Genomic DNA, 113,735 nt, shown 5'->3' on the forward strand with positions numbered 1-113,735 from the left:
TACACCTTCAGCCCCGATGACTACCGCGATATGGCAGGCATCTGGGAAGGCGAGCAGGCGCTGCCGGGCGATCCGCCGGGCGAACTCGAGATCGTCGAGGGCATGCCGGAAGGCGGCAAGATCCACCAGCTGACCGGCGTCCCGTCGGCCTTCACGCCCGACTACGCGCCGGAGGAAATGTTCGAGATCGCCGAGAAGCTCTACAAGAAGTCTCGGTAGATGCTGGCCGCCGCGCGATAGAAGCAAGGCCGCATACAAAGTCGGGCGGCGCTAGGCCGCTCGATCTGGCCTATTGCTCGTCGACAAATCGGTAGCCGACACCGGGCTCGGTGCGGATGATCGTTGGATGCGCCGGGTCGCGCTCGATTTTCTGCCGCAGTTGACCGACGAAGACGCGCAGATAATGCAGGTCGTCGCCATGCGCCGGCCCCCAGACCGAGGTCAGCAGCGTCTTGTGCGTGACGACGCGGCCGGCATGACGCGCGAGAAGGACGAGGAGATCATATTCCTTGGGCGTCAGCTTCACCATCAGGCCGTCACGCGTGACCAGACGGCGCACCGTGTCGATCTCGACGCCATCGACCGACACGGTTTCCAGCTCGCCGGACTGGCGCCGCCGATGGCGAAGCGCCGTGCGGATACGCGCCGTCAGTTCGCCGATCCCGAACGGCTTTTCGATATAATCGTCGGCGCCGAGATCGAGCGCGGCGATCTTCTCGCTCTCGCGGTCGCGTGCTGAAAGGATGATGATGGGAATCTCGCTCCAGCCGCGCAGCTTCGCGACGACGTCCTTGCCGTCCATGTCCGGGAGGCCGAGGTCGAGGATAACGATGTCAGGCGCGGTCGTGGCCGCGAGCTTCAGCGCTTCGGCGCCGGTCGCGGCCTCGATCACGTCATAGCCCGCCGCCGCCAAAGCCGGCCGCAGGAAACGCTGGATCTGCGGCTCGTCGTCGACGACCAGGATCCGATCGCCGCTCATGGCAGGGCCGCTATCGTCTTGCCGGGCTCCGGCAGCGGGAAGCGGATCACCATGCGCGTGCCCCGACGGCGCTGGGCCGGACTTTCCGCGTGGATCGTGCCGCCCATCGCCTCGACAAAGCCGCGCGCGATCGAAAGGCCGAGCCCGGTGCCCGGCGCGCGTCCGTCGGCCTTGCCGCGCCGATAGAACTTGTCGAACACGGTCTCCAAATCCGCCTTTGCAATTCCGCTTCCAAGATCGGTGACGGAGATGACGATCGCATCCGCCTCACGCCTCGCATAGATCCTGACAGGTTCGCCAGCCGCATATTTGGAGGCGTTGTCGAGGAGATTAAACAGAACCTGGCCCAGCAGGACACCGTCCCCCTGCATTAGCGGCAGGTCCGCCGCGATGCTGGTCTCGACCACCAGGTCGGGGAAATAGCGCCGGCAGCGCTCGACCGCGGCGCGGATCACATCGGCGACGTCGAGCCAGTCGCGCCGCACCTCGAGCGATCCGGACTCGATCCGCGTCATGTCTAGGAGATTGGCGACGAAGCGGCTGAGGCGCGCGCCCTCTTCCTCGATCGTCAGCAGCAGGTCGTCACGGCTTTCCGGTTCCATGCGGTCGCCGAGTTCGCGGAGGCTTGTGACGGCACCCGTGATGGTCGCCAAGGGTGTGCGCAGGTCATGCGAGATGGACGAAAGAAGAGCCGCGCGCAGCGTTTCGCTCTGCAGGCGGGTCGCCTGAGCGATGCTTTCATCCGCGAGGCGAGCGCGGTCGATGGCGATTGCGGCCTGGTCCATCACGGCAAGCAGCATGCGCTCCGACTGGCCGTCGATCTCCTGCCCGCCCCAGCCGATGCCGCAGACGCCGACCACGCCATGCGGGCTGCTCAACGGACGGAACTGATAGGCGCTGGCCGGCAGCGTGCCCGTCCGCTGACCGGCCGGCTCGTTGTGCTCGAAGGCCCAGCGGCCGGCGGTCATGTCGGTCACGTCGAGTTCGGCGTCAGGCGGCCAGGCTGCGGCCGTCGTCAATTCCTCGCCATTGGGCATGAGCAGCACGGCTGGCCGGCCGAAACTCTCATTGAGCTGGGAAACGGCCGCCCAGAGCACATCTTCCGTCCGTGCGGTCCGGGAGAGCTTTCGCGCGAAATCATAGAGCGACTGCACCGCGACGGCTCTTGCGCGCGCCATCTCGGCCTGTTCGCGGACCCGCGAGGCGAGCCCGCCTGCGAAGAGCGCCGCGACGAGGAAGACAGTGAAGGCGAAGACCTCGTGCGGCGACGCGATCGTGAAGGTGTAAAGCGGCTGGATGAAGAAGAAATTGTAAGCGAGACCGGAAAGCACAGCGGCGATGAGCGCCGCGACATGGCCGGCACGGATGGCCGAGACCACGACGGCAAGCAGAAAGAGCAGCGAAACGTTGGACAGCGGCACCAACCGTCCGATGGCGACGCCCAGCGCCGTGGCAAGCGCCACAGAGGCCACGGCGTGGGCAACGGCCGACACCTGCACGAACAGCCTGCGTCGCGGACGCGCCGGACGCGGCTGCTCGTCACGTTCCTCGGTAATCAGATGGACGGCCAGCCCGCCCGCCCGCGCGACCAGCGCCTCGCCAAGCGTCGGGCCGCGAAACGGCCACCAGCGTCGGCGAATCTTGGAGCCAACGACAAACTGCGTGGCATGCTCGCTGCGTGCGAGTTTCAGCAGATCCGACACGAAATCGGTTGAGACCAGCCGCCGCGTCTCGCCGCCGAGGCTTTCGGCAAGGCGGAACAAGGCATCGATCCGTGCGGGATCGTCGGCGCGCACCTCGTGATCCGCTCGCTCGAGCGAAACGACGATGAAGGGCGCGTTGAGACCCGAGGCCAGCCGGCTCGCCGTTCGCACCACACGCTCGGACAGCCCATCCGGCCCGATGCAGACGATCAGCCGCTCGGAACTGGCCCAGGCGCCCTTGATGGCGTGCCGCTTCACGTAATCGACCACGTCGTCGTCGACGAGGTCGGCGGTACGTCGCAGCGCCAGTTCGCGGAGCGCGGTCAGATTGCCGAGGCGAAAAAACAGCTCGCTGGCTCGCCGGGCATTGTCGGGCAGATAGACCTTACCGTCCTTCAGTCGTTCGATGAGTTCGGCCGGCGGCAGATCGACCAGCACGACCTCATCGGACTTGCTCAGCACGACATCAGGCACGCGCTCGCGGACCCGCACGCCCGTGATGTCGGCCACGACGTCGGCCAGGCTTTCGAGATGCTGGATGTTGAGGGCGGTCCAGACATCGATGCCGGCACCGAGCAGTTCCTCGATGTCCTGGTAGCGCTTGGGGTGGCGCGAGCCCGTCGGATTGCTGGCGGCCAACTCGTCGACGATCATGACCCGGGGATGGCGCGCCAGCGCCGCGTCGAGGTCGAAGGCCTCGATTCCGCGGTTCTCGGCAGCCGGCCGCCGCGGCAGCACCTCGAGACCGGCCAGCAGAGCCGCCGTGTCGGCGCGGCCATGGGTTTCCACAAGGCCGATCACGACGTCGATTCCGCTGTCGCGAAGCCGGCCGGCCCGCGACAGCATCGCATAGGTCTTGCCGACGCCGGGCGCCGCACCGAGAAAGACGGTCAGCCGACCGCGGCCTTCTGCGCCAGCCGAGGCCAGCAGCAGATCCGGATCGAGCCTCTCGTCATTCCCTTTGCGGTCCGACATGACGGCGGATCAGCCTTGCAGTTTATCGAGCGCCAGATTGAGCTTCAGAACATTGACGCGCGGCTCGCCGATGAAGCCCATGAGCCGACCCTCCTGAACCTCCGCGATGAGATCCCAAACATCCTTCTCGCTCAATCCGCGGGCCGCCGCTATCCGTGGAGCCTGTACATGGGCGAATTCCGTCGAGATATCGGGATCGAGGCCGGAGCCGGACGCGGTAACGGCGTCCGCCGGAACCGGGCCCGTCACGCCTGAAGCGCGCAGCTTCGCGATATTGGCGGCAACCGTATCCCGCAGCTTGGCCGAGGTCGGGCCAAGATTGGAGCCGGATGACGCCGATGCATTATAGGCGTCAGGCCCGGTCGCGGAGGGGCGCGGCCAGAAATAGCGATCCGAGGCGAAGGACTGCCCGATCAGTTCAGAGCCGACGACGATGCCGCCGCGCTCGATGAGGCTGCCACCGGCCTGCCGGGGAAAGGCGAGCCCGGCGATGCCGGTCATCGCAAGCGGATAAGCAAGACCGAGCAGAAGGGTGAACAGCGCCGTCAGCACGAGCGCGGGCCGGATGTGAGTGAGCATGGCTACACCAGATGGAGGGCGTTGACGGCGAGATCGACGAGCTTGATGCCCGCGAAAGGCAGGACCAAACCGCCGAGGCCGTAGACAAGAAGATTGCGACGAAGCAGCGCCGCCGCGCCGACCGGACGATAGGAAACGCCCTTCAATGCGAGCGGAATGAGTGCCACGATGATCAGCGCGTTGAAGATCACGGCGGACAGGATGGCCGAGCGCGGCGATCCGAGCGCCATGATATTGAGGGCGGCGAGCGCAGGATAAGTCGCGACGAACAGCGCCGGAATGATCGCAAAATACTTCGCGACATCATTGGCGATCGAGAAGGTCGTCAGCGAGCCGCGGGTCATCAGCAGCTGCTTGCCGATTTCGACGATCTCGATGAGCTTGGTGGGGCTTGAATCGAGGTCGACCATATTGGCTGCCTCCCGGGCAGCCTGTGTGCCGGTCTGCATGGCAACGCCGACATCGGCCTGCGCCAGGGCGGGTGCGTCGTTGGTGCCGTCGCCGCACATGGCGATCAGCCGGCCGCCCTCCTGTTCCTTCCGGATATAAGCGAGCTTGTCCTCGGGTTTCGCCTCGGCGAGGAAATCATCGACGCCGGCTTCGGATGCGATCGTCGCGGCCGTGACCGGATTGTCGCCGGTGACCATGACGGTGCGGATGCCCATGGACCGCATCTGCTGGAAGCGCTCCTTGATGCCCGGCTTGACCACATCCTTGAGATGGATGACGCCGAGCAACCTTTCGCCATCAGAGACCGCGAGCGGCGTCCCGCCGCTGCGGGCTATCCGGTCGACATCGGCCTGGAACGCAGGCGGGATGCGATCGGGGCCGATGCCGGCAAAGCGCAGAACGGCATCCACCGCCCCCTTCCTGATGCGCCGTCCGCCGATATCGACGCCGGACAGCCGCGTCTCAGCTGCGAAGGGAATGATCGCGTCGGGCGTCACATCGAGAGACGAAATGGCATATTCGCCCTTCGCCAGCGCCACGATCGAGCGGCCTTCGGGCGTCTCATCGGCAAGGCTCGCGAGCAGCGCGGCCTCGGCGATATCCGCGTCACTGACGGCCGGAGCCGGCAGGAAATCGGTCGCCATGCGGTTGCCGAAGGTGATGGTTCCGGTCTTGTCGAGCAGGAGCGTATCGACATCGCCAGCCGCCTCGACGGCCCTGCCCGACGTGGCGATGACGTTGAACCGTACCAGGCGGTCCATGCCGGCGATGCCGATCGCCGAGAGCAGGCCGCCGATGGTGGTCGGAATCAGCGTCACCAGCAGCGCGGCGAGCACGGTCACAGACAGGACCGTGCCGGAATAGAGGGCAAGACCCCAGAGCGTCACGACGGCAATCAGGAAGATCAGCGTCAGGCCCGACAACAGGATCGACAGCGCGATCTCGTTCGGCGTCTTCTGGCGCTTCGCACCTTCGATGAGGGCGATCATGCGATCGACAAAGCTCGACCCCGGCGCCGTCGTGATGCGGATCTTCAAGCGGTCAGACAGCACCTGCGTTCCGCCCGTCACGGCGGACCGGTCGCCGCCCGCCTCGCGGATCACCGGCGCGGATTCTCCGGTGACGGCGCTTTCGTTGACGGAGGCGATGCCTTCGATGACTTCGCCGTCGCCCGGGATCAGCTCCCCCGTCTCGACGAGCACGACATCGCCGATTCTCAAATCCGTTGCCGCGACCGTTTCCGTGGCCTCGCCTTGGGCTGCGAGCCGGCGGGCGGAAAGGTCTGAACGGCTGCGCTTCAGGCTGTCTGCCTGTGCCCGGCCGCGTCCTTCCGCAACGGCCTCTGCAAAGGTGGCGAACAGCACGGTGAACCAGAGCCAGGCCGCGATCTGCCCGGAAAAGCCCGCCTCCTCATGAACCAGCAGATCGCGCACAAAGAACAGCGTCACGAGAGCCGCGACGATCTCGGTCACGAAGATCACAGGATTGCGCATCAATTGGCGTGGATCGAGCTTCGCGAAAGCGGAGCCAACGGCCGGAACGAGGATCGCCGGATCAAGAATTCCGGATGCCCGGTTCTTGGCCGCGGCCGGGCGATGGGTGGACGACATGATTGTTCCCTTCAGTAAGTCTGGCCGGCCAGCGTGGCGAAGTGTTCGACGATCGGGCCGAGCGCCAGGGCCGGAAAGAATTGCAGGCCACCAAGGATAAGGATGACGCCGATCAGAAGACCGACGAAGAGCGGCCCATGCGTCGGAAAGGTGCCGCTCGAGGCGGGCGCCCTGACCTTGGCTGCGATCGAGCCTGCAATGGCGAGGACCGGGATCACATAAGCGAAGCGGCCGAGCAGCATGGCGATGGCGAGCGTCGCGTTGTACCAGGGCGTGTTGCCGGAGAGGCCGCCAAAGGCGGAGCCGTTGTTGCCGGCCGCCGAGCTGTAGGCATAGAGAATCTCGGAAAGTCCATGCGGCCCGGGCGTGCCGATGCTGGCGACGCCTGCGGGGATCATCACCGACACCGCCGTAAATCCGAGGATGGCCAGCGGAAGGATGAGCACGGCCAGCATCGCAAACTTCATCTCGCGGCCGTCGATCTTCTTGCCGAGCAGTTCCGGCGTGCGGCCGACCATCAACCCGGCGACAAAGACGGCGAGGATCGCAAAGACGATCAACCCGTATAGTCCCGACCCGACGCCACCCGGCAGCACTTCGCCGAGCTGGATCAAGAACATCGGCACGAGGCCGCCAAGTCCGGTCAGCGAGCCATGCATCGCGTTGACGCCGCCGTCGGAAAGTCCGGTTGTCACCGCGGCATAGAGCGCGCTCGCCGACTGGCCGAAGCGCACTTCCTTGCCTTCCATGTTGCCGCCCGACGCATCGAGCCCGAGCGCCGTCAGGATCGGATTGCCCTGTGCCTCGGCCCAATAGACGACGCCAACGCCGACGATCAGCAGGATCGCAATGGTCGCCAGGAAGGCCCAGCCCTGCCGGCGCTCGCCGACCATCTGGCCGAAGGTGTAGACGAGGGCTGCCGAGACCGAGAGCATCGCGAAGATATTGAGAAGGTTCGAAAGCGCGGTCGGATTCTCGAACGGATGCGCGGCATTGACGTTGAAGAAGCCGCCACCATTGGTGCCGAGCTGCTTGATCGCCTCCTGGCTCGCGACCGGCCCCAGCGCAATGACCTGATGCGCCCCCTCAAGCGTCGTTGCCGTGATCGAGGCGCCGAGCGTCTGCGGCAGTCCCATGGCGATGAAGACGACCGTCACCACAATCGCCAGCGGCAGCAGCACGTAGAGCGTCGCGCGAGTGAGGTCGACCCAGAAATTGCCGAGCGTCTTGGCCTTGGAGCGCGCGAAGGCGCGCGTGAGCGCCATCGCCATCGCGATCCCGCTGGCGGCCGACAGGAAGTTATGCACGGTCAGCCCCGCCATCTGGCTGAACTGGCTCATGGTCGTTTCACCAGCATAGTTCTGCCAGTTGGTATTGGTCAGAAAGCTGATGGCCGTGTTGAAGGCCAGATCCGGCGCGACGCCGGTAAAGCCTTGCGGATTGAACGGCAGAAAGGCCTGAAGACGCAGGATCGCGTAAAGCGAGACAAAGCCCGCGATCGAGAAGGCGAGCATGGCAAACGCGTAGGCGAGCCACCCTTGCTCGCGCTGGTCGTCGACGCCAGCGAGCCGATAGAACCCTCGCTCGACGGGTGCGAGCACGGGCGAGATGAATGTGCGCTCGCCCTGGAAGACGCGCGCCATATAGAGGCCGAGCGGTTTGATCACCGCAAGGACGGCAAGGAACAAGGCTGCGATCTGCAGCCATCCGACGAAGGACATGAAACGCTCCGAACGCCTAGAATTTCTCAGGATGAAGAAGCGTGACGATCAGATAGGCGGCGACCAGCAACGCCACGCCGAGGCCGATGAGTGGCTCGATCATCTGGGCCTCACGAAAGCCGGGTGAGCAGCCGGCCGTAGGCGCCGAGCGCCAGAAGCGAGCCTATGCCGATGAAGAGAAAGATGACGTCCGCCATGGCGCGTCTCCCGATGTTGATCCGGGCCGAGCATGTCGCGGAATGAGGTCAGCGATCGATTGCGGACATCGGGTCGCCGCATCAAGAAAAGATAAAGGATCAGCCACGGCGCTGGGCTGGGGACGCCCGTGAAATCGGGGCGGCCCGCTCGTTTTCGACCTAACGGTCGAGGGTCATGCAGTTCAGCGCATGGGCTGCCGATTTGTCGCCAAACATTAGGCGCATCTCCGGCCACGTACCGAGGTCGACGGCGCGCGCGACGGCGGCCTCGATCATGGCCGACGCCGCTGCCTGCGCGTCGGCGTCGCCTTCCGCCAGCGCATGTTCGATCCTCTCGAAAACGCTACTGATGGCATGCGCGTCACCCGCCTTGAACTCGTCCGCCAGCCGATGGCCGAGCGCGAGCAGAAGGACGGCCGAAGACACCTCTTCCGGCGCCCAATGATCGACCGCCGCATCGCGGGCGTCTTTGAGCGCGGGCGACGCTTCCGCCATTTGGTCGATGAACGGCGTATCGGTTTGCTTCATAAGCTCGGAGCCCCACTTTGCCTTGAGCCATCAAGATGGGGCGGTGGGCGGCGAAGTCTAGGAAAACCCGGACTCCGCGCAGATGAATGTGGGCGATGCTGCGCCCACTCAGCCCCGACGTGCCGCCTCAATCGCCGCGATGTCGATCTTCGTCATCGTCATCATCGCGTCGAAAGCCCGTTTCGCCTCATCGCCGCCAGCGGCGAGCGCATCCATCAGTGCGCGCGGCGTGATCTGCCAGGAGAGGCCCCATTTGTCGCGGCACCAACCGCAGGCGCTCTCCTGCCCGCCATTGCCGACGATGGCATTCCAGTAGCGGTCGGTCTCTTCCTGATCATCGGTCGCGATCTGGAATGAAAAGGCTTCGCTGTGCTTGAATGTGGGCCCGCCATTGAGGCCGAGGCACGAAACGCCCGCGACCGTAAACTGCACGGTCAGGACGTCACCCTGCTTGCCACCTGGAAAATCGCCGGGGGCGCGATGAACCGCCTCGACGCTGCTGTCCGGAAACACGCTCGCATAGAAGCGCGCCGCCTCCGCCGCCTCGCCGTCATACCAGAGGCAGATCGTGTTCTTGGCCATTGGACGTTCCTCCCTGTCGGCCACGATCGATTATCGTCCGAGATGGGGCGGAGGCCAATGACCTTCACGGCGATGAAGATTGGCCGTGCTTACCGTCCGTTTCCGTCAAAATCCGTCGGCAAATGCCAATTACAAGCGCAACGGAGCTGAAACCAATCGATGACATGGTCGCCTCAAGGAATGGCGCCTGATCGATGGACACCCGTTCGCCTGCGCCTTGTTGACGGAAAAAGCCCATGAAGAACTTGTCCATACGCCAACGAATCCTCGTGAGCTTCCTGGCGGTGCTCGTGGTCCTCACGGCGATGGCCGGCACTGCCTATTACTGGTTCCTCCAGACCGAACGCGAAGCGATCGTCGTGGAGGCCGATTCGGTTCCGGCGCTTGCTGCGAGCCTGAGGATGCGCGCCGCCTGGAACGAGGCGCACAGCCTGCTGCGGGAACTCGCGCTCAGCGAGGATGCCGCAGCGCGAGCCCGCGCCGTCAGCGCCATCACCGCCAACCGTGAGGCAATCAATAGCCTGATCAGCGCCTACAAGCAGACGATCGACACCGATCAGGATCGCCAGAACGACCTGACATTGTCCGGTCTCGGCGAGGACTATCTCTCCGCCGAGAACGCCCTGATCGCCTCCGCGACATCGGGTGCGTCAAGCCAAACAATTCTCGCCGCGGTCCGGCGCGATCTCGAACCGAGGATCAGCAAGATCGGCGATGCGATCGACGCCATGGCGGCCTATCATCAGGCGGAAACGACCTTCTCGACGCAACGCATCGTCTCGATCGTGCGTTCCGCCGAACTCGTGCTCGCCATCGGCTTCGTCATCGCGGTCATTCTGGCGATGCTTGCAGGCTATTTGCTGTTCCGCGCCATTACGGTCCCGCTCGGCAGGCTGCTCGGGCTTGTCGAGGTGATGCGCCAAGGCGATTTCAGTCGTCGGCTCCAGCTCGATCATCGCGATGAGTTCGCGACCCTCGCCGACGGATTTAACGGCATGGCCGACGATCTCACCACCCTGATCGGCCAGGTTCAGCGCTCCAGCATTCAGGTCAACACCTCGATCACCGAGGTCGCGGCGACGTCGAAGGAGCAGCAGGCGACGGCGAACGAGATCGCTGCCACGACGACCGAGATCGGCGCGACGTCGAAGGAAATCTCGGCAACCTCGAATGAACTGGTTCGGACCATGGACGAGGTCTCGGCCGTCGCGGAGCAGACCGCGACGCTGGCCGGCGGCGGCCAGGCGGGGCTCGCCCGTATGGAAGCCACCATGCGGCACGTCATGGACGCAGCCAGCGCCATCAATGCCAAACTCGCGGTGCTCAGCGAAAAGGCCGGCAACATCAACCAGGTCGTCACCACCATCACGAAGGTCGCCGACCAGACCAATCTGCTGTCGCTGAATGCCGCCATCGAGGCCGAGAAGGCGGGACAATATGGCCGCGGCTTTGCCGTCGTCGCGACCGAAATCCGCCGCCTCGCCGACCAGACCGCCGTCTCGACCTATGACATCGAGCAGATGGTCAAGGACATCCAATCCGCCGTGGCCGCAGGCGTGATGGGCATGGACAAATTTTCGGAAGAAGTGCGGCGCGGCATGACCGAGATGCAGCAGGTCGGCGGCCAGCTCAGCGAGATCATCCAGCAGGTGCAGGGACTTGTGCCGCATTTCGAGATCGCCAACGAAGGTATGCAGGCTCAGGCGACGGGCGCCGGCCAGATCAGCGAGGCTCTCATGCAGCTCTCCGAGGCCGCACAACAGACCGTTGAATCGCTGCAGCAATCGACGCTTGCCATCGACGAACTCAACGAGGTTTCAAACGGTCTACGCAGCGCGATCTCGCGGTTCAAGCTGCGTGCCTGATCGGCCGAAGTTGAGGGCTAGCCAATGCTGTTCCTGATGTTCCGCATCGGCAAGGACCGCTACGTCCTGGACGCCGAACAGATCGAGCAGGTCCTGCCCTTCATGGCGGCCAAGGCCCTGCCGGGCGCACCGGAGGGTGTCGTCGGCGCAATCAACTACCATGGCGCACCTGTCCCGCTGATCGACCTTTCCAGCCTCGCTCTCGGCCGGCCGTCGGCAGCCGTCATGAGCACGCGGATCATTCTCATCCGCTATCCTTCCGCCGAGGGAACGCAGCGGCGCCTTGCCCTGTGCGCGGAGCGGATCATCGAAACGGTCGCGCGGGAGGCGTCCGATTTCGTGCCGACGGGCGTCGAGGCGGGAACGCCGGCCTATCTCGGCCCGGTTGCCTCGGATGCGGACGGGCTCATCCAGTGGATTCGCGCCGAGGCCCTGCTAACGCCCGAGATCCGTGCCATCCTGTTCCAAGATGGCGGGGCAGAGATTTGATCACCACCGACATCGAAAAGCTGCTCCACGCCGCGATCGGCATGAATGCCGAGTCCGTCAGCGGCTCTGGCATCCAGTTCGCCCTCAAGCAGCGGATGGCAGCGACGCATCTGACAGAGCCCGCGGCCTATTGGCGCCTCGTCACGGGATCGCGCCATGAATTGCAGGAACTGATCAATGCCGTCGTGATTCCCGAAACCTGGTTCTTCCGCGATCGCGAGGCTTTTGCGGCCTTGGCGCGACATGCCCGGGCAAACCGCCGGCCGGGTCAGCACATCCGCATCCTCAGCCTCCCCTGCTCGACCGGCGAAGAACCCTATTCGGCAGCGATGGCGATGTTCGACGCCGGCTTTGCAGCCTCCGATTTTCATATAGAAGGCATCGACGTATCGACACGCAACATCGCCGAAGCGGAACAGGCCGTGTATGGCCGCAACTCGTTCCGCGGCGAAGACCTCGCCTTCCGGGCTCGCTTCTGCGAGCAAGTTCCAGGCGGCTATCGTCCTGTGGCGACAGTGCTGCGGCAAGTTACCTTCCGGGCCGCGAACCTTTTCGACGTGACCGCCACCGCGCCTTCCGAACTCTATGACGTGGTGTTCTGCCGAAACCTTTTGATCTATTTCGATCGCACGCGTCAGGAACGGGCCCTTGCGCACCTGCGCGCGATTCTCGCGCCCGGCGGCATGTTGCTGGTCGGACCAGCGGAATCGAGCCTGCCCGGGCTGTGCGGCTTCGTTTCCGCTCGCATGCCGATGGCCTTTGCCTTCTTGAAGCAGGAGGCGGAGACCACCCCGCGCCCAACACTTCCCCCTGCCCCGAAGGTCAAACCCCAGCGCGTGCTGCGCCCGGCCACTCCCTCTCCAACCCGGCCGACGTCTCGTTTGTCCGCCGCCTCTGCCCGCCCCGAGACAACCGCCGATCTCATGCGGTCGAGCCTCGCGGCCATCGAACGCGCCGCCAATGCCGGGCAGCTCGACGAGGCGAAGGCGGCTGCCGGCCAGCACATCGATCGCTTCGGACCCGCCGCCGAGGTCTATTACCTGCTGGGACTGGCGCATGACGCGGGCAAAGAGCCCGATCGCGCGATCGAGAATTATCGCAAGACGCTCTATCTCGCTCCCGATCATCGCGAGACGCTAGCGCATCTGGCACTGCTGCTGCAACGTCAGGGAGACCTGGACGGTGCCAAAGTGCTGAGCGCGCGGCTGGCAAGGCTTGAAAAGAGGAGCCGCGTGCCATGAGCGGCAGTTCTGAAACCGCAGCGACCAAGACCAGCGGGAGCGCCGGCAGCCTCCTCGACCGTCCGTTGCCGAGCGGCTACCGCGAGGAATGGGCGCAGCATTTCGCGACCGCGGCTCGTGCTGCCGACGCTGCCTCCGATCCGGGTTCACGCGAAGAGACAGTTGTGATCTTCCGCATCGGCGACGAATGGCTCGCGCTGTCGACCGTGCTCTTCCATGAAATCGCCGAGCCGCGACGCATCCACTCGTTGCCGCACCGGCGCGACGAATTGCTGCTCGGCATCGTCAATGTACGTGGCGAACTTCTCGTGTGCGTATCGCTGGCGGCGCTGCTCGGGATCGGCGATAGCTTGTCCAGCGAACGCGGCGAGCGGATGAAGACCTTTGAGCGCATCGTCGTGATCGGCAAGGAGGGCCGCCGCCTGGCATTCCCGGCTGACGAGGTGCACGGGATTCACCGCTATTCCACGCGCGATCTCACCGCGACGCCGGCGACCATCGGCAAGGCTGCGTTGCCTTTCGCGACTGCCATCATCCCGTGGCAGGGACACAGCGTCGGCCGGCTCGACGATCAGCTTGTCCTCGACACGCTCGATCGGAGCATCGCGTGAGCGAGGATCTCAGCCAGTTCTCCCTGCTGGACCTGTTCCGCGCCGAGCTTCAGTCGCAGTCGGCGGCGCTTACGGACGGCCTGCTGGCGCTCGAGCGGGATCCTATTTCAGCGATTCACCTCGAAGCCTGCATGCGCGCTGCCCATTCGCTTAAGGGCGCCGCGCGCATCATCGATCTAGCCCCCGCTGTCCGCGTCGCGCATGTGATGGAGGAGTGCCTCGTCGCCGCACAACACGGCAGGCTTCGTCTCGGTCGCGATCATATCGATATCCTGCTGCAAGGCGTCGATCTTCTAGCGCTCGTGGCATCCGGGACGCCTGAAGGCGGCGACGCGGCCCTTCCGAGGGTCGCCGAATTCGAGCGGCAGCTCGAGCAGGCCGTCGCATCGGGCAGCGCGGCGCCAGCGGATGACGCCATAGCGCTGGAACCGGCTCCCGCCAGGGAGGGAACCGCCGCGACGGACGTTGCGACCGGCGACGCGACGCCATCGGCCGGCGGGTCGGACCGGATGGTGCGTATCACGGCCGAGGGCATGAACCGCCTGCTGGGACTGGCAGGCGAATCCTTGATGGAGGCCCGCCGTCTTCGCCCCTTTGCCGATGCCCTGCAGCGCCTCAAGCGTCATCACGCGAGCCTTGCAAAAGCCCTCGACGATCTCCGCGCCACGCTCCCGCCACAGGGCGGCGATCCGCAGACCAGCCAGGCATTCGGCGAAGCGCGGGACCGGCTCGCCGAAAGTCGTGACTTCCTAGCCGACCGACTTGCCGAGCTCGACGCGATCGATCGCCGCGCGACGGACCTTGCCAACCGGCTTTATGCCGAAACGATCGAGAGCCGGATGCGGCCCTTCGAGGATGGTGTGCGCCATTATTCGCGCATGGTGCGCGATCTCGGCCGCGCGCTCGGCAAGACGGTCAGTCTTGAGATCGTTGGCGGCTCCAACGGCATCGACCGCGACATTCTCGATCAGCTCGATGCACCCCTCGGTCACCTGCTGCGCAACGCCGTCGATCACGGCCTGGAAATGCCCGAGGAGCGCATAGCCGCCGGCAAACCGCCGGAAGGGGTGATCCGTCTCGAAGCCAGGCACAATGCGGGGCTGCTGCAAATCATCGTCGCCGACGACGGCCGCGGCATCGATATTGACAGGCTGCGCCGCGCCATCGTCACGCGCAACCTGACGAGCGAGGCGACAGCGGCGAGCCTCAGCGAGGCTGAACTGCTCGCATTCCTGTTCTTGCCGGGCTTTTCGATGAAGCCGACGGTCACCGACATTTCCGGCCGCGGCGTTGGGCTCGATGCCGTGCAGAGCATGGCGAAGCAGGTACGCGGCGTTGCCAGTGTCACGACGCAGCCTGGTACGGGCACGCAGTTCCAGCTGCAGCTCCCGCTGACCCTGTCCGTGGTGCGCACGCTGCTCGTCGAGATCGCTGGCGAGCCCTATGCCTTTCCGCTCGCCGGCATCACGCGGACCTTGCGCCTGCCGCGCGACGCGATCGAAGTGCTCGCGGGACGGCCTCATTTTCGCTTCGGTGCGCGCCAGGTTGGGCTCATCACGGCGCATGAACTGCTGGAACGAGGCGAGCCGCGATCCACAAGCGAGGATCTCGCGGTGGTCGTCATCGGCGAAGACGCGGACTCCTACGGCCTGATCGTCGACCGCTTCCTCGGCGAACGTGAACTCGTCGTCCGCCCGCTCGATCCTCGCCTCTCCAAGGTCAAGGATGTCAGTGCCGCCGCGCTCATGGAGGATGGCTCGCCAGTCCTGATCATCGACATCGACGACCTGATCCGTTCAGCCGAGAAACTCGCCGGTTCGGGCCGTTTGCGCACACTGCGACATGGCCTCGCCAAGGCCGATGAGCGGCCCCGCAAGCGCATCCTGGTGGTGGACGATTCGCTTACCGTCCGCGAACTGGAGCGCAAGCTGCTGGATCATCACGGCTATGAGGTCGAGGTGGCCGTCGACGGAATGGACGGCTGGAACGCCGTGCGGGCCGACAGCTTCGACCTCGTGGTGACGGATGTCGACATGCCGCGCATGGACGGGATCGAGCTGGTCACGCTAATCAAGCAGGACGGCCGGCTGCGCAGCCTGCCGGTGATGATCGTTTCCTACAAGGATCGCGAAGAAGACCGCCGACGTGGTCTCGACGCCGGAGCGGACTATTATCTGACGAAGGGAAGCTTTCACGACGAGACTTTGATCCACGCCGTGGCGGACCTGATCGGAGAGGCATCAGAGTGATGCAGAACGTGCGCCGACAGGGAGCGAGACAATGAGGATCGCCGTGGTCAATGATCTGCCGATGGCCGTCGAGTTGCTGCGACGGCTGATCGCGGCGACGCCCGAACACCAGCTGGCCTGGACCGCCGCCAACGGGCGGGAGGCGGTGGAGGCCTGCCGGCGCGATTTGCCCGATCTCGTATTGATGGACGTCACTATGCCCGAGATGGACGGCGTCGAGGCGACCCGGCGGATCATGACCGAAACCCCCTGCCCGATCTTGCTGGTCACGGCGAGCATCGATGCGAATGTCGCGGGTGTCTATGAAGCGATGGGGTATGGCGCGCTCGACGCTGTGGATATCCCCTCTGTCGGCCAGAACGGTGAGCTTGCCGAACAGGCCGACCTCCTCCGCTCGAAGATCACGACGATCCGCAAGCTGATGGGCGATAACCGCGTACCGCGAGCCCCGCAGGGGTCGCACAGCCGCGAGCCACGCAGCGCCCGAAAGCTCGTTGCGATCGGCGCCTCGGCGGGCGGCCCGGCTGCGGTGGCGACGGTTCTTGGTGGTCTTCCTGAAGATTTTTGCGCGGCGCTCGTGCTGATCCAGCATGTCGATGAGAAATTCGCTCCGGGCCTCGCGGACTGGCTTGGCCAGCACACAGCTCTTTCGGTCCGAACCGCGGCGGAAGGCGACCGGCCGGAGACAGGCGTCGTATTGGTCGCGGCGACGGGCGACCACCTCGTCTTCAAATCGACCGGTGAACTCGGCTATACGTCCGAACCGCGCGATTATCCCTATAGGCCATCCGTCGACGTGTTTTTCGAGAGCGCGGCGCTGCGATGGCGCGGCGAATTGTGTGGCGTACTTTTGACCGGAATGGGCAGAGATGGAGCCAAGGGCTTGAAAATGCTGCGCGATCGTCACCATCTGACGATTGCGCAGGACAAGGCGACAAGCGCCGTCTACGGAATGCCGAAAGCGGCTGCCGCGCTCGATGCGGCTTCTGAGATTCTTCCACTCAATGCGATTGCCGGCCGGCTCGTCGAAGCCAGTCTGCGATCATTCTGAAGAGGGCAGCATGACTGGCCAACCGGACGCGGATGCGGCGTCATCCCTTGCACCGGCCGAGAATTACAACTCCATGGTCCTCTTGATCGACGATCAAGTGCTGATCTGCGAGGCAGTGCGACGCGCACTGGCCGGCGAAGCGGATCTCGACTTCCACTACTGCACCAATCCACTCGATGCGCTCCGCGTTGCGGACGAGGTCAAGCCGACGGTCATCCTGCAGGATCTCGTGATGCCCGGCATCGACGGGCTCGATCTCGTTCGCCAATATCGCGGCAAGGCGACGACGCATGCCGTCCCGGTCATCGTTCTCTCGACGAAGGAAGATCCGTCGATCAAGAGCGACGCGTTCCGTGCCGGCGCCAACGACTATCTGGTGAAGCTCCCCGACCGGGTCGAGCTCATCGCGCGTATCCGCTATCACACCCGCGCCTATCTGGATCACGTCCAACGCGACGCCGCCTATGCCGCCCTGCGGGAAAGCCAGCGCCAGTTGATGATCGCCAATCTCGAACTGGAGCGGCTGACCCGGATCGACGGGCTCACCGGGCTCGGCAATCGGCGGTACTTCAACGAATATATCGAGGCCGAATGGCGACGCGCTGCCCGAACCGGCGCCCAGATGTCGCTGATCATGATCGATGTCGACTATTTCAAGCGCTATAATGATACCTATGGCCATCTGGCCGGCGACGAGGTCCTGAAAAAGGTAGCCGGCGTCATCCAGACCGGCGCCAGTCGCCCGGCTGACCTGGCGGCGCGCTTCGGCGGCGAGGAATTCATCATCGTCCTGCTGGATACACCGCTGGACGCCGCCGGACAGATTGCCGATCGCATCGTGCAAGGCGTTCGCGATCTCACGATCGCCCATGGCGACGGCTATCTGACAATCAGCGCCGGCGTCGCCGCTGTCGCGCCGCGCGAAGGTCTGACGCTCGAAAGTGCCATCAACGCCGCGGACCTCGCGCTCTTCCGCGCCAAGGCGGCCGGACGCTCGCGCGTCGAGCTGGCCGATATGCAGACAGACTAGCCCCATCGGCATAGCCAAAAACTCACCGGGCGCCTGAGTTCTTCACGAGTTTCCGCTTGGGTGCTTGCAGTCCTTGGCAAATGAGATGCGGCCTTCATCTCAAGCGGATAGGATGCCAATCCCATTGGCGTCAGGATGCGATCGCAGGGACAACACTATGTCGGACACGAGACTGAGCTCACTGGCGGGGAAGCCTGTTCCCCGCGCGATGCTGGCCAATATTCCCCGCCTGATGACCGCCTATTTCGCGTTGACACCCGACGCCGAGGTTGCCGCGCAAAGGGTCTCTTTCGGGACCTCGGGCCATCGTGGTTCCGCCTTTGCCGCCGCCTTCAACGAGTGGCACATCCTGGCGATCACGCAGGCCGTCTGCCTCTATCGCCGCCAGGCGGGGATCACCGGTCCGCTATTCCTGGGCATGGACAGCCATGCCCTGTCGGAAGCGGCGCAGACCAGCGCCATCGAGGTGCTCGCGGCGAACGGCGTCGAGACGATGATCGACGCGCAGGGCGGCTACACGCCGACGCCTGTCATCTCGCATGCCATCCTCACTTATAACCGGGGTCGCACCGAGGGCCTCGCCGACGGCATCGTAATCAGCCCGTCGCACAATCCCCCCGACGAAGGCGGCTTCAAATACAATCCGACCAACGGCGGCCCGGCCGATGTCGACGTCACCGGCTGGATCGGCAAGCAGGCCAACGCCTTCCTCCTCGCCAAGCTCGAGGGCGTCCTGCGCATGCCCTATGCGCGTGCCCGAAAGGCCGCGTGCATTCACCCCTATGATTTCGTCACGCCCTATGTCGCCGACCTTGCCAATGTCATCGACATGGACGCGATCCGCGGCGCGGGCGTGAGGATCGGCATCGATCCGTTGGGAGGCGCTGCGGTCAACTACTGGCAGCCGGTCATCGAGCGCTACGGCATCGATGCGACTGTGGTCAACGACGTGGTCGACCAGACCTTCGCCTTCATGACCGCCGACTGGGACGGCAAGATCCGCATGGACTGCTCGTCGCCCTATGCGATGGCGCCTCTGATCGCTCTTCGTGACAAGTTCGACGTCGCCTTCGCCAACGACACCGACGCCGATCGGCACGGGATCGTCACGCCGTCAGGCGGGCTGATGAATCCGAACGCCTTCCTGGCGGCCTCCGTCGCCTATCTCTGCGCCAACAGGCCGGAATGGGATAGCGCGAGCGGCATCGGCAAGACGGCCGTCTCCAGCGGCATGATCGACCGCGTCACGGCCAAGATGGGCCGGCGGCTCGTCGAGGTGCCCGTGGGCTTCAAATGGTTCAGCAAGGGGCTGATCGAGGGCACGCTCGCCTTTGGCGGCGAGGAAAGCGCCGGCGCCTCCTTCCTTCGCCGCGACGGCCAGGTGTGGACGACCGACAAGGACGGCCTCATCATGGGCTTGTTGGCCGCCGAGATCACGGCGCGCACTGGCATGGATCCGAGCCAGCTCTACGCGTCGGTGACCGCCGATCTCGGCCAATCCTTCTATGCCCGCATCGACGCGCCGGCCACAGCCGAACAGAAGATGCTGCTCTCGAAGCTCGATCCCGCACAGATCGCGGCGACGGAACTCGCCGGCGAGCCGATCGAGGCAAGATTGACGCGCGCGCCCGGCAATAACGAACCGATCGGCGGCGTCAAGGTTGTCACCCGCAACGGCTGGTTCGCCGCACGGCCCTCGGGCACCGAAGAGGTGTACAAGATTTACGCCGAGAGCTTCCTGAGCGCGGAGCATCTGAAGCGGGTGCAAACCGACGCCCAGGCCGTGATCTCGGCGGTGTTTGAGGCGAAGTAGGCCGACGGCAGGCTGGGCCGTTACGAGCCTAGCGCGGACCGCCTGGATTGCTGGGCCGTCCGCCGCTCCCAATCGCCAAAGATCACGAATTCTGGAAATCGGCGGCGGCGCGCTGGTGAAGCGCAAAACGCCTCCTATATGCATTGTGCAGTGCAGCATGAACCGTTCTTGCTGCCTCCTGAAATAGGCATTCCGCTTGGCGGATTGCCGCCGAGGAGCCACAATGCGCAATCTCTCCGATACGATCGCTCGCCTGGCGGCATTCAAGGCCATGAAGCAGCCCGCTGCGCCGTCAGCCACTGACGACCGCCTGTCGGACCTCGGCCCTTTTGGGTCGAACCCCGGCGCGCTCAAGGGCCGGATTTATCTTCCGAAGCGGCGCTCCAAGCCGATGCCGCTCGTGGTGGTGCTGCATGGTTGCACGCAGTCAGCCGCGGGCTATGACGCCGGCACCGGCTGGTCGGTGCTGGCGGACGAGGCTGGTTTCGCCCTGCTCTTCCCCGAACAAGTCCAAGCCAACAATCTCAACGGCTGCTTCAACTGGTTCCAGTCGTCGGACTTCAAGCGCGACCAGGGTGAGGCATTGTCGATCCGCCAGATGATCGAGCGGATGGCCACCACCTATCCGATCGACCGCAGCCGGATCTATGTCACCGGGCTTTCGGCAGGCGGCGCCATGGCTCTCGTGATGCTCGCTGATTATCCCGAGCTCTTTGCCGGCGGCGCGATCATTGCGGGCCTCCCCTACGGTGTCGCGACGACGATTCCAGGCGCGTTCGATACGATGCGTGCGCATGGACTGCCGGATGGCCCGGCTCTGCGCAGACTGCTGCCCGATGCAGAACCGGCGACTGGCTGGCCAACACTGTCCGTTTGGCAGGGGACCGGCGACCGGACCGTCGGCGCCGCCAATGCCGACGCGATCATCGAGCAATGGCGCGGCGTGCATCAGGTGGCGGCGGAGCCGGACGAGGTCGTCAAGTCGGGCCGGCTGACGCATCGGACCTGGCGCGACACCGGCGGCGGCATCTGCCTCGAACAACTGCTGATCGCCGGCATGGGGCATGGCACGCCGATCGACGACAAGGGGCCGGATGCGCTTGGCGCTGCTGGTCCGTTCATTCTCGATGTCGGCATAGCCTCGACCCGCCTGATCGCGGAGCGCTGGGGGCTCACGGAAGAGAACGCGACTTCGGACGTTCAGACACGAGCGCGCGTGCTGGAGCCTGACGAGATGCTGGTATCGGCCGAAATGCCGATGCGCGACGATCCTTCCGCCAGGCGGCAAGGCACGAACGGAGCCAAGGCCGAGCCGGCAGGCCATCAGGGGGCTGGCGGAATCCGAAAGGTGATCGAGGACGCGCTTCGTCAAGCGGGTCTCATGTAGCCGCAAACCGCCTATCGGCTGGCGCAACGCCATGCAGCGCCAGCCGATAGGCAATCCACGATGCGGTGATACCCGCCCTGACGCTGCGAAGATCGGGCGCCGCGAGACGGACGCCGACTCCGGCGCGCATCGGCAGCGGACTCGCGGCGCCATAGAGATCGCCGAGCGACCCAAGGCGCTCCGTCAGCGTCAGCGCCAGCTCCTCACACCTCCCGATGCCCTCGGGCATCACCATCAGCACCGTTCCGAACGCCGCATAGCGGGAGCCGCGTCGCCGCGGGAGAGCCATGATATCGAGCCGGTCGATCAGTGCCGCTTCACCCGCGCGTCTCAGGATCGTCGATGAGGTCAGGCGGCGAAAGGAACGGGCCTCGCCAAGCGGATCATGGACCGTGAACGCATCGGCGATGATCGCCGCGCCAGATCGCGCCACCTCGATCTCAACCGTCTGGTCCAGCGCGGAATCTGGAAACAGGATGCGCGGCTCCGGCAGGTATTCGAGTTGGCCATCAGGGGCGACCTCGAGCGTGATGGCTTCGCGGCTTGTAAACCCCGGATGAGCGCGATGCACCGAGGTCGCCCCCTGCGTGGTGATATGCGCCGCCGCGCCCGGTGCGACGCGGATGCGCTGCTTCAGGCGGTCCTCGCCATGCACGGCGCCACTGCTCGTCTGCACGATCACGGACAGCATATGCGCCGGGACGGCATCGAGCGCGAAGGAACGTGTCAGCACGAAAGGCCACGCAAACAGCCGTCGATCCATCACGGTTCGCTCGCCGCGCCGGGCAAAGCCGAGATCAAGCTGCGCGTGGGTTGCGAGCGCCGCGATGGTCACGCCCGAAACAGCACGTCTTTTTCGATCATCGCAACCACCGCATCGATGCCCTCGCCACGCCGGCAATTGGTCAGCAGCACGGGGCGGTTGGCGCGCACGGTCAGCGCCTCGGCATGCATGCGGCCAAGATCGACGCCGACATGGGGCGCGAGATCGGTCTTGTTGATGATGAGGACGTCGCAGCGGATGGGCCCCGGCCCCCGTTTTCGTGGAATGTCGTCGCCGCCAGCGACATCGATGACGAACAGCCAGAAATCGGTGAGATCGCGAGAGAATGTCGAGGCGAGATTGTCGCCTCCGCTCTCGATCAGGATCAGCTCGACGCCCGGAAACCGTCGCTCCAACGCATCGGCGGCTTCGATGTTCAGCGTCGGATCCTCACGGATCACCGTGTGCGGGCAGGCACCCGCCTCGACGGCCGAGACGCGCTCCGGATCGATCAGGCCCGATCGGCGGATGCGCTCGGCATCCTCCGCCGTCACCAGGTCATTGGTGATGACGGCGATATCGATGCCGCGCGCCTGCAGCGCCGGGATGAGGCGCTCAACGAGCGCCGTCTTGCCGGAGCCGACCGGTCCGCCAATGCCGACCCGCGCCGCCGCGACAGGCTTCGTCGCTATTTGAGTCACCACGTTCATCGCAGCATATATCTCCGGGCTAGCGGCACCTTCACGGCGGGCGGACACATCAGGAGCTTGCCATCGGCCCGCACTTCGAAGGTCTGGGGATCGACCTCGACAAACGGCTTGGCGCTGTTCCTCAGCATGTCCGACTTGCCGAGCTTGCGGACGTTCCTGATCGGGACACTTTGTTTGCCGAGGCCGAGCCGGCCGCGAACATCGGCGTCGATCGCAAGCTTCGACATGAAGTTGACGCCGAGATGCCGCGGCGCAGCGCCGAGCGAGCCCCACATGGGGCGTTGGATCATCGGCTCGGAGACGCTGAGGCTGCCATTGCCGTCACCCATGGCGGCCCAGGCGACAAAACCGCCCTTGATCACCATGAACGGCTTGATGCCGAACGAGGCACGCGGCCAGATCACCAGATCCGCCATCTTGCCCGGCTCGATCGAACCGACGTGATCGGCGATTCCGACTGCGATCGCCGGATTGATGGTGAGCTTGGCGATGTAGCGCTTGACGCGTTCATTATCCGCCCGCGCCGTCGTCTCTTCGGCCAACCGCCCGACGCGCTCCTTCATGACGCTGGCGAGTTGCCAGCAATTGGCAACATTCTCGGCCAGACGCCCCATGCCCTGCGTGTCCGTGCCGAAGATCGAGATCGCACCCATGTCATGCAGGAAATCTTCCGCAGCCATCGACTGCGCGCGCACCCGTGCTTCACCGAACACCACGTCTTCGGGCGTGTTGTAGTTGAGCTGGTGCGCTATCATCGTCATCGGCACGCCCTCTTCCATCCCATAGCTGGTGTAGGGGTTGGTGGGGTTGGTCGAGGACGGGATGACGTTCTCGTAGGAGACCACCTTGAGGAGGTCCGGCGCGTGGCCGCCGCCTGCGCCCTCGACGTGATACATGTGGATCGTGCGGCCATCGACCGCCGCCATCGTGTCCTCGCAGAAGCCGAACTCGTTGATCGAATCGGTGTGCAGGTGAACCGCGAAATCGTTGCGGTCCGCCGCGACGAGCGTCTGGTCGATCACGGCCGGCGAGGCGCCGAAGTCCTCATGGATCTTCACCGACATGCCGCCGGCTGCGACCGATTCCTCGACCGCGCGCGGATCCGAGCCGCCGCGCCCGAACAGCGCGAAATTGAGCGGCGAATGCTCGGTGGCCTGCAGGAACCGCCCGAAGGTCGCCGTGCTGCCGCTGCCGACTTCGAAAACCGGTCCGGGACCACCGCCGACCAGCGTTGTCGTTCCTCCGGCCAGCGCATGTTCCGATTGCTCGGGCGACTGGATGTGCGCGTGACTTTCCACGGCGCCGGCCGTCACGATAAAGCCTTCGCCGGAGACCGGCGACGTCGTATGGCCGACGATGAGATCGGGATGGACGCCCGGCATGACATCGGGATTGCCGGCCTTGCCGATGCCGACGATGCGACCGTCGCGGATGCCGATATCGGCCTTCACGATGCCGGCAACTGCATCGATGATCGTCGCGTTCTTGATGACGATATCGAGGATCTTGTCGGACGAGGTCCGGTAGGCGTTGATGCCTTCGCCGTCGCGCAGGTTTTTGCCGGCGCCAATAAGGAGTTCGTGGCCATAGACGGTGTAGTCCTCCTCGATTTCCACGAAGAGCCCGGTATCGCCGAGGCGGACAAGATCGCCCTTGGTCGGCCCGTAGAGGTCTGCATAGGCCTTGCGGCTCATCATGGCCATTGTGTTCAGGCTCCCCGATAGCCGCGGGCGCGGGCAAGCTCGAGTGATCGTTCGCGCGCGCCGGGCTCGTCGAGCGGACCGTTCACGAGGCCGGCCTGGCCCATCACGATGCGGTCGCCGGCGATCGGCACCAGCCGCACGGTCTTTACGACGCCCGGCTCGAAGCGGATGCCGGTTCCGGCGGGGCGATCGATCTTCATGCCGAACGTCGCGGCGCGATCGAACTGCAGCGCACGATTGACCTCGAAGAAATGCGAATGGCTACGGACCTGGACGTCGCGGTCGCCCGTATTGACGACGTCGAGCGTGACGACCGGCTGGTCGGCGAACATCGCAATGTCGCCCTCCCCGCCAATAATTTCGCCCGGGACGACCTCGTCGAGCAACGGCGCCGCGCCGCGTGAAATCGGCTCGAACAGCGCCATGACTTTCGTGCCCTCGGCGAAGTGGCACTCGATGTAGATCATCGTCACCATCTCGGCGACGCCCGGCTCGACGTCGTCTGTCGTGAGCAACTGGCTCGCCATGTCGCGAATCTCGGCATAGGGCATGTCGCGCCGAGCGGCGAGCATGACCTCGTCAGTCAGGAGCGCCACAGCCTCAGGATGGCTCAGGCGGATGCCGAGCGCCCGGTTTCGGCGCGCCATTTCCGCCGCCGTGAAGATAACGAGGCGGTCCATTTCGGTCGGCGTCAGGTTCATCATGGCGAGCCCCGTTTCAGGTCGTGAACATGCGGACATGCCGCGAGGGATTGCGCGAGATCGCGATATCGATCAGCGGCGTGAAGCTCGACGGGCGCAGTTCGTCCGGACACAGCTCGGCCACCAGCATTGCCAACTGCCCGCGTGCGGCGATCAGGCTGCCCTGCGCCTCGACATGGCCGATGATACCGAGGCGCACGGCGGCGCTGGCCAGGCCGTTCACCAAGGTCCAGCCGGACACAAGTTCCGCCGCTTCGAGACTGAGCCCGGCGTCGCGATAGACGACGGCCTGGACGACAGGCAGATGGCCAAGACGCGGATTGTCATCCAGCATAGCGCGATAGGCCTGCGACTTTGCATGGCCGAGGCGCGCCGAGACGCCGAGCAGCGCGCGGCCGGCCCGGCGTGAGCCGTCGCGCATCGGTGCTGAGGGAGTCGCCACATCGGCGAGACGGTCGATGACCGCCACCGCTTCGAGATCGGCGGCGCGAAAGGCCCGGCGCAGCAAGGGACGGTCCATGGTGCTCCAGCGCGCTTCGAGATGCTCGCCGATCAGTTCGTCGAGATCGGCCGCTCCTTTCAGCAGGCCGTCGGCGGCAAGTCCCTCGACGCCCCAGGAGAAGGCAAAGCCTCCGGCTGGATAGGCGCTGTCGCCATATTGGCAGAGCGCAAGCGCGGTCAGGGCGTCAAACATCGGCAAGATCCGAGACCTCGCCTTCAGCGATCAGCGGCGCGATCCGGGCGCGGTAATCGGCAAGCGGCCCGTCCAGCAACACGGCGAGGCAATCATCCTCGAAGCGCACGCGCCAATGGAGGTTGCCGGCGTTCCAGCCGAGCTTCAGTGCTGCAGCAGGCGTTGACGGTCGGAGGCGCCAGATCGCCTGGGCACCGAAGCGCGCGATGATGGCACGTTCCGGCCCCAAATAGAGCAGCGCCCCATCGACGAGCTCCTCGTCGCGGTCGAGGCTGACGGCACAGTCCGTGCCGCGATCGGTGGCGAGGCGAAAGCGCTTGCGCCCGGCATCCTCGGGCGGAACGAACAGCAGTTCGATGCCGTCGTGATGCTCGAGCGCATGCAGGCGTCCGCGATAGGCCGGATCCGTTTCCCTGCCGATGATCCCGTGAAGTCTCAGCATCGCCCTGATCTCCGCGCGTCGTTCAATGGGTGTCGAAGATTTGCTGGTATTCCGCCACGGCCGCTTTCAACGCGGCGACTTCGGCATCGGTCGGATGAGCCGGATCGGCGGCGGCGGGCAGGCTGCCGAACTTCATCAGCGCCGCCATCAGCAACAGCCGCGCCTTCGTGGCGGTGAGGTTCATGCCGGCGATCGATAGCGGATCGGGATCGGCAAAACCCTCCGGATAGCCGCGGCCGACACGGACGACGGGCGCGCCGCTGAAGCTTGCCTGACGCAGCATGGCCATGCGCAATTCAGATGTCGCCATGCCGTAGGGCACCAACCCCTCGACGACGAAGCCGACCAGCCGGCCGCTCTCGAGTCGGTGCCGGATCAGAAAGCCGAGATCGGCCTCGCCCTCGGGATCATCGCCGAACGCATCGGCGGCGAAGCCACCATCCTTCACGATCGACACGAGTGGGATGGCATCGCCACGCAGCTTCCCGCTTTCGTCCTTCACGACGACGTCGACCTGATCGATACCATCCGGGGTCAGCTGCGTCGCGGTCACGCGCGTCGGCAGGCTGGTCAGCTTGACCGCCGACGAGGCCGTATGGCGATAGGCCGGCAGATACATGAGGTAGGGTTTGCCGGTATGGGTGACCTGGCCAAGTATGCCGCCATGGCCACCGGTCGCTATATAGCCGCCGGGTCTCGCGTCGACCTTCGCGACCTCGCGTGCGGCGAAGAACTGCTGCTCCTGGATAACGACCGTTCCGCAGCGATTGCCGCCCTTGCCATCGTCCCAGATGCGCGACTGGATGTAGGTGACGGAGTCGACGATGTTGGCCGGGCCGTCATTGCTGATCTGTCCCTGCGGCCGCTGCGCCGCGTTGCAGGCGATCGGCAGGTTGGTGTCGATGAGGAGATTGAACCAGTAGGCGATTTCCTCGACCTGCGGACTGCCCTGCGTCCAGATCGCGCCGTCATAATTGCCCGAGGACATGATCGCCTGGACGTCATTGGTGATCTTGGCGAGGACCGGGCGCGGCGGCGACTTCGCGAGATGGAAGGGCTTGTAAGCAAAGAAGTCCCAGCCGAGCCTTTCCGCCTCGATATCGCCTGTTCCGGTATCGGTGCGCCGATCTTCCTCCAGTCCCTTGCTGAAGCCGCCCGGCGGAGAGACGCGATAGAAATCGACGTAGGCGCGGCCGCCGATCAGATTGCCGAGCCCGTCCGCCCCGATCGAAAGGCGGTCGATCTCCTCGAAACTGCGCGAGCCATCCGGGAAAAACCCCTGCCGCGAGACACGGCCGCCCGGGACAGGCGCCTCCTCCTCCCAGGGCGAGCCGTCCCGTTGCAGCGCCATATAGGGCAGCGGATAAAGACCGTCCTCAGGCGAAAGCTCGATCTCGTAGACAGGCTTGTCGCTTTCCGCGCGGCGCTCGGCACTGAAGCTGCCGTCGGCGCCGATATAGCCATCGGGCGGGGCATAAAGCTCGGCGCTGTCAGCCTCGAGCGGATGGGCCGAAAACTGCTCGACATAGACTTTCGCTGGCGCGGCAAGACGCTGAGCGCGAAGCACGTCGAAGGCGGCGTTTTCTCCGTCACCGGCGGAACGCGTCGGCAGCCCCCTGGCAATGCGCGCCTTGTTCGACGTGACCAGCGGAGGCGTGTTCTGGATTGTCGCCGTGGGACCGGCAAGATGGGCGATGCGAATCTTCGTCATGCGCCCTCTCCCCCGCGCACAGCGAGCAGCTTCTTTTCCATCATCATGTGCACCCCCTTGGAAACATTGACGGTCTGGGTGACGTGCAGGTCTCCGGCGAGGCTGCAGAGCATGTAGGCGTCCGCGGCCGAGAGGCCCGTCTTCTCGCCGATCAGGGCGATCATCTCGCGCAGTGCTTTCACGGCGCATTGGTCAAGATCGGGGTCCATGCCCATGGTGATGTAGTGGGTGTCCGTCTCGGCGCGCGGATAGGTGAAGGCGAGATCCTTGTGCGGGATGAACTCGAACGTCCCGCTGAGCGCCGTTTCGATGGCCGTCACGCAGACTTCGCCATCGCCCTGCGCGCCATGCCCGTCGCCGCAGGAGAACAGTCCGCCGTCGGTGAAGACCGGCAGGAATAGCGTGCTGCCGGCGACCAGCTCCTTGTTGTCGAGATTGCCGCCCGTCGCCTGCGGCGCGATCGAGGAGATGCGGCCCCATCCCTTGGGCGGCGCGAAACCCATCACGCCGAAGAACGGCTTCAGTTCGAGCTCCAGCCCCCAGGGCAGAATGCCGACATTGCGGTCGCGATCGAGCGGAATGTTGGCGTGGCGCGGCTCGTCATAGTCGTGCGGGAGCGTGCCGAGCAGCGGCAGGATGAGGTTGAAGCCCCAATCCTGCAGCAGGGAGACCTCGTGGATGCGAATCTCGACGACCATGCCGGGTTTCGCGCCTTCGATATAGACAGGTCCGGTCAGGATATGCGGGCCCTCGGCGCGAAGCCCGGCATGGATCGCATCGAGGCCATCCGGGATATGGAACTTCGTCCGGTCGGGCAGAACGTCCGGTGGCCCCGTCACCGTATCGATCGTCACGATGTCGCCGCTCGCGACCGTCAGCGCAGGCCGTTGCGTCGCATCGAAATAGCCCCAATGGCAGGTCTCGACGCTCGGCTTCAGGTGGAACTTCGCCACTCTTCTGTCCTCCAGGAACGGCGTGAGCCGGGCGTTGCAGCCGAAGCAGGGCCGCTCATCTCGGCATCGCAGGGGTTTGTCGGTGAGGGAAATCTCTCAAATGGCAGCCGCTAAGCCTGACGACCCAGCATTTCCGCCCTCGCTGCGGCCAATTGGGATGCGTTCGTACAAACCGATGGCTGTATGGCTGGCGCGCTGAAGGCCAGCCTCTGACCCTCGACGCCGACGCGGTAACAGCGCGCCATGTGGCCGCGTGCATCAACGGTCTCAGGCGGCATGGCGACGGCGCATTCGGGCTTCGCGTAGCCGCAGCGCGGCAGGAAGCTGCAGCCGTCGGGAAGCGCCCTCAGATCAGGCGGACTGCCCGCGATTGCCTCGAGCTGGACGCCGCGCTCCTGGTCCTTCACCGTCGAGGCAAGCATCGCCCTCGTATAAGGATGCTGCGGGCGATTGAGGACGTCGGCGACGGTGCCGTATTCGATGATGCGGCCGGCATACATCACGGCGACCTTGTCCGCGATCTGTGCCGCGACGCCGAGGTCATGCGTGACGAAGATCATCGACATTTCCATCTCGCGCTGCAGCTTGCGCAGCAGCACCAGGACCTGGATCTGCACCGAGGCATCGAGTGCCGTTGTCGGCTCGTCCGCCAGCAGGAGGCTCGGGCGACAGGACAGCGCCACGGCGATCATCGCCCGCTGACGCAGCCCTCCCGACAATTCGTGCGGATAGGCCTTCAGCCGGCGTTCGGGAGAGGGAACGCGCACGAGTTCCAGCAGTTCGAGGGCCCGCGCCCAAGCCGCCTCACGGCCGAGCCCCTCATGACGGCGCACCGTTTCCACGATCTGGTCGCCGATCGTGTAGAGCGGGTCGAGCGCCGTCATCGGCTCCTGGAAGATCATCGAGATCGTCGAGCCGCGGAGCTTCGACAGCACGCGGTCGCTGACCGCGCCGATGTCATGCTCGCCGACCTGCATGCTTCCCTCGATCACCGTCCGCTTCTTGGGATGAAGGCGCAGCAGCGAGCGCATCATCACCGACTTGCCGGAGCCGGACTCGCCGATGACACACAGCACCTCGCCCCGCGCGAGGTCGAATGTGACACCGTTGACGGCGCGGACCGTCGCTTCGCGACTGACGAAGCGAACCCGCAGATCCTTTACGCGGACAAAGGGCGCCGCCAGTGGCATTGAGCCGGAGAGATTGGTAGGCGTCATGTCGTTCATTTCGTTCTCCTGCGCCAAAGGTCAGGCACGAACCGCGAGCGGCGCACGACTGTGGCCGGAACCGGGATGAACCATGTGGCAGGCGGCCAGATGGTCCTGGGCAGACGATCGCAACACATCGCCGAGGGACGGCGCCTTGGACATGCAGACATCCTCCATGAACGGGCAGCGCGTATGGAAGCGACAGCCCGATGGCGGATTGACCGGGTTGGGCGGATCGCCGGCGAGTGGCGCCGCTTCGACCCGTTCCTCGGGATCCATGGACAGCCGACAGGCCAGCAGAGCCTGCGTGTAGGGGTGCTGCGGATCCTCGTAGATCTTGTCCACGGGACCGATCTCCACGACCTGACCGAGATACATCACCAAAACGCGGTCCGAGATGTAGCGGACGACATGGAGGTCGTGGGAGATGAAGATATAGGTGAGGTTGAGCTGCCGCTTGAGATCCTCAAGCAGGTTTAGCACCTGCGCCTCGACGGACTTGTCGAGCGCCGACACGGCCTCGTCAAGGATAAGGAGCCGCGGATCGAGCGCCAGAGCTCGGGCGATATTGACGCGCTGCTTCTGGCCGCCCGAGAGTTCATGCGGATAGCGTTGAGCGAACAGGTTCGCCTTGAGGCCGACCTTCTCCATCAGCGCGCGCGCCTGAGCCTTGGCCACCTTTGACGATGCGCCCTGCACTTTCGGGCCATAGGCGATCGACTGCTCGATCGGCAGGCGCGGATTGAGCGAGGAATAGCTGTCCTGGAACACCATCTGCAGGGCGCGCCGAAGTCCATCGAGCGGGACGCCGGTTTCCTCGCCGACGAGATCACCATCGAGGATGAGATGGCCGTCGTCGCGATCGATGAGATGCATCAGCAAGCGCGCAAGCGTTGACTTGCCACAGCCGCTCTCGCCGACGATGCCGAGCGTCTCGCCCTTGACGACGTAGAACGAGATGTCGTCAACCGCCTTGACCTCGGCGACCGTCCGGTTGAGCACGCCGGCGCGAATGGGGAAGTACTTCCGGATGCCGTCGACGATCAGCATCGGCTGGGCGGGACCGCCGCGATCACGCGGATCCTCGGAGGCGGCCGCGGGTGGCGATATTGCCATCTGGGTCATCTGCGTCCCTTTCGATCAGGCCTTGACGTCCATGGCCTGGCGCAAGCCGTCGCTCACCAGGTTGAACGCGATGGAAGTGACGAGGATTGCGACGCCGGGAATGGCGGAAACCAGCGGCTGCACATAGATCGACTGCCGCAGGGTCGAGAGCATGAGCCCCCAATCGGCCGTCGGCGGCGATACGCCGAGCCCCAGAAAGGACAGGCCCGAGGCCAAGATGATGGAGATGGAAACGAGCGTCGATGCGTAGACGAGCACCGGTGACATCACATTGATGAGCACATGGGTGAAGAGGATCGAGGTCGTCGAGGCGCCGGTTGCGCGCGCGGCATCGACGAAGTCCATGTTGCGGACTTGGCTCGTCGCCGTTTCGGCCACGCGGCAGATAGGCGGAATGAGCACGACGGTCAGGGTCAGCATCTGGTTGGTGATGCCGCCACCGAGGCTACCGGAGATCGCCACCGCCAGAAGAACCGAGGGAAAGGCGAAGAAGATGTCCATGGTGCGCATGATGCCCATGTTGACCTTCCGCCCGTAATATCCGGCCACGACGCCGAACAGGCCGCCGATCACCGTCGCCAGGATGACCGGGACGATGCCCATCAGCAGCGAGACCCGACCGCCATAGAGAAGACGGCTCAGCATGTCGCGACCCTGCTCGTCGGTGCCGAGCAGGAACTGCTTGTAGCCGATCGGCCTGAGACGATTGGCCATCGACGACTTGTAGGGATCGAACGGAGCCAGCCAGGGAGCGAACACCGCCGAAAGCACAATCAGGATGATGAGGGCGATGCAGAACAGCGTGACATAGTCGTAGCGCAGCCTCTGCCACACGCCGCCCCAATAGCTGCGCACGCGCGCGGTCGGCGCGGACTGGCTGGGAGCAACCGCAAGCGAATTGGCGACAGCGTCGGTCATCGGGTGCCTCTCAGCTTCGTTTGATGCGCGGGTCGATAAGCGACTGCGCAAGATCGACGACGAGATTGATGAGAACGAAGGCCGTCGCGAGCACGAGGATGGTTCCCTGCAAGAGCGGGATATCGCGCGTCAGGATCGCCTTGTTCAGCAGGTAGCCGGTGCCCGGCCAGGTGAAGACCGTCTCGACCAGGACCGAACCACCGATCAGGTAGCCAAGTTGCAGGCCGAGCATGGCGACGGCTGCCGGCATGATGTTGCGGACGGCATGGATCATGACCTCCGTCTCGGTCAGCCCCTTGGCACGCAGCGTCTGGACAAAGTCCTGGTTGAGGATTTCCGAAAGCGAGGAACGGGTCGTCCGCGTCATGATGCCGAGCGGTGGGAGGGCCAGCGCGATGATCGGCATCACGGCAAACCTGAAGTCGCTCCAGCTCAGATAGTCGAAGCCTTTGGAGCCTCCGGCGCCCATGCCGGTCGCCGGGAGCCATGACAGGTTGACCGCGAAGATGATGACCAGGATGACGCCAAGCCAGAAGGTCGGGACGCTGATGCCGAACACCGCGACCGCCGTGATCGCCTTGTCGACAAGCCCCCCTGATCGATAGGCGGCCGCAACGCCAAAGATCGTCGACAGCACGAAGGCGATCACCACAGCGATCATCGCGATGACGATCGTATTCATGAACGCGCGAAGCACCTCGCCCGTCACCGGGGTATTGTTCGCGATCGACATGCCCATGTCGCCGACCAGCACCTTGCCGAGCCAGATCACGTATTGGACAGGAAGCGGCTTATCGAGACCGTAGGCGGCGCGCAGCCTCTCGGCGTCGGCCTGGCTCGCCGTTGGCGAGAGGAGATTCTGGATCGGGTCTCCCGGCGCGATCTGCACCAAGGCGAAGCAGATTACGGTCACGCCGAAAAGGATCGGGATGGTCAGGATGATGCGCCGAAGCGCGTAAAGCCACATCGCTTGCCTCCGTAATTCGGATCGTCCCGGCCACACGGTCCATCGCCGGGAAAAGGGCCGCGAACTAAAACCGTCCGCGGCCTTTCGTCGTCAGATCATGGCGCGACGACGATGGGGGTCAGGTCCTGGAACCAGCTCTGCGCCTGCACGAAGCCGGAGAGCTTCGGCGAAAGCGCACGCGGATTGAGGTCGTGGACGATGTAGAGTTCCGAAGCGTCGGCTACGGCCATCTCGTTCATCTCGGTCAGCAGGGCGTTGCGCTTCGCCGGATCGAATTCGGCCAAAGCCTGCTTGCCGAGGTCGTCGAGCTTCGCATTGGAGTAGAAGCCCCAGTTGCAGCAGGCGGGCGGCTGATATTCGGTCATCCACTTCTTGAGGATGCCCTGCACCGGGTCGATCGGCGCCATCGAGAAGTTGATGGCATTGAAGTCGCTCTTCGCAGCGCCTGACAGGAAGACACCAATCAGCGCATTCCAGTCCATCGGCTCGAGCTGAACCTGGAATCCGACGGCCTCGAGTTGCTCCTTGACCAGTTCGTTCATCGGCAGCGGCTGCATCTGCCCGGAGCCGGAGGTCGAAATGCCGACCTTGATCTTACAGGGCGAGCAGTTCGCTTCCTTCAGCAGCGCCGCAGCCTTGTCCGGATCATAGTCATACTTGACCGGGTGTCCGTACCAGGGCTGAGAATCGATCAGCGTCTGGTCCGCCGCCACCGCCACGCCCTGCAGCATGTCGACCATATCCTGCCGGTTCATTGCATAATTCGCGGCCTGCCGGACGCGGATATCGTTGAAAGGCGGCGTGTCGACCCGCAGCATGTAGTCCCAGTTATGCGGATAGGGCACGGTGATGATCTGCATCCCCGCATCCTTGAGGCGTGGGATGGTGTCGGGCGACGGCGCCTCGACGAAGTCGACCTGGCCGGAGAGCAGCGCGGCGGCGCGTGTCGATGCCTCCGGCATCGGCAGCAGGACCAGCCGATCATGCTTGGGAATTCGCGCCGGATTCCAGTATTTGTCGTTCTTGACCAGTTCGAGCCGCTCGTGCGGCACGACGGAATCGAACTTGTAAGGCCCGGTTCCCGACGGCTTCTTCATGTAGACATTGTAATCATTGCCAGCCGCCGTGACGGCGCAATTCGAAATCATGTAGTACATTGCCATTTCGTAGGGAAACAGCGAGCTTGGCGCCTTTGTATTGATGGCGATCTTGTAGTCATCCAGTTTGTCGACGCTTGCGATGTTCACCACATAGGTGCCCATCTGGCCGACGTGGCGCGCGTTGAACTGCGGCGCCTTGGGGTCCATCACGCGGTTGAAGTTCCAGATCGCGGAATCGGCGTTCCACGGGCAACCGTCGTGGTAGGTGACACCCTGGCGCAGGTTGAAGATCCAGCGCTTGTTGTTCTGCGGATCGATTTCCCAGCTGGTGGCGAGGCCGGGGACGACGTCGGCGGCCTTGTCGGAGCTCGACAGGTCCCAGAGGGCGAGAGCGTCATAGAGCGTGTAGCCGGCGAAGCGGTATCCCTCATATCCCTGGTCGGGAGCGCCGGTGTAGTCCGGGATATCCGCGGCGGTCATCGCGACGCGCAGGACGGACTCGGCCGATGCATTCCCTGCAAGGCCGAGACCGAACATCGCAATCGCAGCCAGCTTAAGCACGCCTCGCATTCTCGGTGAGTTCATATGTTCTCTCCTGATTGTCGTCCGCCCTGCCCGGCAGGCGCTCATCGGGAGTTTCGCAAGGGCTGTGCCAGCGCTACGGCACGGCCGGCAAGCGGTGACAAAACGACCAAATATCGCCGTTAAAAATATTGTTAATCCTATATTTTCCGCCATTTCTGGACGCTGCGATTTTTTCTTCGAGCACTTATATAGCGCAGTAAAATCGCGCTTTTGTGCGCCATTCCGCACGAGCCGCCGCGCGTAATTCGCAGGCAGTATGACTATATTTTCGACATTCAATATTATCGTTTGCAACTAATCGGTTTTCACATATAACCGCCTTCATTCCCTTGGGAGGCATGATGGGCCAGATGGACAAGGCTGAATTCGCGCGGACATTCCGCGGGGCCAGGACGACGTCGTCCGGCCGACGCATTTCTCCGGCACACCTCATGGGCCGCAGGGCCGCGGATCCTGGTCGTGCAACCCGACTAGGCCTTCTCCGCTCCGAAGCACGCTTGCGGCCGATGGGCGGAACGCGATGAGTGCGCCGCTGCACTATGCCTCGCTGCTCGAGGTCTCGGCCCTCGTCGCGTCGGGTGACATCTCGCCCGTCGGCCTGACCGAGTTGATGCTGGAACGGATCGCAGCGGTCGATCCCGCCCTCAATTCCTATCTTCTCGTCACAGCGGACACCGCCCTCGCCGAGGCAGCCGTGGCCGAAGCAGAAATCAGGTCTGGCCGCCACCGCGGGCCGCTGCACGGCGTTCCGATCGCACTTAAGGATCTCTTCCATACGCGCGGCGTCGCCTCGACCTTCGGCACCCTCGCCTATCGGGATTTCGTCGCCGACAGCGACGCCACATTGGTGCATCGCTTGAAGACCGCCGGCGCGACCATTCTCGGTCGCCTGCACCTGCATGAAGGCGCATTCGGCGAGCATCATCCGGCGCTCGGACGCTGCATCAATCCGTGGAATGAAGCCTATTGGCCGGGCGGATCCTCTTCGGGCTCCGGCGCGGCCACCGCAGCTGGCCTTTGCTTCGCAAGCCTCGGCACGGATACGGGCGGCTCGATCCGCTTTCCGTCCGCGGCCAATGGCGTCACCGGCCTGAAACCGACCTGGGGCCGGACCAGCCGCCACGGCGTGTTTCCGCTCGCTGATTCACTCGACACGATCGGGCCGATGGCACGCAACGCCGCCGATGTCGCAGCGATGTTCAACGCCATGGCCGGCGCCGACCCCTGCGATCCGACCAGCCTTTCAGCGCCTGTTCCGGATTATCTGGCCGCGCTCGACGGCGTACTCGGCGCACGCGGACTGCGGATCGGGATTGACGAGGTCTATCTCGAGACGGGCGTCGACGACGAGACCGTAGCAGCCATGCGCCAGGCGATTGCAGACTTCCGCGATCTCGGCGCGACGCTTGTGCCCGTCACCGTGCCGGATCGCCGAGAGGCGACCCTCGCCCAGATGGTGATCACCGACACGGAAAGTGCCGTCTTTCACAAGGACGTCTTTGAGGCCGACAAGAGCCTATTCGGCCCTCAGCTCGCCGCGGCGCTCGAACGCGGGATCAGCTATGACGCCCTGACGATGTCGCGCGCCTATATCAAGCGCGACCGCTTCAAAGGCGAGATCGCCCGGCTGTTCTCCAGCATCGATGTGCTGATCTCGCCTGTCTATCCGATGGTTGGAGCGCTTTACGAGGAAATGGACTCGTATCTTGCCGATCTCGTCGGTTTCCTCGGCTTCACCTCGCCTTTCAATGTCAGCGGAAGCCCGAGCATCACGCTGCCTTGCGGTGCCGCCGCCGTCGGCATGCCGATCGGCATGCAGTTGATCGGTCCGCATCTGTCGGAACCGACACTGCTGCGCGCGGCCCATGCCTTCCAGCAGGCAACGGATTGGCACACCCGCCACCCTCCCCGCTTTTGACCTCGAGCAAGGAAGTGACCGCCATGTCCCTCGGCGACGTCCATTATCAACCGCTCACATCGATTGCGAAGCGCATCGAAGCGGGCGACCTCTCGCCGGTCACCGTGACGGAGGCGATCCTCGCGCGCATCGATGCGCTCGATGGCGAGCTCAAGAGCTACACCACCGTCACCGCCGATCTCGCGCTTGAACAGGCCGAAAAGGCCGAAGCCGAAATCGCCGCCGGAATCTATCGTGGGCCCATGCATGGCGTTCCAGTTGCCGTGAAGGATCTCTGCTTCACCAAGGGCATCAAGACCACAGGCGGCATGACGATCTATGCCGACTACATTCCAGACCATGACGCGACCGTCGTGACGCGGCTCGCCGATGCCGGCGCCGTGCTGCTCGGCAAGCTGCACATGACGGAGGGCGCGACCCTTGAGCATCATCCGGATCTGCCAGAACCGGTGAACCCGTGGAAGAACGACCTCTGGACCGGCGTATCGTCGTCGGGATCGGGCGTCGCCACCGCCGCGGGTCTCACCTTCGCCTCCATCGGCTCTGATACGGGCGGATCTATCCGCTTTCCCTCGGCCTGCAATGGCCTGACGGGAGTGAAGCCGACATGGGGCCGGATCAGCCGCTTCGGCATCTTCGATCTCGCCTCGACCTTCGATCATCTGGGGCCGATGGCCCGCTCGGCAGCGGACGCGGCGGCCATGCTACAGGCGCTGGCGGGCTGGGACCCGAAGGACTCCACCTCGCTTTCGACGCCGGTTCCCGATTATCTCGGCGAATTGGACGGCATCTATGGCGCGCGCGGCGTGCGCGTCGGCATCGACTGGGACTATGCCGGCGCGGATGCCGATCCGGTCTCGCTCGGGTTCATCGAGGATGCTGTCGACGTGCTCGGCGAGATCGGCGCGCTCACGCAACCGATCCATTTCCCGTCGCCCGATGCGCTGCTGCAATACACCATGCCGATGACCATGGCCGAAATGGCGGTGCATCACGAGGCGACCTATCCCTCGCAGGCCGAGAAATATGGCGGCTGGATCAGCGAAGGCCTCAAGGCGGGGCATGGCGTCAGTGCCCTCGATATCGGCAAGGGCATCATCGAACGCTACAAGTTTCGCGGCGCCGTCGCGCGGATGTTCGACGATATCGACGTCTTCGTCATGCCCGTATTCCGCACGGGGACGCCGACCTGGGAGGAAGTGCGCGCTGCAGTCGCTGAAGACTTCAACATCATCGGCAAGTTCACCTCGCCCTTCAACGCAACAGGCACGCCGACGGTAACGCTGCCTTGCGGATATACCGAGGACGGCCGCCCGGTTGCGATGCAGTTTGCCGGCAAGCCGGGGTCCGAAGCTCTGTTGCTTCGCGTCGCACACGCCTACCAGCAGGCGACCGACTGGCACACGCGCCGTCCGCCGATCGCCTGATCGCTGGCAAGCAGCGCTCGGCCGCGCAAGCCTGTCCGCGCGGCCGCTACTGCAGCAATTCGCGCAGGAGGTTGCGGAGTTCGGCCGCCCTTTCGGATTCCAGCAATTCCACGATCCGCTGCTCCTGCGCCGTCGAGACGCCGCGGAGACGCTTGAACAGCGCTTTGCCGGCGGGGGCGGTGACGATCAGGACGCGGCGGCGATCATTCGGGTCAGGCGCACGGTAGACGAGCCCTTCCGAAACCATCTTGTCGACGATCTTGGTCAGCGTCGGCGGTTCGATGAGGGACTGGCTGGCGATCTCGCCCATTGGCGCAGGCTCGCTGGCGTCCAGCACCTCCAGAATGCGAAACTGCTCGATCGGCACGCCGCCCGGGCGCAGCCGCTCCTCGAGATCATTTTCCAGCTGGCGGTTGAGGCTCGCAATGAGATAGGCGAGCTGATCCTTCATCCGTACTGGTGCCATGTTTCCCCCCTTGGATCGCTTCTTGTTGCTTTCATTCCGATCAACCGCCCCCGAAACGGCAAGTCCGACCAGCCAAGCGGCCTCACCGAGACCGCTAGCTTAGCCGAAGCAGATAACGCGGCTCCGATAGCACCGCCATCGGTGTTTGACAATATTTCTTTTTCAATTATTTCAGCGCGTCATCGCCTTGACGACTTCGAGCCTCACGCCATCGGCTCGGCCGATATAGACCGGCGGGATCTGGCCGACCGGCTTGTTGTCGAGCATGTGGCGCACGGCCGGCCGGGAGATCGGACGATGCAGGTGGTTAGCGAGCGCCCGGCTGTCGCGCGTGCCAAGGTCACGGGCGAGACCCGCCAGGACATGCAGCGCCTCATAGTAGCTGACGCTTGCCGCCGACACGGGCGGCGCGAAGGCGCCGAAGGCATCGTGATAGAGCTCGAGGAAGTGATCGTTCGACCGCGACTGGTTGACGGCGAAGTAGCTCGCGGCGGTAAAGAGATTTGTCGACGCGTCCGCGCCGATGCCGCAGATCACGGTCTCATCGACGATGAGCCCGAAGCGAAGCATCTTCTGGTCGAGCCCGGCTGCAGCGAAGGCGCGGTTGAATTCGACTGAGCACAACCCGACCAGAGCCTGGATGACGACCTGGGCGCCGCTGGCGGCGATTTTTTTCAGAACCTCGGAATTGTCGGCAAGGCGGGTCGGCATGATCGCCTGGCCGACCAGTTCGCCACCCTGCCGGCGCAGCAGCCGGCGCGTCGTCGAGAGCGCCATGCGCGGCCAGATATAGTCGTTCCCGACGAAAAAGAAGCGCTCGGCTCCCTTGGCGTGGCGCAGCCAGTGCAGCGCCGGCCCCAGCAACTCCTGGTCGGTACTGCCGATCGCAACGGTCGAGGGACCGCAGGCCAGACCCTCATATTGTGGCGTGAAAATGTAGGGAACCTTGCTGGAAATCCGCTGGCTGACCGCATCGCGGATATTGCTGGTGTGGCCGCCGATGATGACCTCGGCGCCATCGACCTCGATCAGCGTGTCCACCGCATCCACGGCCTGGCTGACTGCGAAGCCGCAATCGCCGAACACGAGTTCGATCTCCTCACCCAGAATCCCGCCGGCGGCATTGAGTTCTGCGGCCCCGAGCGTTGCGGCGGCGTCCATCGCCGGCGCCCACATGCCCATGATCCCGCTTCGCGGATGCAGCAAGCCGACCTTCATGTCCCTGCCCTTCCATCGCTATGAACGAGGCCAGTTCGGGGACGAGGCCGCTGCGCGGCAACGCGGTCAGGAATGAGCCAGCCGGACGATTCAACCGGCGCACTGCCACCCGATCAGGCGGCGCAGCCTCGCACTGCAACATGATCCTGTCAAACAAATGCAAAGACTTTGACCAACTGAACAAAATGCTTAGCGATTAGGCACATCGATATCCAATTAGATATTTTCAAAAGCTATATTTCATGAATTAATAATCGTCAGAGAAACGGAAGCGCCGGCGCCCCGGGCGGTAGTCGCGCTCACGGTCACGACAGCGAGGACCTCCCATGCATAAAGTCTCGATTCCCGATCACATCGCGGCGCGCGGTCGCCTTCAGCGGGGCGGCAAGGAATTCATCTTCGACCAGCTGGACATGAGCAAAGTCGCGCATGTGATCGTCGATCTTCAGAACGGCTTCGTTGCCGAGGGCGCGCCGGTCGAGGTGCCGGTGGCACGCGAGATCGTCGGCTCTGTCAACGCCATCGCCAAGGCGGTGCGCGCGGCCGGCGGGATCAATTGCTTCCTGCGCTATACCTATGACGGCAAGGAGAAGCTGCCGTGGAACGTCTGGTTCCAGAACTACATGAGCCCGACCCAGTTCGACATCATGACGGCGGCCTTCGCGCGGGGCGCCGATGACTGGCAGCTCTGGCCGGAACTGGATGTCCAGGTCGGTGACCTCGTCGTCGACAAGACACGCTTTTCGGCCCTCATCCCCGACACCTGCGACATGGACCAGATGCTGAAGGCGCGTGGCATCGACACGCTGATCATCACCGGCACGCTAACTAACTGCTGCTGCGAGAGCACGGCGCGCGATGCATTGCAGATGGGCTACAACGTGATCTTCGTCACCGATGGCAACGCCACGCTGAGCGACGAGGAACACAACGCGACCCTCCTCAGCATGTCCGCCATCTTCGCCGATGTGATGGACACAAATCGGCTGCTCGGCCTCATCGAAGCCTCAGCCAGCGCCAGGGCGGCCGCATAAGCCGGCTCGGCTCTTTAGTCGACCCGAAGCACTCACTTCCCTTCCCATGCCGCACCGGGCGGGACGCCGGGTGCGCCGCGTTATTTCCCGATCGAGGAGCCTCTCATGAACGCGCCCGCTTCGCCGAAATCGGCTGCCGAGATTGATGTCACCGAGTTGACCATCGGTGAAATTCAGCAGGGCTTCGCCGACGGACTCTATACTTCAGAAGCGCTGACGCGCGCCCACCTTGCCCGGATTGACCGGTACGAGCCGTTCTATAACGCCTTCACCTTCATGAACCCTTCGGCGCTGGCCGATGCCCGCGCCATCGACGCGCGACGTGCGGCAGGCGAAGCGCTCGGCCCGCTCGCTGGCGTCCCGGTGGTGGTGAAGGAGGCGATGGATTTTGTCGGCCTGCCCTCGACCGGCGGCTGGGCGCCGCTTTCGAGCGTCGCAGGGGGCATCGATCTCATGCCCGAGCGGGACGCGCCGGTCGTCGCGCGATTGCGCGCGAGCGGCGCCGTCATTCTCGGCAAGACCAATATTCCCGCCTTCAGCCATGATGGCGCCCGTGCCAATACCAGTTGGGATGGCCCGACCTTCAATGCCGTCGACCGGGCCGTCGCCCCCGGCGCGAGCTCGAGCGGCACGGCGACCGCGATATCGGGCAGCTTCGCCGTCGTCGGCCTTGCCGAGGAAACCGGCGGATCGATCCAGAACCCAGCCGCCGCGCAAAGCCTCGTCAGCGTCAAGCCGACCTTCGCGCTGGTGCCGAATGCCGGCGTCACACCCCTGGCCGGCTCGACGCGCGACGTCGTCGGGCCGCATGCCCGCACGGTCACGGATGCAGCCCTGCTGCTCGATGTCCTCGCGGGCTACACGGTCGAAGACCCCAAGACCGTGGCATGCATCGGCAAGATCCCGGCCGGCGGCTTTACCAGCCGCCTCGCCACCGACGCGCTGAAAGGCAAGCGGATCGGACTCTATGGCACCGGCTGGCGTCGGCAGCCGCTGTCCGACGAGGCGGCCGCGCTCTATGCCGACGCATGTGCGGAACTGGCCGATCGTGGCGCCATCCTCGTGGACGATCCGTTCTCCGGCAGCGGCTTTGCCGATCTCGCCGTCTGGAAGTCTGGCGGCTTCGACGAGCGAGGACTGGAGACAATCGCCTATGACATGGCCCTTTACCTGAAGCGTCTCGGCCCCTCGGCAGCGGCGCACACCCTGGCCGAACTGACGACGCTCACGGGTGAGGATCCGTTTGCGCCCGGCGGGATTCTCGCGATGCATGCCGCCATGCCCGTCCTGGCAGCGTCGCTCGCCGATCCGTCGACGATCCCCGATGTCGGTCCGTTCCTCGCCGTCCGGGAAGCCTATCTGAAGATCGTCAACTCCGTGATGTCGTCGCATGCGCTCGACGCACTCGCCTTCCCGCAGTCGTCCGCGACGCCTCCGGGCATTTTCGACGAAGCGCCCTACCCGGCCACCACCGTGTCGGAGATCAACATTGCCGGCCTGCCGGGCGTGACGGTTCCGGCGGGGCGGTTTGCGGACGGTGCTCCCTTCAGCCTGATCTTCGTCGGGGCGATGTGGAGCGAAGCCGAGCTTCTCGCCTATGCCTACGACTATGAGCAGGCGACGCAGCATCGCATCGTGCCGACACTCGTCGAAACACCGTTCCAGACAGCCTTGCGAGAGATGGCGGAAGAGAGCGCTTGAGCCATTCTAGGTGAACGGATGGCGACACAGGGCTGTCGCACGAAATTGATCAACGGATCACCGACGCGACATTGCGCTTGGAGGGTGTTAAGGAAACCCGGCCTATAATGTCTGCAGCCGCTTCGTCCGGCTGAGACATGGTTTGGGATTTCGGCTTATGGCGATCATTCGCTCTCTTCTGCTCCTGGCGCTGCTTGCCTGCGGCCTGGCGGCCTGCACGACGGGCGAGCGCGACACGCGCGGCATGCAGCCGATACCGGCGAAGCTCGTGGCCGACATGCGCCAGAAGGGCATGAAGCCGTCCGACCCGATCATGATCCGCATCTACAAGCAGGAAAGCGAGCTTGAGGTCTGGAAGCGCGATCGCAGCGGCAGCTATGCCCTGCTGAAGACCTATCCGATCTGCCGCTGGTCCGGGAAACTCGGCCCCAAGAAGCAGGAGGGCGACCGGCAAGCGCCGGAGGGCTTCTACGCGATCACCATGTCGTTGCTGAACCCGCAATCGCAATTCTATCTCTCGTTCAATCTTGGCTTCCCCAACAAGCTGGAAGAAGCACTCGGCTATGAAGGCGCGGCACTGATGGTGCATGGCGCCTGCTCCTCGTCCGGCTGCTATGCACTGACGGACGCCGGCGTCGCCGAGATCTATGCCGTCGCGCGCGATGCGCTCATCGGCGGGCAAACCTCGTTCCAGGTTCAGTCGCTGCCGTTCCGTATGACGCCGCAGAACCTCGCTCTGCACCGCAACGACCCCAACATGAATTTCTGGCTCAATCTCAAGCAGGGCACCGACCAGTTCGACGTCACGCGCCAGCCGCCCAAGGTCGAGGCGTGCAATCGCCGCTATGTGTTTGGCGCCAAGCCGGTCGACCCGAGCGCCGTGTTCGACCCCCTCGGCGCCTGCCCGGCCTTCGAAGTCGATCCGTCCGTCGCCGCGAAGGTCGCCGTCAAGCAGGCGCGCGACGACTCGCAGATCGCAGCGCTCGCCGCGTCGGAACCGCCGATCTCGCTCGCCTATTCGGATGGCGGCATGAACGAGGCGTTCCGGGAGATCCTGAAGAATTCGGGGCCGGAGAAGCTGTCGCGGATGACCTCGGCGGGTTTCCCGGTCAGCCGCCCCTCGGCCGCGTTGGCCGATCCCTATCAGATTGTCGGCATCGACCCGGTGCAAACCGCGACGTCGGTGGCCGGCCAGAAGTGACTTCGCGCCTACGGCGCCTGACTGCGCTCTATCGAGACATCAGGCGCCGCGCCATGGCCGCGATCGCGCCATCCGGATCGGCAAGCTGATCGAGGATGGTGAAGTGGTTGGCGCCGGCGAGCGTTTCAAAGGTCACCGGCGCGCCTGAGGCCGTAAGCGCGGCTGCATAGTCCTCCGTCTGCTGGCGCATCATTGCCAGTTCAGCCCCGCCGACGACCAACGCCAGCGGCGGCATGTCCCGCTGGATATGACGTTGCGGGGAGTTTCGGTCGACGGCCGCGTCATCGAGGCCGAGCTTGCCGTTGACAAAGCTCGCAGCGAGCGGCGCGAGTTCGTAAAGGCCGCTGATGCCAAGCACGCCGCGCACGAGCGGATGATCCATAACCATGACCGCAAGATGGGCGCCGGCTGACCATCCGCCGACAAAGACCGCCGCAGGATCGCCGCCGAGGCCTGCGAGATGTGCCCCGAGCCAATCGAGCGCGGCGCGAACCTCCAGCACCATGTCATCGAGCGTCGCGTCGGGCGCCAGCGTGTAGCCGACAAAGGCGACATTGATTCCGGCTGGCAAAAGGCCCGCAGCGACGAAGGTGAAGTCATCCTTCGAGAGCATTTGCCAAAAGCCGCCATGCAGGAACACCAGCGTCGGTGCGCCGTCGGCGGCCTTCAGAAGATCAATCCGTTGGCGCGGCCGCGGGCCATAGGCGAGGTCAAGCGCCTCCGGGTGGCGGGCGCGAAGCGCCGCGCTCGTTCTTCCCCAACCTTCGATGATTGCGAGACTGCCCTCGACGGCCCTGCTGCTGCTGAGGCTCTTGTCGAGCGCAGCCCGATCGAGGCTCCGCCAATCCAGCCGGGGTGCTGCGGCGCTCATCGCCGGGGACCCGGGCGGCCGTCGCCGATCCTACGCGCGACCGGGCAGACGGCGGAGGCGCTTCTGTCTTCGTAAGCCATGACGATCATATCCCGGCAGCCGGCCGTGCTTGTTGCGAGGCAGGGACGATCTTGCCGCAACGCACGCAAAAGCCAAGACCTCCAGCACACGATCAGGAGATAGCCGCGGCCGGGAGTGGTCGGATCAGCCGGAGCGAGCGAAGCATGTCATCAAGCCTGCATGAAAATTTGCTTGGTGATGCGTCATGCGAGGAGCCTGCCGGAGCTTCGACGGGGTCGACCGCCATGCAACGGGAATATCACCGCTGGTATAGCAGCCGGCTCGGCCGAGACATGGAATTGCTCGTGTTCGGCCATGCCGGCGCGAAGGTGATCGTCTTCCCGACGCGGGAGGGCCGGTTTCACGAATATGAGGATCTCGGTTTGGTCGCGAGCCTGGCGCCGAAGATCGAGGCCGGTCACCTGCAGCTCTACTGCGTCGACGGGTTTGCCGGCGAGAGCTACTATTGTTCCTGGCGACGGCCGGCCGACCGGGTCGCGCGGCACCTCGCCTATGAGGACTATGTCCTCTCGGAAGTGCTGCCTCTCGCCCATTCGCGCAACACCCATCCTGAGACCATCGCGCATGGCTGCAGCCTCGGGGCCTTCGGCGCAGCGAGCATAGCCTTCCGGCGGCCGGAGCGCTTTTCGCGGCTTGTCGCCTTTTCGGGCCGCTATGACCTCACTCATGCCGTCGAGTGTTTCGGCGACCTGCTCGACGGGCATCGCGGCGAGGATGTCTATTACTGCATGCCGTCGCAATTCCTGCCACGCCTCGGCTGCCCGGAGCGGCTCGACCAGATGCGGCGGCTCAACATCACCCTGACGATCGGCGCCGAGGATCCTTTCCTCGGCAACAACCGCCATCTCAGCGATGTCCTCCGCGACAAGGGCGTCGGCCACGCCCTGCATGTCTGGGACGGCCGCGCCCATCGCGGCCGTGCCTGGCGCCAGATGGCGCCGCTCTACCTCTGATCGGCTCAGGGCGTGATGGCGACTTTGAGCACGCCGTCCCGCTGGTGGGCGAAGAGGTCGTAGGCCGCCTCGATATCGTCAAGCTTGAAGCGGTGCGTGACGAGCGGCGTCAGGTCGATCCGGCCAGACGCGACGACGCTCATGAGCCGACGCATACGCTCCTTGCCGCCCGGACAAAGCGAAGTGACGATCTTGTTGTCGCCGAGCCCGGCCGAGAAGGCGGCGAGCGGGATCTTCAGATCGGTCGAATAGACACCAAGGCTCGACAAGGTACCGCCCGGCCGAAGCGAACGCAGCGCGGATTCGAACGTCTGCTGCGTGCCGAGTGCCTCAATCGCGACATCGACGCCGCGGCCGTCGGTGATCGCCATGATCTGCTCGACAGGATCGCCCGCCTTGAAGTCGACGACATGGTCGCAGCCGAGCTTCTTCGCGACAGCGAGACGCGCCGGAACGGTATCGACGCCGATGATGGTGGTCGCACCGAGAAGCTTCGCGCCTGCGACGGCGCAGAGGCCGATCGGTCCGAGCGCAAAGACGACGACGGTGTCACCGATCTTGATCGCGCCATTCTCGGCGCCGGAGAAGCCCGTCGACATGATGTCGGGGCACATCAGCACCTGCTCGTCCGTCAGTTCATCGGGCACTGGCGAGAGATTGGCGGTCGCGTCGGGGACCCGAATATATTCGGCCTGCGCTCCGTCGATCGTATTGCCAAAACGCCAGCCGCCCATCGCCTTGAAGCCATGCTTCGTGCCGGCGCCATCCTGCGAGGCGCAGCCGCACATGCAGGCGTTCGAGGTGAAGCTTGGCGTGATCGCGCCGGCGATGACGCGCTGGCCCTCCTTGAACCCGGTCACCGCCGAGCCCAGCTTTTCGATGACGCCGACGGGCTCATGGCCGATGGTCAGGCCTCTCTCGACCGGATATTCGCCCTTGAGGATGTGGACGTCGGTGCCGCAGATCGTGGTCGTGGTGAGGCGGACCAGCGCATCGAGCGGGCCGATATCCGGGATCGGCTTCTCATCGAGCACGATGCGGCCGGCCTCTACAAAGATCGCGGCTTTCATCTTCGGCATTGGGTCTATCCTCCTTGGGAAATGCGGCCGGTCTGGGGGAACCGCGGCCTCGGATCGCCCGCAGCATGCACGCCGCCAACCTTCCGGCATTGATACCGATCAAGAGTTGCAGGAACACCGGGTCCGATCGAGGCAAGGGCCTTGTCGCAACGCGGCATGCGCGATACGCCAAAACGGCCGATTGAAGTGGAACAGATACCCATGAAGCCGTTCGCCTCGCTCTACAGCCATGATTTCCTGCGCATCGCCTCGGTAGTGCCGCGCGGCGGCGTGGCCGATCCGGATTTCGCTGTTGACGAGACATTGCGGCTCGCGGCCGAAGGCGACGCGGCCGGGGTCGCCCTGATGCTCTTTCCCGAGCTCGGAATTTCCTCCTATTCGATCGACGATCTCCTGCTGCAGGACGCGCTGCTCGACGCCGTCGAGCGGGCCATCGGGCGGATCGCCGAGGCGTCCAAGGCGCTGTTTCCGGTGCTTGTCGTCGGTGCGCCGCTTCGCCGCGAGGGGCGGCTCTATAACTGCGCCGTCGCCATCCATCGCGGAACCATTCTCGGTGCGGTGCCGAAGACCTATCTGCCGAACTATCGCGAATTCTACGAGCGGCGGCATTTCACCTCCGGCGCCGGGATCATCGGCCTAGCCATCGACATCGACGGTCGCAGCGTGCCGTTCGGCACCGACCTCCTGTTCCGTTCCACGGGCAGCGTACCCTTCACGTTCCACGCCGAGATCTGCGAGGACATCTGGGTTCCGCTGCCGCCCTCGACGCATGCGGCGCTCGCAGGCGCCGAGGTGCTGCTCAACCTCTCGGCCTCCAACATCACCATCGGCAAGGCGGATACGCGCCGCTTGCTCTGCGCCAGTCATTCAGCGCGGACAGCGAGCGCCTATGCCTATTCGGCGGCGGGGCCAGGCGAATCCACCACGGACCTCGCCTGGGACGGCCAGGCCTCGATCTTCGAGAACGGCGCGCTACTGGCCGAAACCGAACGCTTCGCCATCGAAGCGACCATGGCGATCGCCGACATCGATCTTGGCCGCCTCCGGCAGGAGCGCATGCGCCTCACCACCTATGGCGATTGCATCGCCCTCGAAGGCCCGCGCGCCCCGGCCTTCCGCACCGTCACATTCAAACTCGACGCGCCTGAACGGCCTGTCGCGCTTGACCGCGTCGTCGAGCGGTTTCCTTTCGTCCCCGCCGATCCCGCGCGGCTCGCGGAGGATTGCTACGAGGCCTACAACATCCAGGTTCAGGGCCTTGCCAAGCGGCTTGCCGCAACCGGGCTCCAGCATTGCATCATCGGCGTTTCGGGCGGTCTCGATTCGACGCAGGCCCTGATCGTGGCGGTGCGTGCGATGGACCGGCTCGGCCTGCCGCGGGAGAACATTCTCGCTTATACGCTGCCGGGCTTCGCGACATCCGACCATACAAAATCGAATGCTTGGGCGCTGATGCGCGGGCTCGGCGTCAGTGCCGCCGAAATCGATATCCGCCCGGCCGCCCGGCAGATGCTGACCGATCTCGGCCACCCCTTTGCCGGCGGCGAGCCGGTCTATGACGTGACCTTCGAGAATGTGCAGGCCGGCCTTCGGACTGACTATCTCTTCCGCCTCGCCAACCAGCACCGCGGCCTCGTGGTCGGCACCGGGGATCTCTCTGAACTGGCGCTTGGCTGGTGCACGTTCGGCGTCGGCGATCACATGTCGCATTACAACGTCAACGCGTCGGTTTCCAAGACGCTGATCCAGCACCTGATCCGCTTCGTGGCGAGGTCGGGCGATGTCAGCGCCGAGGCAGCGACAACGCTTTATGCGATCCTCGCGACCGAGATCTCCCCCGAACTGGTACCGGTCGCCGATGGCAAGCCGATCCAGTCGACGCAGGCGATCGTCGGCCCCTACCCGCTGCAGGATTTCACGCTCTATTACCTGACGCGCTTCGGCTTCCGCCCCTCGAAGATCGCCTTCCTCGCGCACCATGCCTGGAGCGATGCCGCGCGCGGTCTCTGGCCGAAGGACATGCCGGCGGACGAGCAGCGCGCCTATTCGCTCGCCGAGATCCGCCGGTGGATGCAGGTGTTCATTCGCCGCTTCTTCACCAACCAGTTCAAGCGCTCGACCATTCCCAACGGGCCGAAGATGTCGTCAGGCGGGTCGCTGTCGCCGCGCGGCGACTGGCGCATGCCCTCGGACGCGGAGGCCAAGGTCTGGCTCGACGAACTGGAAGAGAACGTGCCAATGGAGTGATCAGGCGAGCGCCGCCCGTTTCATCTCGATGCGATCGACGATGCGGCCGGCAATCGGCAGCGCCGAGGTAGCGGCCGGCGACGGCGCGTTGCAGACATGCAGCATGCGCGCGCTCTCGACCATGACGAAGTCCTCGACCATGCGTCCGTCCGCCTCGACGGCCTGAGCGCGGATGCCGGCGGGATAAGGCTGGAGGTCGTCGAGCTCAAGCGCGGGATAGTATTTGCGGCACTGTTCCAGATAGCCGCGCTTGTGAACCGAATTGACGAACTCGGTTGCGGCCGTGCGCCAGTTGGCGGCCGCCATTTTCCAGAACCCGCCGAAGCCGGCCATGGAGCGGAGATCGTCCGCATCCATCGCCCACTTGCCCTGCCGCTCGCGCGAAAGGCCTAGCACGGCATTTGGGCCGACCGTCACCGATCCGTCGATCATCAGCGTCAGGTGGATGCCGAGAAAGGGCAGCGCCGGATCGGGCGTCGGATAGATCAGGTGTCGGATGCGGTTCTCGTGCTTTTTGGCGAGGACATAATATTCGCCGCGAAACGGCACGATGCGGTGGCTGATCGGCAGGCCGGCCAGCGTCGCGATGCGATCCGACTGCAGACCGGCACAGGCGACCAGCATCCTCGCTTCGACCTCGCCCTTATCGGTTGAAACCCGCACCCCGGCGCCGTGCTCGACGATGCCGAAAACCCGCTCGCCGAGGCGGATCTCACCGCCGGATGCGACGATCCGCCGGCCCATCGCGGCGCAGACGAGGCGATAATCGACGATCGCCGACGACGGGACATGCAACGCACTGACGCCCTCAATCTCCGGCTCGCGTTCGGCAAGACCGGCCCGGTCGAGCCGGATGACCTCGATGCCGTTGCGGCCGGCGCGTTCCTCGAGCGCAAGCAGGCGGGTGTGCTCGGCGTCGTCGGTGGCGACGATCAGCTTGCCGCAGGTGCGGAAGGGCACGTCATGGCTGAGGCAAAAGGCTTTGGTGGCAGCGGAACCGGCGCGACAGAGCTCGGCCTTCAGGCTGCCGGGCGCGTAGTAGACGCCGGCATGGATGACACCGGAATTATGGCCGGTCTGGTGCTGCGCCAGAGCGGCTTCCTTCTCGATAAGGACAAGGCTCGCTCCCGGATCGCGAGACAGAAGTTGCATGGCGGTGGCGAGGCCGACAATGCCGCCGCCGATGACGCAATAGTCGTAGATCACGCTCGTTCCCGATTCCGTTGGCGGCCCGCCCGCCGGCACCGGAGAGTTTCACTCCTTGGCGCCGACGGGAAGCCCCTCAAACGATCAGGATGCGCGCCGTGCCGCCGCGTCGAGCGCCGCGAAGGCATCATCCGACAGCGAGATCGAGGCCGCGGCGACATTGTCCTCGAGGTGGGAGACCTTGGACGTGCCTGGAATCGGCAGCATCACGGGGCTGCGCTTCAGCACCCAGGCGAGCGCGACCTGAGAATGCGTCGCACCGAGCGCCTTGGCGACGTCGTCAAGGACGGAACCCGGACGAGCCAGATTGCCGGAGGCCAGCGGCGCCCAAGGGATGAAGCCGATCGACTCACGCTCACAATAATCGAGCACATCCTCGCTTCCACGATCTACCAGATTGTAGCGGTTCTGAACCGTCGCGACTGGGAACACGGCGCTCGCCGCCTCAATCTCAGCCACCGAGACCTCGCTGAGGCCGGCATGGGCGATGATGCCCTCGTCGAGCATCTGCTTCACGGCGCCGAACTGTTCGGCGCGCGGCACTTTCGGGTCGATGCGGTGAAGCTGCCAAAGCGCGATCTGCTCGACGCCGAGCTTCTTGAGGCTCTTCTTGGCCTCGTCAATCAGATAGGCCGGGTCGCCCTTTGGCGTCCAGCGATTGGGCCCTTCACGCGTCAACCCACCCTTGGTGGCGATCAGCAGGCCCGGATAGGGATGCAGCGCTTCGCGAAGCAGTTGCTCCGAAATGTCGGGGCCGTAGGAATTGGCTGTGTCGATGAAATTGACGCCGACCTCAGGCAGGCGTTTCAACGTGCGGATCGCCTCGGCATGGTCGGCGGGCGGCCCCCAGATGCCTTCGCCGGTGACGCGCATGGCACCAAAGCCGAGGCGGTTGATCTCGATCTCGCCGCCGACCTTGAAGGTTCCGGAGGCGGCTGCATTGAGCGGTGATGTCATGTGAAGGCTCCCTTGCGCGGTGACGCCATCCGGCGACGCCTGCGATCCGGCCTTTCAGCTAGGCTCCACCCATCGCCTCGACAAGGCCGCGCGGTATCACAGCCGAGCGAGCGCGTCCCGCACGCCTAGCTTGCTGAGGCTCGCCAATGCTGCGGCTGTCTTGGCGACAAGGGCCGGGCGATGGGGGCTCCGCGCAGCAAAGCCCGAGGCGGCGAACACCGCTTCGACCTCCGCCGCCGGATCGTCGCCCGCCGTCAGGATGGGGGCCAGCGCTGCATCGAGCGGATCGGCGAAGGCCGGCTGCGTCCCGCGCGATGCGAGCGCCGCGATCCAGGCGGCAAGCGCGAAGGCCGGGCGATCGATCCCCAGCCCTTGTTCCATCCGATCGAGCGTGGCGGCGACGATCCGCTGCGGCAGCTTCTGCGAGCCGTCATTGGCGATCTGCGCCGTGCGATGACGAAGGGCCGTATTGGCGAAGCGGCTTGCAAGGCGCCGGATATAGTCGGCCGTGTCGAGCCCGGCACCGGCCGGCAGCGTGGCGATGAAGTCCTGCCAGATGCCGTCGACGAAGCGGCGGATCGCCGGATCGGCAAAGGCATCGGCGACCGTCTCATGGCCGAGCAACTGGCCGAGATAGGCGATGGAGGAATGCGCGCCATTGAGCAGCCGCAGCTTCATCTCCTCATACGGCGTCACATCCTCGACCATGGTGACGCCGAAGCGCTCCCAATCCGGCCGGCCGGCTGGGAAGTGATCCTCGACGACCCATTGCATGAAGGGTTCGGTCAAGACGGGCCAGGCGTCAGAGACGCCGAGCGCGGCGCTGACGCGGGCCCGATCGGCGTCCGTCGTTGCCGGCACGATGCGGTCGACCATGCTCGACGGGAACGCGACGTCCTCCATCACGAAGCGGCCGAGATCCGCGTCGCGGAGCGCGGCGAACTGCGCCATTACGCGGCGCGCGGTGATGCCGTTGTTCGGCAGGTTGTCGCAGGAGAGAACCGTGAAAGGCGGCGTTCCCGCTGCGCGGCGGCGGGCGAGAGCCTCGACGATGAAGCCGTGCGCGGTGCGCGGGGCGCCCGGATGGGCGAGATCGGCGCGGATATCGGGATGGTCGGCGTCGAGATCGCCGGCCGCATTTCGCAGATAGGCCTTTTCCGTCACAGTCAGCGTCACAATGCGCATGGCCGGATCGACCATCGCGGCGATGAGGGCGGCCGGGTCCTCGGGCGCCACGAGAAGTCGGAGCAGCGAACCGATGACGACAAGGTCCTCGCGATCACCGGCGCGCACGGCGAGCGTGTAGAGGCCGTCCTGCGGCGCGAGCGCGTCGCGCGTATCGGGGCTCCTGAGCGAGGCTCCGACGATGCCCCAACCACCCTCCCCGGCTGCAAGGCATGCATCGACATAAGCAGCTTGATGGGCGCGATGAAAAGCGCCGACCCCGAGATGGACGATGCCCGGCGTCACCGATCCGCGGTCGTAATCTGGGCGCCGCACGGCAGCCGGCAGGTCGGCAAGCGTCGCATTCGAAAGGCGCATCGTGCTTCTCCTCACCGCGCGGATCGGCGCAAGGCTTAGAACACCGGCGCCGCGACGCCAAGCGGCCTAGGACGCGGTTGTCGTCTCCGGGGGTGCCACCATGTTTTCATCCGGCAAGAAGGCATGGCGTGCAGCGCGGACGCGGGCGGCGATGTAATCCGCCACAGCCGCCACGCGGCGGGTTGCATGCGTATCGGGATGACTGGTCAGCCAATAGCTGCGGCGAAAGGCGATCTCCGGCAGAAGACGGCGAAGCTCGGGATAGAGCGCTGCCGTGTAGTCATGCAGGATGCCGACGCCGACACCGGCCCTGACGGCCTCGACCTGCCCGACCACGCTGCCGCATTCGTAGCGCCGGCTGCTGACATGGGCGAGCTTCGCGGCGTAGTCGAGCGCCCGGCTATAGGCGAGGTCCTCGACATGGGTGACGACCAGCCGGCCGGAAAGATCCGCTTCGCTGCGGATCGGACCGAGCCGCGCCAGATAGTCGTCCGAGGCATAGATTCCGAGGCTGTAGTCGGTGAGCTTGCGCACCACCAGCCGTCCACTTGCCGGCCGGTCCAGCGTAATGACGATGTCCGCCTCGCGCCGTGACAGCGAGAAGGTGCGCGGCAACGGGACGAGCTGGATGATCAGCTCGGCATGTTCGGTGGCGAGACGGCCGAGCTCGGCGGCTAGGAAATAGTTGCCGAGCCCATCCGGCGCGCCGACGCGCACCGTGCCGGCGATGCCAGCCGAAGCACCCGATAGCTCCGCCTCGACGCGCAGGAACTCAGACTCAGCCCGCTCGGCCGCCGCCATCAATTGTTCGCCGGCGGGCGTCAACTGGCAGCCATTGGTGCGCCGCTCGACGAGCTTCGCCTTCACCTCGCCCTCGAGCGCGGTCAACTGGCGGGAAACGGTGGCGTGGTTGAGCCCGAGCTGGCGGGCGGCGCCAAGGATCTGCCCGGTGCGCGCGACGGCAAGAAAGATGCGGATGCGTTCCCAATCCATTGGATGACTTTAATTTCTGCACAACCGAGCCGCAAGGCTGGCGATTGCTGTGCGAATTCGAATGTTGCATGGAGAGGCGGGTTCAATCCGGAGAGACGCCATGTCCAGCTTGCCGATCATCGACCACTTCATCGCGGGCCAGCGCTCGGCGGGCGCTTCCGATGCGACGCAGCCGGTATTCAACCCGGCCACCGGCGAGGCGACCAAGGCGGTTCGTCTCGGTGCCGAAGCTGAAGTGAAGGCGGCGACGGACGCGGCCAAGGCGGCAGCGCCGGGCTGGGCCGCCACGACGCCGCTTCGCCGCGCGCGCATCCTGAACAAGTTCCTGCACATCATCGAGGAGCGGATCGACGAGCTGGCCGCCGTCATCACTTCGGAGCATGGCAAGGTACTCTCCGATGCCAAGGGCGAGATTCAGCGCGGCATGGAGGTGGTCGAGTTCGCCACCGCCGCGCCGCAGCTTCTGAAGGGCGAAGTGACCGAAAATGTCGGCACGCGGGTCGATAGCCATTCGCTGCGCCAGCCGCTCGGCGTCGTTGCCGGCATCACGCCGTTCAACTTCCCGGCCATGGTGCCGATGTGGATGTTCCCGATCGCGCTCGCCGCCGGCAACTGCTTCATCCTGAAGCCCTCCGAGCGCGATCCCTCCGCTTCGCTGGTCATTGCCGACTGGCTGAAGGAAGCCGGACTTCCCGATGGCGTCTTCCAGGTGGTGCATGGCGGCAAGGACGCTGTCGACGCGATCCTGACCAATCCCGATATCCAGGCCGTCAGCTTCGTCGGTTCGACGCCGATCGCCCGCTACATCTATGAGACCGCCGCGAAGAACGGCAAGCGCTGCCAGGCGCTCGGCGGCGCCAAGAACCACATGATCATCATGCCGGACGCCGATATGGACCAGGCGGTCGACGCGCTGATGGGCGCTGCCTATGGCTCGGCCGGCGAGCGCTGCATGGCGATCTCGGTGGCGGTTCCGGTCGGCGAGAAGACCGCCGAGACGCTGATCGCCAAGCTGGAGCCGAAGATCCGCGCGCTGAAGGTCGGGCCGGGCACGGATCCGGAGGCCGAGATGGGTCCGCTGGTCACCAAGCAGCACCTCGACAAGGTGCGCGGCTATATTGACGCCGGCGTCGCTGAGGGCGCCAAGCTCGTCGTTGACGGGCGCGGGCTGCAACTGCAGGGCTATGAGGATGGCTATTTCGTCGGCGGCACGCTGTTCGACAACGTCACGACCGATATGACGATCTACAAGGAAGAGATCTTCGGGCCGGTGCTGGCCGTTGCCCGCGCGCCTGACTACGCGACCGCCGCGAAGATGATCAACGACCATCCCTTCGGCAACGGCACGGCAATCTTCACCCGCGACGGCGACGCGGCGCGTGAATTCGCGCATCAGATCCAGGTCGGCATGGTTGGCATCAACGTGCCGATTCCTGTGCCAATGGCGTTCCACTCGTTCGGCGGCTGGAAGCAATCGCTGTTCGGCGACCATCACATGCACGGCATGGAAGGCATTCGCTTCTACACGAAGCTGAAGACCATCACGACCCGCTGGCCGACCGGCATCCGCGCCGGCGCAGACTTCGTCATGCCGACGATGAGCTGATCGACGACGGGCCGCCCATTCAAGGGCGGCCCCGTTCGCGATTGAATTTGCCAAGCCGCCGTTCCCGACTAATCTGGCGACAGAGGGGGAATGATGGGCCTGAAGAAGCCCGCGTCTCCCAGGGAACAGGGAGACAGCATCGAAATGACCTCGATCCTCAAGTCGACGATCGCGCTTGCTGCCGTTGCCGCCTTTGTCGGCCAGGCGACCGCGCAGCAAGCATCGGTCGGCGCCGGCGAAGGCGCGCTGAACATCGTCGCATGGCCGGGCTATATCGAGCGCGGCGAAAGCGACAAGGCCTATGACTGGGTCACCGATTTCGAGAAATCGACGGGCTGCAAGGTTTCCGTGAAGACCGCCGCCACCTCGGACGAGATGGTGACGCTGATGAACCAGGGCGGCTTCGACCTCGTCACCGCATCGGGCGATGCCTCGCTCCGCCTCGTCGCCGGCAAGAAGGTCGTGCCAGTCAATACGGCGCTCATTCCGAGCTGGTCGACGGTGGACGATCGGCTGCAGAACGCGCCGTGGTTCACGGTGGGCAGCGATCACTACGGCGTCCCCTATCAATGGGGGCCAAACGTCCTCATGTACAACACCAATGTCTTCAAGACGCCGCCGACGAGCTGGTCGGTCGTCTTCGAGGCGCAGGACCTGCCGGACGGCAAGCCGAATGCAGGCCGCGTCCAGGCCTATGACGGCCCGATCTACATCGCCGACGCCGCCACCTATTTGATGGCCAAGAAGCCTGAACTCGGCATCAAGGATCCGTACGAGCTGACCGAGGACCAGTATGCGGCCGCGATCGAACTCTTGAAGGGCCAGCGGAAACTGGTTGGACGCTATTGGCATGACGCGGCCGTCCAGGTCGACGACTTCAAGACCGAAGGCGTCGTTGCCTCCTCGTCCTGGCCGTTCCAGGTCAACACGCTGCAGTTCGACAAGCAGCCGATCGCCTCGACCGTACCGGCCGAAGGCGCCACCGGCTGGGCCGACACGACGATGCTGGCCGCCGGCGCCGCGCATCCCAACTGCGCCTATCTCTGGATGGAACACTCGCTCTCGCCGAAGGTGCAGGGCGACGTTGCGGCCTGGTTCGGCTCGGTGCCGGTAGTGCCCGCGGCGTGCAAAGGCAATGAGTTGCTGACGGATGCCGGCTGCGCCACGAACGGATTCGAGAATTTCTCGAAGATCCGATTCTGGAAGACCCCCGTCGCGAAATGCACCAGCCAGGATGCGTGCGTCCCCTATTCGCGCTGGGTCTCCGACTATATCGCCGTGATGGGCGGGTAGTCGACGCGGGTGAACGAGTGCTCGCCACCATCCCAACCGTCATTGCCGGGCTTGATCCGGCAATGACAGGGTTTCGACGAGGGCACTTTCTGGAGAGAACATTCTGAAAGCTCAAGGCCTTTGCGCAGCCGAGATCGCCCCATGACCGCCGCCGTCTCGCTCCGCGCGGTGTCGCGCCATTTCGGCAGCGTGAAAGCGCTCGACGATGTCGATCTCGACATTGCGGCCGGCGAGTTCTTTGCGATGCTCGGACCCTCGGGGTCAGGCAAAACGACGTGCCTTCGCCTCATCGCCGGCTTCGAGCAGCCGACGAGCGGCCATATCGAGATTTTCGGAGAACGGGTCGAAGGCGTGCCGCCCTATCGGCGCAGCGTCAACACCGTGTTCCAGGACTATGCGCTGTTCCCGCATATGAATGTCATCGAGAACGTCGCCTATTCGCTGATGCTGCGGAAGGTGCCGAAGGCCGAGCGCCTGAAGACGGCGGAGGCGGCGCTGGAACTGGTGCAGCTCGGTGGCTATGGCGCGCGGCGGCCGGGCCAGCTTTCTGGCGGCCAGCGCCAGCGGGTGGCGCTCGCAAGAGCGATCGTCAACAAGCCGAAAGTGCTGCTGCTCGACGAGCCGCTCGGCGCGCTCGACCTTAAGCTGCGCGAGAACATGCAGGAGGAACTGAAAAGCCTGCAAAAACGCCTCGGCATCACCTTTGTCTTCGTCACGCACGACCAAGGTGAGGCGCTGTCAATGGCCGACCGCGTCGCCGTGTTCAGCGAAGGCCGCATCCGCCAGGTGGGCACGCCCGAGGATATCTACCAGCGGCCGAACACTCCGTTCGTCGCTGATTTCGTCGGCTCGTCGAATGTGCTGCCGCCGGCCCTGGTCGAGCGCCTTGCCGGCGTCCGCCGCTACGCAAGCCTCCGTCCCGAGGCGATCCGGCTCGGCGGCGAGGCGCGGCTGTCCGGCATCATCGTCGCACGGAGCTATCTCGGGCCAGTGACGCGGCTCGCCATCGACGCCGCCGGACTGAGACTACATGCGGTCGTGCCCTCCGGCGCGGACCTGCCCGGCGAGGGAGACACGGTCGGGCTCGGCTTCGACAGCGCCGCGCTGCATCTGATGGGCGCCGAGCCATGAGCGCAATCGATACCGCGCCGCCGCGTTCGCTCGGCGGCCGCCTCGGCGACCTCTTTTGGCGCCGGCCGGGTCTCCTCGTTGCGCTGATGCTGATGCCGCCAGCGCTCTGGCTCGGCATCGTCTATATCGGCTCGCTGCTGACGCTGCTTCTGCAGAGCTTCTATTCGCTCGACGAATTCTCCGGCCTCGTGGTGCCGGAATTCACGCTCGCGACCTATGCCGAACTACTGCGGCCATCGAATTTCGACATCATCCTGCGCACCGTCGTCATGGCGGCGCTCGTCACGATTGCCTCTGCGATCATCGCCTTCCCGATCGCTTACGTCGCGGCGCGCTATGCGCGCGGAAAATGGAAGGCGCTGTTCTATCTCGGCATCATGCTGCCGCTCTGGTCGAGCTATCTCGTCAAGGTCTATGCCTGGAAGCTGATCCTCGCCAAGGAAGGCATCCTGACCTGGCTGTTCGGCACGCTGCACCTCTCCTGGGCGCTGGACGCCATCCTCGCGATCCCGGCCATCGGCGGCAACTCGCTCTCGGTCAGCTATATCGGGACTTTCCTGGTCTTCGTTTATATCTGGCTGCCCTACATGATCCTGCCGACGCAGGCAGCGCTTGAGCGCGTTCCGGTCAACCTGATCGACGCCAGCTCCGATCTCGGTGGCACGCCGGCGATGACGTTCCGCAATGTGATCCTGCCGCTCGCCTTCCCCGGCATCGTCGCGGGCTCGATCTTCACATTCTCGCTGACGCTCGGCGACTACATCATCCCGCAGATCGTCGGAACGTCGCGGCTCTTCATCGGCCAGGCCGTCTACACGCAACAGGGAACCGCAGGGAACATCCCGCTGGCCGCCGCTTTCACCGTGGTGCCGATCGTCATCATGGGCATCTATCTGACAGTCGCCAAACGCCTCGGAGCCTTCGATGCGCTCTGACGGCGATCGCGCGCCCCTGCTGCTTCGCCTCGCTGCCGCCGGCGGCCTCGTCTACCTGCTGGCGCCGCTTCTCATCATCTTCGTCTATGCCTTCACGACTGAAGAGAAGAGCTTCGTCTGGCCGCCGCCGGGACTGACGCTGAAATGGTTCGCGGTTGCGTGGTCGCGGCCGGATATCTCCGCTGCGCTGTTGCTCTCCCTTCAGGTCGCCACCGTCGCGACGGCGCTGGCGCTGGTGCTCGGCACGCTGACCGCCGCCGCCGTCAGCCGCACGCGCTTTTTTGGACGCGAGACGATCTCGCTGTTGGTGATCCTGCCGATCGCCCTCCCCGGCATCATCACCGGCATCGCGCTCCGCTCGGCCTTCTCGACCTTCTCGATCCCGTTTTCGTTCTGGACCATCGTTCTGGGACACGCGACCTTCTGCATCGTGGTCGTCTACAACAACGCGGTCGCACGGTTCCGCCGCACCTCCGCCTCGCTCGTGGAGGCCTCGATGGATCTCGGCGCGGATGGTTTCCAGACTTTCCGCCACGTCATCCTGCCGAACATCGGCACAGCACTTCTGGCGGGCGGCATGCTCGCCTTCGCCCTCTCGTTCGACGAGGTGATCGTCACCACCTTCACGGCGGGGCAGCAGCAGACGCTGCCGCTCTGGATGCTGGAAGAGCTGATCCGCCCGCGCCAGCGCCCAGTCACCAATGTCGTGGCGATGTTCGTCGTCGCCGCCACGTTCCTGCCGATACTCGCGGCTTTCTATCTCACCCGCGGCGGCGACGAAATCGCCGGCGGCGGCAAATAATCGAGGAGAGACGTCATGCAGCATGCCATGCTGATCGGATCACGGTTCGAGGACGGCACCGAGGCCGAGGAGATTATCCTCAATCCCCGCACCGGCGTTCCGATCCTGACGCTGAACGAGGCGTCTACCGCACAAGTCGATGCCGCCGTTGCCGCGGCGCGCAAGGCCTTCACAAGCTGGTCGCGGACGACGCCGGCGCAGCGCGCGGCCTATCTGTTCAGGATCGCCTCAGACATCGAAGCGGAAGCCTCGGCCTTCGCCGCGATCGAAGCGGAGAATTGCGGCAAGCCGATCAACGCCGTGCTGAATGACGAAATCCCGGCGATCGTCGATTGCTACCGCTTCTTTGCCGGCGCGGTGCGCACGATGCATGGCCCGGTCGCGGGCGAATATCTGCCGGGCCATACCTCGATGATCCGCCGCGATCCGATCGGCGTCGTTGCCTCGATCGCGCCGTGGAACTATCCGCTGATGATGATGGCGTGGAAGCTGGCGCCGGCGCTCGCGGCCGGCAACACGGTCGTCTTCAAGCCCTCCGAGCAGACGCCGCTGACGGCGCTTCGTCTTGCCGAAACCATCGCCGCTGTGCTGCCGGAGGGCGTCGTCAACATCGTGCTCGGGCGCGGCGCCACGGTCGGCAACGCGCTGATCAACCATCCTGATGTCGACATGGTGTCGGTCACCGGCGACATCGGCACCGGCAAGAAGGTCATCCAGGCGGCTTCGAGCACCGTCAAGCGTACGCATCTCGAACTCGGCGGCAAGGCACCCGTCATCGTCTATGACGATGCTGATCTCGACGCCGTTGTGAATGGGCTGCGTGCCTTCGGCTATTACAATGCCGGGCAGGATTGCACCGCCGCCTGCCGCATCTATGCCGGCGCGAAGATCCACGACAGGCTCGTCGCCGACCTCGCGTCCGCCGTCTCGACTCTGACCTACAACGATGCCGACGATACGAAGAACGAACTCGGACCGCTGATCTCGGCGCGCCAGCGCGACCGTGTCAAAGGCTTCGTCGAGCGCGCCTCTGCCGAAAAGCACATCGAGATCGCGACCGGTGGCCACGCCGGCGCCGGGTCAGGCTTCTATTTCGAACCGACGGTCATCGCCGGCGCGCTTCAATCGGACGAAATCGTGCGCAAGGAAGTGTTCGGACCGGTCGTCTCGGTGACGCGCTTCACCGATCCGGACGACGCCGTCGCCTGGGCCAACGATTCAGATTACGGCCTCGCCTCCTCCGTCTGGACCAAGGATATCGACCGCGCCATGCAGACGGCGGCACGGCTTCGCTATGGCTGCACCTGGGTCAACACGCATTTCATGCTGGTCAGCGAGATGCCGCATGGCGGGCTCAAGCAGTCCGGCTATGGCAAGGACCTCTCCTCCTACGCGCTGGAGGACTACACCGTCGTCCGCCACGTCATGATCGCGCACGGGTAGCGCGGCGAGGTCTCCCTAGACGACGCGCCTTCCCTCGATCCAGATGGCGCGGATGACCGGAACGCCGCCAACGAGCGCGACGCGGACGAGGTCTGCGCGGAGACCCGGCGCGATCCGTCCGCGGTCGGCGAAGCCTGCCGCGTCGGCGACCTTCGCCGTCACGAGGCTAATCGCCTCGTGGATCGGCATGCCGCGCCGCGCGAGGATGAACGGCGCCTGCAACAGACTGGTCGGCACATAATCCGATGTCAGGATGTCGAGCAGCCCGGCATCGGCAAGCTCGGCCGCGCCGACATTCCCGGAATGCGATCCGCCGAGCACGATATTGGGCGCGCCCATGACGATCGCCATGCCCGACTGACGCGCGGCCATCGCGGCAGCCAGCGTCGTCGGGAACTCGCTGATGGCGATGCCAAGGCCACGCGCCTCGTCGACATCGGCGATGCTGGTATCGTCATGGCTCGCAAGACGGATGCCGCGCTCGCTTGCCGCCGTGGCGATGGCGTCGCGGCTTGCCGGGACATAGTGGGCCTGATGCGCCCGCCGTTCGGCCATATAGGCTGCGAACTCATCGTCGGACCAGACGCGCGCATTCTTCTTGCGACGGAATTCACGATAGAGCCCGACATCGTGCCACTGACGCTGGCCGGGTGTGTGGTCCATCATGCTCATCAGGCGAAGGCCGGGATTGTCGATATGCCGCCCGACAATGTCGAGCAGGGCCGGATCCGACAATTCGCAGCGGAAATGGAAATAGTGATCGACCCGGAGCAGCCCCGCGGCGCGGGCCTCGGTCAGGCCGCCGATCGCGGCATCTAGCATCGCCGTGCGGGCGCCGCGGCTGTCGTAATCGCCGAGAGAAAGCGAATCGAGCACCGTCGTGATGCCGGCGCCGAGCACCTGCCAGTCATGCGCCAGCACCGCGCCGAGCGTAGACGGCCAGTTGACACCGGGACGGGGCTGGAAATGGTGCTCGATATTGTCGGTGTGAATGTCGATGAGGCCCGGGATCAGGAAGTCGGCTTCGCCCGGAACCGAGCGCTCCTCGCCCTCGACGGCGTGGATGCGGTCATCGTCCAGCGTCACGCTGCCGAAGACGATGCGGTCATCGAGGATGATGTTGAGCGGTTCGGACGCGATCGACATGGGAACTCCGGCAAGGCTGGACGAAGGACGGGCAAGGCAGCAGCGCGGGCCAGCGGCCGGAGCGCGCAGCGCTGGCCGGGAATCGGGGCGGCAGCGCGCGGCATAACAGGGCGGCTTCTCGTGTCGTCTTTATGACGTATGAGAAGCGCGCCGGCGACCCCTGAAGGCAGCGCGGCGAGACCTTCAAGCCGGCTTTGGCATCACCTTGCGGGCCTTCCGTCTTGGGGCCCGCTTCCCTGCAAGCGCGACGAGACGGCGGAAGGTCGGGCATTCCATATGTGACGGCGCCGGGCAGTCGGCGACATGGCGCAGCGTGTCGCTGAGAGCCTTCAATTCGGAGATCTGACGGTCGATGGCATCGGCCTTTTCATGCAGCGCAGCACGCGGCAGGTCAGGCTCGCGGTTCTTGCCAAACATGCCGGCGATCTCATCGAGCGCGAAGCCGGCGCTCTGGCCCATGGTGATCAGCTTCAGCTGCAGTAGCACGTCCGGCTCGAACTGGCGCCGCAGGCCGCGGCGCGAGACGGGGGCGATGAGGCCGATCTCCTCGTAATAGCGCAGCGCCGACGGCCGTATGCCGGTCTCTGCGGCCACCTCGCCGATATCGAGAAATTTCATGCTTGACCTCAAGTCGACTTGAATTTGTAGCCTGCGCTTTCAAGAGTATCGAAGCAAGAGGTGACCACATGGAACAGAGGGTATCGACGGTATCGAAGCGGAAGCACCGAGGCATGCAGGCAACGCTGGCGCTCTCGATGCTGCTGGCCTCGCTCGGTACCAGCATCGCCAACATCGCCTTGCCGACCCTGACCAATGCGTTCGCAGCGTCGTTTTCGGAGATCCAGTGGGTCGTTGTCGGCTATCTCGCGGCCCTCACCGTCTCGGTCGTATTCGTCGGGCGGCTCGGAGATGTCTACGGGCTGCGACGGATGTATCTCCTCGGCCTTGGGCTGTTCGCGGCAGCATCCCTCTTCTGTGGCCTCGCGCCCAACCTTGGGCTGCTGATCTGTGCACGGCTGCTGCAGGGGATCGGCGCGGCCTTCCTGATGACGCTTTCGATGGCGCTGATGCGCGAAAGCGCCAATGACGCACAGGTCGGACGCGCCATGGGTCTGCTCGGCACTGTGTCGGCGCTCGGAACGGCGCTTGGACCCTCGCTTGGCGGCGTCCTGATTGGGCTGACCGGCTGGCGAGGCATCTTCCTGGTACAGCTGCCGCTCGTCCTGATGGCGCTGGTCCTCGCTTTGGCGACGCTGCCGCGCGGGATGACTAACGATAAGGCAGCGCCGCCGCCGCTCTGGGCCGTCCTCAACCGCGCCATCCTGCCCAGCCTGCTCGTCAATGTGCTGGTCGCGGCCGTCATGATGTCGACGCTGGTCGTCGGTCCGTTCTATCTCAGCCTCGCTCTCGGCCTTAGAGGCGCGATGGTCGGGCTGGTGATGTCGGTCGGGCCGCTGATTTCGATCGCCGCCGGCGTTCCGTCGGGCCGCATGGTCGATGCGCTCGGTCTGCGACGCGTCCTTGCGATCGGGCTTTTCCTTCTGGCCGCAGGCGCGTTCCTGCTGGCGATCCTGCCCGGCCTGATCGGCGTCGGTGGCTACGTGCTCGCGATCACGGTCCTAACGCCGGGCTATCAGCTGTTCCAGTCCGCCAACAACACGGCGGTCCTGGCCGACATCCCCAAAGCCCGGCGCGGCACCGTTTCAGGGCTGCTGACGCTGTCGCGCAATGTCGGGCTGATCGCCGGGGCCTCGGCCATGGGCGCCGTCTTCGCCGTCGGCGTCGGGACGTCCGATTTCGCCCATGCGAACACCGCGGCCATCGCGGGCGGCATGCGCATCACTTTCCTGCTCGCAGGCGGCCTGATCCTAGCGGCGATCGCCATCGCGCTCGCTCCGGCTGGAGCAGACCTCCGCGGAAAGACGGTGCAACCGTCGCCGTGACCGCGAAGGATCGGGAACGGCCATCCAGTGTGGCGCCCATCCCGCAGGTAGGCGCCAGACTGGACGACATCAGCGACCGGCTAGCAGCGAGATCGAGCCACTGCCCTCGAGGCCGCGCGTGATGCTGCCATTCGGCGGCAGCAACGGGATCAGGCAGGCCTGGACGGCGTGGTAGATATCCGGCCGGCCCGTGAACACGCGATTGACCTGCTTCAAGTTGGCGTCGAGTTCCGGGATCCAGCCGCCATGCTTCCGATCGATGATGTGATTGCTGACGAAGCCCCAGATGCGGCGATACCATTCCTCGAACCGCGGATCGCCATCGACGCTGCCGAGAACTGCCGCCGCAGCGATGCCCTCGGCGCATGGCCACCAATAGAGATCGCTGCAATCAGGCTGGTCGTTCCAGGTCAGCGTGTAATAGAAGCCGCCGGACGCATTGTTCCAGCCCGTCTCGACGGTCTTGAGGAAGAGGTTCTTGGCAGCGTCCAGCATCCAGGCATGCGCCCGCCCGCCGAGTTCCCACAATTGAACCAGCAGCCGGCTCCATTCGAGCGCATGACCCGGCGTCGTGCCCTTCGGACGGAACATCGGATCGCCGACATAGTCGCGATCGACAGACCAGTCGCTGTTGAAATGCTCCGCGACGCGCCAGCCCTGCTCCCTGGCGTGGCGGTTGATGATGAGTTCGGCAATCCGCTCGGCCATCGTCAGCAATTGCCGGTCGCCCGTGACCTCGAACGCGGCCATCAGGGCTTCCGTCAGATGCATGTTGGAATTCTGGCCGCGATAGTCGCTGATCACGCTCCAATCGGCCCGATATTCCTCGGTCGTCGCGCCGGCCGCCTTGTCCCAGAAACGCGTCTGCAGAACCTCAAGGATATCGCCCAACAGCCGATCGGCGTCGGGATGGCCGATGACCTTGGCTGATGAGGCCGCGAGAATCACGAAGGCATGGCCGTAAGCCAGCTTGTTCGGATTAGTGGCCTTGTCGTCGTCGACGCCCCAGAAATAGCCGCCATTCGCTGTGTCGCGATGGCGATTCCAGATGAAGTCCATGCCGTGATCGACATTCCGATCCGCGCCCGGCACGCCGAGCAGATGGGCGACGGCCGAGCAATGCACCATGCGCGTCGTGTCATGAAGCTCGCGCACGACGCCGGCATTGCCGGCCTTCGGCGGATTTGGCAGTCCCTCATCCGTCAGCGTGAAGAAACCGCCCTTCGGATTGAAACTCGCAAACTGGAAGAAGTCGAACAGCGACGAGGCCTGGCCGAGAAGCCAGTGGCGGTGCGCGGCACGTTCGACAAAGCGCGGGCCCGTCGTTCCGGTCCACAGGGGCTTGGCGTTGTTTGGCATTGAGGCGTCTCTTCAGACTTGGAGTTGAAGCGGTTTTGCACGGCACTGGCCGAGAACCACGTTCGATCCCCAGAACCCTGCCGACACGATATTGGACCACGTCAAGAGACCGGTCGCCGCTATCAATAGCCGATTCCGCGTAGGCCGCCGAACGCTCCATTGGATACATCTTGGAAAATCTATGGGCCGGCCGTCGGTTCGGTGTCGGAGCGATGCGGAAGGCTGGCCTCGCAAAGCCACCGCCAAAATGCAAAAGGCCCGCCAGAGGGCGGGCCTTTCACATGACTTGGTTGCGGGGACCAGATTTGAACTGATGACCTTCAGGTTATGAGCCTGACGAGCTACCGGGCTGCTCCACCCCGCGATAAGTGGAGGCGCCTTGTAGGCTGGCGCCTCCCGAAACGCAAATGTTTTTCCGGGCTTGATCGGAATTTCCAATGGAGAGCCGGCGCTGGGGCGGGCGATGACAAGGCGCCTTCCCTCATGCAGGCAGCGGAAACCCTCGCAAACGAACTCAGATCGAGCCAGCTTCGACCATATAGTTGTTTGCCGTGCACATCGCGGAATCATCGGAGGCGAGGAAGAGTGCCATGTTGGCGAGATAGACCGGCTCGATCAGATCGGGCAGGCACTGGCGTGCACGCTGGCGTGCGAGCCCCTCCTCGGTGACCCAGAGCGCCTTCTGCCGCTCGGTCATGACCCAGCCGGGGACGATCGTGTTGACGCGGATGCGATGAGGTCCGAGATCGCGCGCGAAGGAGCGCGTCATGCCGTGGACCGCCGCCTTGGCACTCGTATAGACTGGCATGCCGCCAACCGCTTCCATCCACGAATTGGAACCGAAATTGATGATCGAGCCGCCGCCGGCGGCGATCATTGCCGGCGCGACGGTCTGGATCGCAAAGAACATGTGCTTGAGGTTCGAGGCGATGCGGCCGTCATAATAGTCCGGCGTGACCTCTTCCCAGCCATGGCGATCGTCATGGGCCGCATTGTTGATCAGAATCTCGGCTGCGCCGACGCGCTCCGCCAAGCGTCCGAAGGCCGATTTGAGCGCATGGATGTCGCGAAGATCGCAGGCCTCGAAAGCGACGTCATGGCCCTTGGCGGCGAGCTCAGCCGCGCGGGCCTCGCCCCTCGCGACATCGATATCGACGAAGCCGACGCGCGATCCCTGCGCGGCAAAGGCCTCGACGAGCGATGCGCCAATGCCGGCGGCACCACCTGTGATGAAGACTGAGCGGCCCTTGAGGCTTGGATAGTTTGCAAAAGTCATCGTGGCGTTCCTTCTGGGCGGGCCATATGTCGGCCGGCCGTCGGTTTTGAGTTCGTGTCTGATGAGGGGGATCAGGGCGCGAGGATGGTCTCGACACCCGCGAGCTCCAGCGCGGCCGCAAGCGCTGGCGGCGGCGGCGCATTGGTCACGAGCATATCGATCTCGCCAAGCGGCGCGATGGTCGCGAAGGCGCTCTGCTCGAACTTGCGCGCGTCGGCAAGCACGATCGTCCGCCGAGCAAGGCGCGTCATCGCGAGGATCATTTCCGCTTCCATGATGAAGGCCGTCGAAATGCCGGCCGCTGCGCTGATCGCGCGCACGCCGATCACCGCCGTATCGACATTGACGCGACCATTGGCCGACAGCGCCAGCGGGCCGAGCATCACCTTGGTTGCCGGCTGATACTCTCCGCCCACCGCATAGACGTTTGAAAAAGCGGCGGGATTAAGCTGATCGAGGACCGGCACGCTATTGGTCACGAGGTTGAGCGCGCGGTGGCCGGCGAGCGCCTTGATGAAGGCCAGCGTCGTCGAGCCCCCGTTGACGACCAGCGCCTCGCCATCGGCGATGAGGCCCGATGCGGCCGCGGCGATGCGTTTTTTTCCGTCTGTTTCAGCACCGATGCGATCCGCGACGGGTGTAATGCGATCGCCGCCCGGCATCCAGACAGCGCCGCCATGCGCGCGCACCAGCTTGCCGGAATCGTGCAGAGCATCAAGGTCGCGGCGGATCGTATCGGTCGAAACGCGAAACAGATCAGCAAGTTCAGGGACGGACACGCTGCCGCGCTCGGTGACGATACGGATCATCTCCGTCCGCCGGCTCATCGGCAGCGAGGCCGTTCGCTTTCTTGCCATCAGGGAACTCCGGTTTGTCCTTGCAATCTAGAGGATGCCGCTTGACGGCACCAGAGTGAAGGCATAACAGACATTAAGCGCATAACAACGCATTTAACCGCATAAAGACGCAAAGGGCGCGCAATGGCGGCGGCCGACACCCCTGGCATCATCGATCTGGCTTCCGCGCATGATGGCAACGCATGGGCGAAGGCTTATGCGCAGCTCGCCGACGCGCTTCCGGCCACCGCGGCAAGAGCGCGTCCCGTGATCGCCGGCTTCTCTGCCTTCGTCGATGCGCTCGTTCGCCTCGAAGATGCGAATGCGCTCTTTGCGGACGGCGCACCCCCTGAAGCACGGCAGCTCGGTGAGGAACTGGTGCGCCGGGCGCAGGCCGGCATCGGCGGGGAGATCGCCCTCCCCTGGCCGGCGGGTGATGCGTTTCTCGGCGCGACACTGCCGCATGTGACGCGTGTCGGCGGCACCTCGGCACAGATCGCCAATGTTCTGGCGCCGCTCGGCATCGATGTCCTGATGGCGCTGGCCGATCGCAGCGCCGCCCAGCTCGGCGTGCTGGATCGGCAGGTTTTGCTGGCCGATGGCGAAGGCCTCGTGCGAGCCGGCGCGGTTGCGGCAGGCGGAACCGCAAAGCCGCGTCATTGGATCTTCGAAACCACCGTCGGGGCGTCGATCCGCGGTGAAACCGTCCGCCGCTCGACGCGTGTCATCGTGCGTCTCGCCGATGACGGCCCCGAGATCGACGTGACCTTTGCGCTCGCCAGTCCGCTGCTTGCGGCGCGTGCCGGCGGCGCGGTGCTTTCGAGCCTCGTCTCGACGCCAGACGACCAGATGGATCAGGCGATCGCGACGGTGGCGAGCCTCGCCAAGCGCTGGCGCGCGGCGGGACTCGCCTTCGTCCATCAGGAGCTTGCCGATTATGGGAGCCGGCCCGCCCTACCGGAAAAGCTGCTCACAGCGCTGCAGGGAACCGTGACCTCGGTTGGCATGAGCCTTTCCGAATGGCGCGCCCTCTCCGGGGATGCGGCGCTGACGGATACCGATGCGGTTCGCCGCTTCGCGGAACGCTGGTCGCTCGACCGCGTCGCCATTCATGCCGACGAATGGGCGCTGGCGGTGACGCGCGGCGACCCGGCGCGTGAGAAGCGCGCGCTGATGACCGGCTGTCTCCTGGCCGCGGCTCGCGCCGGCCTCGGCCGTCATGCGCTGCCGGTGCTCTGCCCAGCCGATGCCTGCTTCGAGCCGCTTCCGGCCTTTGCGCCGCTTGCTGACGGCTGGTCCGTCATTGCCTGTCCCGCCCCCTATCTCCCGAGCCCCAAGAGCACGATCGGGCTCGGAGACACGTTCGTTGCCGGCTGCCTGCTCGTTCTCGGCCAGCCGGCCCCCTGACATCCCCTCACACTGGAGACTGACCCCGTGACTGCAGCCACTGCTTCCGCGCGAGACCCGAAGCCCGCCATCCCCGACCCCGGCAAGATCCGCGGCCTTCAGCGCGTGACGACCGCCGACGGCTATTTCGCGATCCTCGCGCTCGACCATCTCCTGAGCTTCAAGGACCTGCTGGCCGACGATCGCTCGAAGGTCAGCTATCAGCAGGCCGTCGATGCCAAGCTCGAACTCGTTCAGGCCGTGGCGCCCGTCGCCAGCGCCTTCCTGCTCGAGGCGCAGTTCAGCCTGGCGCAGGTCATCGCCTCGCGCGCCCTGCCCGGCGCCACTGGCCTCATCTCGTCGATCGAGGGCGAGGGCTTCGACGTCGTCGATGGCGAGCGCCGCACGCGCATGCGGCCCGGCTGGGACGTTCGCAAGATCCGCATGCTCGGTGCCGACATGGTCAAACTGCTGTGGTTCTATCGCCCCGAAGCCAAGACGGCCGAACTGCAGCGCCAGGTCGTGCGCGACCTCGTCGTCGAATGCGACGCGCAGTCCATCCCGCTGGTGGTCGAGCCGATCTGGTTCGCGCTGCCCGGAGAAGACCAGAAGAGCACGGCCTGGCTGGAGCGCCGCGTCGAAGGCATCATCGAATCGGCCCATATCTCGGCCGAGTTCGGCGCCGATATGCTGAAGGTCGAATTCCCCGGCGACGTCTCGACGCCCGAGGGTCGCAAGGCCGCCGCCAAGGCCTGCCAGCGTCTCAATGACGGCATGAAGCAGCCTTGGGTCATCCTCTCGGCCGGCGTCGGCTATGAGGAATTCCGCGACCAGGTCGAGGTGGCCTGCTCGGCCGGCGCCTCCGGCTTCCTCGGCGGCCGCTCGATCTGGCAGGACGCCGTCGCGACCCGCGATCCCGCAGCCCGCGCCGTTGCGGCGACGCAGGCCGCCGACCGCTTGTCGGAACTGACCGCCGTCGCGCGCAAGCATGGCCGCCCCTATGCCCCCGCGCTGACCGGCGAGGCCCTTGCCGCCGCCTTCCCGGACGGCTGGTATCGCGACTGGCAGTAAGGAGCCGCGCTTCTGCGGAGCCGCGCCGTCCGTGAGCGACGGCTCCGCCTCCCTCCCTCCCCCTTCAAGGACTACAACCATGCCAATCGACCTCGAGGGCCAGACGGCCCTCGTGACCGGCGGCGCGTCCGGCATCGGCCGGGCCATCGTCGAAGCGCTCCTTGCGTCAGGCGCTCGCGTCGCCTTCACCTATTCCAGCAGCCGCGAGGCCGCAGAGGACATCGTCGCAAAAGCACCGAAGGACCGCGCACGCGCCCTCTTCGCCGACCTCAAGGAAGAGAATGCCGCATCGATGGCGGTCGCGGCGACCAACGCGGCGTTCGGCACGATCGACATCGCTGTTGCCAATGCCGGCGGACTGATCCAGCGCAGCCGCGTCAGCGATTGCTCGCTCGCTTTGTGGAACGAGGCAATGGCCCTCAATCTCACCAGCGCATTCCTGACGGCACGCGCCGTCATCCCGCAGATGGTCGAGGCGCGATCCGGCGCGATCGTCCTGATGAGTTCGCTGGCAGCCCATGACGGCGGCGGCATGGGCGCCACGCATTATGCGGCGTCGAAGGGTGGCGTCTCGACGCTGTCGCGGGCGCTGGCCAAGGAGCTCGGCCCGGACGGCATCCGCGTCAATGCAATTGCCCCGGGCCTGATCGGGACGCAGTTCCATGACCGCTTCTCGACCGCCGAAGGCCGCAAGACCACGGTCGACCGCACGCCGCTGCGCCGCGAAGGCCGGCCCGAAGATGTAGCGAGTGCGGTGCTTTATCTGGTCTCGCCGATGTCGTCGTTCCTGACGGGCGAGATCATTGAGGTGAATGGCGGCCTCGGCGCCTTCTAAAGGCTCGGTCTCGCTGCCCCCGATCCCGTTCTGCCTGAGCCGTGCTTGCAGCGGCTCAGGCAGAAGGGGCCACGGAGCATCGCGGGATGCGCCATGACGGTCCGCGATCGGCTATCCTCCCGTCGGTGCCGGAGGCATCGACACCGGAGGATTCGAATTCATGCTCATCATTTTCGGCGGTCTGCCAGGCGCAGGAAAGACCACGATCGCTCGCGCGCTCGCGAGAGAAATCGGGGCGGTCTATGTCCGCGCCGATACAGTCGAGCAGAATATCCAGGCATCCGGCATGCTGAGGGCGGAGGTCGGCCCGGCAGGGTACATCGTCTGCTACGGGATAGCGGAAGACAACCTGATGCTCGGCAATACGGTCGTCGCCGATTCCGTGAATGCACTGAAAGTGACGCGCGATGCCTGGCTGTCGGTTGCGGAACGAGCAGGGACAGCGGCCGTCGAGGTTGAGATCATCTGCACCGACAAGGCAGAGCATCGCCGCAGGGTCGAGACGCGGCCGACCGATGTCGAGGGGCTGGTGAAACCGAGCTGGGACAAAGTCGCCGCCCGACATTATGAGCCATGGGAACGGCACCCGTTCGTCATCGATACGGCGACGCAGGATGTCGAACGATCCGTCGCCGCATTGATCTCAAGGCTTGCGCAGGGCGGAATTCGCTAGATCGCCAGACGTCCTGGCGGACGCTCGATGGCAATCTATCTCTTTGTTTTCGCATCGGATTCTTCCGAACGTCGGATTCCGCTTTTCGGTCCGATGCTCTAGGGCCGCCGCCCATTGATTGAGGCGGCTTGATCGCGCGCCTTAAAGAAAAAACCTGCCGACCCAGGGACGGGAACCTGGGCCGACAGGCAGTTCGGGAGGCATCGCCTGGGAGGGAATTCAGCGACGCCTGCCGGGTGCCGGCCCGGGTACGCGGCCGGCACGATCGAAATTCAATAACCAAGCCCGCGCATCGTCTCGCGGTTGCGGCGAACGGCTACGGCCGCATCCTGGGCGGCCTCGTCGGATTCCTCTTCGAGCACCAGCCAGCCGTTGAAACGAGGCGCGGCCGTGACGATGTCCACGACCGCGGGCGTGTCGCAGACGCCGGCACCGAGCATTGCCCATGTGCCTGACGCATCGACATCCTTCAGATGCAGATAGCGGATGCGCGCCTGATATCGGCGGAGCGTGTCCAGCATATCGGGATGGCCGCGCAGCATATGGCCTGTATCCGGCACCCAGCCCACGTTCTCGTCGAGAAGGCCGAATAGCTGGTCATAATCGGCGCGGTCATAGAGCAGCGTGTTGTGGTGCGAGCTTGGATGCACCGCGACACCGACCCCGGCGTCCTGGCCAAGCGCAGCGGCCCGATTGTAGAAGTCGGCCGCCGTCGCGAATTTCGCGTTCCGCTCGCCCGGCGACATGACCGTCGCCGATCCGATCGAGACGAGCGCATCGGGAAAGGACCCCGCGAAGGTGATCGCGCGGGCGACATCCTCAAGATCCGCATCGACCATCGCCGGCTCGGTGAAGCCGCTGTCCGAACCGATGGCGAAGGCCACGAGATCGAGTTGCCGGGCGGCCAGTGCCTTGGCAAACGCGCTCGGGCGGCCGGCGTAATGACCGATCATCGTGTCCGTGATTTCGATGCCGGCATAGCCTGCGGCGGCGATGGCGTCGAGCAGGTCGTCGGGGCCGCCGCGCCAGGCGTTGCCCAGCATTTCCCAGGTGAAGGTCTGGCAGCCGACTCTGACGTCGCGTTGCATGGTCACTCCTTAACTCCGCCCTGCGTCAGGCCTTCGATGATGTGCTTCTGGAAAACGAGCACCAGCACGATCAGCGGCACGGTGACGACCACGGAGGCCGCCGCGATGTCGCCCCAGGGCACGTAATAGAGATTGGTGAAGTTTGCGATGCCGACCGGCACGGTCTGGTGCTCGATCGATGAGGTGAAGGCCAGCGCGAACATGAACTCGTTCCAGGCCGCGATGAAGGCAAGCAGGCCCGTCGTCACGAGGCTGGGCAGGGAGATCGGCAGGATGATGCGGAACAGGAGTCCGAGCGTCGAGCAGCCATCCATCCGCGCCGCCTCGTCGATCTCGCGCGGCAACGTCTCGAAATAGCCGAAGAGCACCCAGGTCACCAACGGGAGACCGAGCGCCAGATAAGTGATCACGAGGCTCGCATAGGTATCGAGCAGACCGAGATCGGATGCGAGCAGGTAAAGTGGACCGACAATGGCGATCTGCGGGAACATCGAGATCGACAGGATGATGCCGAGCACGCCGAACTTGCCGCGTATGTCGAGCCGCGACAGAGAAAACGCCGCGAGGGACCCGACAAAAAGACCAAAGAGCGTCGTCAGGCTCGCAACGATGATCGAATTGTAGATGTACTCCTGGAAGCTCTTCTCGACGACGAGATTGATATAGTGCTCGATCGTGAACGGCGACGGCCAGAACTTCGGCGAGCCGGTCGTCAGCTCGCGGTCGAGCTGGAACGAGCTCGACAACTGCCAGAGGAACGGGCCGCCGGACCAGATCAGTGCCAGCAGGGCTCCGATATAAAGTCCGAACCGGCGGAGTGGGCTGTAAGCGTAAATCATTTCTGTCGCCTCAGCCGCTCATAGAGGAAGATGCAGAAGCCGAGCGCGATCATGGCTTCGGTGATGAACATCGCCGTCGAGATCGCCGAGCCGTAGCCGAACTGCAGCGTCGAGAAGAGCGTCTTGTAGTTGAGGGTCGACAGCGTTTCGGTCGAATCCGCAGGACCGCCGCCCGTCAGCACATAGACGAGGTCAAAGACGCGGAAGGCATCGAGCGCGCGGAAGAGCCCGGCGATGAGCAGCGTCGGCAACAGCATCGGCAGCCGTACATACCAGAACGTCGCCAGAGAGCGGGCGCCGTCCATGCGCGCCGCCTCGATCAGCGATTTCGGGATCGTGTGCAAGCCGGCCAGCAGCAGCAGCGCCATGAAGGGCGTCGTCTTCCAGACATCAGCAAAGATGATCGTCCAAAGCGCATTGTCGACCGAGCCGAGCCAGTTGACGTTCTCGCTGATGATGCCGGCGGATTTCAGCAAATAGTTGATGAGGCCGTGCTGGCCGTCGAACAGCCAGCCGAACATCTTCGATGTCACAACGGTGGGCATCGCCCAGGGCACGAGCATCGCGGCGCGCACGACGCCCCGAAACGCGAAATGCTCGAACAGCAGCAGCGCGATGGCAAGGCCGAGCAGCGTCTCGGCGAGCGTGGAGACCGCCGTGAAGGTGATCGTATGCCACCAGGCGTTCCAGAACAGATCGTCGACCCAAAGCAGCCGATAATTGGCGAAACCGACGAAGTCGTGCTCCTGGGTGATCAACGAGGTGTTGGTGAAGGAAAGCCATAGGCCGTTCAGGATCGGATAGACCGAGACCGAGGCGAGCGACAGGAACGCCGGCAGCAACAGCAACCAGGGCGTCAGAAATTGCCATCTGAACGAGTTGCCGGCCCCCTTTCGGGGACCGGCGATGGCGGTGGCTGTTTGCTGCAGCGACATCAGGCGCCGAGGATCGCGTCGATCTTGGAGGCGGTCGCGGTGAGCTCTTTCTTGATGTCACCGGAGACGAGGCCGCGCGAGAGACCAGACTGCAGCGCCAGCGAGACCTGGGCGTATTTCGGCGTCACCGGACGCGGCGTCGCGCCTGTGAACACGCTCTGCAGCGTCTGCATGAAGGGCTGTTCCTTGGCGAGTTCCGCTTCGTCATAGACAGCCGGGCGCGTCGGGGCGAGGCCAAGATCGATGGCAAAACGAAGCTGGGTCGCCGGCGAGGACATCCATGTCAGGAATTCAACCGCGGCTTCGCGATTCTTCGTCGAAGCGTTGACGCCATACTGGTAGCCGCCGAGGCAGGACGCGCTCTTGCCGCCCGCGAAATGCGGCAGCGGGGCCACGCCGACCTTGTCGACGACGGACGACGCGCTCTTGTCCTGCGCGATGCCGTAGACATAGGACCAGTTGCGCAGGAACGCAGCTTTGCCCCCGGTGAACGGCAGACGTGAAGGCTCCTCATCCCAGGAAAGAACGTCCGCGGGGCTGATCTTGGACTTGTTGATGGTGTCGTAGAGGAACTGGATCGCCTCCACCGCCTGATCGTTGCCGATTGTCGCCGACTTGCCGTCGGCAGCAAGGATCGAGCCGTTATTGGAGCCTATGACCGACACTGCGTCGCAAACCAGAACTTCGGCCTGCTTGCCCTGCCAGAGATAGCCGAAGTCGACCTTGCCGCTCTTCTGCAGCTCCATGGCGATGGTCGTCATATCGGCCCAGGTCTCGGGAACCTTGGCGCCGATCCCCTCAAGCAGATCCTTGCGGTAGAACAGCATGCCGCCGTCGACGATCCACGGCAGCGCGGTCAGCTTGCCTTGATAGGTGCAGGCATCGATCAGGCCGGGGAAATATTCGGCGCGCGCGGCAGCCGGGAAATACTCGTCGAGCGGCAGCGCCCAGCCGGCGCCGGCGAATTCCGCGATCCAGACCACGTCCTGCGTGAACACGTCCGGCGCGCCATTGCGGCGTGCGAGCTGCTGAACCAGCGCCTGATGCACTTCGGTGGAGGAGCTTGGCGGCGGCAGTTCGATGTATTTGACGTGGATCTTGGTCTGGCTCTCGTTATACGCGTCGACGATCTGCGCGATCGTCTTCTTGGCGTAGAACTTGGCGCTGGCGAATGTGATCTCGGTGCGGCCCTGCGCGCGTGCGCCTGATGCCGTCGAGGCGAGCAGGCCACCGCCCACTGCCATCGAACCGGCGGCAAGACTAGCCCCCTTCAGCAGGCTGCGGCGGTTGAGCGATGCGGCGAGCGCAGTTTTCGCGGCCGAACGGCCGGACTCATCCTGAGACATGTCTCTCTCCCTTTGTCCTGCGGACCTTGTGCCGCGGATCTTTTCTATTGAGGCCATCTTGACCGGGCCGGACGCACGGTCAAGCATCTTTTTGCAAAAAACAGCATGCAAAAAAATGCACAAATCAGAATCGCGCTTTGGTTTAGGATCGCGTCACGACACCGGAGGCGGTGCCGGGGGCGCGGCAGGCTGAATGCCCACCCGAAAAACATGATCGGGAGGGTTCCATGAAGCATCTGCGCATCGGCGTCGTCGGCTGCGGCAATATCGCGATGACCTATATGCGCAATGCCGCGCTGTTCCCCGGCGTCCAGCTCGCCGCTTGCGCCGACATTGCGCCTGAGCAGGCAGCGCTGCGCGGCCGCGAATATGGCATCCCCGCCATGAGCGTCGATCAGCTCATCGGGTCCGGCGATATCGACCTTGTGCTCAATCTCACGATTCCCGCGGCGCATTTCGACGTCTCGATGGCGGCGCTGGATGCCGGCAAGCATGTGTTCACCGAGAAGCCGCTCGCCGTCACTGCAGCCGAGGGCCGCCGGCTCGTCGAGGCGGCGCGCGCCAAAGACCTCGCGCTCGGCTCGGCGCCCGATACGTTTCTCGGCGCCGCCGGCCGCCTGGCGCGGCGGCTGATGGATGAGGGCGCGATTGGTAAGCCCGTTGCCGGCACTGCTTTCATGATGGGCCGCGGCATGGAGCACTGGCACCCCAATCCGCAATTCTACTATCAGCCCGGCGCCGGGCCGGTGCTCGACATGGGCCCCTATTACATCACCATGCTGGTCAACCTGCTCGGACCGGTGCGGCGCGTCCGCGCCGTCGCGACATCCGGCCAGGCAGAACGGCTGATCACCGCGGCCGGCCCGTTCCAGGGAACGTCCTTCCCGGTCGGCACGCCCACGACGGTGATGGCGCTGCTCGAATTCGAGGCGGGCACGGTCGTGACGCTCGTCATGAGCTGGGACGTTTTCGCCCATGGCAACCATCCGATCGAGCTGCACGGCACCAAAGGGTCGCTGCGCCTGCCCGACCCCGACACGTTCGGCGGAACGGTCGCGATCAGCGAGGGCGGCGCGCCCTGGCAAGAGCACGCGACAGGAGAGCTCCTGCATGGCCGGATCAACTGGCCCTTCGCCGCGCCGGATCGCGCCAACTACCGGATGCTCGGTGTCGCCGATCTCGCGGCCTCGCTTGCAAGCGGCCGCAAGCCTCGTGCGTCGGGCGAGCTCGCGCTGCATGTGCTCGACATCATGGAATCGATCCTGACCGCCGGCCTTGAAGACCGGACGATCGAGATCGCTCATGCCGGCGATATTCGCCCAGCCGCGCTCGGCGAGGCCGAGGCGGCTTCCCTGCAAGGTCTGCTGGCCCCTGCGTGAGGCCGGCCGGTTGCGTGGGGTGGGCGACACTGGCGTTTTCCTCCCTGCGCCCTAGCCGCTCGCGGCCGGTTTCAGCGGCGCCTCGGTCACGACGAGATCGTCCCCGAGCGAACGGATCGAGGGGATCCCGGCGTTCTTCAGCCGCGCGTGATAGGTCCTGACGGCTTCCGCGGGCAGGATCGACCCGTCAGCGACTTCGCGCATCAGGCTGATGATTTCGAGCGGCGCCTCGGCGAGATTGATCTTGCGTCCGAACAGAGCGAGACGGCCGCCATAGCGCTCGGCCTGGTAGATCAGCTCGAATGTGTCGCGCGCCGTTCCCGCGCCGCCGCCGAGCACGCCGACGACCAGCGAGGGATCGAAGGAGGCGAGTTCCTCAAGCGCCTTGGCGCCGTTATAGGGGATCTTCAGGAACAGCGGCCGGTCGGCGATCGAGACACCCGATAACGAACGGATGATGCAGTCGTTGACGTAATGCGGGATCAGCTCCGGGTCGACGCCGCAGGCGACGTTGGGATTGAACACCTCGTAGAAGTAATGCAGCCCCCAATGCGCCGCCTCGTCGCGAAACGCCGCGAACTCCTCCAGCGAGCGCAGATCGGATTCGACGTCGTTGTTGAAGGTCACCGAATAGAGACCGAGATCGGTCAGCGGCTCTCCCGGCGTCGGGCCGACGACAGCCTGCATCACGCGGCCGAGATCGGCCGTGCGGAACGGCCGGCTCGGCGTCTTGCCATAAGTCTGGCCGCGCACGCCGCCCCAGCAATCCGTTGCGTCATTGGCGCGGATCGCCGGCTTGACCGCGGAATTGGCGAACACACCCATCTCGACCAGGCGCTCCAGATTGGAGACCGAGGTCAGCATGATGTCGACGATGTCCTGCTCGACGATCGCGCGGATGCCCTCGAGGAACTCTTGCCGCGTCCGATAGCGCGACCAGCTGCCATCGGCGTCGCGCTTCGGAGCGGCATAACTGACGCCCGATCCCATATCGCCGTCCTTTGCATCGGCAATGATGAAATCGCTGCGCCGATAGCGACCGGCGCGGATGTTGGCGAGCTTGGAATCGAGGCGTGACACTCTTGAGGCTCCGGCACTGACTGGACGAGTTTGGAATATTTTAGGTGTTTATTGCCGCAGAATGATCTGCTGTTGAACGGATCGTCAAGCGATTGCTCAGATTTATGCTACTGCATTGCACAAAAATTGTCTCTGTTGCTCCCTCGCAGGTGCAACATGCCATCACTGCGGACATCTTCGTTCTGAAACATTCCATTCGTTGTCAATTTATGCCATTGACCCTCCACCGACCTGCGCACTAGCCTTGGATGCGGCTGAGTTGGAGGGTTTCGCGGTGAGCGAGGCGGATTGGCAGGCAGGCTATGAGCGGTTTTTGCCGCGTTTCGAGCGCTATGTCGGCGCCGCGCGGCTGGTGCTTTGCGGCTTCTCAGCCTGCATCGACAGCCGCTTTTCGTTGGCCGCGCTCGCCGATCAGCTTGGCAAGCTGCCGACGCCCGAGGCGGAGGACTTCGTTGGCCGGCTCCTGGCTCGCGCCGCGGCAGGGGTCGGTGGCGAGTTTCGCGAGGAATGGCCGGCGGGACCCGCCCTCTTGGCCAGTGTCGCGCCGCCCGTGACCGCCTTTGGCGGCACCGGCCCGCATATTGCCTGGGCGCTCGGGACACTCGGGGCCAGCGGGCTCGTCGCGCTTGCCGATCGCAGCGCCTACACGCTCGGCCATGTCGACCGGTCGATCCTTCTCGCCGAAGGCGATCGCGCCGTGCCGGCGTCCGAGGCGACACGCCGCGGCCTTCCCCGCCCGCCCATTCACGTCTTCGAATATCACGCGGGCCGCCCGATGGCTGGACGCGTGCCGCCCCGCTCGTCCCGGATCATCGTGCGCTTCGAGGATCCCGGCCTAGAACACGACCCGGATTTCGACCGTTTGAGCGTCGCTCTTGCGGGCGATGCCGGCGCCGCCGTCGTCTCGGGCTTCAACGGCGTCGCGTTGGCGGATATGGGGCGCGAGACCGAGCGGATCGGCGCACTCGTCGACGCCTGGCGCGCGCGCGGCGTCGCAACCGTTCATCTCGAGCTGGCCGGCTATGCCACGACGGCCGCCCGCGACGCCATGCTGGCGCGGCTCGGAACGCGCGTGACCTCGCTCGGCATGAGCCTTTCGGAACTGAACGCGCTCGCTGATCCGGCCGAGAGCATCGAAGAACGGCTGATAGGCCTTGGCGAGGATTTCGGACTGCGCCGAATTACTGTCCATGCCGATGAATGGGTGGCCAGCGCCACGCTTGACGATCCGGCATTGGAGCGCGACGCGCTGATGGCCGGGGCGCTCATCGCGTCATGTCGTGCCGAGGCCGGCGTGCCCATCCATCCACGTCACACGCCGGACGGCGCCCACTTCCTCGATCCCCCATTGCCGGTCGCGCAACGCTTCGGGCGATGGTCCGTTGTCGCGGTGGCCGCGCCTTACCTCCGCAACCCCAAGACGACGCTCGGGCTCGGCGACACCTTTACCGCCGGCTGCCTTCTGGCCCTCGCAAGCAAGGGTGGCGCTGCAATTGCCGCCGACGAGCGCATCGTCTATCCCGGGAACGCGACTAAAATCGGGAGCCGATCTATTCATGGAACCTGTCTCTAAGCGTGTCGAGATCATCCCGGTCAAACGCCGGGCGATGATCCTCGAATGGTTCCGAAAGCACAGCGCGGCCTCGATCCAGGAACTGTCCGAGAGCATCGGCGCGTCGGCCTCGACGATCCGCCGCGACCTCGAATATCTGACCGATGCTGGCTATCTCGAACGCACGCATGGCGGCGCCGTGCTGGCGACGCCGACCCGCGCCACCTTCGAACTTGATTCTTCGACCAACGCCCAGCTCTTCACCTTGCAGAAGCGGGCGATCGGCCGTCTCGCGGCGACCCGCCTCTCCTCAAAGGACAGCGTCATCTTCGATTCCAGCTCGACCGTGCTGGAGGCAGCGCGCGCTGCCGTCGAACGGCGCGTCGAGCTGACGGCCGTCACCAACAGCCTCGATATCGCCAGCCTCTGCCGATCGGCGCCGACCATCCGCGTCATCGTGCCTGGCGGCTCGCTGCGTGTTGGATCGCAGACGCTGGTCGGCGATCCCGGCGAGACCTTCCTGAAGACCGTGCATGCCGATCTCTGCTTCGTCGGCGCGCAGGCAATCACCGGCAACCAGCTGACCGATGCGGCCATCGAGATCGCCTCGATGAAGCGGATCATGCTCTCCTCGGCGCGGCGCACGATCCTGCTGATCGACAGCTCGAAATTCCACGCCCCGGCCTTCTGCACGTTCTGCGAGGTGCAGCGGATCGACGAGATCATCACCGATAGCGGCGTGACGCCGGAAAACCTCGCGGCCCTCGCCGCCTTCGGCGTCACGGTCACGGTGGCCGAGGTCGATCCGTCCGAGGCCGGCTGAGCCTCGTTTGGCGCGTTATCGCGCCACGACGACATGCATGGCGAGTTCGGTCGTCGCGTGCTCCTTGACTTGGAAGCCGAGCGCCGGCAGGTCGATACCGGTAAACATCGGCTCGCCCCGCCCGAGCAGGATCGGCGAAACGGCGAAATGCAGCTCGTCGATCAGCCCGGCCTGCAGATATTGCCGCACCGTACTGACGCCGCCGCCGATCTTGACGTCGAGCGACCCGGCCGCGGCCCGCGCCTGCTCCAGCGCCGCCTCGATGCCGTCCGTCACGAAGATGAAGCGCGTGCCGCCCTCCATCTCGATCGGCGCCCGGGCATGGTTGGTCAGGATGAAGGTCGGCGTGTGATAGGGCGGGTTGTCACCCCACCAGCCCTTCCAGGCATCGTCAGGCCATTCGCCGCGGATCGGCCCGAACATGTTGCGTCCCAGGATGAAGGCGCCGAAGCCGCTCATCGAACGCGCCGCATAGGTCTCGTCAACGCCTTCGGAACCGCCCTCCTGGCCGAACATCGATCGGAACGTGCGCGTGCCGAAGAACCAGCGATGCAGGTCCCGCCCGCCGACCCCAAGCGGGTTATCGAGGCTCTGCTCCGGCCCTGCCCCGAAGCCGTCGATCGAAAGCGCAAAACCCGCGACACGTACCTTGCTCATGACAACCCTCCTGATTGCGACTTGCAACTGGTTGTGATCTCGCACGACCAATCCTATTTTGCAATCGGTTTCAGTGGAGATGACCTTGGATATCGAACGGCGGTCGGGCTGCCCGATCAATCTCGCCATGGAGGTGCTGGGCGACCGCTGGAGCCTTGTGATCATCCGCGACATGATGTTCGGCAATCGGCGGCATTTTCGCGAGCTCCTGACACGCTCCGACGAGGGCATCGCCTCGAATATCCTGGCGGCGCGCCTGAAACGTCTTGTCGGCCTCGGATTGATCTCCAAACAGGATGATCCGAGCCACAGCCAGAAGTCCATCTACAGCCTGACCGAGCCTTCTATCCAACTGGTTCCTGTGGTCGCAGCGCTCGGCGCCTGGGGTCGCCGCCACCTTCCGGTGAGCGAGCCCTTGAGCATTCGCGCACGCTTGCTGGAAGAAGGCGGACCCGCGATGTGGGATGCGTTCATGGACGATCTGCGCGCCATCCACATCGCCGACCCGATCGGCGGCGCGAATGGCACAGTCGGCTCACCAGTTCTAAATGGCCTGACCGCCGCCTATCGCGCGACGCTGGCGCAATCGCGGTAACGGCGGCTCGTCCTGCCTGCGGTTAGGCGCCGCGCCGCATGACGCGCCGGTCTCCTCATAGTCTTGGAATGGTCGGCGGCCGGAGGCCTCGCTTCTGAGCGGCGATCCGGAAGGGCGCATTCGAGGCGCCATAGCCGGCATAGTCGCCGCGGCGTTCCACGATCTCCAGGAAGAAGCCGCTGCCCAGCACCGGCGTGTAGAACTGGAAGAACTCGCCGCCCTCGTCCCGATCGTACAGGATGTTCCGTGCGCGCATCGCCTCGATCCGCGCTGGGTCGAACCCGAAGCGGGCGGCCAGATCGTCATAATAGTTGGCGGAAATGGCCAGCGCGTCGAGCCCGCCGGCCGCAACTGCGTCAGCTGCTGCGAAGATGTCATCGGCGGCGAAGGCTATATGCTGCACGCCGGCACCGAAGGTTTCGGCGATGAAGTAACCGGCCAGCGTGCGGTGGTTTTCCGCGCCATTCAGCGTCAGGCGGAAGGAACCACTGTCGTTCTCGATCACCTGGCTGCGGACGAGACCGGAGGGATCGACGACGTCGAGCATCGGCGTCTTCGAGGTCTTGAAGATCGAGCCATAGAAGAGCAGCCAGGACAGCATGTCTTCGTAGTTCATGGTCTGCGCGATGTGGTCGATTCGCGTCAGACGCGACGGCGGCGCGTCGCTTGTCGAGACTGGCAGGAAGTCCGTCTGCCAGAGCGTGCCGAGTTCGCTCGTCTCGTCGATGAAATAGAGCAGGCTGCCGCCAAGGCCGCGAATAGCCGGGATGACGAGTTCGCCAGACGCGACGGGTTGCTCGTAGATCTCGGCGTCGAGCGCCTCCGAACGCTTCACTGTGTCGGCTGCGTTCTCAACCCGAAGGCAGATCGCATAGGCGGATGCGCCATGCGTCACAAAGGACGAATGCGCCAACCCACGCGGCTCGGTGTTGATCAAGAGGTTGATCTCGCCCTGCCGATAGAGCGTCACCTTCTTGCTGCGGTGCTGCGCCGCTTCCTCGAAGCCCAGCAGAGCGAAAATTCCGCCGAGCGCCGCCGCCTCAGTGTCATTGGTGGCGAATTCGACGAACTCGACGCCCTTCACCTCCACCCGTGGCGGCATCACCGGCACAGCGATCCGGTTGCCAGGCTCGTCGCGGGATACCTGATCCATCAGGTTGATCAGCGAGCGATGGCCGTCGACCGCGATCGAGCGCGGCGACGCGCCGCGAAACTGGTCGTTGAAGATCTCGAGCGACAGCGGCCCCGCATAGCCGGTCGCCGCGACGGCGCGCATGAAATCAACGACCGGCAGGCCGCCCTCGCCCGGCATATTGCGGAAGTGGCGGCTCCAATAGAGCAGATCCATCTCCACCATCGGAGCATCGGCGAGCTGGACGATGAAGATCTTGTCGGCCGGAATCGAGCGGATCGACGCGACGTCGATCTTCCGCGCCAGCGTATGAAAGCTGTCGAGGATGAGCCCGATATTCGGATGGTCGGCGCGCCGGACGATCTCCCAGGCGTCGCGGTGGTCGTGAATGTGCCGCCCCCAGGCAAGCGCTTCATAGCCGACGCGGATGCCGCGCCGCGCCGCCCGCTCGCCGAGTTCACGAAAATCGGCAGCCGCGCGATCAATGCCGCCAAGCGACAGCGGCGAGACGTTGGAGCAGACCAGCATCAGTTCCGTGCCGAGTTCGCCCATCACATCGAATTTGCGCTCGGCCCGGTCGAAGGCCAGCTGACGCTGCGGCTCGGGCAGACCCTCGAAGTCGCGGAACGGCTGAAACAGCGTGATCTCGAGACCGGCATCGCGCACCATCGCGCCGACGGCCCGCGGCGTTTCGTCGAAGGCGAGGAAATCCGCCTCGAAGATTTCGACGCCGTCAAAACCCGCCGCCGCGATGGCCCGCAGCTTTTCGGCAAGATCGCCGCTGAGCGAAACCGTAGCTATCGACGTCTTCATGCTGCGCCTCCGTGCTTCGATGCCGTCCCTAGGATCCCATGCTCGCGAAGTGGCGGCGCATGCGGGCCGGGTCTGGCTCCAGGCCGGTAAAGAGCCGGAAGGCCCCGACAGCCTGGAAAATCGCCATGCCGCCGCCGTTGACGACCCGGCAGCCCTTTGCAGCCGCAACGCGCAGCAGCTCGGTTTCAAGCGGGAAATAGACGATGTCCGCGACCCAGAGGTCCGGACGGAGCAGGCTTTCCGGCAGCGGCAGACCGGGATGGCTCAACATCCCTGTCGGCGTCGCATGCACGAGGCCCGTGGCCCCGGCCATGGCGCGCGCGACGTCAGCCTCCGCCACGATGTTTCGGTCGGGGAAACTCTGCCGCAGTTGTTCGCAAAGCTGGCGTGCGCGATCGTGATCGATATCGACCACGGCAAGGCTCTGTGCCCCCATGCGCAGCAGTGCATAGCCGACGGCTGCCCCAGCGCCCCCCGCGCCAAGCAAGACGACCGAGGTAAGGTCGGCATCCGGCAGGGCTGCCTGGAGACCCATCGTGAAGCCGGACCAATCGGTGTTGTGCCCTTCGCGGCGGCCGCCACGAAAAACCACCGTGTTCACGGCCTGCAACGCCTCCGCCTCTGCGGAAAGGCTGTCCAGAAGCGGAATGATGCGCTGCTTACAGGGATAGGTGACGTTGAGGCCGACCAGTCCCCGCCGCTCGGCGCTGTCGAGCAGCGCGGGCAAGGCATCGACGCCGAGATCGAGCGCCTTCAGGTCGATGAGTTCATATTCGTAGGCGAAGCCGAGCGCGGCGCCTTCCACCATATGCATCGAAGGTGTCCGCGAGGCGCCGATTCCCGAGCCGATCAGGCCCGCGCGGAGTGGCGCCTCCATCTTTGCGACCTTCGACACAGCCAGTTCCCCCATTCCGTTTCCCCTGCTTCATATCAGAACGAACCAGTTCGTACATTGATTTTTGCGCGGCGTTTTCGCGTCTGGCCGACTCGTCCACGTCGCTACACAGACGAGCGGACAGACGTGGCGTTGACATGTACGAACTAGATAGTTTACCAGTTTGGTCGCAGCTGCACCAGCGCTTCCGGGGAGGAACTCGGTAGCCGGCGCTTGCTTGCTGCTCACGAGATCGGCCTGCAACGGCCGCGGCCCAAGGGCCAAGGGAGGGATCCATGAACTACAAGATGTCGCTGCCGATCGCGGCGGTGCTGCTGGCTGGTCTTTGCGCTTCGCCGGCGCTGGCCGAGGACAAGGGCGTGATCGTTGCCTTCGTCCCGTCGAGCACCAATCCCTATATCGGCCAGTGGGCCAAGGGCGCCCAGGCGAAAGCCGGCGAGCTCGGCTACACGCTGAAGGTCATCGAAAACAACTTCAACCAGGCCGAACAGGACAGCCAGGTTCAGCAGCAGCTCGCTTCGGGCGAGAAGGTCGCGGGCTATGTCTGGTGGCCGTTCGAGAACGCAGCCGGGGTCGGCTCGCTCCGCGCGCTCTCGCAGTCGGGCGCGCCGGTCATCGTCTCCAACCAGTATCCGATCAAGGGCACAGAAGCCTATTGGACCGCCTATGCCGGCGCCAATGACTTCCTCTCCGGCAAGACCGCCGCCGAGATCCTGCTCGATGCTTGCGCCAAGAGCGGCGTGAAGTGCGACAAGGGCGCGATCATCCGGTTCCCGGCCGGTGTCTCGGCTGGTGACGACCGGGCGACAGGCTTCCAGGATGCGGTGAAAGGCAAGCTCGACGTCCTTACCGTCGTGCCGACGGCCGGATTCCTCGAGGACGAGGGGTACAAGGTCGCCGCGCAGATCATCCCGGCGAACAAGGGCCAGCTCACCTGGCTCTATACCGAGAACGACTCGCTCGCCGGCGCTGCCGCGCAGGCGGCCCGCGAGAATGGCCTCGTCCCCGGCAAGGACATCCTGATCGTCGGCGGCACCTGCCACGGCGATTCCAAGCATGTGAAGAACGGCGAGATCGCCGGCACGGCGATCCAGTCGGGCTATTGGGAGGGCTGGATGGCCGTCCAGGCGCTCGGCAAGTTCAACACCCAGGGCAAGGTCCAGGACGGCGAAACCTATCTCGCCGACAATCCGGACGCGCCGCCGGCCGACAGCGACCCGGTCTTCAAGTATAATTTCCTGCCCAATCCCGCCGTGGGCAACTCGCAGGCGGCCTATGACGCAGCGAAGATGTGGGGCAAGTCCGCGGACGAGCTCTGCAACTTCTGACGCCTCTGCCATGCAGCTTGCCATGACGCCTCGTGCGTCATGGCATTTGATTGGAGTGACCGATGCTGCGGATGACGAACATCTCCAAGCGGTACGGCGCGACGGAAGTCCTGCGGGAGGTCGCACTCGAAGTTCGCAGCGGCGAAGTCATGGCGCTGATGGGCGAGAACGGCGCGGGCAAGAGCACGCTCGTCAAGATTCTCGCCGGGATCGAGCCCGCCGATGCCGGGACGATCGAAATAGCTGGCGAGCCTGTCACGATCCGCAGCCCGAGGCATTCACAGGCGGCCGGCGTCGCCTATGTGGCGCAGGAGCTCAGCATCGTCGAGAGCCTGTCGGTGGCGGAGAATGTCTTTCTCGGCGATACCGATGCCGGCCTCTTCAGAAGCCCACGCAGCCTTTCCACCAAGGCCCGCCCGTTCCTGCTGAAGGTCGGCCTTGAACAGGTGGACCCGCTCGAACTCGCTGAGAATCTCTCAGTCGCCGAGCGGCAACTGGTCGAGATCGCGCGGCTGCTTTCGCGCAAGGCGCGGATCGCCATTCTCGACGAGCCGACCGCCGCCTTGTCCGATGCCGAAATCCTGCGCGTCAAGGGCGCGGTGCGCACGCTGGCAGACAATGGCTGCGCCGTCATCTATGTCACGCATCGGATGGCCGAGGTCTTTGAACTCTCGACACGCGTGACCGTCTTGCGCAACGGCCGCAGCTTTCCGTCGATCGAGACCGCCTCGCTGACGGTCGATACGCTGATCGAACACATGCTGGGGCGGAAGCTCGAACAGATGTTCCCTGCCCGCGCGACGCGCATGGGCGAGAGCGTGGTCGAACTTGATCAGTGCATCGGCCATGGGCTGCTCGCGCCGATATCGCTTAGCGTTCGGCGCGGTGAGATCCTGGCTTTGGCCGGACAGGTCGGCAGCGGTGCCAATGCGGTACTGCGCATGCTGGCGGGCGTCCTCCCCGTCGCATCGGGAACGATGAAGCTGCGTGGCGCCGCTTTCGCGCCGCACTCGATCGCCGACTCGATCGCCGCCAAGGTCGCTTATTGCTCCGATGATCGTAAGCGCGACGGCATCTTTGCCGTGCGTTCCGTGCCGGAGAATCTCTCGGCGCCGGCGCTCGATCGCGTTTCGCGGCTGCAGATGATCTCGCCGGTGATGGAAAGCCGCCACACGCGCGGCATCGCCGAGCTTTTCGGCATCGACCTCGCTTATCTGACGCGCCTTGCCGGCAATCTCAGCGGTGGCAACCAGCAGAAGGTCGCGCTCGGCAAGTGGCTCGGCATCGAACCCGACGTCCTGCTCGTCGAAGAGCCGACACGCGGCGTCGATGTCGGCGCCCGGGCCGAAATCTATCGCCATCTCCGCAGTCTCGCCGAGCGCGGGCTGACCGTGATCTTCGCGTCCTCCGATACGCAGGAAGTGCTCGGTCTCGCGGACCAGATCGCGACCTTCTATCACGGCCGGATGGTCAGGGTCGTCTCCGCGGAATCCTCGACGCCCGAGAGCATCGTCCGCGACGTGATCCATCCGACGCTCGCCGCCTGAGGAAGCCATGTCCATCATGACCGACGTTTCACCTTCCGCGGCCCGGAGGCGCAGTGTTCCCCGCTTCGTCTGGGTGATCGCCGCCATCGTCGCGCTTTATCTTGTGGCCGGCGTGATCACGCCCTCGTTCGCCACCTTCGACAACATGCTGGTGATCGTCCGCGCAGCCTCCATCACCGGCATCGTGGCGATCGGCATGAGCTATGTCACCATATCGGGCAATCTGTTCGCGCTCTCCGCGGCGGCGCTCGGAGCCTTCCTCGCGGTGATCTTCGCGCTGGCTGTCGGCCATCTCGGCTTTGCCGCTGGCCTCGCCGCGACGCTCCTCGTCGCGATCCTCGCCGGCATGGCGCAGGGCCTGTCGATTTCCGTCGTCGGCAATCCGATCATCACGACGCTGGCCTTCAGCACCGTGTTCCGAGGTCTAGCGGCCCTCTTCAGCGGCAACTCAATCGTGCGCATCGACAGCGATATCGCGCTTGCGCTGGGCACCGGACGCCCGCTCGGGGTGCCGACCCAGAGCTGGGCCTTCATCGCGCTGGCGCTGGTCAGCTGGGCCCTGATCCGCCGGGCCCGCCTGGGCCGGCTGCTCGTGCTCTCCGGCGCCAATCCCCAGACGGCGATCGCAAGCGGACTCAACGTCCGCCTTGCCACCGTCGTTGCCTTCGTCGCCTTGTCGGTCGGCGTCGCGATCATGGCGGTCTTCACCGTTTCGCAGTTCTCGCAGGCGAAGGCGGACCTCTTCGCCGGTTATGACTTCGACTACATCGCGGCCGTTCTCGTCGGGGGCATCGCGCTTCGCGGCGGCCAGGGCTCGCCGCTCCAGGCTGCTCTCGGCGCCATTCTCATCGCCCTCCTCCAGAATTTCATGCTGCTGAACGGCTTCACCGCCGGATTGCGCATGACCGTGGTCGGCGGTCTCGTGCTTCTGGCGACCGGCGCGTTCCATCTTCTGCAAAGGAGGCTGCGGTGAAGGTCTCATCCCGGTCGGCTGATCTGCTCGGGCGCCTCGGCCTGATGCTCATCGTCTATCTCGTCTTCGCGCTGCATCTGCCGAGCTATTATTCCCCGGCTGGCGTCGCCGCCCTCCTCGACAGCGCCGTGCTCAGCGGGCTCGTGGCGCTCGGCGTCGCGCTCACGATGATCGCCGGCGAGATGGACCTTTCGGTCGGCTCGCTGGCGGCGCTCGCCGGCATTCTCGCGGTCAAGCTGTTCCCGATCGGCGTCTTCCCGTCGATCATCGTCGTGGTGCTCGTCTGCGCCGCCATCGGCGCGCTGCAGGGCTGGCTCATCCACCGCATCGGCATCAATTCGATGATCTTCACGGTGGGCACTCTCATCGCCTTTCGCGGCATCGCGCTGCTCGTTTCCGGCGAGAAGACCCAGCTCGTTCCGCTCGAAGACATTGCCGCTACCGACATCCTGATCGGCAAGTTCGGCATCTTCTCCGTCCTCAGCCTGGCCCTGTTCGCAGCGGCGGCGCTGATCTTCGCCTTTACGCGCTGGACGCTCTGGGGCCGCGAGATCTTCGCGATCGGCGGCGGACGCAGCGAATCCCGCGCGGCGGGCGTGCCGATACGCCGTCCCATCATGATCGCCTTCGCGCTCTCGGCCGCGCTTGCCGGCCTCGCCGGTGCGCTGCTGTCGCTGAAGGCCGGCAGCGCCTCGCCGCTCAGCTATGATTCGCTGCTGCTCGAAGCGGTGGCGGCCTGTCTCATCGGCGGTATCTCCCTGAAAGGCGGCAAGGGCAGCATCGTCGGCGTCCTGATCGGTCTCTTCTGCATCCGCTTCCTGGTCACCGGCATTGCGGCGCTCGGCGCGCCCTTCTGGGCGCAGAGCCTTGCCACCGGCCTGCTGTTGATCATCGTGATCGTGGCGGAAGCAATCTTCGCGGCCGCTGCCGGGCGCTTCCGGCTCGCGATGCGGCGCCCCGCGCCAATCATCAAGGTGCCCGCATGACCCGCCCCAATCCGGCGCTCGGCGAGGGCTGGTTTCCGTCGAGGTGGGGGCCAAACGACGAGCAGGGTGCCGGCAACCTGCAAGGGCCTGAGACGGTGCTTCGCGCCCAGGCGATGATCCGCACCGGCGAGATCATCCCGCTCGGCTTTCCCTACCGCGTCGGCATGCCGCTATCGCCCGGCCGAACCTTTGGCATCAAGATGCCGGGCGGACCGTCCGGCGGGCCCGAAGGCGCCGTTTCGCAGACAGTCTGGAACGATGATTTCGTCGTCGCCGAACTCGGCCAGATCGGCACGCATATGGATGCGCTCGGGCATGTCGGACATCAGATCCGCCTGCCCTGCGGCCATTGCGAAACGCTCGTCTACAACGGCAACAAGCTGTCCGACATCTGGACGCCCTATGGCCTCAGAAAGCTCGGCATCGACAAGGCGCCGGTCTTCTATACGCGCGGCGTGCTGCTCGACGTCGAGGGGCTCTTCGGCACCCCGCTCGAAAACGGCTTCGAGATCACGCCCGATCATCTCAGGCAGTGTCTGGAGCGACAGGGGCTCGGGCAGGAAGGCTGGCTCAATCCCGGCGACGTCGTCCTCATCCGTACCGGACATGGCGCGCGCTTCTTCTCGCATGCCGACAGCTGGTACGACGGCGCGCCCGGTCTCGGGCTTGCGGCAGCCGAATATCTTGCGACGCTGCAGCCCTCAGTCGTCGGTGCCGACAACTTCGCCGTTGATGTCATCCCGGCTGTCGATCCGGAAGTTGTCCTGCCCTGCCACCAGCATCTCATCATGCGGCACGGCATCTATCTGCACGAAGGCATGAAGCTGGACGATCTCGCGCAATCGGGACGTTCCGAATTCGTCTATGCCTTTGCGCCGCTGCGCATCGAGGGCGCAACGGGCTCGCCCGGGACGCCTTTCGCCATCCTGTGAGGCCATCGCTCGCGCGGCCTTGCATGCCTCGCTTGTCTCGGGCGCCTTTGCTAGATTTCGGCCCTTAACCCAAGCGTCGGGAATACGAATGGCCCTTGAGAAGCAACCCGGCGAAAGCGGCGCGGGCGGTCAGACTGAGAGTGGCAAGCGGGCATCCGGTCGCGGCGATGCCGAGGTCTCGCGCAACAACATCCTCGATATTGCGACGGAAGAGTTTGCGGCCAACGGCCTTTCCGGGGCGCGCGTCGACACGATTGCCGAGAAGACGCTGACGTCGAAGCGGATGATCTATTACCATTTCGGCAGCAAGGAAGGTCTCTACCTCGCCGTTCTCGAGCGCGCTTATGGCGGCATTCGCATCGTCGAGGGGGACCTGCATCTCGACGAATACAGCCCGGAAGACGCGATCCGCATCCTGATCGGCTCCACCTTCGACTACCAGAACGACCACCCGGAATTCGTTCGCCTCGTCGCGATCGAGAACATCCACAATGCGGATCACCTGAAGACGCTGCCGGTGATCGCCAAGCTCAACGCATCGGTGATCGACACCATCCAGCGAATCCTCGATCGCGGACGAAGCGACGGCACCTTCAAGGCGGCCATCGACGCCACCGACCTGCACATGATGATCAGTTCGTTCTGCTTCTTCCGCGTTTCGAACCGGCACACCTTCAGCACGATCTTCGAGCGTGATCTGGGCGACGCAGTCGTCCTCGTCCGGCATCGCCAGCTCATCCAAGACATGATCGTCACCTATCTGAAAAACGGCTGAACCAACTGTCTCCGCGGATGAACCGCCGGTCTCCAGCGGCATCGGCGATCATGAGACCGGCAGCAAGCATCGAGGCGACCAAAAAGCAAAAGGCCCGCCGGAAGGCGGGCCTTTTACAGGGCTGGTTGCGGGGACCAGATTTGAACTGATGACCTTCAGGTTATGAGCCTGACGAGCTACCGGGCTGCTCCACCCCGCGATAAGTGCTTCGACGAAGAGACTTGGCTTTCGCCGTCGCGCAACGGTCATATAGGCGTTCGGCCACCGGCTTGAAACCCCGGCCGGGACGATTTTTGATTTCGTCCACAGGCCGAACGACGATCAGCTCGCCGGATTGATGCGGATGCCGAGTTCGCGAAGCTGACGCGTGCCGGCCTCGCTGGGGGCGCCCATCAGGAGATCCTGCGCCTGCTGGTTCATCGGGAACAGCGTGATCTCGCGCAGGTTCTGCACGCCGCAGATCAGCATCACGATGCGGTCGATGCCCGGCGCCATGCCGCCATGCGGCGGCGCGCCATATTGGAACGCGCGATAGAGGCCGCCGAAGCGCTCCTCGACCGTCGTCTCGTCGAGCCCAACCAGGCCGAAGGCCTTCACCATCAGCTCCGGAATGTGATTGCGCAGGCCGCCCGAGGCGATCTCGAAGCCGTTGCAGACGAGATCATACTGGTAAGCCTTGATCGTCAGCGGATCCTGGTTTGCCAGCGCATCGAGCCCACCCTGCGGCATCGAGAAGGGATTGTGCGCGAAATCGAGCTTCTTCTCTTCCTCGCTCCATTCATAGAACGGGAAATCGACGATCCAGGCGAGCTCGAAGCTGTTGGTATCGACGAGGCCAAGCTCGGTGCCGACGCGCGTGCGCGCATCGCCGGCGAAGCGGTAGAACGTCTTCGGATTGCCGGCGACGAAGAAGACGGCGTCGCCATCCTCAAGGCCAAGCTGCTGGCGCAGCGCCTCGGTGCGCTCCTCTCCGATGTTCTTGGCGACCGGACCCGCACCCTCAAGCGCGCCGTTTTCGGTGCGCCAGAAGATATAGCCGAGGCCCGGCTGGCCCTGCTGCTGCGCCCAGGAGTTCATGCGGTCGCAGAACGCTCTGGAGCCGCCGCCCTTGGCCGGGATCGCCCAGACCTCGGCCTTCGGATCGGCCTCGATCATGCGTGCGAACACCTTGAAGCCCGAGCCGGCGAAATGCTGCGTCACCGCCTGCATCTCGATCGGGTTGCGCAGGTCCGGCTTATCGGAGCCATAGGTGCGGATCGCCGTGTCATAAGGAATGCGGCGGAAGGTTTCCGTGACCCTCTTGCCGTCGGCGAATTCCTCGAACAGGCCGCGCATCACCGGCTCCATCGTGCCGAGGATGTCGTCCTGCGTGACGAAGCTCATTTCGAGGTCGAGCTGGTAGAATTCGCCCGGCAGGCGGTCGGCGCGCGGGTCCTCGTCGCGGAAGCAGGGCGCGATCTGGAAATAGCGGTCGAAGCCGGCGACCATCAGGAGCTGCTTGTACTGCTGCGGCGCCTGCGGCAGCGCGTAAAACTTGCCCTGATGGATGCGCGAAGGCACGAGGAAGTCGCGCGCGCCCTCGGGCGAGGACGCGGTCAGGATCGGCGTCGAAAATTCGGTGAAGCCGATCTCGGTCATGCGCCGGCGCATCGAGGCGATCACCTGCGTGCGCTTCATGATGTTGGCATGGAGCGTTTCACGGCGAAGATCGAGGAAGCGGTATTTGAGGCGCGTGTCCTCGGGATAGTCCGGCTCGCCGAACACCGGCAGCGGCAATTCCTTGGCGGCCGAGAGGACCTCGATCTCGCTCGCGAACAGCTCGACGGCGCCGGTGGCAAGGTTCGGGTTCACGGTCTCGGCGGTCCGCTTCTTCACGAGACCGTCGATGCGCACGCACCATTCCGAGCGGAGCTGCTCGGCCGTGCCGAAAGCAGCGGAGTCTGGATCGACGACGATCTGGGTCAGCCCGTAATGATCCCGCAGATCGATGAAGAGCAGCCCGCCATGATCGCGTACCCGGTGGACCCAGCCGGAGAGGCGAACATTTTCGCCCGTGTTGGTTTCACGGAGTTGGCCGCAGGTATGGGTGCGATAGCGATGCATGATGGTCGATCCGGACTGCGAATTTCGAGGCGCGGCAATGCCGTTATTTGCGCGGGAGAAAGCGCATGCACCATGCCGGTTGTCAAGAAAAGTGCCGAAATCGAAACACGCGTTTGCATCTTCGACATTGTGGCACAGAGCGAAATTGCGTTTCCGCAATGCCCACCGGCTAGCCCTTGCAAAGCCGAAGCTCGACACCATCTAAGGTTCATCGCAGCGAGAGCCGCGGGACTGGTGCCCCGAAAGGGCGCCTCCCCTGTCGGCTAGGACGGATGTACTCCGGCCGGCGCGCTCATAGGCAGACGATGCATCGTCGCCGATGCTGCGATACCGATCGCCCAAGCCCGTAGCCGATGGATGTGCATAGACAATCATGCGCGCCATTGCCGGAGCTTGGGCTTTCTTTTTGCCCCTTCCCCCTACGCGACAAGCGCCAGCACCTGCGCTATGAAAAGCGCATGACGGATATCATTACTTCGACCGAATCCCTTGCCGCCGCCTGTTCCCGTTTCGCCACGTTCGACTTCGTCACGGTCGATACGGAATTTATGCGCGAGACGACCTACTGGCCCAAGCTCTGCATCATCCAGATCGCCAGCGCCGATGAGGCCGTGATCATCGACGCCGAGGCGCCGGGTCTCGACCTTGCCCCCTTCTTCGCGCTGATGGCGGACGAGACGGTGATGAAGGTGTTCCATGCCGCGCGGCAGGACATCGAGATCGTCTGGCATCTCGGTGGCATTCTCCCGCACCCGATCTTCGACACCCAGGTCGCCGCCATGGTCTGCGGCTATGGCGAGTCGATCTCCTATGATCAGCTCGTGGGGCGCATCACCGGACACCCGATCGACAAGTCTTCGCGGTTCACGGACTGGAGCCGCCGTCCGCTCACCGAGCACCAGGTCGAATACGCTCTCGCCGACGTGACGCATCTGCGCGATGTCTATCTGGCGCTGAAGGGCAAGCTCGAGAGCCAGGGCCGCAGCGACTGGGTCGCCGAAGAGATGGACGTCCTGACGTCGGTCGACACCTATCAGGTTGAGCCCGAAAACGCCTGGAAACGGCTGAAAATGCGGATCAAGAAGCCGCTACAGCTGGCCGTCCTGATGGAAATCGCCGCCTGGCGCGAAAGCGAGGCGCAGGCGCGCGACGTACCGCGCGGCCGCATCATCAAGGACGACGCGATCTACGAAATCGCCGAGCAGCTTCCGACGACCGCCGAGGCGCTTGGCCGGCTGCGGACCATCCCGAAGGGCTTCGAGCGTTCCCGCACCGCGGAGGACATCCTCGCCGCGGTCAAGCGCGCCGCGGCGATCCCGAAGGATCAGCTCCCGCGCGTGCCGAAGACGCGGCCGATGTCGGACGGCAACGGCGCCGCCGTCGACCTGCTCAAGGTTCTGCTCAAGATGACGAGTGAGGAGCACGGCGTCGCGGCGCGTGTCATCGCGACGGTCGATGAACTGGAAGCGATTGCGGCGGATGACGATGCCGGCGTGGCGCCGCTTGCCGGCTGGCGACGCGACCTTTTCGGCGAGAACGCGCTCAAATTGAAGCGCGGCGAGATTGCGCTCCGCCTCGATGGCCGCCGCGTTTCGATCGTGCGCGACCGGGATCCTGCCGCGCCGCTGTGACTTCCGTCACTTCGCAACGCAGCATCGACGGATAAACCTCCTGCAACTTCAGGAGGATGTCGATGCGGAAGATTGTGACCATCGCCGGCGCGATCGTGCTGGTGATCGCAGTCGTTGCGGTCTGCCTTGCGGGCTTTGCCTGGTTCGGAAGCCAGCACAAGCGGAACCGCATCGTCGACGTCAATGTGGCGCCTGTCGCCATCGCGGTCGATCCCGAAGGGATTGCGCGCGGCAAATATCTCTACGAATCGCGCGGCTGCACCGATTGCCATGGCCGCGACGGCGCCGGCAAGGTCGTGATCGACGACGGCGCCGGCATGCTGGTCCGCGCGCCGAACATCTCCTCCGCCGTCGGGACCGTGGCGAACGCGCTCGGTCCGCTCGACTGGGTCCGCCTGCTGCGCCACGGCATCAAGCCGAACGGCCGGCCGGTCCTGATCATGCCGAGCGAAGACTATGCGCGCATGACCGATGAGGATCTCGGCATGCTGGTCGGCTATGTGAAGACGCTGCCGCCGGTCGAAGGCCAGGTGGCGGAAATTAAGCTGCCACTGGTCGTGCGCTTTCTCTATGCCAGCGGGATCATCCGCGATGCGGCCGAGAAGATCGACCACACGCTGCCGCCACCACAGCCCATCGCGCCGACCGCGACGATCGCCTATGGCGACTATGTCGCCAATTCCTGCCGCGGCTGCCACAATCCGGCGCTGTCGGGCGGCCCGATCCCGGGCGCCCCGCCGGATTGGCCAGCCGCAGCCAACCTGACAACAGGCGCCGGCAGCGCGATGGCGCATTATCCGAGCGAAGCGGCCTTCGCCGCCATGCTGAAGAGCGGCAAGCGCCCAGACGGCTCGCCGGTCAGCCCGGTCATGCCCTTCGAATCATTGAAAGAACTCGATGCGTCCGACGTCGCCGCACTCTACGCCTTCTTCAAGAGCCTGCCGGCGAAGAAGCAGGGCGAGGTGTGACGCCGACAGGAGCCGCGCCAGGTGCGGCCGACGCCGCGCCTATTCGAGAACGATGCGCGGCGTCATCGCCGAGAGCTTGGCCAACTGCGTCACACGGCGGGAAAGCCGCGATCCGATCAGCGCCGCCTTGTCATGCGGCAGCACCAGCGTCAGCTGGTCGCCCTGCGCCTCGAAGCGCGTGCGGGGAATGACACCGGCCATCGATCCGGAGATCATATAGGCGACACGCAGCACCGCGCCGAGCGCACGCGCCCGTTCCATAAGCCGTGTCGTGGCCAGTTCGCGGATGCGCGAGGAGATGTTCTCGTCGACAAGCCCCTCGTGGCGGTAATAGTTGGCCAGCGCCAGATAGGCCCGTCCAGGATGGTCAATGCCGACAAAGGCGCCGTGCGAAATCAGATTGAGGCTCTGCTCGCCGCGATAATCGGGATGGCCGCGCCAGCCGATATCAGCCAGCAGGCAGGCGGCAATGCGCAGCCGCTGCTCGTCCTCCGTCTCCTCGAAGCCCATCGCCGCCAGCGCCTGGCCCGACCAGGGCCCGAGTTCGCGGGCATGGCCCGGAGACCGGGAGCGAAGCACCGCCAGTTCCTCCGAGGCGGCAATCAGGGGGTCTTCCGCCTTTTCCGCGTCCGGCAGCAGATCGTAGAGCAGCCCCTCGCGCACGCCGAGCGCCGAAAGCACGATCTCCGACGGCTTCATTACGCGGATGAGTTGTTCGAGAACGATCGCGCCATAAGGCAGCAGGGCGCGGCGGCTCTTGGAGACCGCCTCGATCGAATCGAGCGATTCCGCGTCGCGCCGCGCCACCATCCGGCAGAACTCGAGCGCCTCGGAGGCCGGCATCGAATACTGATGCATGATGTGCAGCGGATAGCCCTTCTGCCGCATATGCAGCCGCGCCAGCGAACGCCAGGTGCCGCCGATCGCGTAGAATGCCCGCCCCTGCCCGCCCGACAGGACCTTCGAATTGGCGAGCGCCTCGACGACGATCTTTTCCGCCTTGCGGACGGTGCGGTCCGACACTTCCTCAAGCCTTAGCCCGCCAAGCGGAAAGGTCTCGCCGATGCCGATCCGGCCGTTCTTGACGTCGACGACCTCCAGGCTGCCGCCGCCGAGATCGCCGGCGATGCCATCAGGCTTGTGGATGCCCGAAAGCACGCCCATGGCCGACAGCCGCGCCTCTTCCGGGCCGCTCAGCAGCGCCGGATGCAGGCCGGTGATCGATTCGACGGAATTCAGGAATTCCGGCCCGTTGCTGGCATCACGCGCCGCCGCCGTGGCGAGGACGTGCATCGTCTTGACGCCCATCTGCTCGCACAGAACCTTGAAGCGTCGGATCGCATCGAGCGAGGTCGCCACGGCCTCGTCATTGAGACGGCCCGTCGTCGCGACGCCGCGGCCGAGGCCGGCCAGTTCCTTCTCGTTGAACAGCGGCATCGGCGTCCGGCTCATCCGCTCATAGACGACGAGCCGGACCGAGTTCGAGCCGATATCGATGATCGCAACCGGTCCGCTGCCGTTCAGCCGCCCCGGAGCATGTTCCGACGATTCCGCCGCGCTGACGCCACCGTCAGTGCTTGGGCTGCTTGCCCCCGATCGATCGCGGCGAACTGTTCTTGAGGGATTTTCCACGTCCGGACAAACTCGGGTTGGTCATGAAGTATTGATGGGCGTTGAAGAGTTCTTCGCCCTTGCGGGGAACGATACGACGCGAGGAACCGTCCGAGAGGATTTCCCAGCTCTGCTGGTTGTCCTTGAGATTGGCGACCATGATCTGGTCAAGGACTTGCTCGTGCACGGTCGCATTCTGCATCGGAATCATCGCTTCGACGCGACGATCGAGGTTGCGCGGCATCATGTCCGCGGAGCCGATATAAACAATCGCTTCGGGCGACGGCAAGCCGTGGCCGTTGCCGAAACAGAGGATGCGGGCATGTTCCAGGAACCTGCCCACAATGGATTTCACCCGGATGCGTTCTGAAAGGCCGGGAATGCCCGGCCGCAGGCAGCAAATTCCGCGCACGACGATCTCGACATCGACCCCGGCCCGGCTCGCATCGTAGAGCGCGTCGATGATCTGCGGATCGACGAGCGAGTTCATCTTCATCCAGATGGCGCCGGGACGGCCGGCCTTCACATGCTCGATCTCGGCATAGATCAGATCGAGGATGCGCTTGCGCAGGAAATGCGGCGAGGTCGACAGCCGCTCGATCTCGACCGGCTCTGAATAGCCGGTGATATAATTGAAGACCCGCGCGACATCCCGGGCAACCGCCGGATCGTCCGAGAAATAGGACAGATCCGTATAAATCCGGGCGGTAATCGGATGATAATTGCCCGTTCCGATATGGACATAGCTCCGGAGCTGACCGCCCTCGCGGCGCACCACCAGCGAGAGCTTGGCATGCGTCTTCAGCTCGATAAAGCCGTAGACCACCTGCACGCCGGCGCGCTCCAGATCGCGCGCCCACTTGATGTTAGCTTCCTCGTCGAAGCGCGCCTTGAGCTCGACCAGCGCGGTCACCGACTTGCCGGCCTCCGCCGCCTCGGCCAGCGCCTGGACGATCGGCGAGTTCTTCGAGGTGCGGTAGAGCGTCTGCTTGATCGCCACGACGTCGGGATCAAGCGCCGCCTGGCGCAGATACTGAACGACGACGTCGAACGATTCGTATGGGTGATGGACGATCAGGTCCTTCTGGCGGATCGCCGCGAAACAGTCGCCGCCATGCTCGCGGATACGCTCGGGAAATCGTGCCTGATAAGGCGGGAATTTCAACGTCGGCCGGTCGATCGCGACGAGCTGCGAGAGATCGTTGAGCGCGAGCATGCCTTCGACGAGGAAGACCTCGTCAGGCAGAACGGCCAGCGCGCCGGCCACGAAATTGCGCAGCTTTTCCGGCGTCGCCGATTCGATCTCGAGGCGGATCACCGAACCGCGGCGGCGGCGCTTCAGCGCCGTCTCGAAGAATCGGACGAGATCTTCTGCCTCTTCCTCGACTTCCAGCTCGCTGTCTCGAATGATGCGGAAAGCGCCTTGTCCTTCAACCACATAGCCCGGGAAAAGGCGCGAAGTGAACAGTGACACCGTCTGCTCAAGGCTGATGAACCGATCGACGCCCGGCGCCGATTCCGGCAGGCGGATGAAGCGGTCGATCGTCATCGGAATGCGCAGAAGCGCCGTCATCCGCGCGCCGGACGAGGCCCGCGCGAGCTGCAGGATCAGCGAGAATCCGAGATTCGGAATGAACGGAAATGGGTGAGCCGGGTCGATGGCGAGCGGCGTCAGGATCGGGAAGACCGCGTCGAGGAAATAGGCTTCCAGCCAGATGCGATCCGCCGCAGTCAGCTCGGCCGGATCGACCGTCACCACGCCGACCGTATCCATTTCCTTCTTCAGTTCCGCCCAGCGCGCCTGCTGGTCGGATGCGAGCCGGCCAACCGCCTCGCCGATCTTCACGAGCTGCTCGCTCGGGGTCAGTCCATCATCGCTGGTGAGGCTGATTCCTTCGCGCTGCTGGCCACGAAGGCCCGCGACACGCACCATGAAGAACTCGTCGAGATTATTAGCGGAGATCGAGAGAAACCGCAGCCGCTCCAGCAATGGATGGCTGGCATTGCCCGATTCCTCGAGAACGCGGCGATTGAACTCGAGCCACGAGATCTCGCGATTGACGAAGCGCTCGGGGCTATGCCGCAACCGCTCGGCTTCCTGGTCGATCCGTGCGACTTCGGCAAGCGCTGCGCTGGCTTCGGGGTTCGTCTGGTCCATGGGGCGGTTCCAATCGAGGTAAGGCCGCGGCACCATATAGCCTGATTATGACGGTTTCGTCATGGCTGCATCGATTCAGCCTTCTTCGCCCTCGATGCGAGCCAGCACCTGCGCGGCGAGCTGGCGCGTAAGCGGCCGCCCGGCGGCGAGCGCCTCGGCGTCGAGCGCGGCGACGATCCTTCCAGCTGCCTCCAGCGAGCGTTCGATGCGTCGGCTGAGATAGTCGACGAGGCTGGCGTCGACGGGAAGCTGCCGATCGGCGAAGAGCTTGACGATCACCTGCGCCAGCAACGCGTCGTCGGGCGCATCGAGACCGACCGGGACAGCGGCTCGGAGGCGCGAGCGCAAATCGGGGAGCACGAATGCAAGCTCGGCCGGAAGCACGCGGCTCGTCAGCAGGGCATGAGCCTCGCGCTCGCGCACAAGATTGAGCAGATGAAACAGCGCTGTCGGATCCGTCTCCGGCGCATGGATATCCTCGACCAGCACGGCGCCGGATGCGAGCAGCGCGCCGAGATCAGCGGTGCCGAGATCACGCGCTCCGACCTCCGCGGCGCCGCTGGATTCGCGCCAGATCGCGGCGAGGTGCGTCTTGCCCGAACCCGGCGGGCCGACCAGAATCGCCACGCGGTTCGGCCAGGCCGGATAGCGGTCGATCATCGCGATCGCCGCTTCGTTGGCGGCGCCGACGATGAAATCTGCGCGCGTCAACGCCGGCGGGTGCGGCAGCTCAAGCGCCAGTTGGCGCGTTTCACTCATCAGGGCTGGCTTCAGCATCGCCGCGATAGATGGGGCTCGTCAGGTAGCGCGCAATGCCGAATCGCACGAGGACGCCGATCGCCGCGGATGCGGGCACGGCGATCAACAGACCGACAAAGCCGAACAGCACGCCAAAGGCGAAGAGCGCAAACATCAGCCAGACGGGATGCAGGCCGACGCTGGCGCCGACGAGGCGCGGCTGCAGGATGTTGCCTTCGAAGAACTGGCCGACGAGGAAGACGCCGATCACGGCGCCGACCCAATACCAGTCCGGCCAGAACTGGACGATGGCGACGCCGACCGAGATGACGAAGCCGAGCGTCGTGCCGACATAGGGAATGAACGACAGGATGCCCGCGCCGATGCCGATGAGCAGGCCGAAATTGAGCCCCAGCACGGCCAGGCCGAGGCCATAGAACGAGCCGAGGATGAGGCAAACGAGCCCCTGCCCGCGCACAAAGCCGGCAATGGCGCTGTCGGCATCGCGAGCGAGCATGCGTACGGTCTCGACATGATCGCGCGGAATCCAGCTGTCGATCCGTGCCAGCATCCGGTCCCAGTCGACCAGCATGTAAAAGGCGACGACGGGGGTGACGACGAGAAGCGAGATGACGTCGATGAGCGCCGAGCCGCCGCTCCACAGCGATTTGAGCACCGTCGACAGCCAGGACGCGCCCTGGCTCATCAATTGCCCCATCGAACTCTGCAACTGCGCCGCATCCACGCGGAAAAGCGCGCCGAACCTCGTGTTCAACAGCGAATTGGCCAGCGACTGCAATTGCTGCGCATAGGATGGAATCCGCTCGATGAATCCGGCCAGCTGGTTCGCAAGGATAGGCACGAACAGCACGAACATCAGCACCAGCAGGACGACGAAGACGACGAGAATGATCAGCGACGCCGCCATGCGGCTGAAGCCGCGCCGCTCGAACCAGTCGGCGACCGGGTCGAGCGCATAGGCGACCGCCATGCCGGCGATGAACGGCAGCAGCACGGTGCGGAAGACGACGAGGAACAGGATGAAGGCGGCAAGCGCGCCCACCCAGAACATCATCTGACGCTGCAGGCTCAAAACGCTGGTCCCCCGGGCTGGCGGCCGCCCCGGATCGGGCTTTCGGCACGCCGAACCAGATAGGACGATGGCAGAAGGCGGGTCAAGCATGCGGCCGCGACGCATATCGCCGTGCCGATGACCCGAATATCGGTTGACGGAGCGGCGCTGCTGTGATCCTCCCTCCGCATCGCAACCGGATACAGCCGATGACCGACAAGAGCACCCGCGCCAATGCCTTGAGCTATGCCGATGCCGGCGTCGACATCGACGCAGGCAATCGCCTGGTGACGCTGATCAAGCCGCTGGTGAAGGCCACACGCCGGCCGGGCGCCGATGCCGAGATCGGCGGGTTCGGCGGTCTGTTCGATCTGAAAGCCGCGGGTTTCAAGGATCCACTGCTTGTGGCCGCCAATGACGGCGTCGGTACCAAGCTGAAGATCGCCATCGACACCAAAATCCACGACACGGTCGGCATCGACCTCGTCGCCATGTGCGTCAACGACCTCATCGTGCAGGGTGCCGAGCCGCTCTTCTTCCTCGACTATTTCGCGACCGGCAAGCTCGACCCCGAAGAGGCGGCGACCGTGGTTGCCGGCATCGCCGAGGGCTGCCGCATCGCGGGCGCCGCGCTGATCGGCGGCGAGACCGCCGAGATGCCGGGCATGTACAAGGCCGGCGACTATGATCTCGCAGGCTTCGCCGTCGGTGCCGTCGAACGTGAGCAACTGTTGCCCTCGCCGGATATCGCGAGCGGCGATGTCGTGCTCGGCCTCGCTTCGTCCGGCGTTCATTCGAACGGTTATTCGCTCGTCCGCCGCATCGTCGAGCTTTCCGGCGCGGCATTCGACGCGCCGGCTCCCTTCGACGCATCGCAGTCGCTGGCCCGCGCGCTGATGCAGCCGACGCGAATCTACGTGAAGCCGCTGCTCGCGGCCTTCCGCGCTGGCCCCGGCATCAAGGCGCTGGCGCATATCACCGGCGGCGGGTTCATCGACAATATTCCGCGCGTGCTGCCCGAGGGCCTGGCGGCTTCGATCGATCTGGACGCGGTGGTCGTTCCGCCTGTCTTCGGCTGGCTGGCACGCGCGGGCGGCGTCGCGGACCACGAAATGCTGCGAACCTTCAACTGCGGCGTTGGCATGATTGTCGTCGTCGCGCCCGAGGCCGCCGACGCTGTCGCGGCGGTCCTCGCCAGCGAGGGCGAACAGGTCATGCGGCTTGGCTCGCTGGTGCCGGGCGAAGGCGTCATCTTCAACGGAAGCCTCGCGCTATGAGCCACGGCCGCAAGCGGGTCGCCATCCTGATTTCGGGTCGTGGCAGCAATATGCGCTCGCTGATCGAGGCCGCCGAGGATACGGATTTCCCGGCCGAGATCGTGCTGGTGCTTGCCAACAGGCCGGATGCGGGCGGACTCGCTGTTGCAAGGGAGGCAGGAATCGCCACTGCTGTGGTCGATCACAAAGCCTATCCGAAGGACCGTCCAGGCTTCGATGCTGCCGTCGACGCGGCTCTCAGAGCGGCGGATGTCGAACTCGTCTGTCTCGCCGGCTTCATGCGTCTGTTGACCCCCGGCTTCGTCGAAGGCTGGCGCGACCGGATGATCAACATCCATCCCTCGCTGCTGCCGCTCTTTCCGGGTCTTCACACGCATGAGCGCGCCATCGAGGCCGGCATGCGCATCACCGGCTGCACGGTCCATTATGTACGGCCAGAAATGGACTCCGGGCCGATCATCGCCCAGGCCGCCGTGCCGATCGCCTTCGACGACACTCCAGAGACGCTGGCCGCACGCGTCCTGTCCTCCGAGCACGAGATCTATCCGCTGGCGCTGGCGCTCGTCGCCGCCGGGCTGGTTCGGGTGGAGAATGAGCGGCTTATCGTTGATCCGTCATTGCCCGTCGACACAGCCGACGCGCTGATCGCCCCGAGTTTCGGCGGCTGAAGCAAGCCGAGACTAGACGAGGAACTGGCCGCCGCTGGCATCGATCAGCTCGCCGGTGACCCAGCGCGCATCGTCGGAGGCGAGGAAAGCGACGATATCGGCGACATCGGCCGGCTCGCCGACCCGGTCGAACACTGAGCGCGCCGAGGCCGCCTCGGCACCGCCGGGGGCGTTTACCCAGTCGCTCATGTCCGAACGGATGATCCCGGGCAGTACCGCATTGACCGTAATCCCGCGCGGACCAAGCGCCTTGGCATGCGAGCGCGTCATCGCGTTCAGTGCCGCCTTGGTCATGCTGTACACGATGGCGTCGGGAAACGGCAGGCGGGCAAGCCCCGACGAGATGTTGATGACGCGCCCACCGTCCGAAATCCGCTCCGAAAGTGCCTGCGTCACGAAGAACGGCGTCTTCATGTTGATGCCGACCAGCGCATCGAAATTCGCCTCGCCTGCAGCGAGACCCGCCGGCAGCGACTGGCCGGCGTTGTTGACGAGGATGTCGACCCGCTCTCCGGCGGGAATGCCCGCGACCAAGGTTTCCACTCCCTTGAGATCGCCGAGCACGGCGCCGACGACGAAGCTTGATCCCCCCATTGCCGCGATGGCATCGGCGACGGCACGAGCCGCCGCTTCGCTGCGACCATAATGAATTCCGACCCGCGCGCCCTCGCTGGCGAACCGCAGCGCGATCGCCTTTCCGATGCCGCGCGAAGCGCCCGTCACCAGTGCCGTCTTGCCGCTGAGCCGACCCTTCATGCCGCTTTCCTCACCCAGACCTTGTTGTCGTGCACGGCCGCGCCGCCGAAGGGGGCGACCGGGTCCGCGCCGGTCAGCGTATTGATGCCGTTGCCGTCTTCGAAGGCGCTGTTCGGCCAGATGCCTTCGGAGATCACGACGCCGCGCTTCAAGCCCTCGAACAGCCTGGCATGCACCGTAACGGCGCCGCGCTCATTGCCGACCGCGACGCGTTCGCCCTCGACAATGCCGAGCGCCGCGGCGTCCTCGGGGTGAATCATCAGCTCCGGCCGGCCCTCGCGGGTGATTGATCCCGGTGTCTCGTTGAACGAGGAATTGAGGAAGGAGCGCGCCGGCGAGGTGGCGAGGCGGAAGGGATGCGCCTCATCGGCTGCCTCGATCGAGCCCCAGTGATCGGGAAATTCCGGCATTGCGGCATGCGGCCCGACCGCGCCATAGTTCTCGTTGTCGACGGCGGCCCAATCGACGCGGAAATGGAACTTGCCATCGGCATGGCCAAAGCCATCCAGGAAGTGCGCCGTCTCGAACGGGGACTGGCAATCGATCCAGCGCTTTTCCTCGAGGTTTGCGAGCGTCCCCCAGCCGGAACCCTGCAGCATCTCATCGATCAGTTCGCGCTCGCTCATCGCAAAGCCCGGGTGAGTCAGGCCGAGGCGCCGCGCGAGCCCCGTGATCACCTGATGATTGGTGCGGCATTCGGCCGGCGGCTCGATCAGCTTGCCGCCGAAGATGATGTATTGGTGGCCGCCGCCCTTGTAGATGTCGTCATGCTCCATGAACATCGTCGCGGGGAGCACGATGTCGGCCATCCTGGCCGTGTCGGTCATGATTTGCTCGTGTACGGCGACGAAGAGGTCGTCGCGGGCAAAGCCGCGCTTCACCAGCGTCTGGTCCGGACAGACCGAGACAGGATTGGTGTTCTGGACGATCATCGCCGTCACCGGCGGGCCGCCCTTCAGCGCGTCCGGATCATTGGTCAGAACAGGGCCGGTGCGCGACTGGTCGAGCTGGCGCACCGACGGATCGATCAGTTCGAGACCCTCGATCGCGGTCTTGTCGAGATGAAAGATGCCGCTGTTCGAATGGAACGCGCCACCACCTTCATGCTGCCAGGCGCCCGTGACCGCGGGAATCGAGAGCGCGGCGTGCATCGCCACAGCGCCGTTGCGCTGGCGCGAGAAGCCATAGCCAAGCCGGAAGAAGCTGCGCTTCGTCGTGCCGACCAGCGTCGCGAAGGCCTCGATCTCGCTGACGGCAAGGCCGGTGATGGCCGCCGCCCACTCCGGCGTACGGGTCGCCAGATGCGCCTCCAGCGCCCCGGCGGCATCGGTATAGCGGGCGAGATAGGCCCGGTCGGCATGGCCGTCACGAAACAACACATGCATGACGGCGGCGGCAAGCGCGCCATCGGTGCCGGGCTTCAGGCAGAGCGCGATGTCGGCCTGCTTCATCGTGTCGTTCTGGTAGATGTCGATGGCGACGATCTTGGCGCCGCGTTCCTTGCGGGCGCGGATCGCGTGGGTCATCACATTGACCTGCGTCGCGACGGCATTCGTCCCCCAGAGCACGACGCAATCCGATTTCGCCATCTCGCGCGGATCGACGCCGGCAATGCGCCCCGCGCCGGCGATATAGCCCGTCCAGGCCATGTTGGTGCAGATCGTACCGTAGAAGCCCGAATAGCGCTTTTCGTGGCGGAGGCGATTGATGCCGTCGCGCTGCACCAGGCCCATCGTGCCGGCATAATAATAGGGCCAGACCGTCTCGGCGCCGAGACGCGCCTCGGCTTTCACGAAGGCTTCGGCGATCTCGTCGAGGGCATCCTCCCAGCCGATCGACGCCCATTCGCCCGCGCCCTTTTCGCCTTTGCGGCGAAGAGGTTGCGTCAGGCGGTTCGGATTATGAATCCGCTCGGCATAGCGCGCGACCTTCGCGCAGATGACGCCAGCGGTATAGTCATTGTCCTTCGCACCGCGCACCCGCCCGATCCGCTTGCCCTCGATGATCTCGACATCAAGCGCACAGGTGGACGGACAGTCATGCGGACAGGCCGAATGGCCGATGCGGAGCGGAGCGAGCTGATTCATGAAGGATTTGGTCCCGGGGGCGACCGGCACGTTATCGCGCCGGATCGGGGCAGTGTCGAGGCGCGGCTGCGCCGCACCTGCGACAGAGCGTAAGGCTTACCCCAGCAGCCGCTCGGCCCATTTCTCGACGGGATCGCCCGAGCCGAAATCGGGCTGGACGAGGCCGTTGACCATGAAGGTCGGGGAGACGTGGATACCGTTCTGGCGGGCGTATTTCGCGTGCCATTTGATCTCCTTGTCGAGATCGGGAATGGCGAAAGCGTCCCAAAGGTCGATACCGCTGTAGGCCTCCAGGCGATCGATGATCTGGCGGGGCGTCGCGTCGAGATTGGCGCCGCCGAAATGGTGGTCGAATTCAAATTCCTCGCGCTTCTCGGCGATGGCCGCGAGCACCGTCTTGGCATTGTCCTTGCCGCCGGGGAGCGTTGAAGAGGCGAGCACGCAGCGGACCAGCAGACCCGAGAACATATGCCATGGCTGCGAGACAAAGCGGAGCTTGATGGTGATCTTGTCCTCGCCCGCCAGCGCGAGCAGGGCATCGAGCTTGCCGAACGCCCGGCACGAATAGGGGCATGTCGGCTCGAGGAAGGTCTCGAAAAGGCTCGGACCGTGGCCGAAGGTCAGCGGATCGGCGCGCCATGTCGGCTGGGTCATGTCGGATCTCCTCAAGGAATGGGCGGATGAAGCGGATCGGCGCATCGCCGGGCGGCTGGTACTCGGCAAATCAATAGGGATTCAGGAAGCGAATATCGGCCGGGGATACACTCGACTTATCGCGCGGTGCGGCAGACGTGTCGAGAGCGGGGCAATGCTCGTCTCAGACTGAGCTGGGCACGATATCCGCATCATCGGGCTGATCGGCCAGCAGCATCATCCGGAGCGGCGCGATGGCGAATCGGTCGCGGCCGCGGGTCTTGGCCATATAGAGTGCAGCGTCGGCGGCGCTCCCAAGGGCCTTCGCGGAAGCGCCGGGACGCCAGGTGGCGCAGCCGATCGAGAGCGTGGCTGGCAGAGCGTGCTGGTGCCAGACGAAAGGATTGGCCCGCGCCGTGTCGAGTAGCCGCTGGCCAACGATCGTGGTCTCGGCATCGTCCTGGCCGGGTACGAGGATCGTGAACTCATCGCCCCCGGTACGCGCGAGAATGTCCGTCGGCCCGAGATTGGCCCGGATCGTGCGCGCAACATGGACGAGGCAGGCGTCCCCGGCGGCATGACCATGATTGTCGTTGACCTCCTTGAAGCGGTCGAGGTCGACGATCATCAGCGAGAAATGCTGGCCCGTCGCTTCCGCTTCGTCCATCAGCGCCTCAAGGTTGCTTTCGAGCGCGCGACGGTTTGGAAGGCCCGTAAGTTCATCCTGGAACGCCTGTCGCCGCAGAGCGCTGTAGAGACGATCGGTGACCATCAGAACCAGCCCGAAATTCCACAGCATGCCGCTGAAGATGACAAGCAGCACGACGGCCGGCTCCACCAGAGCATAGGTCTGCCGGGCCATCAGGTCCGCCTGCTGCAAAAGGTTGCTCGTCAGTTCGACGAAATGGACGAGGATGCCGAGCGCAAATCCCGCTTCGGCAAGCCGCGAGCCGGCGTGCCGCTCCTTTGACAGATGAAGATCCACCGTGGCCGCCAACAGCGGTGCCGACTGGCAGATCGCATAGATGAGATTGCGGGCGCCTGGCTGCGCCTCGACAAAGGTCGGCACGATCAGGACTGCCATCGCAGAGCCGGAGATCGCGAAAACCTCCGGCCATGGCAGCCGCCGGCCAAGGAACTCACGCACGCCGACCCAATAAAGGCAGAAGCCGAAGATCACGAGGCCGTTGCCGAGATAGATCGGCACGAGCGTCTTGAAGAACGCTTCGGTCGCCAGCACACCGCCGCCGATCGCAGTGGTGGCGCAGGCAGCCACCCACCACCGCGCAGCGGGGAGCCTGTCATAGGCGACATAGATAGCGCTCCAGACGATCAGCATCAGAAGCGTGTTGCTGAGGATCACGACATAGAGGGTTGTAAAATCGAGAGACATGCTTCCTCCCCATATCGCCCCTCGAGCAAGGCCTGACCAAACTCGTTTCCCCGCGGCGACGTGGCTAAATTCCAGCAGTCGGGGACTTTCGCAACTCCTAATTGTGAAGCTTGCCGAATAAGTGCAACGGCATGGGCGCAGCGGCTCAACACGCGCTGGCGCCATGCCGGTCGGGGCGGTAAGGACAGGCATGAACTATCGTCACGCCTATCACGCCGGAAATTTCGCCGATGTCGTCAAGCATGCCGTGCTGGCGCTGCTGATCGAGCGGCTGAAGGCCAAGGACAAGGGCTTTCGCGTCATCGACAGCCACGCCGGCATCGGGCTTTACGACCTTACCTCCCCGCTCGCCGCCAAGACCGGCGAATGGGAGCGCGGCGTCGGCAAGCTGGTCGGTCCGGATCTCAAGGCGGTGATGCTCTCGGCGAAGCTGGCCGACGCGCTCGCGCCCTATCTCGCCGCCATCCGCGCGGTCAATCCAGATGGTCGGCTGCGCTTCTATCCCGGCTCGCCGATGATCGCCCGCGTGCTGATGCGTGAAGTCGACCGGCTGACCGCCGTCGAACTCAATAGCGACGATGCCAAGCTGCTCATGAGCCGGTTCGCCGGCGATATCCAGGTCAAGGCCATCGAGCTCGACGGCTATCTGGCACTCGGCTCCTTCGTGCCGCCCAAGGAGCGACGGGGGCTGGTGCTCGTCGATCCGCCCTATGAGGAGCAAAACGAGTTCCGCACGCTCGCGGACGGCTTTCTCAAGGCTTATGAACGCTGGCCAACCGGCGTCTATGCGCTCTGGTATCCGGTTAAGGATCTCGGGGCGGTCAAGAACTTCCACAAGCGGCTGCACGACAGCGGCGTGCAGCGGCTGCTGGGTGCCGAGCTCTGGGTCCGCGACCGGGCGACGCCCGACACTTTCAACGGCACCGGACTGGTGCTCTGCAATCCGCCCTGGAAGCTCGAGGACACGCTGGAAAGCCTGCTTGCCGGCCTCGTGCCCCTGCTGGGCGAGGACAGCGGCGCCGGCCGGCGCGTCTGGTGGATCCGCGCCGAGGAAGCCCCGGCGCGGTAGGCGTCTGACGGCGCGGTTCAGAAACCGCGCGTGCCCGGCGCGTCGAAATCGAGGATCGGACCAAGCGGCACGATGCCCGTCGGATTGATCGTCCGGTGGCTCTCGTAATAATGGCCCTTGATATGGGCGAAATCGACGGTCTCGCGGATGCCGGGCACCTGGTAGAGCTCGCGTGTATAGGACCAGAGCGCGGGATAATCGACGAGGCGCTTCAGGTTGCACTTGAAATGCCCGACATAGACGGGATCGAAGCGCAGCAGCGTGGTGAACAGCCGCCAGTCGGCCTCGGTCTGCGCGTCGCCGGTCAGATATTTCTGCCGTGACAGGATGTCCTCGAGCCAGTCGAGGCTTTCGAAGAGCGGCACGACCGCTTCTTCATAGGCGGCCTGCGTCGTTGCAAAGCCAGCCTTGTAGACGCCGTTGTTGACGGTGTCGTAGACGCGGGCATTGATCGCATCGATCTCGGGCCGCAGTGCCTCCGGATAATAATCGCCAGCCTTGGCGCCGACCCCGTCGAAGGCGCTGCCCAGCATGCGGATAATCTCGGACGATTCGTTCGAGACGATCTTGCCTTGCTGCTTGTCCCAGAGGACGGGAACCGTGACGCGGCCCGTATAGCTCGGCTCGGCGAGCGCATAGACCTCGTAAAGGAAGTCCTTGCCGTTGACCTTGTCCTTCGTCACGCCGGGGCCGGGCTCGAACGTCCAACCGTTCTCCAGCATGAGCCAGTTCACGACCGAATAGTCGATCATGTCCTCAAGACCCTTCAGGGCGCGGAAGATCATCGCGCGATGTGCCCACGGACAGGCGCGGGCGATGTAGAGATGGTAGCGGCCCGGCTCGGCCTTGAAGCCGCCCTCGCCGCTCGGTCCAGGACTGCCGTCGGCCGTCACCCAGTTGCGGAAGCCGGCATTCGAGCGCTGGAAGCGGCCGCCGGTCTTGCCGGTGTCATACCACTGGTCGCTCCAGACGCCGTCAATCAGAAGTCCCATCGCGTCGCTCCATCGTTTTCATCATCATCATGTGACGCCGTGGCGGAAATGTCGCCAGGGGCGATCGAGACGACAAACCGTTCACCGCGACGGCCGCTTCGGATTGACCCTCGCAGCGGCACGATGCATCGTCTCGTTGGTCTCTCGTCCCCGGGAATCATTGCCATGCTGCGCGCCGTAGTCGCTACCGCCCTTCTCCTCGCCGTCGGCGCCTCGGCCGAAGCGGGCTCCCGCTCGCTCGACGATCCGAGCGTCAGCGTCGGTTCCTGGAGCCGCGGCCAGGTGCCGCTGTGCGACGCACAGTCCGTGCTCAACAACATCGCCAATCGCTATCACAAGGCGAATGTCGAGACGTGGCAGACGGGGCTTGCCATCGGCACGGTGACCAAGATCGACCAGGTGAAATTCGAGCCGGCCAATCCTGGGCTGATCGACCGCCGCTTCTGCCATGCTCGCGTCGAGCTCTCGAACGGCACGCCGTCCGATCTGTTCTATCTCATCGAGGAGCGGCAGGGCGTCGCCTCGATCGGCTGGGGCGTCGAATTCTGCCTGCCGGGCCAAGACCCCTGGCGGGTCTATGACGGCTCATGCCGGTCGATCCGCTACCAGTAGTCTTCAACGCCTCAAGCGACTTCGGAGGACCGATGCGGCGCTTCGGCCTGATCGGCTTCTTGGTCATTGCATGGTGCACGGTCTCGGGCGCCGCGGTTGCCCGTGATCGCGCCGGCGATTTCGACTTCTACGTGTTGTCCCTCTCCTGGTCGCCGACCTACTGCCTGGACAATGGCAGCACAGATCGCATCCAGTGCGGCGGCAGACCTTATGCGTTCGTCGTCCATGGACTCTGGCCGCAATATGAGCGTGGCTTTCCGAGCGATTGCCCGAGCGACCAGCCGGATCGCGTCCCTCGCCGCGCCGTTGACGCGATGCTGGACGTGATGCCGAGCCCGGCCCTGATCCGCCATGAATGGCAGAAGCACGGCACCTGCTCCGGCCTCGACCAGGCCGACTACTTTTCGCTGATCCGCGCGGCGCAGAAGCGCGTCGCCATCCCGTCGCGCTTCGTCGATGTAACTGACCAACTGACCGTCACGCCTCCCGCGGTCGAGGCTGCCTTCCGCAAGGCCAATCCCGGCATTCCCGCAGACGGCTTTGCCGTGCTTTGCGATTCACGGCGGCTGAAAGAGGTTCGCGTCTGCCTCACGAAGGACCTCTCCTTCCGCAGTTGCCCCGAGGTCGATCGTGGTGCATGCCGGCGACCGCAGATCGTGATGCCGCCCGTTCGCTGATACGGTCGCTCCTGAACGCGCTCGGCTCGGAAGACCTGCCCGCCGCCGACCAACGCGCATGTTTGTGCCACTCCAGATCCGGAACTAATCCATGCTGATCTTGCGCAGTTCCCCTGCCTCGCCCTTCGGCCGCAAGGTGAAGATCGCTGCCGCGATGCTCGGTCTCTCGGACAAGATCGAGATTGTCGTCGCGGACACCGCCAATCCGTCAGACAGCCTGCGCAACCAGAATCCGCTCGGCAAGATTCCGGCGCTCGTCCTCGAAAACGGCGGCGTGATCTATGACTCGCGGGTCATCGTTGAATATCTCGATCATCTGGCGGGTGGCGATCGCCTGATCCCGGCCGATCCGGCGCGGCGCTATCCGGCACTCGTGATGCAGGCGCTGGCCGATGGCATCATGGATGCAAGTCTGCTTCAGGTTTACGAGAAGCGCTGGCGCGACGAGCCACTCCGGCATGCCGGTTGGCTCGCCCACCACGCCGACAAGGTGGCGCGCGGCCTTGCGGCGCTGGAGGCGTCTGACCTCGGCGGCTCGATCCACATCGGCCATATCACGGTCGCCTGCGCGCTCGGCTATCTCGACCTTCGCTTCGGCGATGCCTGGCGGCAGGAGCATCCGGCACTGGTCCGTTGGCTCGACAGCTTCGCCGCGAGCGTGCCGGCCTTCGACAAGACCCGCCCCACCGGTTGAACCCCTGGCGCATCGGAGCTCCCGTATGACGTTTTCCGTTCGTGACATTGCGACCGTCACCGAAATCCTCAACGAGGCTGCCGGGGCCGAAATCCTGCCGCGCTTCCGCCGCTTGAGCGCCGGGGCCGTGCGCGAGAAGACCTCCGCCGAGGATCTCGTGACCGACGCCGACGTCGCCGCCGAGAAGCGAATCACCGCTGCGCTCACGAGAGCCTTTCCCGGCGCGCTGGTCCTCGGCGAGGAAGCTGTCTCGGAATATGGCGAAGGGCTGCTGGACGCGCTCGCTGACGCGTCGCTCGCCTTTGTCGTCGACCCGGTGGACGGCACGCGCAACTTCGCGTCCGGACTGACGCTGTTCGGCGTCATGACCGGCGTCATCGTCAAGGGTGAGATCGCTGCGGGCGTGATCCTCGATCCGATCGGCAAGGACTGGTCGATCGCGCTGCGCGGCGAAGGCGCCTGGACCGAAACGGCTGAGGGGGCGCAGCTCGATCTCAAGGTCGCCAAGCCGAAGCCGGTACATGAGATGTCGGGGTTCGCGGCCTGGTGGATGCTCGACGAGCCGCTCCGCTCGCAGCTTGCCGCCAATCTGGCGCGGACCGGCTCGGTCTCCAACTATCGCTGCGCGGCGCATGAATATCGCCTGCTCGCCGGCGGCCACGCGCATTTCTCGGCCTTCAGCAAGTTGATGGTCTGGGATCACGCGGCCGGATGGTTGCTGCATCAGGAGGCCGGTGGCTTTTCGGCACGTTATGACGGCAGCGCCTATTCGCCGCTGCATCGTTCCGGCGGCTTGCTCTGCACACCGGACGAGGACAGCTGGCACGCACTTCAAGCCGCGCTCTTTGCCGGCACGTCCTACGAGGGTGTCAGGGCCGTCTCGTAACGGGCAGCGGCCTCTCGGGCGCCACGCATTCCCCCGGGGTCACCCCGGGGGATCGAGTTTCGCAATCGGCGTGTCAGAACTTGTAGCCGAGACCCGCGCGGATCGATCCGGTGGTGAACCCGACATCCGAGGCGGTGCCGACCCCGGTGCGGTAGAGCTGGGAGCCGTAGTCCGCGTACTGATATTCAACGCGGGCGGTGACATGATCGGTGACCGCAGCCTCGGCGCCGGCGCCGAGCGTCCAGCCGATATGCGTGGCCGAGCTTGAGAAGTCGCCGCTATCGATGCGCGCGCCCGAGACTGCCGCGCCGCCCGTTCCGTAAGCCATCACCCGGCCGAACGAGTAGCCGGCCCGAGCGCGGATCGTCGAATCCCAGGTCTGGTCGACGCTACCGAAGCTGCGTGTATTGCCCTTCACATCGTCCCAATTGAGGTCCATTTCGCCGCCAAGCACGACGTTGTTGCCCAGCTCGTAGTTATAGCCGGCATAGCCGCCGACCTTGCCGCCTTCGGCGTCGATCGAACGGCCTCCGAGCAGCCCGCTGCTGGCCTGGAACGTGCTCCAGGTATAGCCGACGATGGCGCCGAGATAGGGGCCGGTCCATGTAAAGCCAACCGGCGCGGCGAAGGCTGTCGCGGCGGGCGAATCATAGGAATAGTCAGCGGCGGCGGCTGGCAGGGCGCCGAGCCCTAGCAGAGCGGCGCCGAGGGAGAGGGTACGGATACGCAGCATCGTGAACTCCAGGATACAAAGGACGGGTCGACC

Annotated in this window: 100 protein-coding genes, 2 tRNA genes and 1 pseudogene; 47 read left to right on the top strand and 56 right to left on the bottom strand. The window is 64.8% G+C overall.

Translation table 11 applies throughout. The features are described from left to right. Positions 1-219, top strand: a pseudogene (locus BUB39_RS00005) (manganese catalase family protein); the annotation flags it as partial. A 70-nt stretch (positions 220-289) separates the two neighbouring features. Here BUB39_RS00005 and BUB39_RS00010 read toward each other — a convergent pair. The 9 genes from BUB39_RS00010 to BUB39_RS25085 form a co-directional block, all read right to left on the bottom strand. Next, positions 290-979, bottom strand: coding sequence for a response regulator (locus BUB39_RS00010; RefSeq protein ID WP_073050821.1), 690 nt, complete (start codon positions 977-979; stop codon positions 290-292). Beyond that, complete coding sequence (locus BUB39_RS00015; RefSeq protein WP_073050822.1) at positions 976-3,657, bottom strand: sensor histidine kinase; 2,682 nt, start codon at positions 3,655-3,657, stop codon at positions 976-978. Before BUB39_RS00015 ends, BUB39_RS00010 begins: the two co-directional genes overlap by 4 nt. Positions 3,658-3,666: 9 nt before the next feature. Further along, a complete protein-coding gene (gene kdpC, locus BUB39_RS00020) occupies positions 3,667-4,236 on the bottom strand; it encodes a potassium-transporting ATPase subunit KdpC (protein WP_073050824.1) in 570 nt (189 codons plus the stop codon). A 2-nt stretch (positions 4,237-4,238) separates the two neighbouring features. Continuing rightward, positions 4,239-6,296 (bottom strand): potassium-transporting ATPase subunit KdpB, encoded by a 2,058-nt coding sequence (gene kdpB / locus BUB39_RS00025; protein ID WP_073050825.1) that lies wholly within the window; start codon positions 6,294-6,296, stop codon positions 4,239-4,241. 11 nt (positions 6,297-6,307) lie between these two features. After that, entirely contained in the window at positions 6,308-8,017 is a 1,710-nt protein-coding gene (gene kdpA / locus BUB39_RS00030; protein ID WP_073050826.1) for a potassium-transporting ATPase subunit KdpA, read from the bottom strand. 16 nt (positions 8,018-8,033) lie between these two features. After that, positions 8,034-8,120: a potassium-transporting ATPase subunit F gene (locus BUB39_RS25945; protein ID WP_073050827.1), complete on the bottom strand. Its 87-nt coding sequence runs from the start codon at positions 8,118-8,120 to the stop codon at positions 8,034-8,036. Between the two features lie 253 nt (positions 8,121-8,373). Then, a complete protein-coding gene (locus tag BUB39_RS00040) occupies positions 8,374-8,742 on the bottom strand; it encodes a hypothetical protein (RefSeq protein WP_073050828.1) in 369 nt (122 codons plus the stop codon). Between the two features lie 108 nt (positions 8,743-8,850). Next, positions 8,851-9,324: a VOC family protein gene (locus tag BUB39_RS00045; protein ID WP_073050829.1), complete on the bottom strand. Its 474-nt coding sequence runs from the start codon at positions 9,322-9,324 to the stop codon at positions 8,851-8,853. Between the two features lie 64 nt (positions 9,325-9,388). Then, complete coding sequence (locus tag BUB39_RS25085; RefSeq protein WP_139251289.1) at positions 9,389-9,577, bottom strand: hypothetical protein; 189 nt, start codon at positions 9,575-9,577, stop codon at positions 9,389-9,391. Between BUB39_RS25085 and BUB39_RS00050 the strand changes: the two genes are divergently transcribed. The 9 genes from BUB39_RS00050 (at position 9,561) to BUB39_RS00090 (ending at position 21,060) form a co-directional block, all read left to right on the top strand. Then, positions 9,561-11,189, top strand: a complete 1,629-nt coding sequence (locus tag BUB39_RS00050; RefSeq protein WP_073050831.1) for a methyl-accepting chemotaxis protein — start codon at positions 9,561-9,563, stop codon at positions 11,187-11,189. The two genes, BUB39_RS25085 and BUB39_RS00050, sit on opposite strands and share 17 nt — an antisense overlap. 24 nt (positions 11,190-11,213) lie before the next feature. Continuing rightward, complete coding sequence (locus BUB39_RS00055; protein WP_073050833.1) at positions 11,214-11,678, top strand: chemotaxis protein CheW; 465 nt, start codon at positions 11,214-11,216, stop codon at positions 11,676-11,678. A 95-nt stretch (positions 11,679-11,773) separates the two neighbouring features. Continuing rightward, complete coding sequence (locus BUB39_RS00060) at positions 11,774-12,919, top strand: CheR family methyltransferase (RefSeq protein ID WP_244540188.1); 1,146 nt, start codon at positions 11,774-11,776, stop codon at positions 12,917-12,919. Next, positions 12,916-13,530: a chemotaxis protein CheW gene (locus BUB39_RS00065; protein WP_073050834.1), complete on the top strand. Its 615-nt coding sequence runs from the start codon at positions 12,916-12,918 to the stop codon at positions 13,528-13,530. Before BUB39_RS00060 ends, BUB39_RS00065 begins: the two co-directional genes overlap by 4 nt. Then, the gene (locus BUB39_RS00070) at positions 13,527-15,779 is read left to right on the top strand and encodes a hybrid sensor histidine kinase/response regulator (protein ID WP_073050835.1); all 2,253 of its coding nucleotides are present in this window, start codon (positions 13,527-13,529) and stop codon (positions 15,777-15,779) included. The genes BUB39_RS00065 and BUB39_RS00070 overlap by 4 nt, the downstream gene beginning before the upstream one ends. A gap of 31 nt (positions 15,780-15,810) precedes the next feature. Further along, positions 15,811-16,830, top strand: coding sequence for a chemotaxis response regulator protein-glutamate methylesterase (gene cheB / locus BUB39_RS00075; RefSeq protein ID WP_073050836.1), 1,020 nt, complete (start codon positions 15,811-15,813; stop codon positions 16,828-16,830). Positions 16,831-16,840: 10 nt separating this feature from the next. Further along, a complete protein-coding gene (locus BUB39_RS00080; RefSeq protein WP_073050837.1) occupies positions 16,841-17,860 on the top strand; it encodes a diguanylate cyclase in 1,020 nt (339 codons plus the stop codon). Positions 17,861-18,017: 157 nt separating this feature from the next. Further along, complete coding sequence (gene pgm / locus BUB39_RS00085; protein WP_073050838.1) at positions 18,018-19,673, top strand: phosphoglucomutase (alpha-D-glucose-1,6-bisphosphate-dependent); 1,656 nt, start codon at positions 18,018-18,020, stop codon at positions 19,671-19,673. Positions 19,674-19,896: 223 nt separating this feature from the next. Then, positions 19,897-21,060, top strand: a complete 1,164-nt coding sequence (locus BUB39_RS00090; protein ID WP_073050839.1) for an extracellular catalytic domain type 1 short-chain-length polyhydroxyalkanoate depolymerase — start codon at positions 19,897-19,899, stop codon at positions 21,058-21,060. Here BUB39_RS00090 and BUB39_RS00095 read toward each other — a convergent pair. The 13 genes from BUB39_RS00095 to BUB39_RS00155 all read right to left on the bottom strand — a co-directional run bounded on the left by BUB39_RS00095 (position 21,053) and on the right by BUB39_RS00155 (position 34,640). Further along, positions 21,053-21,895 carry an urease accessory protein UreD gene (locus BUB39_RS00095; RefSeq protein WP_073050840.1) on the bottom strand — a complete coding sequence of 281 codons (843 nt, stop codon included), beginning with the start codon at positions 21,893-21,895 and terminating at the stop codon, positions 21,053-21,055. The genes BUB39_RS00090 and BUB39_RS00095 overlap by 8 nt on opposite strands. Further along, entirely contained in the window at positions 21,892-22,533 is a 642-nt protein-coding gene (ureG, locus tag BUB39_RS00100; RefSeq protein WP_139251290.1) for an urease accessory protein UreG, read from the bottom strand. Before ureG ends, BUB39_RS00095 begins: the two co-directional genes overlap by 4 nt. Next, the gene (ureC, locus tag BUB39_RS00105; protein WP_073050841.1) at positions 22,530-24,236 is read right to left on the bottom strand and encodes an urease subunit alpha; all 1,707 of its coding nucleotides are present in this window, start codon (positions 24,234-24,236) and stop codon (positions 22,530-22,532) included. Before ureC ends, ureG begins: the two co-directional genes overlap by 4 nt. A 5-nt stretch (positions 24,237-24,241) precedes the next feature. Further along, positions 24,242-24,940: an urease subunit beta gene (ureB, locus tag BUB39_RS00110; RefSeq protein ID WP_084526801.1), complete on the bottom strand. Its 699-nt coding sequence runs from the start codon at positions 24,938-24,940 to the stop codon at positions 24,242-24,244. Between the two features lie 13 nt (positions 24,941-24,953). Beyond that, positions 24,954-25,631 (bottom strand): urease accessory protein UreF, encoded by a 678-nt coding sequence (locus BUB39_RS00115; protein ID WP_073050842.1) that lies wholly within the window; start codon positions 25,629-25,631, stop codon positions 24,954-24,956. Then, positions 25,624-26,073, bottom strand: a complete 450-nt coding sequence (gene ureE / locus BUB39_RS00120; protein ID WP_073050843.1) for an urease accessory protein UreE — start codon at positions 26,071-26,073, stop codon at positions 25,624-25,626. The genes BUB39_RS00115 and ureE overlap by 8 nt, the downstream gene beginning before the upstream one ends. Positions 26,074-26,095: 22 nt before the next feature. Beyond that, positions 26,096-27,784 (bottom strand): asparaginase domain-containing protein, encoded by a 1,689-nt coding sequence (locus tag BUB39_RS00125; protein WP_073050844.1) that lies wholly within the window; start codon positions 27,782-27,784, stop codon positions 26,096-26,098. Continuing rightward, a complete protein-coding gene (locus BUB39_RS00130; protein WP_073050845.1) occupies positions 27,781-28,737 on the bottom strand; it encodes an acetamidase/formamidase family protein in 957 nt (318 codons plus the stop codon). The genes BUB39_RS00125 and BUB39_RS00130 overlap by 4 nt, the downstream gene beginning before the upstream one ends. A 110-nt stretch (positions 28,738-28,847) precedes the next feature. After that, positions 28,848-29,963 (bottom strand): ABC transporter ATP-binding protein, encoded by a 1,116-nt coding sequence (locus BUB39_RS00135; RefSeq protein WP_244540112.1) that lies wholly within the window; start codon positions 29,961-29,963, stop codon positions 28,848-28,850. Between the two features lie 21 nt (positions 29,964-29,984). After that, positions 29,985-31,061 (bottom strand): ABC transporter ATP-binding protein, encoded by a 1,077-nt coding sequence (locus tag BUB39_RS00140; protein WP_073052629.1) that lies wholly within the window; start codon positions 31,059-31,061, stop codon positions 29,985-29,987. A 24-nt stretch (positions 31,062-31,085) separates the two neighbouring features. Beyond that, positions 31,086-31,988 carry an ABC transporter permease gene (locus BUB39_RS00145; protein WP_073050846.1) on the bottom strand — a complete coding sequence of 301 codons (903 nt, stop codon included), beginning with the start codon at positions 31,986-31,988 and terminating at the stop codon, positions 31,086-31,088. 10 nt (positions 31,989-31,998) lie between these two features. Further along, positions 31,999-32,955, bottom strand: coding sequence for an ABC transporter permease (locus BUB39_RS00150; protein ID WP_073050859.1), 957 nt, complete (start codon positions 32,953-32,955; stop codon positions 31,999-32,001). Positions 32,956-33,050: 95 nt separating this feature from the next. Continuing rightward, positions 33,051-34,640: an ABC transporter substrate-binding protein gene (locus tag BUB39_RS00155; RefSeq protein ID WP_084526803.1), complete on the bottom strand. Its 1,590-nt coding sequence runs from the start codon at positions 34,638-34,640 to the stop codon at positions 33,051-33,053. Between the two features lie 520 nt (positions 34,641-35,160). On the opposite strand from BUB39_RS00155, the gene BUB39_RS00160 reads away from it, so the two are divergent. Both BUB39_RS00160 and BUB39_RS00165 read left to right on the top strand, forming a co-directional pair. Then, positions 35,161-36,558, top strand: coding sequence for an amidase (locus tag BUB39_RS00160; protein WP_073050861.1), 1,398 nt, complete (start codon positions 35,161-35,163; stop codon positions 36,556-36,558). 23 nt (positions 36,559-36,581) lie between these two features. Beyond that, positions 36,582-37,985 (top strand): amidase, encoded by a 1,404-nt coding sequence (locus tag BUB39_RS00165; RefSeq protein ID WP_073050862.1) that lies wholly within the window; start codon positions 36,582-36,584, stop codon positions 37,983-37,985. Positions 37,986-38,031: 46 nt separating this feature from the next. Here the strand turns inward: BUB39_RS00165 and BUB39_RS00170 are convergent, their stop codons facing one another. Together BUB39_RS00170 and BUB39_RS00175 are read right to left on the bottom strand one after the other, a co-directional pair. Further along, positions 38,032-38,451 (bottom strand): MarR family winged helix-turn-helix transcriptional regulator, encoded by a 420-nt coding sequence (locus BUB39_RS00170; RefSeq protein WP_073050863.1) that lies wholly within the window; start codon positions 38,449-38,451, stop codon positions 38,032-38,034. A gap of 171 nt (positions 38,452-38,622) precedes the next feature. Then, entirely contained in the window at positions 38,623-39,669 is a 1,047-nt protein-coding gene (locus tag BUB39_RS00175) for a substrate-binding domain-containing protein (RefSeq protein ID WP_073050864.1), read from the bottom strand. Positions 39,670-39,995: 326 nt separating this feature from the next. Here BUB39_RS00175 and BUB39_RS00180 point away from each other — a divergent pair, with 326 nt between their 5' ends. The 3 genes from BUB39_RS00180 to BUB39_RS00190 all read left to right on the top strand — a co-directional run bounded on the left by BUB39_RS00180 (position 39,996) and on the right by BUB39_RS00190 (position 43,605). After that, complete coding sequence (locus BUB39_RS00180) at positions 39,996-40,703, top strand: cysteine hydrolase family protein (RefSeq protein WP_073050866.1); 708 nt, start codon at positions 39,996-39,998, stop codon at positions 40,701-40,703. A 105-nt stretch (positions 40,704-40,808) separates the two neighbouring features. Then, positions 40,809-42,404, top strand: coding sequence for an amidase (locus BUB39_RS00185; RefSeq protein ID WP_073050868.1), 1,596 nt, complete (start codon positions 40,809-40,811; stop codon positions 42,402-42,404). Between the two features lie 157 nt (positions 42,405-42,561). After that, complete coding sequence (locus BUB39_RS00190) at positions 42,562-43,605, top strand: L,D-transpeptidase family protein (protein WP_073050870.1); 1,044 nt, start codon at positions 42,562-42,564, stop codon at positions 43,603-43,605. 28 nt (positions 43,606-43,633) lie between these two features. Here BUB39_RS00190 and BUB39_RS00195 read toward each other — a convergent pair whose 3' ends face one another. Beyond that, positions 43,634-44,476: an alpha/beta hydrolase gene (locus tag BUB39_RS00195; protein WP_073050872.1), complete on the bottom strand. Its 843-nt coding sequence runs from the start codon at positions 44,474-44,476 to the stop codon at positions 43,634-43,636. Between the two features lie 305 nt (positions 44,477-44,781). Between BUB39_RS00195 and BUB39_RS00200 the strand changes: the two genes are divergently transcribed. Further along, positions 44,782-45,510 carry an esterase family protein gene (locus tag BUB39_RS00200; RefSeq protein ID WP_073050874.1) on the top strand — a complete coding sequence of 243 codons (729 nt, stop codon included), beginning with the start codon at positions 44,782-44,784 and terminating at the stop codon, positions 45,508-45,510. Positions 45,511-45,515: 5 nt separating this feature from the next. Here the strand turns inward: BUB39_RS00200 and BUB39_RS00205 are convergent, their stop codons facing one another. Next, entirely contained in the window at positions 45,516-46,589 is a 1,074-nt protein-coding gene (locus BUB39_RS00205) for an NAD(P)-dependent alcohol dehydrogenase (protein WP_073050876.1), read from the bottom strand. A 201-nt stretch (positions 46,590-46,790) separates the two neighbouring features. Here BUB39_RS00205 and BUB39_RS00210 point away from each other — a divergent pair, with 201 nt between their 5' ends. Then, the gene (locus BUB39_RS00210) at positions 46,791-48,836 is read left to right on the top strand and encodes an NAD(+) synthase (protein ID WP_073050878.1); all 2,046 of its coding nucleotides are present in this window, start codon (positions 46,791-46,793) and stop codon (positions 48,834-48,836) included. Here the strand turns inward: BUB39_RS00210 and lhgO are convergent, their stop codons facing one another. From lhgO to BUB39_RS00230, 4 genes are all read right to left on the bottom strand, one after another. After that, positions 48,837-50,039 (bottom strand): L-2-hydroxyglutarate oxidase, encoded by a 1,203-nt coding sequence (gene lhgO / locus BUB39_RS00215; RefSeq protein ID WP_084527062.1) that lies wholly within the window; start codon positions 50,037-50,039, stop codon positions 48,837-48,839. Positions 50,040-50,126: 87 nt separating this feature from the next. Then, positions 50,127-50,999 (bottom strand): aldo/keto reductase, encoded by an 873-nt coding sequence (locus BUB39_RS00220; RefSeq protein ID WP_073050880.1) that lies wholly within the window; start codon positions 50,997-50,999, stop codon positions 50,127-50,129. 96 nt (positions 51,000-51,095) lie between these two features. Further along, on the bottom strand, positions 51,096-52,541 hold the full coding sequence (locus BUB39_RS00225; RefSeq protein WP_073050882.1) for a mannitol dehydrogenase family protein: 1,446 nt from the start codon (positions 52,539-52,541) through the stop codon (positions 51,096-51,098). Between the two features lie 66 nt (positions 52,542-52,607). Further along, positions 52,608-53,534, bottom strand: coding sequence for a LysR family transcriptional regulator (locus BUB39_RS00230; RefSeq protein ID WP_073050883.1), 927 nt, complete (start codon positions 53,532-53,534; stop codon positions 52,608-52,610). A gap of 100 nt (positions 53,535-53,634) precedes the next feature. Here BUB39_RS00230 and BUB39_RS00235 point away from each other — a divergent pair, with 100 nt between their 5' ends. The 6 genes from BUB39_RS00235 (at position 53,635) to BUB39_RS00260 (ending at position 60,744) form a co-directional block, all read left to right on the top strand. After that, on the top strand, positions 53,635-55,140 hold the full coding sequence (locus BUB39_RS00235; protein WP_073050885.1) for a CoA-acylating methylmalonate-semialdehyde dehydrogenase: 1,506 nt from the start codon (positions 53,635-53,637) through the stop codon (positions 55,138-55,140). A gap of 144 nt (positions 55,141-55,284) precedes the next feature. Next, positions 55,285-56,433 carry an ABC transporter substrate-binding protein gene (locus BUB39_RS00240; RefSeq protein WP_073050887.1) on the top strand — a complete coding sequence of 383 codons (1,149 nt, stop codon included), beginning with the start codon at positions 55,285-55,287 and terminating at the stop codon, positions 56,431-56,433. A 141-nt stretch (positions 56,434-56,574) separates the two neighbouring features. Further along, positions 56,575-57,564, top strand: coding sequence for an ABC transporter ATP-binding protein (locus BUB39_RS00245; protein WP_073050889.1), 990 nt, complete (start codon positions 56,575-56,577; stop codon positions 57,562-57,564). Continuing rightward, on the top strand, positions 57,561-58,499 hold the full coding sequence (locus tag BUB39_RS00250) for an ABC transporter permease (RefSeq protein WP_073050891.1): 939 nt from the start codon (positions 57,561-57,563) through the stop codon (positions 58,497-58,499). Before BUB39_RS00245 ends, BUB39_RS00250 begins: the two co-directional genes overlap by 4 nt. Further along, positions 58,489-59,301 carry an ABC transporter permease gene (locus tag BUB39_RS00255; RefSeq protein WP_073050893.1) on the top strand — a complete coding sequence of 271 codons (813 nt, stop codon included), beginning with the start codon at positions 58,489-58,491 and terminating at the stop codon, positions 59,299-59,301. The genes BUB39_RS00250 and BUB39_RS00255 overlap by 11 nt, the downstream gene beginning before the upstream one ends. Positions 59,302-59,316: 15 nt before the next feature. Next, positions 59,317-60,744, top strand: coding sequence for a gamma-aminobutyraldehyde dehydrogenase (locus tag BUB39_RS00260; RefSeq protein WP_073050901.1), 1,428 nt, complete (start codon positions 59,317-59,319; stop codon positions 60,742-60,744). 15 nt (positions 60,745-60,759) lie between these two features. Here the strand turns inward: BUB39_RS00260 and BUB39_RS00265 are convergent, their stop codons facing one another. Then, a complete protein-coding gene (locus BUB39_RS00265) occupies positions 60,760-61,890 on the bottom strand; it encodes an alpha-D-ribose 1-methylphosphonate 5-triphosphate diphosphatase (protein ID WP_073050903.1) in 1,131 nt (376 codons plus the stop codon). A gap of 183 nt (positions 61,891-62,073) precedes the next feature. Then, entirely contained in the window at positions 62,074-62,508 is a 435-nt protein-coding gene (locus BUB39_RS00270) for a helix-turn-helix domain-containing protein (protein ID WP_073050905.1), read from the bottom strand. Between the two features lie 68 nt (positions 62,509-62,576). On the opposite strand from BUB39_RS00270, the gene BUB39_RS00275 reads away from it, so the two are divergent. Continuing rightward, a complete protein-coding gene (locus tag BUB39_RS00275; protein WP_073050907.1) occupies positions 62,577-63,833 on the top strand; it encodes an MFS transporter in 1,257 nt (418 codons plus the stop codon). 69 nt (positions 63,834-63,902) lie between these two features. Here BUB39_RS00275 and BUB39_RS00280 read toward each other — a convergent pair whose 3' ends face one another. The 4 genes from BUB39_RS00280 to BUB39_RS00295 form a co-directional block, all read right to left on the bottom strand. After that, positions 63,903-65,192: an AGE family epimerase/isomerase gene (locus BUB39_RS00280; RefSeq protein WP_073050909.1), complete on the bottom strand. Its 1,290-nt coding sequence runs from the start codon at positions 65,190-65,192 to the stop codon at positions 63,903-63,905. Between the two features lie 287 nt (positions 65,193-65,479). Beyond that, positions 65,480-65,556, bottom strand: a tRNA-Met gene (locus BUB39_RS00285). A gap of 150 nt (positions 65,557-65,706) precedes the next feature. Beyond that, on the bottom strand, positions 65,707-66,468 hold the full coding sequence (locus BUB39_RS00290) for an SDR family NAD(P)-dependent oxidoreductase (RefSeq protein WP_073050912.1): 762 nt from the start codon (positions 66,466-66,468) through the stop codon (positions 65,707-65,709). 71 nt (positions 66,469-66,539) lie between these two features. After that, positions 66,540-67,325, bottom strand: coding sequence for a DeoR/GlpR family DNA-binding transcription regulator (locus BUB39_RS00295; protein ID WP_073050914.1), 786 nt, complete (start codon positions 67,323-67,325; stop codon positions 66,540-66,542). 123 nt (positions 67,326-67,448) lie between these two features. Here BUB39_RS00295 and BUB39_RS00300 point away from each other — a divergent pair, with 123 nt between their 5' ends. The 4 genes from BUB39_RS00300 to BUB39_RS00315 all read left to right on the top strand — a co-directional run bounded on the left by BUB39_RS00300 (position 67,449) and on the right by BUB39_RS00315 (position 71,269). Beyond that, complete coding sequence (locus BUB39_RS00300; protein WP_073050916.1) at positions 67,449-68,711, top strand: ADP-dependent glucokinase/phosphofructokinase; 1,263 nt, start codon at positions 67,449-67,451, stop codon at positions 68,709-68,711. Between the two features lie 27 nt (positions 68,712-68,738). Continuing rightward, the gene (locus BUB39_RS00305; RefSeq protein ID WP_073050918.1) at positions 68,739-69,761 is read left to right on the top strand and encodes a tagatose 1,6-diphosphate aldolase; all 1,023 of its coding nucleotides are present in this window, start codon (positions 68,739-68,741) and stop codon (positions 69,759-69,761) included. Positions 69,762-69,840: 79 nt separating this feature from the next. Then, positions 69,841-70,596: an SDR family NAD(P)-dependent oxidoreductase gene (locus BUB39_RS00310; RefSeq protein ID WP_073050920.1), complete on the top strand. Its 756-nt coding sequence runs from the start codon at positions 69,841-69,843 to the stop codon at positions 70,594-70,596. 160 nt (positions 70,597-70,756) lie between these two features. After that, the gene (locus BUB39_RS00315) at positions 70,757-71,269 is read left to right on the top strand and encodes a P-loop nucleotide/nucleoside kinase family protein (RefSeq protein ID WP_073050922.1); all 513 of its coding nucleotides are present in this window, start codon (positions 70,757-70,759) and stop codon (positions 71,267-71,269) included. Between the two features lie 272 nt (positions 71,270-71,541). Here the strand turns inward: BUB39_RS00315 and BUB39_RS00320 are convergent, their stop codons facing one another. The 4 genes from BUB39_RS00320 to BUB39_RS00335 are packed head-to-tail and all read right to left on the bottom strand — an operon-like array spanning position 71,542 to position 75,477. Then, the gene (locus tag BUB39_RS00320) at positions 71,542-72,357 is read right to left on the bottom strand and encodes a sugar phosphate isomerase/epimerase family protein (protein WP_073050925.1); all 816 of its coding nucleotides are present in this window, start codon (positions 72,355-72,357) and stop codon (positions 71,542-71,544) included. A gap of 2 nt (positions 72,358-72,359) precedes the next feature. Continuing rightward, positions 72,360-73,196: a carbohydrate ABC transporter permease gene (locus BUB39_RS00325; protein ID WP_073050927.1), complete on the bottom strand. Its 837-nt coding sequence runs from the start codon at positions 73,194-73,196 to the stop codon at positions 72,360-72,362. Next, entirely contained in the window at positions 73,193-74,131 is a 939-nt protein-coding gene (locus BUB39_RS00330) for a carbohydrate ABC transporter permease (protein ID WP_084526805.1), read from the bottom strand. Before BUB39_RS00330 ends, BUB39_RS00325 begins: the two co-directional genes overlap by 4 nt. Further along, the gene (locus tag BUB39_RS00335; RefSeq protein ID WP_073050929.1) at positions 74,131-75,477 is read right to left on the bottom strand and encodes an ABC transporter substrate-binding protein; all 1,347 of its coding nucleotides are present in this window, start codon (positions 75,475-75,477) and stop codon (positions 74,131-74,133) included. The genes BUB39_RS00330 and BUB39_RS00335 overlap by 1 nt, the downstream gene beginning before the upstream one ends. 227 nt (positions 75,478-75,704) lie before the next feature. On the opposite strand from BUB39_RS00335, the gene BUB39_RS00340 reads away from it, so the two are divergent. Then, positions 75,705-76,856, top strand: a complete 1,152-nt coding sequence (locus tag BUB39_RS00340) for a Gfo/Idh/MocA family protein (RefSeq protein ID WP_073050931.1) — start codon at positions 75,705-75,707, stop codon at positions 76,854-76,856. Between the two features lie 51 nt (positions 76,857-76,907). Here the strand turns inward: BUB39_RS00340 and BUB39_RS00345 are convergent, their stop codons facing one another. Then, on the bottom strand, positions 76,908-77,936 hold the full coding sequence (locus BUB39_RS00345; protein WP_073050934.1) for a hypothetical protein: 1,029 nt from the start codon (positions 77,934-77,936) through the stop codon (positions 76,908-76,910). A 274-nt stretch (positions 77,937-78,210) separates the two neighbouring features. On the opposite strand from BUB39_RS00345, the gene BUB39_RS00350 reads away from it, so the two are divergent. Together BUB39_RS00350 and BUB39_RS00355 are read left to right on the top strand one after the other, a co-directional pair. Then, positions 78,211-79,509, top strand: coding sequence for an ADP-dependent glucokinase/phosphofructokinase (locus tag BUB39_RS00350; RefSeq protein WP_175561666.1), 1,299 nt, complete (start codon positions 78,211-78,213; stop codon positions 79,507-79,509). Then, positions 79,493-80,311 (top strand): DeoR/GlpR family DNA-binding transcription regulator, encoded by an 819-nt coding sequence (locus BUB39_RS00355; RefSeq protein ID WP_073050938.1) that lies wholly within the window; start codon positions 79,493-79,495, stop codon positions 80,309-80,311. The genes BUB39_RS00350 and BUB39_RS00355 overlap by 17 nt, the downstream gene beginning before the upstream one ends. A gap of 15 nt (positions 80,312-80,326) precedes the next feature. Here the strand turns inward: BUB39_RS00355 and BUB39_RS00360 are convergent, their stop codons facing one another. After that, positions 80,327-80,968, bottom strand: coding sequence for a dihydrofolate reductase family protein (locus BUB39_RS00360; protein WP_073050940.1), 642 nt, complete (start codon positions 80,966-80,968; stop codon positions 80,327-80,329). An 85-nt stretch (positions 80,969-81,053) separates the two neighbouring features. Between BUB39_RS00360 and BUB39_RS00365 the strand changes: the two genes are divergently transcribed. Next, complete coding sequence (locus tag BUB39_RS00365) at positions 81,054-81,563, top strand: winged helix-turn-helix transcriptional regulator (RefSeq protein WP_073050943.1); 510 nt, start codon at positions 81,054-81,056, stop codon at positions 81,561-81,563. A gap of 55 nt (positions 81,564-81,618) precedes the next feature. Here BUB39_RS00365 and BUB39_RS00370 read toward each other — a convergent pair whose 3' ends face one another. Both BUB39_RS00370 and BUB39_RS00375 read right to left on the bottom strand, forming a co-directional pair. Next, on the bottom strand, positions 81,619-83,508 hold the full coding sequence (locus tag BUB39_RS00370; protein WP_073050945.1) for a bifunctional sugar phosphate isomerase/epimerase/4-hydroxyphenylpyruvate dioxygenase family protein: 1,890 nt from the start codon (positions 83,506-83,508) through the stop codon (positions 81,619-81,621). Between the two features lie 28 nt (positions 83,509-83,536). Next, positions 83,537-84,385 carry a shikimate dehydrogenase gene (locus BUB39_RS00375; protein ID WP_073052632.1) on the bottom strand — a complete coding sequence of 283 codons (849 nt, stop codon included), beginning with the start codon at positions 84,383-84,385 and terminating at the stop codon, positions 83,537-83,539. A gap of 293 nt (positions 84,386-84,678) precedes the next feature. On the opposite strand from BUB39_RS00375, the gene BUB39_RS00380 reads away from it, so the two are divergent. From BUB39_RS00380 to BUB39_RS00405, 6 genes are all read left to right on the top strand, one after another. After that, entirely contained in the window at positions 84,679-85,731 is a 1,053-nt protein-coding gene (locus BUB39_RS00380) for a sugar ABC transporter substrate-binding protein (protein WP_073050947.1), read from the top strand. 62 nt (positions 85,732-85,793) lie between these two features. Next, positions 85,794-87,278 (top strand): sugar ABC transporter ATP-binding protein, encoded by a 1,485-nt coding sequence (locus BUB39_RS00385; protein ID WP_073050949.1) that lies wholly within the window; start codon positions 85,794-85,796, stop codon positions 87,276-87,278. 16 nt (positions 87,279-87,294) lie between these two features. Further along, the gene (locus BUB39_RS00390) at positions 87,295-88,251 is read left to right on the top strand and encodes an ABC transporter permease (protein ID WP_175561668.1); all 957 of its coding nucleotides are present in this window, start codon (positions 87,295-87,297) and stop codon (positions 88,249-88,251) included. Continuing rightward, positions 88,248-89,237, top strand: a complete 990-nt coding sequence (locus BUB39_RS00395; protein WP_073050953.1) for an ABC transporter permease — start codon at positions 88,248-88,250, stop codon at positions 89,235-89,237. Before BUB39_RS00390 ends, BUB39_RS00395 begins: the two co-directional genes overlap by 4 nt. Beyond that, positions 89,234-90,169, top strand: a complete 936-nt coding sequence (locus tag BUB39_RS00400; RefSeq protein ID WP_073050955.1) for a cyclase family protein — start codon at positions 89,234-89,236, stop codon at positions 90,167-90,169. Before BUB39_RS00395 ends, BUB39_RS00400 begins: the two co-directional genes overlap by 4 nt. Positions 90,170-90,257: 88 nt before the next feature. Further along, positions 90,258-90,944, top strand: coding sequence for a TetR/AcrR family transcriptional regulator (locus BUB39_RS00405; protein ID WP_073050957.1), 687 nt, complete (start codon positions 90,258-90,260; stop codon positions 90,942-90,944). Positions 90,945-91,066: 122 nt separating this feature from the next. Here the strand turns inward: BUB39_RS00405 and BUB39_RS00410 are convergent. Continuing rightward, a tRNA-Met gene (locus BUB39_RS00410) sits at positions 91,067-91,143 on the bottom strand. A 122-nt stretch (positions 91,144-91,265) separates the two neighbouring features. Next, positions 91,266-93,047, bottom strand: coding sequence for an aspartate--tRNA ligase (gene aspS, locus BUB39_RS00415; protein ID WP_073050958.1), 1,782 nt, complete (start codon positions 93,045-93,047; stop codon positions 91,266-91,268). A gap of 458 nt (positions 93,048-93,505) precedes the next feature. Between aspS and rnd the strand changes: the two genes are divergently transcribed. Together rnd and BUB39_RS00425 are read left to right on the top strand one after the other, a co-directional pair. Further along, positions 93,506-94,678 carry a ribonuclease D gene (gene rnd, locus BUB39_RS00420; protein WP_073050959.1) on the top strand — a complete coding sequence of 391 codons (1,173 nt, stop codon included), beginning with the start codon at positions 93,506-93,508 and terminating at the stop codon, positions 94,676-94,678. Between the two features lie 62 nt (positions 94,679-94,740). Next, the gene (locus BUB39_RS00425; RefSeq protein WP_073052633.1) at positions 94,741-95,646 is read left to right on the top strand and encodes a c-type cytochrome; all 906 of its coding nucleotides are present in this window, start codon (positions 94,741-94,743) and stop codon (positions 95,644-95,646) included. Positions 95,647-95,685: 39 nt separating this feature from the next. Here BUB39_RS00425 and ppx read toward each other — a convergent pair whose 3' ends face one another. From ppx to BUB39_RS00445, 4 genes are all read right to left on the bottom strand, one after another. Further along, on the bottom strand, positions 95,686-97,170 hold the full coding sequence (gene ppx, locus BUB39_RS00430; protein ID WP_073052634.1) for an exopolyphosphatase: 1,485 nt from the start codon (positions 97,168-97,170) through the stop codon (positions 95,686-95,688). 46 nt (positions 97,171-97,216) lie between these two features. After that, complete coding sequence (locus tag BUB39_RS00435; protein ID WP_073050960.1) at positions 97,217-99,415, bottom strand: RNA degradosome polyphosphate kinase; 2,199 nt, start codon at positions 99,413-99,415, stop codon at positions 97,217-97,219. A 75-nt stretch (positions 99,416-99,490) separates the two neighbouring features. Beyond that, positions 99,491-100,174: a P-loop NTPase family protein gene (locus BUB39_RS00440; protein WP_073052635.1), complete on the bottom strand. Its 684-nt coding sequence runs from the start codon at positions 100,172-100,174 to the stop codon at positions 99,491-99,493. Beyond that, positions 100,167-101,228, bottom strand: a complete 1,062-nt coding sequence (locus tag BUB39_RS00445) for an AI-2E family transporter (RefSeq protein WP_073050966.1) — start codon at positions 101,226-101,228, stop codon at positions 100,167-100,169. Before BUB39_RS00445 ends, BUB39_RS00440 begins: the two co-directional genes overlap by 8 nt. Positions 101,229-101,434: 206 nt before the next feature. On the opposite strand from BUB39_RS00445, the gene purM reads away from it, so the two are divergent. Together purM and purN are read left to right on the top strand one after the other, a co-directional pair. Further along, on the top strand, positions 101,435-102,502 hold the full coding sequence (gene purM, locus BUB39_RS00450) for a phosphoribosylformylglycinamidine cyclo-ligase (protein WP_073050968.1): 1,068 nt from the start codon (positions 101,435-101,437) through the stop codon (positions 102,500-102,502). Then, complete coding sequence (gene purN / locus BUB39_RS00455) at positions 102,499-103,170, top strand: phosphoribosylglycinamide formyltransferase (RefSeq protein ID WP_073050970.1); 672 nt, start codon at positions 102,499-102,501, stop codon at positions 103,168-103,170. Before purM ends, purN begins: the two co-directional genes overlap by 4 nt. A 12-nt stretch (positions 103,171-103,182) precedes the next feature. Here the strand turns inward: purN and BUB39_RS00460 are convergent, their stop codons facing one another. The 4 genes from BUB39_RS00460 to BUB39_RS00475 all read right to left on the bottom strand — a co-directional run bounded on the left by BUB39_RS00460 (position 103,183) and on the right by BUB39_RS00475 (position 108,039). Next, the gene (locus tag BUB39_RS00460; protein ID WP_073050972.1) at positions 103,183-103,926 is read right to left on the bottom strand and encodes an SDR family oxidoreductase; all 744 of its coding nucleotides are present in this window, start codon (positions 103,924-103,926) and stop codon (positions 103,183-103,185) included. Then, complete coding sequence (locus BUB39_RS00465) at positions 103,923-106,013, bottom strand: molybdopterin-containing oxidoreductase family protein (protein WP_073050973.1); 2,091 nt, start codon at positions 106,011-106,013, stop codon at positions 103,923-103,925. The genes BUB39_RS00460 and BUB39_RS00465 overlap by 4 nt, the downstream gene beginning before the upstream one ends. Before the next feature lie 96 nt (positions 106,014-106,109). After that, entirely contained in the window at positions 106,110-106,667 is a 558-nt protein-coding gene (locus tag BUB39_RS00470) for a DsbA family protein (RefSeq protein WP_073050975.1), read from the bottom strand. Positions 106,668-106,830: 163 nt separating this feature from the next. Continuing rightward, positions 106,831-108,039 carry a GGDEF domain-containing protein gene (locus BUB39_RS00475; protein ID WP_073050977.1) on the bottom strand — a complete coding sequence of 403 codons (1,209 nt, stop codon included), beginning with the start codon at positions 108,037-108,039 and terminating at the stop codon, positions 106,831-106,833. A 190-nt stretch (positions 108,040-108,229) separates the two neighbouring features. Here BUB39_RS00475 and BUB39_RS00480 point away from each other — a divergent pair, with 190 nt between their 5' ends. Continuing rightward, positions 108,230-109,108: a 23S rRNA (adenine(2030)-N(6))-methyltransferase RlmJ gene (locus tag BUB39_RS00480; protein WP_073050979.1), complete on the top strand. Its 879-nt coding sequence runs from the start codon at positions 108,230-108,232 to the stop codon at positions 109,106-109,108. A gap of 17 nt (positions 109,109-109,125) precedes the next feature. Here the strand turns inward: BUB39_RS00480 and BUB39_RS00485 are convergent, their stop codons facing one another. Then, on the bottom strand, positions 109,126-110,100 hold the full coding sequence (locus BUB39_RS00485) for a glutathione S-transferase family protein (protein ID WP_073050981.1): 975 nt from the start codon (positions 110,098-110,100) through the stop codon (positions 109,126-109,128). 165 nt (positions 110,101-110,265) lie between these two features. Here BUB39_RS00485 and BUB39_RS00490 point away from each other — a divergent pair, with 165 nt between their 5' ends. The 4 genes from BUB39_RS00490 (at position 110,266) to BUB39_RS00505 (ending at position 112,969) form a co-directional block, all read left to right on the top strand. Continuing rightward, positions 110,266-110,712, top strand: coding sequence for a hypothetical protein (locus BUB39_RS00490; RefSeq protein ID WP_073050983.1), 447 nt, complete (start codon positions 110,266-110,268; stop codon positions 110,710-110,712). A gap of 32 nt (positions 110,713-110,744) precedes the next feature. Further along, positions 110,745-111,389 (top strand): ribonuclease T2 family protein, encoded by a 645-nt coding sequence (locus BUB39_RS00495; protein ID WP_139251291.1) that lies wholly within the window; start codon positions 110,745-110,747, stop codon positions 111,387-111,389. A gap of 91 nt (positions 111,390-111,480) precedes the next feature. Then, entirely contained in the window at positions 111,481-112,083 is a 603-nt protein-coding gene (locus BUB39_RS00500; RefSeq protein WP_073050984.1) for a glutathione S-transferase family protein, read from the top strand. A 25-nt stretch (positions 112,084-112,108) separates the two neighbouring features. Then, positions 112,109-112,969: an inositol monophosphatase family protein gene (locus BUB39_RS00505; protein WP_073050985.1), complete on the top strand. Its 861-nt coding sequence runs from the start codon at positions 112,109-112,111 to the stop codon at positions 112,967-112,969. A gap of 73 nt (positions 112,970-113,042) precedes the next feature. Here BUB39_RS00505 and BUB39_RS00510 read toward each other — a convergent pair whose 3' ends face one another. After that, positions 113,043-113,702: an outer membrane protein gene (locus tag BUB39_RS00510; protein WP_073050987.1), complete on the bottom strand. Its 660-nt coding sequence runs from the start codon at positions 113,700-113,702 to the stop codon at positions 113,043-113,045. Between the last annotated feature and the right edge of the window lie 33 nt (positions 113,703-113,735).

The organism is Kaistia soli DSM 19436 (genome assembly GCF_900129325.1).
GTDB lineage: Bacteria > Pseudomonadota > Alphaproteobacteria > Rhizobiales > Kaistiaceae > Kaistia > Kaistia soli.

What these genes read in the sequence shown, in the direction of transcription:
- kdpC (WP_073050824.1), bottom strand. Translation starts at nt 4,236, where the DNA reads ATGCTCACTCACATCCGGCCCGCGCTCGTGCTGACGGCGCTGTTCACC.
- BUB39_RS00465 (WP_073050973.1), bottom strand. Translation starts at nt 106,013, where the DNA reads ATGAATCAGCTCGCTCCGCTCCGCATCGGCCATTCGGCCTGTCCGCAT.
- BUB39_RS25945 (WP_073050827.1), bottom strand. Translation starts at nt 8,120, where the DNA reads ATGATCGAGCCACTCATCGGCCTCGGCGTGGCGTTGCTGGTCGCCGCC.
- BUB39_RS00235 (WP_073050885.1), top strand. Translation starts at nt 53,635, where the DNA reads ATGTCCAGCTTGCCGATCATCGACCACTTCATCGCGGGCCAGCGCTCG.
- BUB39_RS00385 (WP_073050949.1), top strand. Translation starts at nt 85,794, where the DNA reads ATGCTGCGGATGACGAACATCTCCAAGCGGTACGGCGCGACGGAAGTC.
- BUB39_RS00055 (WP_073050833.1), top strand. Translation starts at nt 11,214, where the DNA reads ATGCTGTTCCTGATGTTCCGCATCGGCAAGGACCGCTACGTCCTGGAC.
- BUB39_RS00475 (WP_073050977.1), bottom strand. Translation starts at nt 108,039, where the DNA reads ATGTCTCTCGATTTTACAACCCTCTATGTCGTGATCCTCAGCAACACG.
- BUB39_RS00370 (WP_073050945.1), bottom strand. Translation starts at nt 83,508, where the DNA reads ATGAAGACGTCGATAGCTACGGTTTCGCTCAGCGGCGATCTTGCCGAA.
- BUB39_RS00250 (WP_073050891.1), top strand. Translation starts at nt 57,561, where the DNA reads ATGAGCGCAATCGATACCGCGCCGCCGCGTTCGCTCGGCGGCCGCCTC.
- BUB39_RS00435 (WP_073050960.1), bottom strand. Translation starts at nt 99,415, where the DNA reads ATGGACCAGACGAACCCCGAAGCCAGCGCAGCGCTTGCCGAAGTCGCA.
- BUB39_RS00245 (WP_073050889.1), top strand. Translation starts at nt 56,575, where the DNA reads ATGACCGCCGCCGTCTCGCTCCGCGCGGTGTCGCGCCATTTCGGCAGC.
- kdpB (WP_073050825.1), bottom strand. Translation starts at nt 6,296, where the DNA reads ATGTCGTCCACCCATCGCCCGGCCGCGGCCAAGAACCGGGCATCCGGA.
- BUB39_RS00230 (WP_073050883.1), bottom strand. Translation starts at nt 53,534, where the DNA reads ATGGATTGGGAACGCATCCGCATCTTTCTTGCCGTCGCGCGCACCGGG.
- BUB39_RS00220 (WP_073050880.1), bottom strand. Translation starts at nt 50,999, where the DNA reads ATGACATCACCGCTCAATGCAGCCGCCTCCGGAACCTTCAAGGTCGGC.
- BUB39_RS00040 (WP_073050828.1), bottom strand. Translation starts at nt 8,742, where the DNA reads ATGAAGCAAACCGATACGCCGTTCATCGACCAAATGGCGGAAGCGTCG.
- BUB39_RS00500 (WP_073050984.1), top strand. Translation starts at nt 111,481, where the DNA reads ATGCTGATCTTGCGCAGTTCCCCTGCCTCGCCCTTCGGCCGCAAGGTG.
- purN (WP_073050970.1), top strand. Translation starts at nt 102,499, where the DNA reads ATGAGCCACGGCCGCAAGCGGGTCGCCATCCTGATTTCGGGTCGTGGC.
- BUB39_RS00295 (WP_073050914.1), bottom strand. Translation starts at nt 67,325, where the DNA reads ATGGCAAGAAAGCGAACGGCCTCGCTGCCGATGAGCCGGCGGACGGAG.
- ureE (WP_073050843.1), bottom strand. Translation starts at nt 26,073, where the DNA reads ATGCTGAGACTTCACGGGATCATCGGCAGGGAAACGGATCCGGCCTAT.
- BUB39_RS00200 (WP_073050874.1), top strand. Translation starts at nt 44,782, where the DNA reads ATGCAACGGGAATATCACCGCTGGTATAGCAGCCGGCTCGGCCGAGAC.
- BUB39_RS00315 (WP_073050922.1), top strand. Translation starts at nt 70,757, where the DNA reads ATGCTCATCATTTTCGGCGGTCTGCCAGGCGCAGGAAAGACCACGATC.
- BUB39_RS00195 (WP_073050872.1), bottom strand. Translation starts at nt 44,476, where the DNA reads ATGAGCGCCGCAGCACCCCGGCTGGATTGGCGGAGCCTCGATCGGGCT.
- BUB39_RS00505 (WP_073050985.1), top strand. Translation starts at nt 112,109, where the DNA reads ATGACGTTTTCCGTTCGTGACATTGCGACCGTCACCGAAATCCTCAAC.
- BUB39_RS00360 (WP_073050940.1), bottom strand. Translation starts at nt 80,968, where the DNA reads ATGAGCAAGGTACGTGTCGCGGGTTTTGCGCTTTCGATCGACGGCTTC.
- BUB39_RS00160 (WP_073050861.1), top strand. Translation starts at nt 35,161, where the DNA reads ATGAGTGCGCCGCTGCACTATGCCTCGCTGCTCGAGGTCTCGGCCCTC.
- BUB39_RS00140 (WP_073052629.1), bottom strand. Translation starts at nt 31,061, where the DNA reads ATGGCAATATCGCCACCCGCGGCCGCCTCCGAGGATCCGCGTGATCGC.
- BUB39_RS00180 (WP_073050866.1), top strand. Translation starts at nt 39,996, where the DNA reads ATGCATAAAGTCTCGATTCCCGATCACATCGCGGCGCGCGGTCGCCTT.
- BUB39_RS00355 (WP_073050938.1), top strand. Translation starts at nt 79,493, where the DNA reads ATGGAACCTGTCTCTAAGCGTGTCGAGATCATCCCGGTCAAACGCCGG.
- BUB39_RS00015 (WP_073050822.1), bottom strand. Translation starts at nt 3,657, where the DNA reads ATGTCGGACCGCAAAGGGAATGACGAGAGGCTCGATCCGGATCTGCTG.
- BUB39_RS00375 (WP_073052632.1), bottom strand. Translation starts at nt 84,385, where the DNA reads ATGGAGGCGCCACTCCGCGCGGGCCTGATCGGCTCGGGAATCGGCGCC.
- BUB39_RS00260 (WP_073050901.1), top strand. Translation starts at nt 59,317, where the DNA reads ATGCAGCATGCCATGCTGATCGGATCACGGTTCGAGGACGGCACCGAG.
- ureG (WP_139251290.1), bottom strand. Translation starts at nt 22,533, where the DNA reads ATGAACGTGGTGACTCAAATAGCGACGAAGCCTGTCGCGGCGGCGCGG.
- BUB39_RS00320 (WP_073050925.1), bottom strand. Translation starts at nt 72,357, where the DNA reads ATGCAACGCGACGTCAGAGTCGGCTGCCAGACCTTCACCTGGGAAATG.
- BUB39_RS00495 (WP_139251291.1), top strand. Translation starts at nt 110,745, where the DNA reads ATGCGGCGCTTCGGCCTGATCGGCTTCTTGGTCATTGCATGGTGCACG.
- BUB39_RS00190 (WP_073050870.1), top strand. Translation starts at nt 42,562, where the DNA reads ATGGCGATCATTCGCTCTCTTCTGCTCCTGGCGCTGCTTGCCTGCGGC.
- BUB39_RS00065 (WP_073050834.1), top strand. Translation starts at nt 12,916, where the DNA reads ATGAGCGGCAGTTCTGAAACCGCAGCGACCAAGACCAGCGGGAGCGCC.
- BUB39_RS00335 (WP_073050929.1), bottom strand. Translation starts at nt 75,477, where the DNA reads ATGTCTCAGGATGAGTCCGGCCGTTCGGCCGCGAAAACTGCGCTCGCC.
- BUB39_RS00485 (WP_073050981.1), bottom strand. Translation starts at nt 110,100, where the DNA reads ATGGGACTTCTGATTGACGGCGTCTGGAGCGACCAGTGGTATGACACC.
- BUB39_RS00010 (WP_073050821.1), bottom strand. Translation starts at nt 979, where the DNA reads ATGAGCGGCGATCGGATCCTGGTCGTCGACGACGAGCCGCAGATCCAG.
- BUB39_RS00425 (WP_073052633.1), top strand. Translation starts at nt 94,741, where the DNA reads ATGCGGAAGATTGTGACCATCGCCGGCGCGATCGTGCTGGTGATCGCA.
- BUB39_RS00390 (WP_175561668.1), top strand. Translation starts at nt 87,295, where the DNA reads ATGACCGACGTTTCACCTTCCGCGGCCCGGAGGCGCAGTGTTCCCCGC.
- aspS (WP_073050958.1), bottom strand. Translation starts at nt 93,047, where the DNA reads ATGCATCGCTATCGCACCCATACCTGCGGCCAACTCCGTGAAACCAAC.
- BUB39_RS00155 (WP_084526803.1), bottom strand. Translation starts at nt 34,640, where the DNA reads ATGAACTCACCGAGAATGCGAGGCGTGCTTAAGCTGGCTGCGATTGCG.
- BUB39_RS00090 (WP_073050839.1), top strand. Translation starts at nt 19,897, where the DNA reads ATGCGCAATCTCTCCGATACGATCGCTCGCCTGGCGGCATTCAAGGCC.
- BUB39_RS00210 (WP_073050878.1), top strand. Translation starts at nt 46,791, where the DNA reads ATGAAGCCGTTCGCCTCGCTCTACAGCCATGATTTCCTGCGCATCGCC.
- BUB39_RS00050 (WP_073050831.1), top strand. Translation starts at nt 9,561, where the DNA reads ATGAAGAACTTGTCCATACGCCAACGAATCCTCGTGAGCTTCCTGGCG.
- cheB (WP_073050836.1), top strand. Translation starts at nt 15,811, where the DNA reads ATGAGGATCGCCGTGGTCAATGATCTGCCGATGGCCGTCGAGTTGCTG.
- BUB39_RS00165 (WP_073050862.1), top strand. Translation starts at nt 36,582, where the DNA reads ATGTCCCTCGGCGACGTCCATTATCAACCGCTCACATCGATTGCGAAG.
- BUB39_RS00265 (WP_073050903.1), bottom strand. Translation starts at nt 61,890, where the DNA reads ATGTCGATCGCGTCCGAACCGCTCAACATCATCCTCGATGACCGCATC.
- BUB39_RS00300 (WP_073050916.1), top strand. Translation starts at nt 67,449, where the DNA reads ATGGCGGCGGCCGACACCCCTGGCATCATCGATCTGGCTTCCGCGCAT.
- BUB39_RS00400 (WP_073050955.1), top strand. Translation starts at nt 89,234, where the DNA reads ATGACCCGCCCCAATCCGGCGCTCGGCGAGGGCTGGTTTCCGTCGAGG.
- BUB39_RS00510 (WP_073050987.1), bottom strand. Translation starts at nt 113,702, where the DNA reads ATGCTGCGTATCCGTACCCTCTCCCTCGGCGCCGCTCTGCTAGGGCTC.
- BUB39_RS00145 (WP_073050846.1), bottom strand. Translation starts at nt 31,988, where the DNA reads ATGACCGACGCTGTCGCCAATTCGCTTGCGGTTGCTCCCAGCCAGTCC.
- BUB39_RS00135 (WP_244540112.1), bottom strand. Translation starts at nt 29,963, where the DNA reads ATGAACGACATGACGCCTACCAATCTCTCCGGCTCAATGCCACTGGCG.
- BUB39_RS00275 (WP_073050907.1), top strand. Translation starts at nt 62,577, where the DNA reads ATGGAACAGAGGGTATCGACGGTATCGAAGCGGAAGCACCGAGGCATG.
- rnd (WP_073050959.1), top strand. Translation starts at nt 93,506, where the DNA reads ATGACGGATATCATTACTTCGACCGAATCCCTTGCCGCCGCCTGTTCC.
- BUB39_RS00460 (WP_073050972.1), bottom strand. Translation starts at nt 103,926, where the DNA reads ATGAAGGGTCGGCTCAGCGGCAAGACGGCACTGGTGACGGGCGCTTCG.
- BUB39_RS00440 (WP_073052635.1), bottom strand. Translation starts at nt 100,174, where the DNA reads ATGAGTGAAACGCGCCAACTGGCGCTTGAGCTGCCGCACCCGCCGGCG.
- BUB39_RS00185 (WP_073050868.1), top strand. Translation starts at nt 40,809, where the DNA reads ATGAACGCGCCCGCTTCGCCGAAATCGGCTGCCGAGATTGATGTCACC.
- BUB39_RS25085 (WP_139251289.1), bottom strand. Translation starts at nt 9,577, where the DNA reads ATGGACAAGTTCTTCATGGGCTTTTTCCGTCAACAAGGCGCAGGCGAA.
- BUB39_RS00115 (WP_073050842.1), bottom strand. Translation starts at nt 25,631, where the DNA reads ATGTTTGACGCCCTGACCGCGCTTGCGCTCTGCCAATATGGCGACAGC.
- BUB39_RS00125 (WP_073050844.1), bottom strand. Translation starts at nt 27,784, where the DNA reads ATGACGAAGATTCGCATCGCCCATCTTGCCGGTCCCACGGCGACAATC.
- BUB39_RS00310 (WP_073050920.1), top strand. Translation starts at nt 69,841, where the DNA reads ATGCCAATCGACCTCGAGGGCCAGACGGCCCTCGTGACCGGCGGCGCG.
- BUB39_RS00340 (WP_073050931.1), top strand. Translation starts at nt 75,705, where the DNA reads ATGAAGCATCTGCGCATCGGCGTCGTCGGCTGCGGCAATATCGCGATG.
- BUB39_RS00060 (WP_244540188.1), top strand. Translation starts at nt 11,774, where the DNA reads ATGGCAGCGACGCATCTGACAGAGCCCGCGGCCTATTGGCGCCTCGTC.
- BUB39_RS00255 (WP_073050893.1), top strand. Translation starts at nt 58,489, where the DNA reads ATGCGCTCTGACGGCGATCGCGCGCCCCTGCTGCTTCGCCTCGCTGCC.
- BUB39_RS00080 (WP_073050837.1), top strand. Translation starts at nt 16,841, where the DNA reads ATGACTGGCCAACCGGACGCGGATGCGGCGTCATCCCTTGCACCGGCC.
- BUB39_RS00150 (WP_073050859.1), bottom strand. Translation starts at nt 32,955, where the DNA reads ATGTGGCTTTACGCGCTTCGGCGCATCATCCTGACCATCCCGATCCTT.
- BUB39_RS00280 (WP_073050909.1), bottom strand. Translation starts at nt 65,192, where the DNA reads ATGCCAAACAACGCCAAGCCCCTGTGGACCGGAACGACGGGCCCGCGC.
- BUB39_RS00480 (WP_073050979.1), top strand. Translation starts at nt 108,230, where the DNA reads ATGAACTATCGTCACGCCTATCACGCCGGAAATTTCGCCGATGTCGTC.
- BUB39_RS00225 (WP_073050882.1), bottom strand. Translation starts at nt 52,541, where the DNA reads ATGCGCCTTTCGAATGCGACGCTTGCCGACCTGCCGGCTGCCGTGCGG.
- ureB (WP_084526801.1), bottom strand. Translation starts at nt 24,940, where the DNA reads ATGATGAACCTGACGCCGACCGAAATGGACCGCCTCGTTATCTTCACG.
- BUB39_RS00325 (WP_073050927.1), bottom strand. Translation starts at nt 73,196, where the DNA reads ATGATTTACGCTTACAGCCCACTCCGCCGGTTCGGACTTTATATCGGA.
- purM (WP_073050968.1), top strand. Translation starts at nt 101,435, where the DNA reads ATGACCGACAAGAGCACCCGCGCCAATGCCTTGAGCTATGCCGATGCC.
- BUB39_RS00490 (WP_073050983.1), top strand. Translation starts at nt 110,266, where the DNA reads ATGCTGCGCGCCGTAGTCGCTACCGCCCTTCTCCTCGCCGTCGGCGCC.
- BUB39_RS00045 (WP_073050829.1), bottom strand. Translation starts at nt 9,324, where the DNA reads ATGGCCAAGAACACGATCTGCCTCTGGTATGACGGCGAGGCGGCGGAG.
- BUB39_RS00240 (WP_073050887.1), top strand. Translation starts at nt 55,285, where the DNA reads ATGACCTCGATCCTCAAGTCGACGATCGCGCTTGCTGCCGTTGCCGCC.
- BUB39_RS00445 (WP_073050966.1), bottom strand. Translation starts at nt 101,228, where the DNA reads ATGATGTTCTGGGTGGGCGCGCTTGCCGCCTTCATCCTGTTCCTCGTC.
- pgm (WP_073050838.1), top strand. Translation starts at nt 18,018, where the DNA reads ATGTCGGACACGAGACTGAGCTCACTGGCGGGGAAGCCTGTTCCCCGC.
- BUB39_RS00470 (WP_073050975.1), bottom strand. Translation starts at nt 106,667, where the DNA reads ATGACCCAGCCGACATGGCGCGCCGATCCGCTGACCTTCGGCCACGGT.
- BUB39_RS00405 (WP_073050957.1), top strand. Translation starts at nt 90,258, where the DNA reads ATGGCCCTTGAGAAGCAACCCGGCGAAAGCGGCGCGGGCGGTCAGACT.
- BUB39_RS00170 (WP_073050863.1), bottom strand. Translation starts at nt 38,451, where the DNA reads ATGGCACCAGTACGGATGAAGGATCAGCTCGCCTATCTCATTGCGAGC.
- BUB39_RS00380 (WP_073050947.1), top strand. Translation starts at nt 84,679, where the DNA reads ATGAACTACAAGATGTCGCTGCCGATCGCGGCGGTGCTGCTGGCTGGT.
- BUB39_RS00175 (WP_073050864.1), bottom strand. Translation starts at nt 39,669, where the DNA reads ATGAAGGTCGGCTTGCTGCATCCGCGAAGCGGGATCATGGGCATGTGG.
- BUB39_RS00290 (WP_073050912.1), bottom strand. Translation starts at nt 66,468, where the DNA reads ATGACTTTTGCAAACTATCCAAGCCTCAAGGGCCGCTCAGTCTTCATC.
- ureC (WP_073050841.1), bottom strand. Translation starts at nt 24,236, where the DNA reads ATGGCCATGATGAGCCGCAAGGCCTATGCAGACCTCTACGGGCCGACC.
- BUB39_RS00270 (WP_073050905.1), bottom strand. Translation starts at nt 62,508, where the DNA reads ATGAAATTTCTCGATATCGGCGAGGTGGCCGCAGAGACCGGCATACGG.
- BUB39_RS00205 (WP_073050876.1), bottom strand. Translation starts at nt 46,589, where the DNA reads ATGCCGAAGATGAAAGCCGCGATCTTTGTAGAGGCCGGCCGCATCGTG.
- kdpA (WP_073050826.1), bottom strand. Translation starts at nt 8,017, where the DNA reads ATGTCCTTCGTCGGATGGCTGCAGATCGCAGCCTTGTTCCTTGCCGTC.
- BUB39_RS00330 (WP_084526805.1), bottom strand. Translation starts at nt 74,131, where the DNA reads ATGTCGCTGCAGCAAACAGCCACCGCCATCGCCGGTCCCCGAAAGGGG.